The following is a 112,395-nucleotide window of genomic DNA, read 5'->3' as shown; positions in this document are numbered from 1 at the left end:
GCAGGATGCGATCCGCCGTCCCGTGCAGGATCAACGTCGGTACGTCGATCCTGGCGACGTCGGCGCGGAAGTCGGTGAGCCAGGTGGGCACGCACTCCACCGACGCGTACGCCGAGGCCCCCGCCGCCACGTTCCAGCTCCCTCGCACGGCCTCTTCGCTGATGCGGCTGCCGAGCGTCTCGTCGAGGTTGTAGAACGCCTCGTAGAAACCGGTGAAGTAGGCGTAGCGGTCTTTGGTGACCGCCTGCAGGATGCCGTCGAAGACGGACTGGTCGACGCCGGTCGGGTTGTCGTCGGTCTTGAGCAGGAAGGGTTCGAGCGAGGCCAGGAAGGCGGCCTTGGCGACGCGCTGCGATCCGTACGTGCCGAGGTAGCGGCCGACTTCTCCGGTGCCCATGGAGAACCCGACGAGTACCGCGTCGGTGAGGTCGAGCTCGGTCAGCAGCGTGTTGAGGTCGGCGGCGAAGGTGTCGTAGTCGTAGCCCGTGGTCGGCTGCGAGGACCGGCCGAAGCCGCGCCGGTCGTAGGTGATGACCCGGTGGCCGGCGTCGAGCAGGGCCGGGAGCTGCTTCTCCCAGGAGTGTCCGTCGAGCGGGTAGCTGTGGATCAGGACGACGGGCTGTCCGCTTCCGTGGTCCTCGTAGTACAGCTCGATGTCGGTGGAGTTCTCCTGCCCGACGGTGATGTAGGCCATGTCGGTTCCCTTCGGAGCTTGACGGATGAGAGGGGTGCCGGAGCGGGGTGGTTCCGTGGTGGCGGCCCGTGTTCTGACGGTGGGTCAGAGGGACTCGACGAGGCCCCCGTCGATGACGAAGTCGGCGCCGGTGATGTTCGCCGCCGCAGGACCGGCGAGATAGAGGACGAGGTCGGCCACCTCGGCCGGACGGGTGAAGCGGCCGGTCAGCGACTGGCCCGCCGCACCGCGGGCCACCTCTCGGGGATCGACGCCCCGGGACTCGGCGACCGTGGCGGCGACGCCGCCGGCGCCCTGCCACAGCGCCGTCTCCACCGGGCCGGGACCGATGGTGTTCACCCGCACGCCCTGCGGTCCGACCTCTTTGGACAGGGCCTTGCAGAAGTTGGTCAACGCTGCCTTGGCCGCGCCGTAGTCGATGACCAGCGGGTCCGGCAGCCTGGCGTTGACGGACGAGACGGTGACGATGCGTCCCGCGCCGGTGGCGAGCAGGTGGGGCAGGGCGGCCCGGGTGGTGCGGACGGCGGCCATGAGGTTGACGGTGAGCGTCCACTCCCAGTCCTCGTCCGTCACACTCAGGAAGCCGTCGACCCGTGGCCGTACCGCGCCGACGTTGTTCACGAGGACGTCCACACCGCCGTGGACCGCCACGGCTTCGGCGACCAGCGCGGCCGGACCGTCGGAGGTCGCCAGGTCGACCTCCACGACGGCGAGTTCGGCGCCCTGCTTCACCAGTGCGTCGAGGGCTTCGGTACGTTCCCTCGATCCGGCGACGACGCGGGATCCGGCCGCGAGGAAGGCCTCGACCACGGCCAGTCCGATGCCGCGCCCGGCACCGGTGACCACGACGGTCCGTCCGGCGAGACCCGCGTCGGCACCGGGGTGTGCTGTACCCCGGGAGGCCGACGTCATCGTGCCGTCTCCGGACTGTGCTGCCGCAGCCATCGCAGAACGGTGTCCGCGACCTCGCGCCAGCCGCCGTCGATCGTCAGGGAGTGCCCGCGGTCGGGGAAGTTGATGATGTCGGTGACGGCCTCGGAGTGCCGGTACTGCTTGAGGGTGGCCCGGGTGACGACCTCGGGGACCGTGTGATCCTTGCCGCCGGAGATGAGCAACAGGGGGCCGCGTCCGCTGTTGTCCGTGTCGACCTTCGCGGGCGAGTGGGGGTTGAAGTTGGCGGCGGCGGCCTCGTAGAGCGGCTTGCCGGGTGCGGGGATGGTCCAGCGCTCGTACAGGGCCGCCGATTCCTCCTCCGCGACGGCGTTGCCGAAGGCGAACCGGAACTCCTCCGGGGTCAGGGAGACCGACCGGCGCTTGTTGGCCGGGTTCTTGAAGACCGGGAGCGTCGCCTTCAGCGCGGACAGCGGCAGGGGCAGCACGCCCTTGATCTGTGCGGCGTCGATCGCGACCGCGGCGGCGGCGCGGTCCTGGCCGAGCAGCTTCTGGGCGATCATTCCGCCGAAGGAGTGACCGATCACGATGGGCCGGGCGGGCAGGGTCTCGATCAGGGCCGCGTAGTGTTCCACGACGTCGTCGATGCCGTATCCGGCGAGACTCTCGGGGTTCTGACGCGCTTCCTCGACGGTGTCGGGGTCGCCGGGCCACCCGGGTGCGGAGGGGTCGTAGCCCTCCGCTCGGAACAGATCGATCCACGGTTGCCAGGAGGTGCTGTGCAGCCAAAGGCCGTGGATGAAGACCACGGGAAGCGGGACGGTCATGGGCGGGCCCCTCTCGTGTGGGTGCGCTGACCCGGCATGCGCCCACGAAACCCGAACCCCGCCGCACTCGCACCGGGGTCACACCCCAGTGCTCAGGCGAGGCTGGACGGAGCGGTACCGCTCGCGTTCCGGCACATCACGGCGCCGCTATCATCCAATATGAGTAATTTGTGTCGAGCACCCTGAACCGGTGCAGATCCTTCGGAGCGGTCCATGTCCCGCAAGGGCCCGGCGCACGACGGCGACGAGCTGCTGGCCAGACTCAGCTCGCTGACGGCTCAGGCGCGTGAGCAGGCGGAGCTGCAGCGGTCCCAGGTCGAGCTGGCCATCGCCCTGCAGCGCGGCATGCTGCCCGCGGAGATGCCCACGGTGCCCCGCTACCACCTGGCCGTGCGCTACGTACCGGCACACCACGGCCTCAATGTGGGCGGCGACTGGTATGACGCCTTCTACCTGCCGGACGGCCGGATCGGGCTGTCCATCGGGGACGTACAGGGCCACAACATCGAGGCCGCCGCCTTCATGGGACAGGTACGCGTCTGCCTGCGCGCACTCGCCTCCGTCACGAGTCAGCCCGGCGAGCTCCTCGCACAGACCAACGATCTCCTCCTGTCCCTCGGCGCCGACCTCTTCGCCACCTGCACCTTCATGCGCCTCGACCCGTCCACCGGCGTGCTGGAGAGCGCCCGCGCCGGCCATGTCCCCAGTGTCTGGGCGACGGCAGACGGAAAGTCCGGCGTGGGCAGCGACGAGGGCGGTCCGCCGCTGGGTGTCGGGGCCGGCATGACCTACCCCGTGACCCGGTACCAGCTCACGACGGGCGGAGTGTTCGTCCTTCTCACCGACGGCGTCGTCGAGGGACCCTCGATGGAGGTCGACCAGGGCCTGGACCAGGTCGTACGCCTCGCCGGCATCGCCGCCGTGGCCGGCATGGACGCGGGCGCGCTCGCCACCGCCGTGATCCGGGGCGCCGACCAGGTGGGCCACGAGGACGACGCCGCCGTGCTGGTCGTCGGCCACGAGGGAACCGAACCTCAGCTGTAAGGCGGCATGCCGCCGCTCCCACGTAGCCGGAACGGCCATGCCAGTGTCTGATGGCTTGTGTGGTGGGTACCGAGAATCTGCGCCGGACCGGCGTCGTCGCCCTCCAGGTGCTGGCCGTCGCCGGCTGCTACTACGCCGCGGGGCGGCTCGGGCTCCTGCGCAATCTGGCCGTCGAAGGGGCGGTGTTCACCCCCATCTGGCCGCCGACCGGCATCGCGGTCGCCGCCCTGCTGATCTTCGGGCTGCGTGTCTGGCCCGGCATCACCCTCGGTTCCCTGCTCGTCATCATGCACCTCACCTCGCTGCAACCCGAGGTGCTCGGCAATCTGGTGGGCAACACGGCCGCGCCCGTCTGTGCCTGCCTCATGCTCCGTGCGGTGGGTTTCCGCACCGACCTCAGCCGGTTCCGGGACGGCCTGGCCCTGGTGTTCCTCGGGGCCCTGACCAGCATGCTGATCAGCGCCTCGGTAGGCGTCGGCATGCTCGTGATCACCGACCGGCTCCATGGCCACGGCCTCTGGGAGGTGTGGCTGGCGTGGTGGGTGGGGGACGCGATGGGGGTCCTGATCGTCACGCCACTCCTGCTGGCGCTCCATGGGGCACGCTGGCCCCCACCCCTGTCCCGCTGGCAGGAGGCCACAGGGCTCGCTCTCATCACATGCGGCTCCGTATTACTGGTCACGTTCAGCAGCCTCAGCGTGCTGTTCCTCGTCTACCCGCTGCTGATCTGGACGGCCCTGCGCTTCCAACTGGTCGGCAGCATGCTCTGCGCGCTCGTCACGTCCGTCATGGCCACCGTCGCCGCCACGGAGAGGGCCGGCCCTTTCGAGGGCCTGGACCGGATCGAAGTGATGCTCAAACTGCAGGCGTTCAACGGCACCATGGCCCTCACCGCCCTGCTGCTCTCCGCCGTGATCACCGAGCAGCACAACACCCGGCGCTCGGTGGAACGGGCCTGCCAGGAGCTGGTCGAGGTACTCGAGCATCTCACCGCGGGCAAGACGCCACCGGGCGGGCCGACACGGCCGGACGGGGAGACCCGGGACAGGGCGCGCCAGAAGGAGACGGGCCGTTGAGTCACGCCGCCCGGGCGACCTGACCATCCCGCTCATCGGAGACCACGGGCCGTCCCGCCGGGTTCTTGGGGGGCGTCAGGCGTCCGCCGTGGGTTCGGGATGGGTACGGCCGGTGAGTGCGGCCGGGGTCTGGGTGAGGTGCTGGGCCAGGAGGTCGGCCGCGGTGTCGGCGTCGCGGGCAAGCGCGGCCTCCTCGAGCCGGCGGTGCTCGTCCGTGCCCACCTGTTCGGCGATGCGGAGCGCCGCCCAGCGGCGGGCGAGCTCACTCGCGGTCCACATCCGGTCGAAGGTCTCCAGCAGCACGGAATTGCCACACCCCTCCAGCAGGGTGCGGTGGAAGACCCGATGGGCCTCGGACCATGCGCTGCTGTAGTACGCCCCCTCCTCCGGCCCGTATGCCGGGGTGCGGGCCAGACGGTGGTGCGCGGCTCGTACGCGGGCCTCCCAGTCGACGTCGCCGCGCTCGACGGACATGCGCAGCACGACCGGTTCGACGGTCCGGCGGGCTTCGGCGATCTCCTGCCAGCGGCGGTCGGAGAGGGCCGGGACGGCAAAGCCCCGGTTGGGCAGCCGGTCCGCGAGGCCCTCGCCGACCACCCGCACCAGCGCCTCGCGCACGACAGCCAGGCTCACGCCCTGTTCCTTGGCGAGATCCTGCGGCTTGAGGGCGTCACCGGGGGCGTACTCGCCGCGCATGATCGCGTCCCGCAGGTGTGCGTAGACCTGCTCGGAGAGCATCTGCTTCCCCGGCGAGGCCGAGGTGGGGGCCGTCTGAGTCATGCCGTCATCATAGACGATGGAGCGAATAATCGATTATTTATGTTATCGTCGATCCAGATGGCTGCCGGCGAAAGCCCCAGCCCCGGCACATCCGGAAAGGAACGACGCGATGAGCGCCAACGACCCCTTCGCCCGCCTCCCCGAGGCGGCCTCCTTCACCGTTTCCAGCACCACCGTCAGCGACGGCGCTCCCTGGCCGCCCGAGCAGTTCTCCGGCATCTTCGGCGTCCCCGGCGGGAAAGACCTCTCCCCGCAGCTGTCCTGGAGCGGTGCGCCGGAGGGCACCAAGAGTTACGCCGTCACCGTCTACGACCCCGATGCCCCCACCGGGTCCGGGTTCTGGCACTGGGCGGTCGCCGACATCCCCGCCACCGTCACCGAGCTGCCCGAGGGCGCCGGCGACGACACCGGCTCGGGCCTGCCCGAGGGTGCGTTCCAGCTGCCCAACGACGCCCGCGCGGCCCGCTTCATCGGCGCCGCCCCGCCGCCCGGCCACGGCCCGCACCGCTACTTCATCGTGGTGCACGCCCTCGGCGTCGCATCCATAGGCGTCCCGACCGACGCCACCCCGGCCGTCCTGGGCTTCACCATGGCCGGTCACATCCTGGGCCGCGCGGTCCTGACCGCCACCGCGGAAACCCTCGCCTGAGACACGGCATGTCCCGACTCATCGACACCACCGAGATGTATCTCCGCACCGTCCTGGAGCTCGAGGAGGAAGGCGTGGCCCCGCTGCGCGCCCGGATCGCCGAGCGACTGAACCACAGCGGCCCCACCGTCAGCCAGACCGCCGCCCGTATGGAGCGCGACGGCCTGCTGCGCGTCGCCGCCGACCGGCACCTGGAACTGACCGAGGAAGGCCGGCAGTTGGCCGTCCGCGTCATGCGCAAGCACCGGCTCGCCGAATGCCTGCTCATCGACGTGATCGGGCTGGAGTGGGAGCAGGTCCATGCCGAGGCCTGCCGCTGGGAGCACGTGATGAGCGAGGCCGTCGAACGCCGCATCCTCACGCTGCTGCGGCACCCGACACAGTCGCCGTACGGCAACCCGATCCCGGGCCTGGAGGAGCTCGGCGAGGAGCCCGCCGCGGATCCGATCCCGGACGAGAGCGTGGTCAGCCTCAACGACCTGGAGCGGGGGCCCGGCAGCGCAAGCGTGGTCGTGCGGCGCATCGGCGAGCCGCTCCAGGCCGATCCCGAGTTGATGCACACCCTGCGGCGCGCCGGAGTGCGGCCCGGCGCTGTCGTGAGCGTGACGTCGTCACCCGGCGGCGTGCTGGTCGGCAGCGGCGGCCGGACGGCCGAACTCCGCGCGCAGACCGCCGCGCACGTCCTGGTGGCCAAGCACCGAAAGGGCTGTGAGGGTCCGGGGCTTCAGCACGGCGGTTGACTGCCCCGCTGGTGAACGGGAGGGCGACAGCTCGGGCTGTCACCACCCGCCATCCTGCCTCACGCGTCGGGGAGGGTGCGGTCAGGTACCCGCACCATGGCGTGTACCAACGCCGCCAGCATCACCACAGCCCCCAGCAGGAAGGCGGCGTGCAGTGCATCGGCGTAGCCCTCCCGGAAGGGGCGGACCAGCAGGGCGTCCAGACGAACGAGGGCCGAGGAATCCTGAAGCGCGCCGTGGCCGCCCGGTCCGAGAAGCGAGGTGATCACCCGCGCGTTGCCGGGCCGCTCGGCGAGGTGGTGGAACCGGGCGTTTCTCGACGCGGCCGAGATCCGCTCGTGGATGTGGGACGCGGCGGACGAGAAGACGACGGAGAGGAAGACCGCGGTGCCCACGGTGCCGCCGCTGGTGCGGAAGAAGTGGACCGCGGCCGTCGCGGCCCCCATGTCGGGTCGCGGCGCCCCGGACTGCGCCAGCGTCGTCATCGTCTGCATCGCGGCACCCATGCCCGCGCCCAGCAGCACCATTCCCGCGGTCGCCAAGAGCATCGAACTGCCCCTGCCCAGACCGGCACAGACCAGCAGCCCGAGGGCCAGGCAGGCCACCCCGGCCACCAGGCAGGGTTTGATCCGACCGGTACGGGCAATGACGCGCCCCGCCACCAGGGTCACGACGAAGCCGGCGGCGGCGGTGGGAAGGGAGGCCAGTCCCGCCTCCACCGGGCCCATACCCTGGACGAGTTGCAGGTAGAGGGGCACGGTGACGGCCGCGCCGAACACCCCGAACCCGACCATGAAGTGCAGGGTGACGCCCAGCCGGAAGACATGGACACGGAACAGCCTGAGCGGCAGCAGAGCCGCGTCGCCGGCGCGCCGCTCCACCGCGACGAAAGCGGCCAGGCCGAACAGCCCGGCCCCGTAGAGCGACCAGGCCGCACGCGATCCCCAGCCCCAGACTCCGCCCTGTTCCGCCACCACCAGCAGCGGGGCCGCTCCGGCCACCAGAGCGACGGCGCCCAGTACATCCAGCCGGTGACGTACAGGCCGGTGCGGCACGCGCAGCAGCCGTAGAACCATCACCAGGGCCAGCGCGGCCAGCGGGAGGTTGATCAGGAAGATCCAGCGCCATCCGGCCACCCCCAGCAGTGTGTCCTGTCCGGCGAGGACGCCTCCGACGACCGGGCCGGCAAGGGCGGCGGTGCCGAACACCGCGGTGTAGAAGCCCTGATAGCGCCCGCGCTCCCGAAGGGTGGTGACATCGGCGATCACGGTCATCGCGAGGGAGGCCAGCCCCCCACCGCCCAAGCCCTGGACCGCCCGGAAGACGGCCAGTTCGGTCACGGAGTCGGCCGCCGCGCAAAGCAACGAGCCGACGGCGAACAGGGCGATCGCGGCGGCATAGGTGCGCCGGCGGCCGAAGACGTCCGCGAGTTTCCCGTACATCGGGCCGACCACCGTGCCGGTGACGAGATAGGCGGTGGTCACCCACGCCTGTCGGCTCAGCCCGTGCAGATCGTCGGTGATCGTCCGCAGGGCCACGGAGATCACCGTCTGGTCGAGGGCCGACAGGAACAGCCCCAGCATGACGCTTGTCAGAACAGCCTTCCTGCGACGGTGCGAAAGGCGCACGACCGGCTCGAAGGAGGCGTCGGCCTCCGGACTCGGCAGGTTCCTCACCCCGCGCGGCCCGTCATTCACCGGACTGTCCGACGGCGGCGAGGATTTCCTCGGCGACCTGCGCCGCTCCCTCCGTACCCATGGCCGTGGCCAGTCCCCGCCAGTCCACGTCCGCCTGCCCCGCTCGGCGGACCGCGACCACGACCCGTGCCCGTAACTCGTCCTGGAGCGGTGCCAGGAGACGGGACGCCTGGGCCATCCCGCCGTGGACGACACCGTGGGCGGCGGCTTCGCCCTGTCTGCGTGCCGCTATCACGGCCTCCTCGTCGAACACGTCGACCGGCCAGGCGAGCCTGGTGTCCGAGCCCGTCGCCTCCTGGTGGAAGCGGGCGTTGAAGATCTGGCTGACGTTCTGCGGGGGCAGGGTGACGGTCGGGACGCCGTACGTACTCGCCTCCAGCAGCGTGGTCAGGCCCGGCGAGGTGAGCAGCAGGTCGCAGCGGTCCATGGCCGCGACGAAGTCGTCGTGGACGAGGGGGCCGAACTCCACGGCGAGCCCCTCGGGTACCTGAGCGGCCAGTTCGTGGATCAGGTCGGGGGTGAGGTTGCCGGCCACCCGCACCGCGCCCGCCTCGCAGTCGGCGAGTGCCCGCAGCACAGCGGGGATCACGGCCCGCGGGTAGGTGCGCCACTCCGGCAGACCGGGGGCCTGCATCCCGCCGAGGCTCACCAGCGCCTCGCGCGGCCGACCAGGGATGCGGACCCCTTGCCGCTCCCGCGCCTCCGACGGCCCGTCAGCCGTGCGCCGCGCCGGGCCGATCGGCGGCACGACCGCGTCGACCCATCGCAGCCGCTTCGCCGACTCGACCACCACCCGGCTCTCCTCCCCCATCCGCGGGGAACGTTGAGCGCAGTAGGCGGCGGCTTCGAGGGGCAGCCAGGTCAGATCCCCCTCGGACCACAAGAAGGGCAGGCTGTCGAGGAACACGGCCGGCACGCCCGCGGCCTCCAGCGACTTGGCGGTCGGCCCGTCGAGCACACACAACCCCGCCCGTATCCCCTCCGCTCGGACGATCTCCGCGATCCGCGCGGTGTCGGTCCCCTTCACCTCGTACCAGCGGTCGATGCCGGATCCGGCCAGCAGGGGCCGGCCGAGGTCCGTGCTCAACCCGACGACGCGTGGTGGCACTCGGCACAGCCCGCGCAGAGCCCGCACGACGGAGTCGATCTTTCCCGCGCTGCCCCAGCCGAACGAGACACCGGCGACGGCCAGCACCAGCGGTCGGCTCACGGAATGGGTATTCATATCGCCCTCGATTTCGTCGAGAATCGGCAAAATACTTCGATGCACACTCCAAGCAGCAAAAGCTGGAGTAAACAAGCGACAAGCCATTGCGAGAATCTCTTCGCGTGCTTCACTGTAGAAACAGAAGCGCCCCGATGACGGGCACTTCGGCGCCTTTCTTACGTCCTTGACAATTCCTTACCCCAGCAGAAAGCGAGCTGTTTTCCGACATGAAGGAAATACCGTGGCCGTGACCAGCGTGACCGTCTTCTGCGGATCCTCACCGGGCCACCGCCCCGGCCATCTGCGCCTGGCCGGCGAGCTGGGCCGCGCGCTGGCCGAGGCGAAACTGCGCCTGGTGTACGGCGGCGCCCGCACCGGCCTCATGGGCGCGGTGGCCGACGGCGCCCTGGCCGACGGGGGATCGGTGACCGGCGTCGTACCGAGCCGCATGCTGCCGTACGAGATCGCACACACGGAACTGACGGAGCTGGAGGTGGTGGCGGACATCCACGCGCGCAAAGCGCGCATGGCCGAGCTGGGCGACGCCTTCGTGGCGCTGCCCGGCGGTCTGGGTACGGCGGAGGAACTACTGGAGGCGCTGTCCTGGGCACAATTGCACATCCACCGCAAACCCTGCCTTCTCCTCGACCCGGAGGATTTCTACGCTCACCTGCTGCGCTTTCTGAAGCACGCCGAGGACGAGGGATTTCTGCGCGCGCGGGACCTGGAGCGGATCGTGGTGTGCAGGTCGACGCAAGAGGTGATCGAACACCTTGTGGGCTCGGCGCCCGTGGCTCCGCCACCGTCGCCGCCCGTGGTGCTGCCCGCGGGCCGGACCGCCTTCCTGTTCTCCGGGGCCGGATCGCAGCAGGCCGGCATGGGCCGCGAGCTCCAGGCCGCCTTCCCCGTCTTCGCCTCCGCTCTCGACGAGGTCTGCACACTGCTCGACCCATATCTCGAACTGCCCCTGCGGGACGTGATGTTCGCCGAGGCCGGCACACGCACCTCCGCGCTGCTGGACCGGATCACGTACGGGAACCCCGCCATCTTCGCCCTCCAGGTGGCGCAGTTCCGGCTGCTGGAGAGCTGGGGCTTACGGCCGGACGCGGTGTTCGGTTACTCGGCGGGCCGCATGGCCGCCGCCCACGTCGCGGGCGTCTTCTCGCTGCCGGACGCCTGCCGGGCCGTCGGCACTCTGTCCCAGCTGATGGCCACGCTGCCGGAGACGGGCGCCATGGCAGCCCTGGAGGCCGCACCGGCAGAACTGCCCGCGATCGACGGGGTGGTGATCGCGGCGGTCAACGGGCCACGCGCCGTGGTCGTTTCCGGCGACCGGGACGCGGTGACCGCCCTGCACGACGCATGGGTGGGACGTGGACGGCGCAGCCGCTTCCTTCGGGTGAGCCTGGCGATGCACTCACCGCATCTCGACCCGCTGCTGGACGACTACGCCAAGGTCCTGCGCGCCATGAGGCTGAAGGTGCCGCACACCCCTCTGGTCTCCGACATCACGGCGCGACCCGTCCGCGCCGAGGCCACCACACCCGAGTTCTGGATCCGGGAGCTGCGCGAACCTGTCCGCTTCACCGACGCGGTCGACCGACTGCACCGGGACGGTGTGACCACCGGTCTCGAACTGGGCCCGGGCGAGGTGCTGTCCGGCATGCTCGACGACTGTCGTCCCGACGCGGGCCAAGGAATCAGGGCCTTGGCGATGTGCCGGGACTGGCCGGCCGTGCACAGAGGCGCCGAGGTTTCCGGAGCACTCGCCAACGGCACCAGGTGAAGGAAGCTCACCCGTCCGGCAGACGCCCCGGGCTACCGAGGCGACGAACCAGGCCCGGTGAACATCAGCGCCCCTCACCGGATCCACCGCGGCCGGATCACCGACCCGTTCGCCCAAGTCTTCGAACGCCTCGGCCGACGTTGCTCATGGCGCCGCCCGAGTCCTCAGGACCCGGGCGGCGTCGTTCGGTCGGTGTGGATGTCAGGGGGTCAGCTGCCAGCGGGCGATGTACCCGACGTCGATGGCTGCCCAGTCCCGCACGCGCAGGGTCCAGGTGCCGTTGATCGGTTGCGCGGAGGCGTCGACGGTGAACGTCTGATCCACGTTGTCGGCGGAGCCGCCGCTGCGATTGAGGAGGGAGTAGACGGTGCCGTTCGGGCCGACGAGGTCGACGGTGAGGTCACCGCGGTAGGTGTGGACGATGTTGACGTAGACCGAGGTGGTCGCGGAGGCGTTGCCGTCCCGGCCGGTGATGGTCAGCGGCGACTCCACGGCGGCCCCGACGTCGGGGATGTCGACGCGGGTGTTGTTGCCGTAGACGTAGCCGATCTTCCAGGTGAAGGTGTCCGTGGCGGTCGCCCCGGTGCTGTCGGTCACGGTGATCGTGACGTCACTGGTGCCGACGGTCGTCGGCGTGCCGCTGATCAGACCGGTCGGGCTGATGCTGAGGCCGGCGGGCAGTCCGGTGGCCTCGTAGGTCAGGGCGGCGCCGGTGTTGGTGGTGTAGGCGTCGAGTTGGAGGCTGACGCTCTGGTTGATGCCGCTGATCTGGTCGGCGGTCGGGGCGAGGTTGACGCCGAGGGCGATGCGGTTGCCGACGTTGATCCCGGCCCAGGCGTCGGCGACGGCGAGGTACGTCGGGCTGTAGGCGCCGAACAGGTCGCTCGCGGCCGACAGGGTGGCGGTGCGGGCGCCGGCGTAGTCGGTCGTGGAGGTCATGTACGTCGTCAGCGCGCGGTACCAGATCGCGGCGGCGTTCTGGATGCCGATGCCGGTGACCGGCCGGCCGTCCGACGTCGGGCTGTTGTAGGCCACGCCGTTGACGGTCTTGGCGCCGCTGCCCTCGGAGAGCAGGTAGAAGAAGTGGTTCGCGGGGCCCGAGGAGTAGTGGACGTCGAGGCCGCCGAGGGAGGGGCTCCAACTGTCGGCGGAGGCACCGTCCTTGGAGGGCTTGTCCATGTAACGCAGCGGTGTGCCGTCGCCGTTGATGTCGATCTTCTCGCCGACCAGGTAGTCACCGGGATCGGCGGGGAGGTTCTCGTAGAACTCGACGGCGGCGGCGAAGATGTCGGAGGTCGCCTCGTTGAGCCCGCCGGACTCCCCCGAGTAGTTCAGCCCCGCCGTGGCGGCGGTGACGCCGTGGCTCATCTCGTGGGCGGCCACGTCGAGCGCGGTCAGCGGGTGGGTGTTGCCCGAGCCGTCGCCGTAGGTCATGCAGAAGCAGGAGTCCTGCCAGAAGGCGTTGACGTAGTTGCTGCCGTAGTGGGCGCGGCTGTAGGCGGCGACACCGTCGTTGCGGATGCCGTTGCGGCCGTAGGTCTCCTTGTAGTAGTCCCAGGTGGCCGCGGCGCCGAACGCCACGTCGACACCGGCGGTCTGACGGTTGGACGGCAGGCCGTTGCCCCAGACATCGTTGTCGTCCGTGAACAGAGTGCCGGTGCCCGAGGTGCCCTGGTTGAGGTCGTACGTCCGCTGCCCGGCGCGGTCGGGGTCGACGAGCTGGTACGTCGAACCGGACAGGGTGGTGCCGACCGGGACCTCGCCGGCGTACTGGCCGGTGCCGGTGCCGGTGTGGACGTGCTCGGCGGCCAAGAGCTTCTTGCCGGTACCGGCGTCGGTGACGACCTGGAGTTCGCTGGGGGTGCCGTCCTTCTGGACGCCCTCGACGAGGGTCTCCCAGGCCAGCACGGGCTTGCCGGTTCCGGCCCAGACCACCAGGCGGGGTGCCTGCTCCGTCTCGGCGCCCTTGACCTTGCTCTTCTTCGAGATGCCGAGGGCCTTGGTGGCGGCGCCGGCGGCGGTGAGCTTCGGGCGGAGCGAGGGGACCTGGAGTCGGGCGGAGCTCGCCTTGGTGACGGTCGTACGACCGCTCTTGTCGTGGACGACCAGGTCACCGCCGAGGACGGGCAACCCGGCGTAGGTGCGCTCGTAGCGGGTGTGCGTGGTGCCGTCGGCGTCCTTGATGACGTCCTTGACGACCAGCTTCTCCTGGGCGCCGAGGCCGATCCGCTGTGCTGTGCGGGGTGCCGCGGACCGGGCGCTCTTGATCAGGGCGGCGCGGCGGGCGGGCGTCAGGGACGGCTGGGCGGCGCCGGCCCTGGGGGTGGCGGTGATCTTCGTGCGGCCGGGGTCCGCAGGGACCGCGGTGGCGAGACCGGGGGCGGCGAGGGCGAGCAGGGAGCCTATGGCCGTGAAGGCGAGGACGGCGGTGTGTCTGCGCCCGGTGAGAGCGCGGCGTCGCAGGGACAACGGGTTCTCCTTCGATACAACGGACGGCCCGTGGTGGGGGGTCGTGGAGGTGACGGAGCGGCGGTGTGTGCCGGTCCGGAGTGCTGCACGGCATGCGGGTTGAAGGAGGTGGGGGGTGGAGGGCGGAGACTTGCTCCGTGTGGGGATTCCGTCAAGGAACCGTGAACTTCCGCAGAAGAGTGGCACTGCACGCACAGTTTTGTCATGGGAATGCCAAAGCAACGGCTGGAATTGACCTTGCCGGGCGGGCATATCGGCACAGACGGCGTCGGTTTTCGGCCTCGCCTCACGGGGAGGGCTCCGTGGGGTGTCCCTCGGGCTTCCCTCCAAGCCTTCGTGGGACCGTAGTGCCTCAAGTTCCAACCAACGGGAGGCAGTTGTGACCAGAATCGTGCGGGTCTTCGCCATCGCGGCCGGGATCGTCATCGCGGTCGCGGGCGCCGGGACCGCGGTCGCCGCGGGCGACGGCGACACCGTGACGGTGGCCATTGTGGCGGGTGCCTACAAGTAGTCCACCAGCGCGGCCCGCTCTTCATGGGCGGGCCGCGGCGGAGGTGACCCGGCGCGAGGCCGCATGGTTGCCCCGGCTGCGGCGTCCACCGCCGCCGAGGCCCATGTTCCCTTCTCCGCCCGGCAGTTCGTACCCGGGTCTGCGCTAGAAGGTCAGGTTCCAGGCGTCGATCTTGCCTGTGTCGGAGGCGGCGTTGTCGTTGACGCGCAGCTTCCAGGTGCCGTTCGCGACCTCCGAGGAGGCGTCCACGGTGTAGGTCTGGGCGATGTTGTCGGCGCTGCCGCCGGCCCGGTTGTGCAGCGTGTAGACGGTGCCGTCCGGCGCCACCAGGTCGACCTTCAGGTCACCGATGTAGGTGTGCTTGATGTCCACACCCACCTTGAGGGTGGCCGGGGCGTTGCCGGTCACACCCGTTACGGCGATCGGGCTCTCCACGGTCGCGTTGTCGTTGACGGCGAAGTCCGCGAGGTTCTCGAAGTACTTGCCGGGCGGCGGGGTGGCCCCGACGGCCTTGAGGGCGTCGACCTGTCCCTCGCCGAAGAACGAGTTGTTGGCCGTCGTGCCCGTGCAGCGGCTGTCCGAGGGGCAGGCGATGTCGTTGGCCTGCTCGGCCAGCTTGGCGCGGATCTGCGCAGGCGTGATGCCCGGGTTGGCGCTGGCGATGAGTGCCGCCACGCCGACCACGTGCGGGGTGGCCATCGAGGTGCCGCTCTTGCTGCCGTAACCGCCGCCGGGGACGGTGGAGTACACGTTGCTGCCCGGCGCCGCGACGTCGATGACGCCCTGACCGTAGTTGGAGAACGAGGCCTTGGTGACACCCGTGCCGTTGGCCGCGACCGTGACCACGCCCGGCAGCTCGGTCGGGATGTCGAGGCAGGCGTTGGTGATGGTGCGGGTGACCGGCGTCGAGTCGTTCGGGCTCGCCGAGTCGGTCGTCTTGTGGGCGAGGTCGTAGTTCTCGTTGCCCGCGGCGGCGATCTGGAGGGAGCCCTTGCTCTCGGCGTACTCCTGGGCGCGCTTGACGCCCTCGATGATGGCGGCCTGGTCGATGTTGTCCGGGCAGTTGAACTGCCACGGGTCCGTGTAATAGCTGTTGTTGGTGACCTTGAAGCCGTGGTCACCGGCCCAGACGAAGCCGCAGATGGTGTTCTCGGCGAAGAAGAAGGAGTTGCCCGGCTCGGCGACCCGGACCGCGGCGATCTTCACCCCGGGTGCCACGCCGACGACACCCTTGCCGTTCTTGGCGGCGGCGATGGTGCCGGCCACGTGGGTGCCGTGCGTGTCGACGTCACGCCAGGCGCCGGTACGGGTGTCGGGCTTGCCGTAGGCGCAGGAGACCGAGTCGGCCGCGTCGAAGTTGGGCGCCAGGTCCTGGTGCTGGTCGTCCACACCGGTGTCCAGGATGCCCACTTTGACGGAGGCGGAGCCCGGGTTCACGGCCCAGGCCTGGTCGGCCTTGATCTGGCTCATGTCGGCCCGGACCGGTTCTCCGGCCGGCGTCGAGGACTGGGCCGGATTGGCCGGGAGCGCCGGGTCGTAGGCGTCGGCCGGGACGTCCGAGGTGCGCGTGGCACCGACCTGCTGCACACCGGCCACGCCGCGCATGGTGGCGGCGAAGGTGCTGGACGCCGAGTGGGCGACGATCACACCGATGGCGTCGAAGCTCGAGAAGACGGTGCCGCCGTTGGCCGCGATCGCGGAGCGGACCGCCGAAGTGTCACCGGGGGCGGTGATCACGAGGTACGCACGCGTGCCGGCCACCCAGGCCGCACTCTGCGCAGCCGTCTTGGCGGCCGAGGTGTGAGCCTTGGCGGCCGGCGCCTTGGAGGGGACGACCGGGAGCGTCCCCGCGAGGGCGCCCGGGGCGCCGAACGCGAGGGCGGCGCCGAGTGTGGCCGCGAGGACCAAGGTGCGTCTCGGTCGGCTGGATCTGTGGGGTATCAATGCGTCCTCCGAAGACGGCCCGGCCGCGCTTATGGCACCGGCCGGGCCGTACGAAACGAGTGGTGGCTGCAAGATGTCAGGTGCATGCCCCTGTACGGAAGTACCTTTCCGTACAGGGAGGTTGTATCGGAGTGGCTGAAAATCGACGCACCGTGTTCCAGCGTGGCGGCGCGGGCGCAGGGGTCGTCGCGGACGGGATGCCGGGCGGGGCCAGGGTTCGTCGACGTGCAGGATCACGCGGCGGTACGGGCTGCGGAAACGCAGACCAAAATCGTCCGGCTCAACCAGGCAGGAGTGCCGACCACAGACGACCCGAAATCGCATGCGATCTACACCCAGCCATGCTGGGATCAGTCGCCATGAGTAGTCACTTCCTTGATCAAACCGACTTGTTGGACAGGATGGAACGGAATCTGGCAGAACATGCCTGTCACCTGCACCGGAGCATGACCGGTGCGACCGTCACAGAGGTCGGTGACCTGCTGATCGCGGACAGCGGCCTGGATGACGACACGTTCAACATCGTTGCCGCGGCCCGCTTCACCGCCGCCGACGCTACGACGCGTCTCACCGAAACCACCGAGGCGCTGACCCGCACCGGCCGCCCCTTCTCCTGGTGGGTGGGGCCCGCCTCGACACCCGCGGACCTCACCACCCGCCTGACGGCCGCAGGCCTGCCGGCCTCCGAACGCGAGACGGCGATGTGGGCCGAACTGGACGCCACCCCCGTGCCCCCTCCTGCCACCCACAGCCTGGACGTCCAGAGGGTGACCACGCCCGAGCAGCTCGCCGACTACGCCGCGGTCGTGGCCGCGAACTGGAATCCGCCCGCCGTCGGCGTCCGCCGCTTCTTCGCCCAGGCCGCCCCGCAAGCACTGGCCGCGCACTGCCCGGCCCAATACCTGGTCGGCTATGTGGACAGCCGTCCGGTCTGCTCCGCCGAGGTGTTCCACCATGCAGGAGTCGCCGGCATCTACAACATCTGCACCCTGGCCACCCACCGCCGCCGAGGCTACGGCGAAGCCATGACGCTCGCGGCCCTGCGCACGGCGCGCAACCGAGACCACCGCATCGCGGTCCTGCAAGCGTCAGCCGACGGCGAGCCCGTCTACCTCCGCCTGGGGTTCCGCCCCTGCGGCCAGTTCACCGAACACGCCATCACCCCTCAACCGCCTCAAGGCCACTGACGCTCCGCCCGCCTGCCTTGTCCCGGGCTTGGCGCCCCTGATCAGCACCACCGGCGGCTTGGCCTCACCCCTACGTCGTGAGCGTCCTGCTGAAGTGGGTGACCGGGCGCTCAAGGCGTTCGCCGTCGACGGTGATGTCGACCGCCTCGTTGTAGAAAGCCAGCAGCCCTTGGACGGCGCCGACCGCCGGCAGGGGTGCCGGGTAGCTCCAGACGAGGTTCGGTGGGATGTCGGTCCCGCCCTGCCATGACCAGTACTCGGCGGTCCCCTTGTAGGGACAGCCGGTGTGGTGCTCGGTGGCGGTCAGCAGGTCGAGGCGGACGTCCTCGCGCGGGATGTAGTAGCGCGTGGGCAGACCGGTCTCGAAGAGCAGCACGGGGCGGTGGGTGTCCGCGACGACCGTGCCGTCGATCTCGACCACGACGTGGCGGCTGCTCGGGATGGCGTCCACGCGTTTGTGCGGGTCACGGGGGTGGATGAAGATCTCTTCCTCCTCCTCGTACCAGTGGTCGAGGCCCCGGCCGACGCGCCGGAACCACTCGAAGGCGATGTGGTCGGCGAGGTCGGCGGCCGGGAAGGTCCAGGCGGCGTTCTCCAGCAGGTCGCCGTCGACGTCGAGGTCGTAGAAGATCCGTGAGCCGGTGTGCGTGCCGGTCGGGGGGTTCTTCGCGGGCCGGAGCAGGTCCTCGCGGACCTCGGTACGCGGGAAGGCGTACAGCGGGACGGGGACACCCGGCTCCCAGACCAGGACGGGGTGCCGGCTGTCGACGACCGTCACCTCGCCCTTGCGGCCGCGGACCCAGCGCTCGCTGGGCTCCCACAGGAGGCCTTCCGGGGTGGTCCGCACGGCCTGTGCGGTGGGGAACGTGGTCATGAGCGGCTCTCCTCCTGCTGGCTCACGCGGTGACTTCCGCGACGTAGAGGCGGTTCTCGCGCCAGGCCGCGAGCTGCTCGGGGCGGCCGAACACGCGCAGGTACTCCTCGACGTTACCGCCGGCTCGTTCCTAAACGGAGACGGGCTCGAAGTCGAAGCCGTCCGGGTCGGCGAACTCGGGCAGGGATGCGACGGCCGTGTCCAGGCTCGGGTGGACGAAGACCGCGGAGGAGCACCGGGTCACCGAGCCACCGGCCAGCCGTCGGAACGCTGACCCTGGAGGCCCGCGTAGTCGTCCGCCTGGTGGAGCACGGTGAGCACGGCGCTGTCGGTGTGTTCCAGGAGGAGGGGCTGGCCGAGGTGGGAGTGCTCGTCCGCTGAGTGGGTTCGGGGAGTCCCGGCCCGCCGAGCGGCTCAGCCGCCGAGTTCCAGCGGTCGCGCCGGGTCCCTGGACCACTCCTCCAGTGAGCCGTCGTACAGCGATACGTCGTCACGCCCGAGCAGCGTGAGCGCGAGCGCCGCACCCGCCGCCGAGATGCCGCCACCGCAGTACAGGACGACCGGCGAGTCGGTGGCGTCCACCACGGCACCGACCCTGGCGGCGAGTTCGGCGTCCGGGAGTACGCGGCCCGCGGAGTCCAGCAGGTCACGGCCCGGGAGGCTGCGGCTGCCCGGGATGTGACCTCGGCGGCTGTAGCGGGTGGGGGCAGAGCCGTCGAAACCGCCGGCCGGCAGGGCACACACGAGGGCACCGGGCTGCTCACCACGGCTGATGGCCGCCACTTCGTCCACGCTCGTCCACATTCCGGGACGCACGACCGGGGTGATGGGAGTCCCGGCAGGCTCGGGCCCGGTCTCCGGGCCGGACACGACCGGACGCCCGGCCGCTTCCCACGCCGCCAGCCCTCCGTCCAGCACCGCCGCCGGCACGGAGATGGCCCGCAGCATCCACCACAGCCGGGCCGCCCAGATGCCGCCGCCGTTGTCGTACGCGACCACCGCGCTGCCCTCCCCCACGCCGAGCCGGGCGAGCGTGGCGGCCAGCGCCTCGGGGGTGGGGACGGCGAAGTGGTACGGCGCGTCATGGTCGGAGAAGTCGCCGGTCAGGTCGGCGTGCCGGGAGCCGGGGAGGTGCCGCTCGGCCCAGGCGTCCCGGCCGCTCGCACTCCGGAAGTCGCCGTCGTGCCGGGGTGAGGGCAGCAGGGCGGTGGCGTCGAGGACGACCACGCGGGGGTCGTCGAGACGGGCGGCGAGCCAGGTGTCGTCGACCAGGGGGCCGGGCAGCAGGGAGGTCATGGCGGCCGATCGTACGCCCGTGAGCTGGGCGTATCGCCCGTCGAGCAAGGTCGTCCCATATTCCGGACCGCGCTTGCGCGGCATCCCGGCCATGCGGCTATGGTTTCGGCCATCTACGCGGGAGCCCCTACCCGGCTGGGCTGAGAGGGCGTCTGGGATCCGTTCGTTCGAACGCGGTCCCCATGGGGACGCCGACCGCACCAACCACGCCCTCCAGGCGTCCCGCGTAGGAGTTCACGTGTACGCAGCAGTCGAGCCCGAGCGACCGGTGTCCCACACCCCGGTGCGCTGCTCCTGTTGTTGTCGCTGACGCTCCGCACACCCCTCTCACCGTTCGCCGCGCACTCTCGCGCACCCTCTTCGGAGTACCTCCATGCCGCACATCCGGGTCATGCTCGACTATTTCCACCCTTGGCCGAATTCAGCCGGTCTGTACGTCTCCCGTGCCCGTGGCTGGTTCACCGAGGCCGGGCTCGACGTCGAACTGGTCGTCCAGGATCCGGGACGTGGGGACACCCTCGAGTACCTGGCACGCGGCGAGGTGGACTTCGGGATCTTCCCGCCGAACCGGCTGCTCGCCCGCCGCGCCACCCACGGTCAGCCACTGATCGCGGTGGCGGCCGTCAACCACCGCGGCCTGGAGGCGATCCAGACCACCACCTCCACCGGCATCACCCGCCCCCGCGACCTCGCCGGCCGACGCCTCGCCCTCAACCCGACCCCACGCGGCCGCGCCATGGTCCGCCATCTGGTCGCGGCCGACGGTGGCGACCCCGACGCCGTGCTCCTCGTCGACGCCGGCACCCGCGAGCTGACCGTCGACGACATCGAGGCCGGCGAGGCCGACGCCACGTTCGGCACCTACTGGTCCTGGGACGCTCTGCGCGGCGACCTGCCCGAGGAGCGACGGCTGACCTGGCCGGTGGACGAGATCGGCGCACCCCGCTACCACAGCTATCTACTCGGCACGAGCGAGTCCCTGCTCGCCGAACGGCCCTCGCTCGTCCGGGACTTCCTCGCCGTCACGGCCCGCGGCTATGCCGCCGCCGCGCAGGAGCAGGACGACACCCTGACACTGCTGGAGGGCGTGATCCCGTACTTCCCCCGCCCGCTCATCGCTCGCTCACTCGCGCTGATCGCCCCCACCTGGACGGACCAGGACGGCCGTTGGGGCGTCATCGACGAGAGCCGGATGGGCCCCTACGCGCACTGGCTCGCGGAGAACGGCGCGATCGCGCACGACCGCGACTGGGACAAGTCCTTCACCAACGGCCTGCTGGACGTGACCGCGTGACCTTTCTGACCCGGCGGCTCGCCGTCGACTTCAAGCGGGTGGCCAGCGCGCTGTGTCGGGCCTGACCGCCTCGCACAGCCTGTCTCCCCTCCCTACGAAGGACCCGTCATGCACCGCCGTACCCTGCTGTCCGCCATAGCCGCGGCCTCCCTGCTCACCGTCACCACGGGATGCCAGGCCGATTCCTCGGCCGCCGCGAAGGACGGCACCACGACCGTCACCCTCGCCCTGGACTGGACGCCCAACACCAACCACACCGGCATCTACGTCGCCCAGGCCAAGGGCTGGTTCAAGGACGCCGGGATCGACCTCAAGATCGTGCCGTACGGCTCCACCGCGCCCGAGACACTGCTCGCCAACCACAAGGCCGACTTCGGCATCTCCTACCAGGAGGGCGTGACGACCGCACGCGCGGCCGGCGCGGACATCACCTCCGTCTACGCGGTCACGCAGAAGACGAACGTGACCATCGCCGTCCGCGCGGGCCGCACCGACATCGACTCCCCCAAGGACCTCGACGGCAAGACGTACGCCGGTTTCGGCGCCCCCTACGAGAAGCCGCTGCTGCAGAAGGTCATCCAGAACGCCGGCGGCAAGGGCGACTTCAAGCAGGTCACCCTCAACACCTCCGCGTACGCGGCCCTTTACGCCGGCAAGGCCGACTTCGCGATGCCGATGCCGACCTGGGAGGGCGTGGAGGCGGAGCTGAGCGGCAAGCCGCTGAAGAACTTCCAGCTGTCGGACTACGGCTTCCCGGCGATCTATTCGACTCTCGTCGCGTCCTCGGACCAGTTCCTGAAGAAGAACCCGGCGGTCGCCAAGAAGTTCGTGGCGGCCCTCGACAAGGGCTACCGCTACGCCGCCGACCACCCCGACAAGGCGGCCGACCTGCTGATCTCCCAGAACAAGAGCGTGCTCACCAACACCGCACTGGTGAAGAAGAGCGAGGCGCTGCTGGCCAAGGAGTACTACAAGGCGGCGAACGGCACCATCGGCACCCAGAGCGCCGAGCGCTGGCAGGCCTTCACCGACTTCGAGTACCAGGCGGGACTGCTGGTGGACGCCGACGGCAAGAAGCTGACCAAGGCCCCGGACACCTCGACGTTCTTCACCAACGACTACCTCCCGGCCGCCAAGTGACCTCCCTCCTGCGGTCGTTGTGGCCGCCGCTGCTGGTGCTGACCGTGGTGGTCGGCGGCTGGCAGCTGTATGTGAGCACCGCCGGGGTCGATCCGATGACACTGCCGTCCCCGGCGCGCGTGGTGGAACAGGGCTGGCTGAACCGTGCGGAGCTGTGGACGCAGACCCTGCCCACGCTCCAGGAGACCCTCCTCGGCTTCGCGCTGTCCTTCGCGGCGGCCTGGCTGGTCGCCGTCCTGCTGGACTTCTCCTCGGCTGCCCGCCGGGGCCTGTATCCGCTGCTGGTCGCCTCGCAGACGATCCCGATCGTCGCCGTGGCGCCCCTGCTGATCATCTGGTTCGGCTTCGGGCTGCTGCCGAAAATGCTGGTGGTGACGCTGACGACGTTCTTCCCGCTGGCCGCCAACCTGGCCGCCGGCTTCGCCGCGACCGACCGCGAGGCGATGCGGCTGCTGCGCTCCCTGGGCGCGGGCCGGTGGCGGACCTTCCGTCTGGTGCGCGTCCCGAGCGCGATGCCGTACTTCTTCGCCGGGCTGCGGGTGAGCATCACCTACGCCGTCGTCGGCGCCGTCTTCGCCGAGTACGCGGGCGCCGAGGCCGGCCTCGGGATCTATATGCAGGCACAGAAGAGCGCGTTCCGTACGGACCTGGTGTTCGCGGCGGTAGGGGTGACGGCGGCGCTGAGCATCGCGCTGTTCGGGGCCACCTATCTGCTGCAACGGCTGGTGCTGCCATGGGAGCGGAAGGTGGGCAAGTGAACAGTCTGCGCATCGAGGGCGTGGGCAAGTCCTTCGACCAGCTCGAAGTCCTGCGAAACCTCGAACTCACCGTCGAACAGGGCGAGTTCGCGGCGGTCATCGGGCCGAGCGGCTCCGGCAAGAGCACCCTGTTCAACCTGGTCTCCGGTCTCGACCACCCCACGTCGGGACAGGTACTGGTGGAGGACGAACCGGCCTCGGTGGAGTCCGGCAAGGTCGCCTACATGCCGCAGAAGGACCTCCTGTTCCCGTGGCGGACCGTCCTCGACAACACGGCACTGGCCCTTGAAGCCCAGGGGGTGCGGAAGCGGGAGGCGCGGGCGCGGGCCGACGCGCTGTTCGCCGACTTCGGGCTCGACGGCTTCCAGAAGGCGTATCCGTCCCAGCTCAGCGGCGGAATGCGGCAGCGAGCGGCGCTGCTGCGCACGGTGGTGCTGGAGCGGCCGGTCCTGCTGCTGGACGAGCCGTTCGGCGCACTGGACTCGCTCACCCGGACCGACATGCAACTGTGGCTGGCCGACATGTGGCAACGCCACCGCTGGACCGTCGTCCTGGTCACCCACGACATCCGCGAGGCAGTCCTGCTCGCGGACACCGTCCATGTGCTGTCCCCGCGCCCCGCCACCGTCGTGGAACGCATCGAGGTGCCGCTCCCCCGCCCGCGCGGCGCGGCGGACTTCACCGCACCCGAGTTCGCGGCTACCGAACGCCGGGTCCTGGAGGCCCTGCGCGGCACAACGGCGGTGAAGACGGCGTGAGTTCGCATCTGGCGCACGGCCTGGGCACCGACCCGGTCGAACCCGACTGGGCACCGCTCACGGACACCGAGGTGACCGAGGTCGTCGGTCCGGCGCGAGTGGTGTGGCGCAGCCCGCGTCCGCTGTCGGCGGCCGCGGTCGTCGAACGGGACGGGCGGCACCTGTTCGTGAAACGGCACCACATCACCGTACGAACCCTTGAAGGCCTGGCCGAGGAGCACGCGTTCCTGCGCCATCTGCGGCGCCACGGCGCCCCGGTGGTGGAGGTACTGGACGCGGCGGAGCGCGGTGAGTGGACGTACGAGGTTCACTCGGCCGGCGTCGGCATGGACCTGTACCGGGACGCGTTGTCCTGGTCGCCGTTCCGGTCCGCCGTGCACGCACGCGCGGCCGGCGAGGCACTCGCCCGGCTGCACCTGGCGGCGGAGGGATTCGACGCACCGCGCCGCCAAGTGCAGCCACTGGTCGCTTCGTTCACGGTGTTCGCGGCCGGCGAGCCCCTGCTCGCTCTGGAACACCATGTGGCCGAGCGGCCCGAACTGGCCGCAGCCCTCAAGCAGTTCCCATGGCGCGACGACACCGAACGCGTCCTGCTGCCACTGCACGAGCGGCTCACCCCGCACCTCGACGGCCTCGCCCCGCTGTGGACCCACAACGACTGGCACGCCTCCAACCTGCTGTGGGACGCCGACGGCCAGGTGGCCACGGTCCTGGACTTCGGCATGAGCGACCGCACCACCGCCGTGCACGACCTGGCCACGGCCATCGAACGCAACGCGGTCCAATGGCTCCAACCGGGATACCCGGTACGCGAGGAGGACGCCGTGGCCCTCCTGGAGGGCTACCGTTCGGTGCGGCCACTGACGGCCGAGGAATCGGCCGCGCTGCCCGCACTACTGCCGCTGGTACACGCGGAGTTCGCGCTCTCCGAGCTCGGCTACTTCCACGGCGTCACACACTCGGCGCCCAACACCCGCCTGGCCTACGAGTATTACGTCGGCCACGCGGAGTGGTTCGCCGGCACCGACGGCCAACGTCTCCTGCGGCACCTGGCGGAAGGCTGAACCGTGCTCATCGTCCTGGGCGGCCTGCCCGGCACCGGCAAGACCACCCTCGCCCGTCTCCTGGCGGCGCGGATCGGTGCGGTCCACCTGAGGGTGGACACCATCGAACAGGCCATCGTCCGCTCCGGACTGGCACAGCACCCCGTCGGCCCGGTGGGTTACGTCGTCGGCTACGCCCTGGCCGAGGAGCACCTGAGGCAGGGGCTGTCCGTGATCGCCGAGTCGGTGAACCCGCTGAGCGTGACGCGTGACGCCTGGCGGGCCACGGCCGTCACCGCGAGCGCGTCGTCGTCGACACGGCCGGGCGGGAACCGGGCGAGTCGCTGGGCTCGCGCTCGACAGGCGTTCTGACCACCGGACGTGATCAGGCGGCCTCCTCGACTGGTCCTTGCAGCACATCGATGACATCGACGCGACTCAGGAGGCGTTCGACCGGAATACGGCTTCGCCGAGCGGCAGTTCTGCCAGGCATGACTTTAGGAGTGGCACTCAACGCATCCGACGCGCCCAACCAGGTCGACGCCACCGTGGAACTGGCGCGCGAGGCCGCGGCTGCCGGCCTGCGGTCGGCCTGGTTCGGGCAGACCCTCGGCGCGGACTCACCGCAACTCGCGGCAATCGTCGGGCGGGAGGTACCCGGACTACAGGTGGGCACCTCGGCGATCCCCGTCTTCGGCCGGCACCCGCTGCTGGTCTCGAGCCAGGCCCAGACCGCCCAGGCCGCGACGCACGGCCGCTACCACCTCGGTCTGGCCCTGGGCACGAAGCTGCTGACGGAGGGCGCCTTCGGCCTGCCCTTCGAGCGTCCCATCGCCCGCCTGCGTGAATTCCTCACCGCCCTACGGCAGTTGACCGAGTCCGGCACAGCGGACTTCCATGGTGAACTGCTCACCGCCACCACGCCGCTCCCGGCCCGCGTACCGGGCGCCGAGAACGGCGTCCCCATCCTGGTCGCCGCCATGGGTCCGCAAGCACTGCGCGTCAGCGGTGAGTTGGCGGACGGGATCTTGCCCTACCTGGCGGGACCGCGCGCCCTGGCGGAGCAGATCGTTCCCGCCGTGACCGCCGCGGCCGAGGCCGCCGGTCGTCCCGCGCCCCGGATCGTGGCTCTGGTGCCCGGCGTGGTCACGGACGATGTCGACGCGGTGCGGGCGCGGGCCACGGAGAACCTGGCGTTCTACGAGCAGATCCCGTCCTACGCACGCGTCATCGAACTCTCCGGCGGTCGGCGGGCCGCCGACCTGGCCGTGATCGGCGGCGAGAAGGCGGTCGAAGCCGAGGTCCGGCGCTACCGCGACGCCGGCGCCACCGAGGTCGTGTTCTCGGGCACCGAGATGGCCGGCGAAGAGGACCGCCGACGCACCTGGGCACTCCTCGGCGAACTGGCCGATTGAGTGAACTGGTCGGGCAGCCGTGCAAGTAGCGTATGAGGATGGCGGAGTTCAAGGCTGTCCAGGTGAACCTGTGGTGCGACGACGTGGAGCGCTGCGCGGCGTTCTTCCGACGCCTCGGCCTGCCCGAGCGTTTCCGTTTTCCGCGGGAGGGTGAACCGCACCAGGTCGAGGTGGAGGCTGCCGGCGTGCGGATCGGGCTCAGCTCGGCCCGCGTCGGCGGCGAACTCTTCGGCATCGCCACGACGCCCGGCGCGAACACCGAGGTGGTGTTGTGGTGCGACGACGTGGACGGGATGCATCTCAGGGCCCTCGAAGCAGGGGGCGAGCCCTTGGTGAATCCGACCGACTCTCCGGACGGTCGGCTTCGATTTGCCTGGCTACATGATCCCGAGGGCCACCGTGTGAAGTTCGTGCAGGAACGCGGCTGAGACCTGCCCCGAGCAGGCGCCAGGCACGGGGTGGTCCCGGTTGCGGCATTGACGTACGACGAGCCCGCTCCGTACGATCACGAACGGCATTGAGTGTCAGCGACAAGCCCTGGCTGGCTGACCGGCAACCCTCCCGCGCGGTGGGGTGCTCCAGGTGAAAGCCCGGCGGGATCACCGGCGATCCCCGCAAGCGCGTGGCCCCTTGAGCGGGGCCGGAGAATGGGGAGGACCGGCATGCGTCGTCACAGTGATGACCTCAGTGCCTCCTTCGCCGTAGCCGCGGTGTTCTCCCGGCTCTCGCGCCGCCTGCACATCGATCTGAAGCGTTCGACCAGCTGCCTGTGTCGGGTCTGACGGTCTGACGGGCATTCCCCCCGTCTGGCGACGTCCGGCGCCGGTCGTCGCCGCACTGCTCTCCGTGTGATCCCGCTCTTCCGCCGGATCCCCTTTTCCAGTTGATCTCTGCCTGCGCAGCGCTCCCCCGTCATCGACACCGCGTCGGCCGGGGCCGCACTCCCATGCACAACCGTGCCCTGGACGGCACCCCCGTGCCTGGTGACACCCATGAGGAGAACCACCCCGTGACAGCACTTCCGGATTTCAGATCCCCCCGATGGGCGGCGCTGACCGCCCTTCTCACGACCAGCGTGCTGCTGACCGCCTGCGGATCCGGCTCCGACGCGGGCGGCTCCGGCAACGACAGCGGCAAGCCGAAGTCCGGCGGCACCCTGACCTTCGCGGTCGGTTCCGATGCCGGCTGCGTGGACCCGCAGCAGGTCGGCAGCAACGAGAGCATCTACTCGGTACGCCAGACCGTGGACTCCCTCACCGACCAGGACCCCGAGACCGGCAAGATCGTGCCGTGGCTGGCCAAGAGCTGGGACATCAACTCCGACGCCACGGAGTTCACGTTCCATCTGCGCTCGGGGGTCACCTTCAGCGACGGCTCCAAGCTGACCGCGCAGGTCGTCAAGGACAACTTCGACGCGGTGCCGAAGCTGGGCGCCCTCGGCGTCCTCGCCCAGGGCTATCTGAGCAGCGTCAAGAGCACCACCGCGGTCGACCCGCTCACCGTCAAGGTGACCTTCAAGGAGCCCAACGCCCAGTTCCTCCAGGCGACTTCGACCCACTCGCTGGGCATCGAGTCGTCGGCGAGCGTCAAGAAGACCCCGCAGCAGAAGTGCAGTGACGGCGTCATCGGGTCGGGCCCGTTCGTGCTGAAGCAGTACGTGCAGAACCAGTCGATCACCCTGGCCAAGCGCACCGGGTACGACTGGGGCTCCTCGCTGTGGTCCAAGAAGGGCGAGGCCTACCTGGACAAGCTGGTGTTCAAGGTGGTGCCCGAGGCGGGGGTGCGGGCCGGCAGTCTTCAGTCCGGTCAGGTGGACGCGATCAGCAGCGTCGGCAAGGCCAACGAGACGGCGCTCAAGGGCGGCCAGGTCACCCTCCTGCACCGGGCCAACCCGGGCGTGGTGTTCGGGCTGGGGATCAACAACTCGCGGCCCGTCCTGAAGGACGTGAAGGTGCGCCAGGCGATTCTGGCCGCCCTCGACCGCAAGCAGGTCGCCGACACCGTGTTCCCGACCGGCACCAAACCGGCGACCAGCATCCTGGCGCACACCACACCCGACTACACCGACCTCTCCGCGGACCTCGCCTTCGACGCGGCCAAGGCCAAGTCCCTGCTGGACGCGGCCGGTTGGAAGGAAGGCGGTGACGGCATCCGCGCCAAGGACGGCAAGAAGCTCAGCCTGGCCATCAGCTGGTTCCCCAACGCGGCCACCAACCAGCCCGCTCTGGAGCTCGTCCAGCAGCAGCTGAAGGCCGTCGGGATCGACGTGACGCTCAAGCAGGGCCAGGTCAGCCAGTTCGCCACCACCCTCCAGGGCGGCGACTTCGACCTGGTGTGGGGCAACGTGACCCGTGCCGACCCCGACATCCTGCGCAGCTCCTTCTCCAGCAAGCTGGCCAACTTCTACCGGCTGCCCGCCAGTTCGCTGGACACGGTGCTGTCCGGGCAGGCCGCGACCACGGACACCGCCAAGCGCAAGCAGCTGGTGGCCGACGCGCAGAAGCTGATCGTGCAGAACGCGTACGACGTGCCGGTGGTGGAGCTTCAGACCCAGCTGGCCGTGACGAACAAGGTGCACGACCTCGCCTTCGACTCGGGCAGCCGCGTCCAGCTGCACGACACCTGGATCGGCTAGCGCGTGCGCCGCTATGTGATCAAGCGTCTGGCGCAGGCGGTGGGGGTGCTGTGGGCGGCGTACACGGTGTCGTTCCTGGTGCTGGACTTCCTGCCCGGTGATCCGGTCACCGCGATGGCCGGTGCCGGGATGGACTCGGGGGACGTCGACCCGGCCCGGCTGGCCGCGCTGCGGCACGAGTACGGCTTCGACAAGCCGATCCTGGCGCAGTACGCCGACTATCTGGGCCGGGCGGTGCGCGGGGACTTCGGCGACGCGGTCTCCACGGGCCGCCCGGTGACCTCCACGCTGGCCGACGCGCTGCCCCAGACCCTCCAACTGACGGGTGCGGCACTGCTGTTGGCGGTGCTGCTCGGCGGAGGGCTGGCGGTGGTGGCGACGTACACCTCGCAGCGGTGGCTGCGGCAGCTCCTGTTGTCGCTGCCCCCGCTGGGGGTGTCGGTCCCGACGTTCTGGGTCGGGCTGCTGCTGGTCGAGGTGTTCTCCTTCCGGCTGCACTGGTTCCCGGCGTTCGGCAACGACGGGCTGCGGGGCCTGGTGCTGCCCGCGCTGACGCTGGCGATCCCGACCGGCGCGCTGGTCGCCCAGGTGCTGGCCAAGAGCCTGCTCACCGCGCTGGACCAGGCGTACGTGGAGACCGCCCGGGCCAAGGGAGCCGGCCGGTGGCGGGTGCATCTGCGGCATGCGCTGCGCAACGCGTCCCTGCCCGCGCTGACGGTCGTCGGCCTGTTGGTGGGGCAGCTGATCGCCGGTTCGGTGGTCGTCGAGACGGTGTTCTCCCGCGACGGCCTCGGCCGGGTGACCGCGGCGGCGGTCACGGTGCAGGACATCCCGGTGGTCCAGGGGGTGGTGGTGTTCGGGGCGCTGATCTTCGTGGCGACGAACCTGCTCGTCGACCTGGTCTATCCGCTGCTCGACCCGCGGATCGTGGTGGCCTCGGACAGAAGGGCGAGCTTCGTATGAGTCAGAGCCTTGTCGACGACGTCGACGACCCGGCCGAGGCCGCCCTCGGTCTCGCCCGGCCGGTCGAGACAGGCCCGACACCGCCCTCGGTGCCGGGCCGCCGTGCGGGCCTACGGCGGTTTCTGCTGCGCCGCCCCGGTCTGCTGCTGTCGGCGGCCGTCCTCGTCCTGGTGGTGCTGGCCTCGTTCTGGCCGGATCTGTTCACCTCGCAGGACCCGTTGAAGGGGGTGCCCTCCGAGAACTTCCGTGCCCCGAGCGGCAGTCACTGGTTCGGCACGGACGAACTGGGCCGCGACGTGTTCTCCCGGGTCGTGCATGGTGCCCAGCTCTCCCTCAAGGCGACGATCATCGCGGTCCTGGTCGCGTTCGTGGTCGGCGGACTGCTCGGCGTGGTCGCCGGGTTCGTCGGCCGCTGGGTGGACGACGTCCTGATGCGCTTCGTCGACGTCCTGCTCTCCATCCCCGCGCTGTTCCTGTCCCTCGCCCTCGTCACCGCGCTCGGCTACGGGACGGTGAAGGTGGCGGTCGCGGTCGGCATCGCCAGCGTCGCCTCGTTCGCCCGGGTGGCGCGCGCCGAGGTGCTGCGGGTGCGGCAGGCGGTGTTCGTCGAGGCGTCGCGCGCGAGTGGGGCCCGCTGGTACTCGGTCCTGGGCCGGCATGTGCTGCCCAACGCCGCCGGGCCGGTGATCGTCCTGGCCACCCTGGACTTCGGCGCCTCCATCCTGGCCGTGTCGGCCTTGAGCTTCCTCGGCTACGGCGCGCCGCCGCCCGCCCCGGAGTGGGGGACGTTGATCTCCGACGGCCGCAACTACCTCGCCAACGCCTGGTGGTTGACCGCGCTGCCCGGGCTGGCGATCGCCGCGACCGTCCTGGCCACCAACCGCATCGCCCGCGCGCTGGACGGCGAATGGTCCCGGCAGCGATGACCGACGAACGTGAGAACGGTGAGGACGTGACCACACCCCTGCTGGAGATACGCGGCCTGTCCGTGTCGTACCGCACTCGCGGCGGCACGGTCCCGGCCGTCCGCGGCGTGGACCTCGACGTCCTGCCGGGACAAGTGACCGCTGTGGTCGGCGAGTCGGGCTCCGGCAAGAGCACGACCGCGCACGCCGTCACCCGCCTGCTCGCCGCCAACGGCACCATCGACGCGGGCACGGTCCGCTTCGGCCGGCACGACCTGGCCACCCTGTCGGAGGCGGAGCTGCGCACCGTGCGCGGAGCGCGGATCGGGCTGGTCCCCCAGGACCCGACGGTCTCCCTCAACCCGGTCAAGCGGATCGGCGAACAGGTTGCCGAGGTGCTGCGCATCCACGGACTGGCGACCCGCCGCTCGGCCCCGGCCGAGGCGATCGCGGTCCTGGACCGGGCGGGGTTGCCCGACGCGGCCGTCCGGGCCCGGCAGTACCCGCACGAACTGTCCGGCGGCATGCGGCAACGCGCCCTGATCGCCATCGCCATCGCGGCGAACCCCGAGCTGATCATCGCCGACGAGCCCACCAGCGCGCTCGACGTCACCGTGCAACGGGTCATCCTCGACCATCTCCAGCACCTCACCGAGGAGTCGGGCACGGCGGTCCTGCTCGTCACCCACGACCTCGGGGTCGCCGCCGACCGGGCACAGCGCCTGGTGGTCATGGAGCAGGGCAGGGTCGTGGAGGCGGGCCCGACCCGCGACGTCCTCGCCGACCCCCAGCACGCGTACACCCGTCAACTGCTGGCCAGCGCACCGAGCTTGACCGCCGCCCGGCCCCGCACCCCGACTGCCGCGCCGAAGCCGGATGCGGTCCCCCTGGTCGAAGTACGCCATCTGGTCAAGGAGTTCCGGCTGCCGCGCACCGGCAACGGACCCCAGGTCTTGCGCGCGGTCGACGACGTCAGCTTCACGCTGCACCGCGGTCAGACGCTGGCGCTGGTCGGCGAGTCAGGATCGGGCAAGTCCACCACCGCCCGCCTGGCCCTGCGGCTCACCGACGCGAGCGCCGGACACATCCTGTTCGACGGCACCGACATCACCACCGCGCGCGGCCCCCGGGCCAGAGAGCTGCGCCGCCGCGCCCAGCTGATCTACCAGAACCCGTACGCCTCCCTCGACCCCCGCTTCTCCATCGGCGAGGTGATCACCGAGCCGCTACGCGCCTTCAAGGTCGGCGACCGCGCCTCCCGGCTCGCCCGGGCCCGCGAACTGCTGGACCGGGTGGCACTTCCCGCCACCACACTGGAGCGCCGCCCGGCGGAGTTGTCGGGCGGTCAGCGGCAGCGCGTGGCGATCGCCCGCGCCCTCGCCCTCTCCCCCGACCTGGTGGTGTGCGACGAGCCGGTCTCCGCGCTCGACGTGTCCGTGCAGGCCCAAGTCCTCGATCTGCTGGTCGAGTTGCAGGCCGACACCGGGGTCGCGTACCTCTTCATCTCCCACGACCTGGCCGTCGTACGGCAGATCGCCCACCAGGTCGCCGTCATGCGGGCCGGCCGGATCGTCGAGACGGGCCCGCCGGAGGACCTGTTCACCCACCCCCGCCACGCATACACCCGCGAGCTGCTCGCGGCGATCCCCGGCGGCCGCGTCCCCTCCCCCGCCGCCACCGTCGAATCCACCACGAGCTGAGGGCCGCATGAGCACTCCCACCATCACGTCACTGGCCTTCCTCACCCCGGGCAACTTCGCCGACGACGACCCGTACACGGGCCTGGAGGAGACGCTCCAACTCTTCGATCACGGCGAACAGTTGGGCTTCGACGGCGCCTGGATCAGGCAGCGCCACCTCGAACACGGCGTCGGATCGGCCGCCGTGTTCCTCGCCGCGGCCGGCCAGCGCACCGAGCGGATCGAACTGGGCACCGCCGTCATCCCGATCGGCTACGAGAACCCCTTCCGCCTCGCCGAGGACCTCGCGCTGGCCGACGTCCTGTCCCGGGGACGGCTCCAGGTCGGCTTCAGCACCGGGATGCCGCACGCCGACCTGCTCGGCGACCTCGTGCACGAGGGCGACTGGCGCGGCCTCGACCTGTCGTACGGCAGGATCGCCCGCGTCCTCGACAACCTGCGCGGCGACTACCTCGGCGGTCCGGACACGGTCATCCACTCGCCGGGCAACGTCCAGCGCCCGCGGCTGCAACCGCACAACCCCGCGCTGGCGCACCGCATTTGGTACGGCGGCGGCAGCCTGCGCTCGGTCCGCTGGGCAGCCGAGAGCGGGCTGAGCCTGCTGTCCGGCAACATCGTCACCGGCGAGGGCACCGACGACTTCACCACGGCCCAGCTGAACCTGCTGACCGAGTACCGTCGCACACTCTCCGCGAGCACTCCGGCCCGGGTCGCGCTCGGCCGGGTCATCGTCCCCTTCGACAGTGCCGACGCGGCCGGCCGGGCCCGCTACCGCGCCTACGCGGCCGGCCGCCACGAACGGACCCTGGCACCGCAGGGTCCCAAACGGACTCTGTTCGCCCCGGACGTGGTCGGCACCGCCGAGCAGATCCTCGAACGGCTCACCGCCGATCCGGTCCTCGCGCAGGTGTCGGAGCTGCGCCTGGAGCTGCCGTACGAGTTCCACCGCGAGGAGTACGAACAGATCCTGCACGACGTACGGCACCTGATCGCACCGGAGTTGGGCTGGCGCCCCGCCGCCGTGGCGGCACAAGAGGCAGCGGTCCGATGAGTCCCCTCCCGGAACCGTCCGTGCAACTGGAGATGCACCGCCGTGAGCCGTTCGCCGACCGGCACCGCTTCGCCGACACGGGCGCGCACGAGGTGATCACCGCCACGGCCGAGGACCTCGTGGCGCGGCGCCTGCTGCTCCAGGAGGATGTCGAGCGGACCGTGGCCGCGGCGGCGAACTGGTCCGCTCCGCGCCACCGCTTCGACCTCGACCCGACACCGTCCGCAACCGCGTAGGCCCTGCGGCTTCCGCAGACCCTGACCGACTGGTACCGCCTCACCTGCCGCCCATCGGATCGGCCCCGGACAGCGCCGGGAAGGCGGCATGGGTGAGCTCTTCGGAGACCTCCCAGACCCGCCGGGCCTCCTCCAGGCTGCGGAGCCGGGAGTAGAGGGGCTGTTCGGCGGGCGGGCCGGACAGGTGCTGGAAGCCGCTGGGCCCGTAGAACCGGCCCCCGCGTGCGTCCGGGGAGGTGGCGGCGTACAGGGCGGGCAGTGCCGCGCTTTCCACCGTGCCGAGGATGCCGCGGCGGGAGAGCATGCGGATCATGCGTACGGCTGTGGTGTCCTTTGCCCGGCCGACCTCGGGGCGGGCGGCCAGCAGGCTGGTCGGTGCGATACCGGGGTGGGAGATGTTGCTCGTGATTCCCCAGTCCTCGGTCCGGCTGCGGACGTCCAGTTCCAGCGCGAAGAGACCGAACGCGATCTTCGACTGGCTGTACGCGCGGCGGCCGCTGTAGGACCGGTCCCAGTTCAGGTCGTCCCAGTTGATGGACCCCTCGTTGGCGGCGACGCTGAGCTGGCTGGTCACCCGCGCGCGGCCTGCGCGCAGCAGCGGCAGCAGGTGGCGGACCAGGGCGAAGTGACCCAGATGATTGCTGCCAAACTGTAGTTCGAACCCGTCCGCGGTGGTCTGCCGGTCCGGTGGCGTCATCACGCCGGCGTTGTTGACCAGGATGTGGATCGGTCGGTTCTCGGCGACGAGGGCGGCGCCCAACGCGGCGACCGAGCTCAACGACGAGAGGTCGAGGTCGCGCAGCGACAGGACCGCCCGCGGGTGCTCCTGCTTGACCTTCGCGATCGCCGCCTCACCCTTGCGACGGTTGCGGACGGGCATGACGACCTCGGCACCGGCGGCGGCCAGCCGGCCGGCCAGGACCAGTCCGACGCCGTCGCTGGCACCGGTGACTACGGCCAGCTTCCCGGAAAGGTCCGGAACGGTGATGTCCGGTCGGGTACGTGCCATGTGTCTTCCTCGCTTCTCATATCGACCCCTACGGCGATGCGTTTCAAAGCTGCACCTGATCAGCGCGCGTATCCACGGCCTCTCGATCCGAGGCTCGCCTGACCGAGGAGGGCGGCCCAAGGGGGGATCGACAGGCCCAGGCTCCGGTTCGGCGCGGGTGGTAGAACGAAAGAGCGTCGGCACTCAGGGAGGAAGAAGCCGTGATCGATCGAGGCGGGCTCGCCGAATTCCTGCGTCGCCGCCGGGAGTCGCTGCAGCCCGAGGACGTCGGCCTTCCGCGTGGACAGCGGCGCAGGACGGCCGGACTGCGCCGGGAGGAGGTCGCCGCGATCTGCCACATCTCCGCCGACTACTACAGCCGGCTGGAGCGGGAGCGCGGACCGCGCCCGTCCGAGCAGATGATCGCCTCGATCGCCCAGGGTCTGCATCTGACCCTCGACGAACGCGACCACCTGTTTCGCCTCGCCGGGCACACTCCGCCCACCAGGGGCTCCGCCGGCGAACACATCGGTCCCGGCCTGCTGCGCATCTTCGACCGGCTCAGCGACACCCCCGCCGAAATCGTCACCGAACTCGGCGAGACACTCCGGCAGACCCCGCTCGCCGTCGCCCTCACCGGCGACCTCACCCGCTACACCGGCCCGGCCCGCAGCATCGGGTACCGATGGTTCACCGACCCGGCCGTCCGCGCCCTGTACCACCCCGACGACCACGCGCTGCACTCCCGCGTCTTCGCCTCCGGTCTCCGCCGGCTCGTGACCCTGCGCGGACCCGAGTCGCCGGCCGCGCACCTCCAGCAGCTGCTGATGGCCCGCAGCGAAGAATTCCGCGCCGTCTGGGACGAACACGAAGTCGGTATCCGCTACAACGACACCAAGCGGTACGTGCACCCGGACATCGGCTATCTCGAACTCTCCTGCCAGGTGCTTCTCGACCCCGATCAGTCACACATGCTTCTGGTCTACACAGCCGTCCCCGGCAGCGAAAGCCACGAGAAACTCCGGCTTCTCTCCGTCATCGGAGATCAACAGATCTTTCAGGCGTGACTCCCCGGTGAGTGACGTGCCGACATGTGCTGACTGAGAAACAGGGCGGCGCGGTCCAGTGCCTCGTCGGCTTCGTCCAGAACACCGGCGAACGCCTGGAAGACATGGGGAACGTCTGCCGTGACGTCCAGGATGACGTCGACCCCGGCTTCCCTCGCGCGCGTGGCCATGCGCGTGGAGTCGTCCAGGAGCATTTCGTTGGTGCCCGCCTGCAGAAGGATCGGGGGGAAACCGGTCAGGTCGGCGCAGACGGCGGGGCTGAGCAGGGGCTGGCACGGGTCCTGTCCCGCGAGGTACATGGCCCCGGTGTGTTCCATCCCCGCACGCGTGAAGAAGGGATCGATGCCCGCCTTGCTGTCCATGCTCTCGCCGGTCCGGGTCATGTCGAGTCCGGGCGAGAACGCCACGATCGCGGCGGGCATGGGCAGGCCCGCGCCACGAGCGGCGAGGCAGACGGCGGCAGTGAGGCCGCCACCGGCGGAGTCCCCGGCGAACGCGATCGCCGAAGGGTCTTCGCCGCTGTCGAGAAGTGCGCGGTAGGCGCTGAGCCCGTCCTCGATCGCGGCGGGGAACGGGTACTCAGGGGCAAGCCGGTAGTCCAACGAGAACGCCCGGAATCCAGTTCTGGTCACCAGGTTCCCGGTCAGTGCCATCGCCGTCTCCGGTGAGCCGACCACGTAGGAGCCGCCGTGGAAGTAGAGGATCGTCCCGGCCTTCGGAGTGCCGGCCGGTTCGACGAGCACCGCGGGGCGGTCGCCAAGCGTCGCAGTCCGGGTGCGGATCTCTGCCGGGACGATCATTTCGGCCATCATCGCCCTGAACCCGGCGCGGAGTTCCTCCACCGTCCCGGGGTCCTCCGGCCGAGGCTGCCGAACCATCGCGTCGATCGCCGCGCGCTGTTGCCTGCTCATGATCGCCTCCATCGCAAGTGGATGCCAAGGAACTATATGCCTCGGCATATAAACTAAGATATATGCCATGGCATCTAAGTCAAGCGGTGGCCGGATCGACCTCCCCGGCTTCTTCGACGACCTCGTTCGTTGTGAGACGCGCCTCTACAACGCGCTCAACGACCGTCTGCGCGAGCGGCACGGGATCGTCACCTCGCAGTTCGAGTCCCTGCGCTTCCTGCGCGACCACCCCGGGTCCCGGGTGGCGGACCTTGCCGCCGAGTTCGCCATCGGGATCGGTGCGACCAGCAAGGGCATCGACCGCCTGGAGAAGCAGGCATGGGTCGTACGGCGAACCAATCCATCGGATCGCCGCTCATCCCTGCTGGACCTGACCGATGCCGGTCTGCAACTCGTCGAGGCGGCGGAGGCGACCTTCACCGAAGCGCTGACCGAGCTGACCCACGGCACCCTCGACGGCCCCTCAGGGCCGGCCGTCGTACAGGTCCTCTCGGAGCTCCGCTCCGTGCTCGAACGCGACCAGATCGGCCTGCCCACAGGCTGACCGGCATCGACATCCGGTGCGGCGGCCCGCCGCCTCAGTCCCGCCAGCCGTAGCGCCGCTCGGGCCGCCCTGCCGCGCCGTACCGCAGGGACACGTCCGCCGTGCCGGTGGTGTGGAAGTGCTCCAGGTAACGGCGGGCGCTGACGCGGGAGATACCGGTGGCCGCCGCGCATTCGGCGGCCGACAGGGTGCCGTCCGTATCGCGGAGCGTGCGTTCGACGAGGTCGGCGGTCTCCACGCTCAGGCCCTTCGGGAGGCGGGCGACGGCCGTGGGGACGGGCCCGGCGGACAGAGCCCGGTCGATGTCGGCCTGACCGCGCACCACCGTGGTGAGAAGCCGGCCCCGGCGTGCCGCGTACCGGTCCAGGCGGGGCTTCAGGTCCTCGTAGTCGAAGGGTTTGAGCAGGTAGTCCACGACACCGTGGCGGACCGCGCCGCGCACGGTGTCGGCCTCGCGTGCGGCACTGATGACCATGATGTCGCAGTCGTGTCCCGCGGCGCGCAGTCGCGGGATGACGTCCAGGCCGAAGACATCGGGCAGATAGAGGTCGAGGAGGACCAGGTCGGGGCGCAGTTCGTCGACTGCGGTGACGGCCTGCTCACCCGTGCCCGCGGTGCCGACGACCCGGAAGGGCGGCACCCGTTCGACGAAGGTGCGGTGGACCCGGGCCACCATGAAGTCGTCGTCGACGACGAGGACGTCGATCGTGCCGGAGGGGTCCTTCATGGCGCTGCTCCTTCCTCGACCGCTGCCACGGAAGGGCTCACGGACATACGGGCCGTGAACCGGGCGCCGTCGGCGGTGTTGGCCACCCTGATCTCCCCGCCGCGTCGTTCACAGACAAGCTGGGTGAGGGCCAGGCCGATGCCCCGCTCGCCTTCCGTGGCGGCCTTGGTCGTGAAGCCGTGGTGGAAGACCTCTCGGGCGAGCTCGGGGGCCACGCCGGGGCCCGAGTCGCACACCACGATCTCCACGCTGGACGCGTCCTGCCGGAGTTCGACCTCCACCCAGGGCTCTGGATCGCCGGGGCCGCTTCCGGCGGCGGCGTCGATGGCGTTGTCGACCAGGTTGCCGACCACGGTCGCCACGTCGGCGGCGTCCTCCGCGGCAAGCCGGCCGAGGGAGGTGTCGTCCGAGATCCTCAGGGTGATCCTGCGTTCGGCCGCGAGGGAGTCCTTGGCCATGAGGAGGGAGGCGATGGCGGGGTCGTGGACGCGGCGGCCGATGGTCATGTCCAGGGACTGGCGGCGCCGGGTGAGCGCGCGGACGTAGCGTACGACCTCGTCCTGCTCGCCGATCTGGATGAGTCCGGAGATGGTGTGCAGCTGGTTGGCGAACTCGTGTGTCTGGGCCCGTAGCAGCTCGGACGTGCTGCGGAAGGAACCGATCTCGCGTTCCAGCCGGGCCAGTTCGGTGCGGTCCCGCAGCGTGGTGACCGAGCCGAGCCGGCGGTCGTTCTTCGTGACGGTCATCCGGTTCATCACCAGCACGCGACCGTGCCGTATGACCACTTCGTCGGGTCCGTGCTCCGCTTCGGGCCGGGTGCCGGTGAGGACGTCGTGCAGACGGCCGTCGATGCCGAGGTCGTCCAGCGTCCGGCCCACGCACTCCTCGGGCAGGTCGAGCAGCTGTCGGCCCACCTCGTTCACCAGGGTGAGGCGCTGCTGGGGATCCAGGGCGACCACGCCCTCGGCGATCCCGTACAGCATGGCCTCGCGGTGTTCGGCGAGGCCGGTGATCTCCCGTGGCTCCAGACCGAGCGTCTGCCGTTTGACCCGGCGGGCAAGGAGCCAGGAGCCGGCGAGGCCCAGCCCGCTGGCGATGCCGAGGTAGGCGAGGAGGTAGGAAGACGCACCGCTGAGCCGCTGCCACACCGTCGGGGACGCCTCCCCGATCATGACGGTCCCCAGGGTCCGCCCCAGGTCACCGCCCGCCGCGCCGAGCACCGGCACCTGCGCCACCAGTTCGCGGCTGCCGTCCCAGGTGAGCGAGCCGGACCAGCCGCGTCCGCGGGCCACCCCCGGTCCGAGCCGCAACCGGTCACCGAGGACCGTCGGGTTGGTCGAACTGACGATGCGACCGGAGGAGTCGGCGATCGTCACGGAGGTGACCCCGGACTGCACCAGCGTGGAGTGCGTCAGCGGGGCCAGCGTCTCCTCCGGCGCCGGACGCGGGAGTTGGCCCCGCACCAGTGGATTGGCAGCCAACTGCTCGGCCAGCGCACTCACACGGCGGCCCTCGACCCGGTTGAACGTGGCCTCCGACTGGGCGAGCGAGAGCGCCGCGACCGCCAGCAGCACGACCACGACGATGGCGAGCTGCAACGCCAGCATCTCGCCCGCGAGGGTGTGGCGTCGAAAACTGGTGACCACAACGAACTCAATCTCTACTGCTGACACAAAGTGGGCGGCTCCCACCACGGGCTGCACAATCATGACGTCCATCCCGACGGCTGCGGAAGAGAGGTGCCATGAGAGGTCGCTCGCACGCCCTTCGCGGCGCCCTCCTCGTGCTGTCAGTGCTGCTCGTCACCGGGTGCCAGATGCTGCCCGACGGGGAACCGGCCGACACCGGGCTGCGGATCATGGTTCCGAACACCCCCGGTGGCGGCTACGACACCACGGCCCGGACCGTGGCCCGCGTGCTGCAGGAGACCGGTGTGGAGTCCGGCGTGCAGGTCTTCAACCTGCCGGGCGCAGGCGGCACGGTCGGCCTGCAGCGCATCGTGAACGAGCGGGGCAACGGCAGGCTCGTCCTGCAGATGGGTCTCGGAGTGATCGGCGCGTCGCACGTGGCCCACACGAAGGCGTCCGTCATCGAGACGACTCCGCTGGCCCGGCTCGTCGAGGAGGCCGGCGCGGTGGTCGTGCGCCGTGACTCGCCCTACCGGTCGATCGACGATCTGATCGCCGCCTGGGAAACGAACCCCGCGCGCCTGAAGGTCGGGGGCGGATCCTCACTCGGCGGTCCGGACCACCTGCTGGCCATGGAGCTGGCCAAGGCCGTCGGCATCGGCCCGCACCGGGTCGGCTACGTCGCCTACGACGGCGGTGGCGGCGACCTGCTGCCCGCTCTCCTCGACGGCAAGGTCGACTTCGCCACCACCGGCTTCGGCGAGTTCCTCGACCAGATCGACGCCAGTCAGCTCAGGGTCCTCGCGGTGACCAGCCCACGACCGATCGACGCCCTGCCCGGAGTACCGACCCTCAAGGCGTCCGGCATCGACCTGGTCTTCAGCAACTGGCGGGGAGTCGTGGCGCCGCCCGGCATCCGGGGCGCCGACCGGAAGCGCTGGATCGACGCGCTGACAGCGATGCACCGGTCCCGGCAATGGAAAGCGGAACTCCGCCGCCACGGCTGGACCGACGCGTTCACCACCGGCGACGCCTTCGCCGCGTACCTGTCGCAACAGGACACCTCAGTGGCCCGTCTCGTCAGGGATCTCGGACTGGACTGACCGGGCCACCGCCCGCCCCTCCTCACACCAGCCGCACCACCACCCCTCTGCGCCGCGGCTCACTTCGCCATGCCCCTCACCTGTCCGTTCACCCGTCCGTCGAAAGCAGCAAAGAAAGTAGGGCACCCGCATGACCACGCACACCTGGTGGTTGCTGCTCATCCTCACCATCGCGATCACGGCGCTGATCTACCTCATCAACTCCCGCCTGCGCATCCATCCGTTCGTCGCGCTCATCGTCGTCGCCGTCGGCACCGGCCTCGCCGCCGGTGAGCCCGCCGCCAAACTGGTGGAGTCCCTTGAGGACGGGGCCGGCGGCACCCTCGGCGATGTGGGCATCACCCTGGCCCTGGGCGCCATGCTCGGGCGCCTGCTGTCCGACTCGGGCGCCACCGACGCCCTCGCCCACGCCCTGATCGACCGCTCCAGCACTCAAAGGCTGCCCTGGCTGGTCACGGCCGCGGCGTTCGTGATCGGCATCCCGATGTTCTTCGAGGTCGGCCTGATCGTGCTGCTGCCGCTGATCTTCAGCGTGGCGCGCCGGCTGGAGGCCCAGGGCGGCACGAAGGGCTCCCCGTACGTCCTGCTCGGTGTACCGGCCATCGCCGCGCTGTCCACCCTGCACGGCATGCTGCCGCCGCACCCCGGTCCGCTCACCGCCATGACCGGTCTCCACGCCGACCTGGGCCTCACCATGGTCGTCGGCTTCGTCTGCGCCGTCCCCACCGTGATCCTGGCCGGTCCCGTCTACGCCCGGTGGATCGCGCCGCGCCTCGCCGAGGTCCGCCCGGACGAGGCTCTGGTCGCGCAGTTCACGGGTGCGTCGCAGTCGGTCCGGGAGAAGTCGCCGGTCAGCGTGACGGCCGGCGCAGCGAACGCGTCCTCGGCGGATACGGTCGTCCCGTCCCGTTCCCGGATACCGACCGGGTTGGCCATCACCGCGGTGCTCGTCCCGGTCGGCCTCATGCTGCTGCGGACCCTCGCCGAGACCGTGCTCGACGAGACGAGCACCTTGAGTTCCGCGCTGACCTTCCTGGGCGAGCCCGTCGTGGCGATGCTCGCCGGACTGCTCTTCGCCCTCGGCGTGACCGCTCTGGGCACGCACCGCTCCGGCGAGGAGATCCGCGCCTCGCTGACGGACAGCCTGAAGTCCATCGCCGCCATCCTGCTCATCATCGGTGGCGGTGGTGCGTTCAAGCAGGTTCTCCAGGACTCCGGCATCGGCGACGCGATCGCCTCCGCCGCCAAGGGGGCGCATCTGAACGTCATCGTGCTGGGCTGGCTGATCGCGCTCCTGCTGTCGCTGACCACCGGTTCCGCCACCGTCGGCATCGTCTCCGCCACCGGCATCATCGCCCCCATGGTCAACGGCGGCGGTCTGGAGGCATCGCTGCTCGTGGTGGCCATCGGGGCAGGGTCCCTCGGGCTGAACTATGTGAACCACGCCGGTTTCTGGCTGGTCAAGGAATCCTTCGGCATGGATCTCACGCAGGCCACGAAGACACAGACCGTGGTGCAGACGCTGGTGAGCGTGCTCGGCCTCGGAATGGCGCTCCTCCTGTCCGTGTTCGCCTGACGGCCCGATGTGCGGTGTGCACCTTCAGGTGCACACCGCACTGCGAAGCAGCAGGAGGGACTCGGAGGCGTTCCGGAGCGAGAAGGCGAGTTGGCGGCCGTCCCCGACCGGGAGACGGCCCCGCCGTCCCGCGTGCGTAAAATCGCGTTCCCCTCTCGAACGCCGATCATGCTGCGCGAGAAACGAGGACGTCGAGAGCGTTAAGGCGGAGTTTCACGGGAGTCGCAAGCTAAAAACCTTCAAAAAAACCCGCAAACACGGTGTTTGCCGGAGTGTTGCGATCAGTGCCTGTTGCACTCATGTAACGCTGAACGAGGTAAGGTCGAGGGGCCCCGATGGGGTCCGACGGGGCCGCATCACGTTGAGGGGGAGTACACCATGGCAATTACCGAGCAGCAACGAAAAGAGCTCGCCGCCTTCCTTCGCAACCGACGCGAGCGGGTTGCGCCGGAAGCCGTCGGCATCAAGAACTCGTACGGACGCCGTCGTACGCCGGGGCTGCGCAGAGAGGAACTCGCACAGCTCGCCGGCGTGAGTGTGACGTGGTACACGTGGCTCGAACAGGCCCGCAGGATCAGGGTGTCGAGCCAGGTCCTGAACGGTCTCGCGCGGGCCCTGCAGCTCGATACGACGGAGACCGGACATCTGTTCCGGCTGGCCGGTGAGTTACCGCCGACGGAGCGGGTGCCGTGCTCGCGGGAGCACATTCCGGAGCAGTATCTGACCTTCCTTGAATTCCAGGATCCGCTGCCCGCCTTCATCGTGAATCATCGGTTCGATGTGCTGGCGTGGAATCAGGGATTTTGCGCGCTTTTTCCTTATTTCGAATCCCTGGAGCACTGCCGTCGCAACACTCTCGTGATGATGTTCGACGAGCGGGCCCGGGAAATGCACCCGAATTGGGAGCAGGACGCTCTCGAAGCGGCGGCCCTTTTCCGCGCACAGGCCGCCGACCAGCTCGCCCATCCCGCATACGCGAAGATGATCGAAGCCCTGAAGGCCGAGCACCCGGAATTCCAGGAACTGTGGGAGCGGCTCGACCTGGCTCCGTCCGTGCCGTCCGTCCGTTGCTTCGACCATCCGACGCTGGGGCGGATCGAACTCGGTTATGTGAAGCTGCGGCTCGCGGGCGTGGACGCCACCCTCGTCGTCTACCAGCCCGTTCTGGACAGCCGGCTGGTCGACCGCTTCCGTGATCTGGTCGAGGCGCGGATCCGGGTGCGGCTCCGCTCGTCCGGTGGCTCAGTCGGACGCCCGTACCGACAGAGCGTGCCGGAAGACATTCCGCGGATCCCAGACGGCCTTGACCCGCTGGAGTCGGGGGTAATTCCCTTTGAAGTACAGCGTGTTCCAGGGAACGCCTGAGGTGTTCCAGCGCGGATCGGCCAGATCCACGTCCGGATAGTTGATGTACGAGCCGTCGGTGCGTGCGTCGGAGACGGGTACTCCGCCTGTCTCCGCGTACAAGTCCCGGTAGAGCTCCCGGAGTCTGCGGATGTGCCGCTCGTCGTCGGCGGGATCGGTCCAATAGGTGCCCAGATAGCTCTTGAGGACCGAATCCCGCTGCGCGACCGCGGTGGCCGCGGGGTCCACGGTGTTGACCTTCCGGCCGTAGGAGAACAGCACCACCGTGGTATGACCGTCGTAGTCCGGGTCGGAGAGATACCGAAAGAGCAGCTCCGTCTCGGCGGCCGCGTACGGCCTGCGCAGATAGGCGCCCTTGCTCTTGGAGCGTGTCAGCTCTCCCCTGTTCTCCACGTCCCGCTGCGTAGCCCGCAGCCAGGGCATCTGCGTGTAGGTGATCCGGCACGGGGTCCCTACGCCGCTGCCCACGGCGGCGACGTACTCCTCCAGTCGGCCGCGGGCGCCGGGAGCCGAGGCGTCCAGCTGCGCGCTGAGGGTGATCCGGCCGACCGCATGCTGGTTGAGGTACAGCGCGCTGTACAGACTCGCGTACGTCGGGTCCGTGGCGTCCTCCGTGCTGTGCCAGTCGCCGTGGTTGCGGACGAGCGTGGCGAAGTCCCGCTCGCTCAGCGACTCCCAGGGCCACTCCGCTGAAGCGAACAGGACCGTCTTCGGAGGCCGGGGCAGCACATCCCGCGGGGCGTCCGAGTCCGCCTCCGGGGAGCGGAACCAATAGCGTGTGACCACGCCGAAGTTGCCGCCGCCGGCGCCGGTGTGCGCCCACCACAGATCGTGGTACGGGTCGGAGGGCGACCGGGAGGCGACCACCGTGCGGGCCTCCCCCGCGCTGTCGGCGACGACGACCTCCACCGCCTCCAAGTGGTCGACGATCAGCCCGTGCTGTCGGCACAGCGCGCCGAATCCTCCGCCCTCGACATAACCGCCGAGTCCGACCGAGGGGCAGGTGCCGCCCGGCAGGGCCACGCCCCAGTTCAGATACAGGGAGCGGTAGACGGAGCCGAGCAGCGCGCCCGCGCCGACACCGAAGGCCGCCCGGCCCTCGTCGTACGTGATGTCGTCGAGCTCGGACAGGTCGATGAGCGTGCGCACCGCCGGATCGTCCACCAGGCCCTCCAGACCGTGGCCGCCTCCGCGCACCGCGAGCCGCGCCCCGTCGCGGACGGCGGCGGCGACGGCCCGGCGCACCTCTTCGGCGGTACGCGGCACATGGACCCGGTCCGGCCGGCCGGTGAAGCGCGTGTTGCGTGACCGGGTGGTGAGGGAGAGGTAGCGGGGGTCGGCCGGGGTGATCGCCGAGATGCCCTGTGCCGGGATTCCGGGTACAGCCAGGACGGGATCGGATATGTCAGTCATCGATGGCCGCCATCGCCTTTCGTGAGGTCGCCGCGCGGCGCACCGCGGCGCGGCCGAGGAGCAGGAGCAGGGCGCAGGCGCCCGCGGCACTGCCGAGCAGGGCGGTGTCCCGCCAACCGCCGTGCGCCCAGAGGGGACCCGTCAGCGCGGAGCCCGCTGCCCCGCCGAGGAAGTAGCAGGTCATGTAGACGGTCGTGACGCGGCTGCGCATCTCGTCGCCGACCTGGGCGAAGACCGTTGTCTGGTTGGAGATGTGCGCGGCCTGGACCGCGAAGTCGATCAGGAGAATCGCCGTGCCGAGCATGAGCAGCGAGGACGACAGGACCGACACCACGGCGAACGACACCGTGATGAGCGCGAACGCGGCGGCACTGACGGTCCGTTGACGCCCCCGGTCAGCGAAGCGGCCCGCCAGGTTGGCGCCGAGGGCGCCCCCCGCACCGAGCAGCCCCATCGCGCCGATCGCGGCCGAGCCGTAGTGATAGGGCCCCTGGATCAGGCGGAGCGGCACGGCGGTCCACAGCACGGTGAAGGCGGCGAATCCCAGGGCGCCGTACAGGCAGCGCTCCACGATCACCGGCCGTGCCCGGAGCAGGGAGAACAGCGAGCCGATGAGCGCCGCGTACCCGCGCACGGTCAGCGGCCTCCCGGCGGGCTGCGGGGGCAGGATGCGGCGCAGCATCACGCCCACCCCGAGCATCAGGGCCGACGCCCCCCAGAACACGGCCCGCCAGTCCACGAGTTCGGCCACCACGCCGGCGAAGGTCCGGCACAGCAGCGCGCCGAGGATGACTCCGGTCATCACGGTGCCCACCACCTGCCCGCGCCGCTCCGGCGGTGCCATGCCCGCGGCCTGCGGAACGATCACCATGGCGGCGACGCTCACCAGGCCGAGCAGGAAGAACAGGCCCACGAGGAGCCCGCCGTCGGCGCAGGGAATCACCGCGAGCACCGCGGCGGCCGTGGCCACCAGAGCGGTGAGCAGCCGTCTGCGGTCGACGGCGTCTCCCAGCGGTACCAGCGCGAACAGGCCGAGGGCGTAACCGAACTGAGTGGCCGACACGGACGAGGTGAGCGAGCCGGGCGTGCGGTGCAGCGAGGCCGCGAGCTCGGGCAGGATCGGCTGGAGGTAGTAGAGGTTGGCCACGCACAGACCGCACGCGGCCGCGAGCAGCAGCACGGTGATCCGGCCGACCGGCGGCCGCGGCGGCGCGGCGGGCCCTGCCAGGCCCGTCGCGCCGCCGTGTGCCGCCTCGCTCACAGCGTGCCGCCGCCGTCGACGTGCAGCACCGCGCCGGTCACGAAGGTGTTCTCCAGCAGGTGCAGCACCGTCGCCGCGACGTCGTCGGGCTGTCCGACGCGGCCCACCGGGGTGCTCTGCGCGGTCTGCTCGAAGAGGCCCGCGCGGGCCTCCTCGGGCAGGAAGGACCACAGCGGGGTGTCGATCAGACCGCCGACGACGACATTGACGCGCACCGGGGCGAGTTCCACGGCGAGGGAGCGGCCCATGCCGCCGATGCCCGCGTTGGCGGCGGCGGTCGCGCTCATGTCGGCGTACGACTTGAAGCCGGCCGCACCGGCGATCAGCACGATCGAACCCTGGCCCGAGATCTTCTTGCCGGCGTGCCGGACGCTCAGCAGCTGGCCGACGATCTTGGTGTCGAGGGCGGCGCGCACCGCGTCGAGGGACACGTCGTACACGGAGCCGACGGCCATGTCGCCGGGGCAGACGACGAGGTGGTCGAGGGAGTCGATGCCCGCGAAGAAGGCGGCGACGCTCTCCTCGTCGGTCACGTCCACGACACCGGTGGTGATGCCGTCGATCTCCTTGGCGGTCTGCTCCAGCTTGTCCTGGGAGCGGGAGCCGACGACAACCTGCGCACCCGCGGCGGCGGCCTGCCGGGCCACCGCCTTGCCGATGCCGGACGAGCCGCCGATCACCACTACACGGGCGCCGGAAAGGGAAGAGGGGGAAGTGGACAAGGCTGTCTCCTGGTGACGAGCGAACGGGTTGCGTAGCGGCCGGCCGGAGATGACCGCCCGGCCTGAAACGAGGCTGTCAGCCGACGCCAGAGGCAGGGAGACGAAGTTTCATGCTAGTTGGAACACCACCTGGTTAGGCCTTCGCGAGCGGGCCACCATGGGTTGTTGTCGGGTGCATCGACCTGCCCGGCGCCCTTCCGGTTGTTCCGATATTCCGAGGCGGTTGTCTGTGCGTACGGAAAGTCCCCTCCCGCACGACCCGGTGCCGACGGTGCGCGGGCCGGTCGCCGCGGCGGACCTGGGTGTCACGCTCGCGCACGAGCATCTGTTCGTGCTGAGTTCCGAATTCCAGTCGAATTTCCCCCACTTGTGGGACCGTGAGGCCGGAGTGCGCGAGGCCGTGCGCCAATTGGAGGAGGCCTACGCGGCCGGGGTGCGGACCCTGGTGGACATGACGGTGCTCGGACAGGGCCGCGACATCGACCTGGTGCGTGCCGTCGCCGAGCGCACGGCGGTGAACATCGTGCTCGCCACCGGTGTCTACAGCGTCGACGGCATACCGCTCTTCGCCCGCTTCCGGGGCCCCGGCGCCGCCATCGAGGCGGAGGACCCGCTGATCGAGCTGCTGCTGCGGGACGTCACCACGGGCATCGCGGACAGCGGAGTCCGGGCGGGCCTGGTGAAGTTCGCCTGCGAACGCACCCCGCCGGACGCGTCGGCGCACCGGATGGCCGCCGTCGTCGCCGAGGTGCACCGGCACACCGGCGTACCGGTGGTGGTGCACTGCGACCCGTTCGAGGGCAACGGCGTCCACCTGGTGCGGCTCCTGGAGAAGGAGGGAGTGGCGGCGGGCTCCGTGGTCGTCGCGCACGCCGGGGACTCGGCCGACCTCAACGGCCTGCGCGCCCTCGCGGACACCGGCTGCGTCCTGGGCTACGACCGCTACGGCATGACCCCGTTCGCCCCCGACGAGCAGCGCAACGCCACCCTGGCCGCGCTCGTCCGGGCGGGCCACACGGCCCAGTTGCTCGTCTCGCAGGACCACCCCGTGCACATCGACTACCTGACGGTCGAGCAGCGGGAACGCACCTACCCGGGCTGGAGCTACGTGCATCTCTTCGAGCGCGTCCTGCCCCTCCTCCTCAAAGAGCCGGGCATCGACGAGGAGACCGTGCGCACCCTGCTGGTCGACAACCCCCGGCGGCTGCTCTCGCGGATCGCCGCGCCCCGCCCCGCCGGCGAGCGTACGGAGGCGCGGGATGCCGCTTGAACCCTGGGAGGAGCTGGGGGCCGAGCTGCTCGTCGACGACGAGCACGTCAAGTGCTGGGTGGAGACCGTGCCCCCCGGCGAGCAGCGGCCCGCCCACACCCACCGCCACCCCTGGGTGACCGTCGTGCTCTCCGGGGCGCACGGTGAATCCCTGGACGAGAACGGCGAGTTGATCAAAGCGGTGGCGCTGGAGACGGGACAGGTCGTGCACAACCGCGGCGAACACCTGCCCATGCGGCACTACGTCCACAACCTTTCCGACCGGACTCTCGTCATGGTCGCCATCGAACTCCGCACGCCCAGCGCGCCGGAGGAAGGACCGAACTCATGAGCCGACAACTGCCGCCGAGCGCCCCCGCCCTGGTCACCGGGGCCACCTCGGGTCTCGGCCGGAGCCTCGCCCGGGCCCTCGCCGACCGGGGCTGGACCGTTCTGGTGCACGGCAGGGACGAGAAGAAGTGCGCCGCTGTCGTCGACGAGCTGCGCGCGGCGGGCGGCACGGCCCAGCCGTACGTCGCGGACCTCGCCTCGCTGGCGGAGGCCGCCGAACTGGGCCGGCGGGTGGCCGCCGACCACCCTTCGCTGGGACTGCTCGTCAACAACGCGGGCGTGGGCGCGGGGCGTGACGCACGCCGCCGTGAACTGAGCCGGGACGGCTACGAACTGAGGTTGGCCGTCAACTACCTGGCGCCGGTGGTCCTCACCCGCGCGCTGCGCTCACCCCTGCGGGCGGCGGGTACGGCACAGGTGCTCAACATCGGTTCGATCGGACAGAGCCCCGTCGACCCGGACGACGTCCAGTTCACCCGGCGCTACGACGGCATGGAGGCGTACACCCGCAGCAAGTTCGCACTGGCCGCCTTCACGTTCACCATCGCGGAGGAGTACGCCCGCGACGGCATCGGGGTCAACTGCGTGCACCCCGCGAACTACATGGACACCACGATGGTCGTCGAGGCCGGGGTGCGCCCCTGGTCCTCGGTGGCCGAGGGAACAGCCGCCGTACTGCACGCCCTCGACGAGGGCGCAGGGGGCGCGAGCGGCCAGTACTACAACGAGAGCCGGCGGGCCAAGGCGCACCGTCTCGCCTACAGCGCCGACACCCAGCAGCGGCTCACCTCCCTCACCGACCAGCTCATCGCGCCCGCGGAACGGGCGGGCGGCACGTCCTGGTGACGTACGACGGACACGAGGAAGGGGCCCGGTGCGCCGACCGCACCGGGCCCCTTCCTCGTGTTCTCAGTCCTCCTGGACCATGGCGAGCAGGTGCTCGGGGAACCGCTCGCCGGCGAAGGCACCGGGCGGCGCGATCTCGTCGACCTCCCGCAGCACTTCGGGAGTCGGGGTGACGGCTCCGGCGGAGGCGTTCTCGTTCATGTGCGTGCGCTTCTGAGCCCCCGGGATCGGTACGACCCCCTGCGCGACCAGCCACGCGAGCGCGAACTGCGCCGGTGAGCAGCCCAGTCGGGACGCCAGCTCGCCGATCCTGGCGACCAGCCGCTGGTTGACGTCGAGGTTGTCCTCGGAGAACCGGGGCAGACCGCGCCGCATGTCGTCCGGGGCCAGCTCGGCCCCGGAGAGCTCGCCGGACAGCAGCCCGCGGCTGAAGGGGCTGTAGGCGACGAAGCCGATGCCGAGTTCCCTGACCGTGGGCAGCACCGAGCGCTCGGGGTTGCGGCTGGCCAGGGAGTACTCGGTCTGCACCGCCGTGATGGGGTGTACGGCGTGGGCGGTGCGAATCGTCTGGGAACCGGCCTCGGAGAGCCCCAGGTGCCGGACCTTCCCGGCGGCGACGAGCTGCGCCATGGCGCCGACCGACTCCTCGACGGGCACCTGGGGGTCGACCCGGTGCAGGTAGTACAGGTCGATGTGGTCGGTGCCCAGGCGCTTGAGGCTGGCGTCGACGGCCTGGGCGATGTGCCGAGGGCTGCCGTCGACTCGTACCCCGTCGGGGGTCCTGATCAGCCCGCACTTGGTGGCGAGCGTGACCCGGTCGCGCCGGCCGCCGGCCAGCGCGCGGCCGACGATCTCCTCGCTCAGGCCGGCGCCGTACATGTCCGCCGTGTCGAGGAAGTCCATGCCCCGGTCCAGGGCTGCGTGGATGGTGCGGATCGACTCGGCTTCGTCGCGGTCGCCGTAGAACTCGGCCATGCCCATGCAGCCGAGGCCGATCGCGGACACCTCCAGCCGGCCGCCGAGCAGGACGCGGTCCAGGATGTGCGGTGTGGTGGTGGTCATGCCTTCTCCTCGTGGGCTACGGGTGGTGGGTCGTGGTGGTCCCGGGGCCGCCCTGGCGGGCGGGCAGGAGCTGTTCGAGGCGGCGCAGGGCGGTGGGGTCGGCGAGGGCGGCGGCCGCGGCGACGACGCCGTCGGGACGTACGAGCACGGCTCCCGGGCGTCGTACGCCCAGGGCGCGCGCGGTCCGCGCGTCCAGATGCGCGCAGACGGGTACGTCCCGCTCGGCGAAGGGGGTGGTACGCCCCGCGAGGACGAGCAGCGCGTGCCGCCCCTCGCGCAGCAGGTCGTGGGTGCGGCCGCCGGACGGAAGGGGGATGTCCGGCAGCCGCGTTCCGGGGCCGAGGGGCCCGAGTGCGGGGCCCTCGGCGGGATAGCGCAGGTCCATCTGAGCGAAGCGGGACGGCAGGACGCGGTCCAGGACACCGCTGCGCTCGGCGGCCGACGCCGCGAGGTCGCGGGCCCGCTCGCGCCAGCCGCCCCAGGTCCACAGCCGGGTCTGCCGGTCGGTGTCGGTGACCACGGCTCGCGCGACATGCATGCGCTCGCGCTCCCACGCCCCGAGCGCGGCCTCCGGCAGCCGGCCGCGGATCACGTCGGCGAGGCGCCAGGCCGCTTCGTGCGCGTCCTGGATGCTGGTGTTCAGGCCCTGCCCGCCGGCCGGGCTGTGCACATGCGCGGCGTCGCCCGCCAGCAGCACCCGCCCCTCACGGAACCGGTCGGCCATCTTGCGGTGCACCCGGAAGTGGCCTGCGCCGGCGGCGGAGGCCAGCCGCAGCGGGACCGGGCTGCGCTCGGCGGCGATCGCCCGCACGGTCTCCTCGACGTTCTCCTCGGTGGCGCCCTCGGGGGCGCTGCCGAAGACACGTATGAGACCACCGGGGAGACCGACGACGACCAGCACACCCGCGGGACCCATGAAGTAGTGCGCCTCGGCAGGGGCGAGCGGGGTGTCCCACTCCCCGTCGACGAGGACGAACGACTGGGGGTAGGTCGGCCCCGTGAAAGCGACATCGAGTTGCTCGCGGACCGCGCTGTACGCACCGTCGCAGCCGAGCAGCCGGCCCGTGCGGTGGACGGTCCCCGACAGGTCGGCCGCCACGCTGTCGGCGTCCTGCGCCAGGCCTGTCAGCCGGTGTCCGTACTCGACCCGGCCGCCCGCTTCGTGCAGCGCTTCGAGCAGGAGTCCCTCGGTCTCGTTCTGCGGGAGGGAGAGGGGGGTGCCGAAGCGACTGCCCTTCAGACCGCGGAAGTTGATACGGGCGACGCGGCGGCCGCGGGTGTAGTAGTTGGCGGCGACGAGCGGCAGGGCCGCGTCGCGGATGCGTTCTTCCAGGCCGAGGCGGGCCATCACCTCCAGTGCGCGCGGCTGGAGGACAATCGCCTTTGCATGGGGGTTCCTTCGGGCCGCGCGATCGACGATTCTGGTGTCGATCCCGCGGCGGAGCAGCTCGGTGGCCATCATCAGGCCGGTCGGCCCTGCGCCGACGACCAGTGCTTCGCTGTCCACGGTGAGCGTCACACCTCCTGCGTTCGGGGGAACGGGCGTGCGGGGGTAGGGGTGTACGGGTGGGGGGTGAGGGAGAAGACGGCGCCCCGTCGGCTCATGGGGCCGGTGCACGCCGGATGACCATCGTGCACGAAATCAAAGGGTGGGTCGTGGTGGGTGTGATACCCCTGAGCCCGGCACCACCCTGACGTGACTTCCGGTGGCGGCTCCGGTCGCCGGCAGGCGTAGGCCCCGCCGCCGAGGTGTCGTCGACAGGACGCTGGGAACTGTCAACGGGCGCAAAGCAGGGCGGAACGGGCGTTTCACCCCCGGGTAACTGGTACCGATTTCAAGGGTATGAGCCGCACAGGTGGCAGAACGCTCTGGCTGACGGCTGTCCGACGTTCGAAGAATGTGAGCCACGAGCCCGGCCACTGCCCAAGGAGCAGCACACGATGCCCCTCCCCCAGAGCGCCCTCGCCCCGGACGCGGCCACCACCGCTCCGACCCTCTCCTACCGACGCACGGTCGACCGCGCGGACGTCCACCGCTGGGCGGTCAGCGAGGTCTTCCTCACCGACTACGCCGACCTGTCCTCGGACACCTATCTGGCGGCGGCCCAACTGCCGCCCGCACACTACTACTTCGGCGACCACACAGGCCCGGCCGCCGACCGTCCCGACAGCATGCTCCTGCTGGAGTGCTGCCGGCAGTTCGCCACCTGCATCGCCCACCGCGGCCTCGACGTCGCCAGGGACAGCGCCTTCCACGTCACCGAATGGACGCTCGCCCTCACCGGCGACGCAACGCTCCCGCCCCATGACCGGCCCCGCGAGCTGGACATCAAGGCCGCGGTCACCCGCAGCCAGGTCCGCTCCGGGACGGTACGGGCCGCACGGTACGTCATGGAGCTCTCCCTCGGTGACACGTTCCTAGGCCGCTGCGACATCTCCGCCCGCTACTCGCCCGCGGAGGAGGCGGAGCTCGTCCGCCGCTACCACCGCAGGTCGGCGCCCCCGCTGTCCGATGCGCTGCCCGCCGTACCGCCCGGCACACCCGTGCCGCCCGCCGACGTGGCCCGCCGCGACCCCGCCAACGTGGCACTCGCCGACGCCCGCCACGTGGCCGGCGGGGTGTCGGCCGTGGTGGCGGTGCCGTCCGGGCACCGTACGCACTTCGATCACCCGCAGGACCACTACACGGCGATGATCCTCATGGAGGCCGCCCGGCAGGCCGCGCTCCTCGCGGCGGGCACCGGCGTGCGGATCACCGGCTACCGGTCGAGGTTCGCCCGGTTCGCCGAACTCGACGCCCCGGTCCGGGTCGCCGCCGTGCGCCACAGCTGCGACGAGGTCGCCGTGCGCTTCCGGCAGGACGGCATCGTCGTCAGCGAGATCGCCGTGGGCATCGCGGAGGAGCACTGATGGCGCCCGCGACCGGGCCGGTGCGCGCGGTCTGGACCGACTACGGCGGCGTGCTGACCCCGCCGGTGGCCGAGACGCTGGAGCCCTTCTGCGCCCGGCTCAAAGTGCCCTCGGCCACGCTCCTCGCCGCGATGCGGCAAGTGGCCCGCGACTGCGGGGCCGGTGACGACGCCATGGCACCCCTCGACACCCCGCTGCTCACCCAGGAGACCTGGGAACGCCGGATGGAAGAGGTGCTCGCGACGCACAGCGGCATCCACGTCGACCTCAGCGACTACCCCGCCCGCTGGTTCGCCGACCGCGCGGTCAACCAGCCCTGGCTGGACACCCTGCACCGGCTGCGCCGACAGGGAGTGTTCGTCGGGCTGCTGTCCAACATGCCGCCCGCCTGGGACCGGCATTGGCGGCTGGCCGTGCCGCCCGAGGGACTCTTCGACGCGGTGGTGCTGTCGTACGAGTCCGGCTGCCGCAAGCCCGAGCAGGAGATCTTCCGCAGAGCCGCCGAGCGGGCCGGGGTGCCCGGCGAGCAGTGTGTGCTCGTCGACGATCTCGCGGTCAACTGCGCGGGCGCCGCACAGGCCGGCTGGCACGCCGTGCTCTTCACCGACGCCGCGGACGTCACGGCAAGGGTCGAGGCGCTGGTCACCGCGGGCGCGGCAAGCGCCGGCCCGGCCGTCGTCGCCCCGGGAGGCCGCCCGTGACAGCGGCCGTCATCAGCGGCATCGGCGCCTGGCTGCCGCCCGACGTGGTCGGCAACGACGACCTCGCCGCCCGTATGGACACCTCCGACGAATGGATCCGCACCCGCACCGGCATCCGTACCCGGCACTTCGTCTCCGCCGGCATGCCCACCTCCCTCCTCGCCGCCGAGGCCGGGGCACGGGCCCTGCGGTCGGCGGGTACCGCGGACGTCGACGCGGTGGTGCTCGCCACCACCACACCCGACCGCCCCTGTCCGGCCACCGCCCCCGAGGTGGCCCGCCGCCTCGGCCTCACCGGACGCCCGGCCTTCGACGTCTCCGCCGTCTGCACGGGCTTCCTCTACGCACTCACCACCGCCGCCGGAATGATCGCGTCCGGGGCCGCCGAACAGGTCCTCGTCATCGGCGCCGAGGCCTTCAGCACCCTCATCGACCCGCAGGACCGCTCCAGCGCCGTCGTGTTCGGCGACGGTGCGGGCGCCGTGGTGCTGCGCGCCGGTGAGCCCGGTGAGCCCGGCGCCCTCGGCCGGATCGTGCTCGGCAGCGACGGTTCGCTCGCCGACCTGATCACGGTGCGGGCCGGCGGCTCCGAGCAGCCTCGCCCGCACCCAGACGCCGATCCGGCCGACCGCTACTTCTCCATGCGCGGCCGGGAGGTGTTCGGGCATGCGGTGACCCGGATGACCGAATCGGCACGCGCCGCCCTCGCCCACACCGGATGGCAGCCGGACGACGTCGACCGGCTGGTCGGCCACCAGGCCAACCTGCGCATCCTGCACGCCGTCGCGGAGCAGCTGGACATCCCCGTGGAGCGGCTGGTGATCCATCTGGACCGGGTCGGCAACACGGCGGCGGCCTCCATCCCGCTCGCCCTGGCCCACGCACACGAGACCGGAGAGCTCGCCCCCGGCGCCCGAGTCGTCCTGGCCGCCTTCGGAGGCGGCGCCACCTGGGGAGCCACGGCACTGACCTGGCCCGCGCTGAAGTCCGCGTAGCCGACGGCACGTCGACACCGGGCGCGGTCAACGCCCGGGTCACACCAGCACGTTCACACCCTCACCCCGGCCCGCCCGAGCCGGGTGCCCCCACCCGAAAGGCACCTTCACCATGAGCACCTTCGTGCCCCCCACCTTCGAGATCCTCTCCCAGGTCCTGGAAGAGAAGTTCGGCGTCCTGCGCGAGGACATCAAGCCCGACACCGTTCTCGAGGACATCGAACTGGACTCGCTCGCGCTCATCGAGGTCGCGCTGACCCTGCAGAAGCAGCTCGGTGTGGTGATACCCACCGAGGACCTCAACAGCAGCGGCACCGTCTCGGACCTCTTCGAGCTGGTGAACACGGCGGCGGGGAGCGCCTGATGACCGAGCTCGCCGGACGGGACACACCCGTCGCGATCACGGGCATCGGACTCGTCACCCCGGCCGGCATCGGAGTGGCGGCGAACTGGGAGCGGCTGCTGTCGGGCCGCCCCACCGCGCAGCGGGACCCGGCACTCGCCGGACTCCCGGTGGACATCTCCTGCCGGGTCCCCGGCTTCGACGCCAACGCCCTGCTCGGCCGCTCCACCGCCTGGCGCCTGGACCGGGTCAGCCAACTCGCCCTGGTGGCCGCCCAGGAAGCCCTGTCCGACGCCGGCCTCGACCCGGACCGGTGGGACGGCGCCCGGGTCGGCGTGGTCATGGGCAACGCGCTGGGCGGCACCGCCTCCTACGAGGACGCCCACACCGCGTACCACCAGGAAGGCCCCGACCAGGTCTCACCGCTGGTGATGGTGAACTGGCCGGTCAACATGATCTCCGGATACCTCGCCATGCACTGCCGGGCGCTCGGCCCGAACCTCGTCGTGGCCACGGCCTGCGCCTCCGGCGTCACGGCGATCGGCACCGCACGGCAGATGCTGCAGTCCGGCATGTGCGACATCGTGCTCGCCGGTGCCTCCGAGGCACCGCTCAGCCCCACCCCGATGGCCGCCTACCACCGCATGGGCGCACTGTCCCGGCGCACCGAGGACCCGGCGGGAGCGTCGCGCCCCTTCGACGCGGACCGCGGCGGCTTCGTGGCCGCGGAGGCGGCGGCCGTGCTGGTCCTGGAGCGCGAGCGGGACACGAAGGCGCGAGGCGGCACGGTCCGTGCACAGGTCGCGGGCTTCGGGGCCAGCGCCGACGGGCACCATGCCTCCGCGCCGGACCCGGCGGGCGCGGGCGTGGAACGCGCCCTGCGCTCGGCGCTCGCCGACGCGGACGTCGCCCCCGAGGCCGTCGACCACGTCAACGCCCATGGCACCTCGACCAAGTTGAACGACCTGATGGAGTCCCAGCTGATCAACCGGGTCCTGGTCGGCCGGCCGTCGGTGACCTCCACCAAGGGTGTCACGGGGCACGCGCTCGGTGCCGCGGGCGCCATCGAGGTGGCGTACACGGCCCTGACCGTCGAGCACGGTCTGGTGCCGCCCACCGCCAACCTCGACAAGCTCGACCCCCAGATCGACATCGACGTCGTCAGCGGCACACCGCGCGAGCAGCGCGTCGAGACCGCGACGAGCCATTCCTTCGGGTTCGGCGGGCAGAACGCCGTCCTCGTCCTCCAGAAAGCAGGCACACGATGACCGAAGGCCGGTCCGTCTTCGTCACCGGGGCCAACCGCGGCATCGGTCTCGCCATCGCCCGCGCCTTCGCCGCGCAGGGCGACCGGGTCGCCGTCGGGCACCGGTCGGGCGAGCCTCCCGAGGGCTTCTTCGGCGTGCGCTGCGACGTCACCGATGCCGGGTCGCTGGACACCGCGTACGAGAAGATCGAGGCCGAGCACGGTCCCGTGCAGGTCCTGGTGGCGAACGCCGGGATCATGCGGGACAAGCTCGCACTGCAGACCAGCGACGAGGACTTCCTGGAACTCCTCGACACCAATCTGGTGGGCGCCTTCCGGTCGGCGCGGCGCGCCGTCCCCGGGATGCTGGAAGGCCGATGGGGCCGGCTCGTGTTCATCTCGTCCTTCTCCGGAATGCTGGGCTCCCCGGGGCAGGCCAACTACGCGGCCTCCAAGACGGGCCTCACCGGCCTGGCCCGCTCGCTCGCCCGGGAACTGGGGCGGCGCGGCATCACGGCCAACGTGGTGGCCCCCGGGTTCATCGACACCGACATGGTGGCGGCCGTCAGCCCGAAGCGGCGTGCCGAGTACCTCTCCATGACGGCGCTCGGCCGCCCCGGCACTCCCGAGGAGGTGGCGAACGTGGTGCGCTTCCTCGCCGGTGCGGACGCGTCGTACATCACCGGCGCGTTCATCCCCGTCAGCGGCGGTCTCGGGATGGGCGTATGAGCACGGCGGCGCAGGACACCAGGGCCGAGGACAGCGCCGACCCGTCGGCCGGGGCCGCCCGGCCCGCGGGCGGGCTGCTCGCCGGGAAGCGGCTGCTGATCACCGGGGTGCTCTCCGACACCTCGATCGCCTTCCACGTGGCGCGGATCGCCCAGCAGCAGGGGGCCAGAGTGATCCTGACCTCCTTCGGACGGGCCCTGCCCATCACCGAGGCGATGGCGGAGCGACTGCCGATGCCCGCGCCCGTGCTCCGCCTCGACGTCACCGAGCGCGAAGATCTCGACGCGCTGCAGGACGCGGTCGCCGGTCACCTGGGCGGTCTCGACGGCGTCGTGCACTCGATCGCGTTCGCTCCCCCGTCCGCGCTCGGCGGCGCCTTCCTCGACACCTCGTGGCCGGACGCGGCGACGGCGCTGGAAGTGTCGGCGTACTCCCTCAAGGCCCTGGTCACGGCGTGCCTTCCGCTGATGGAGGAAGGCTCGTCCGTGGTGGGCCTCGACTTCGACGCGGCGCTGGCCTGGCCCGGCTACGACTGGATGGGCGTCTCCAAGGCCGCGCTCGAGTCCGTCACCCGCTACCTGGCCCTGTACCTCGGCGAACGCCGCATCCGCGTCAACCTGGTCGCCGCGGGCATGGTCCGCACCCTGGCCGCGCGTTCGATCCCCGGCGTGGATCGCATGGAGCAGATCTGGCGAACCCGCCCGCCGCTCGCCTGGGACGTCCACGACCCGGAGCCGACGGCGAAGGCCTGCGCGGTGCTCCTGTCGGACTGGCTGCCGGCCACCACCGGCGAGATCCTGCATGTCGACGGAGGGCTGCACGCGGTCATGACATGAGGCACCGGCCCCACGGCGGAGGCGGTACGACACACCTGTGTCGTACCGCCTCTGTCTGCATGCCCACCGGGGTGACAACGGATTTCGCTACAAGTTCCGAAATTATCGAGGCCGGTTCCGGCCACGCGGCCGAAACACCCCCTTCCTACCGTCGCTGTCAGCCGCACCGACCGCCGCCAGGTCGGGCGAGCCCCTCAGCACCTTCGTGAGGCAGGAGCCCAGCGTGTCCCACATGTCCAGACGCAGCGCCCTACAGCTGACCAGCGGCATGGCCGTCCTCGGTACCCTCGCCCTGGCCGGCTGCGGACGCGGCGACGACACCGCTGCGACCGCCTCCGCCAAGCCCGTCGACAGCTCCCCGGCCACGGGCACCGTCAAGGTCTGGGCCCCCCAGGGCGACGCCGACGTGCTCGAGAAGGTCATCAAGCCGTTCAAGGCCGCGAACCCCGGCCTCGACGTGAAGATCACGCTGATCCCGAACGCCGAGTACTACACCAAGCTCCAGTCGGCGATCGCCGCGGGCAAGGGACCCGACCTGGCCCAGTTCTTCCCCGAGGCGCAGGCGCAGTTCCTCGATCCGTCGATCCTCCGGCCCGTTCCGGACGGCCTCGTCGACCCGAACGGCTTCTTCAAGAGCCTCTGGGACGCCGGCGTCGTCAAGGACGTCGCCTACACCGTGCCCTGGTACGCGTACACCTACGCGCTCGTCTACCGCTCCGACCTCGCCGAGAAGGCGGGCGTGAAGGCGCCGGCCACCTGGGCCGCGACGGTGCCGTTCCTGAAGGCGCTCCAGGACGCGGGCGCCGCGCGCGGCCTCGGGGCCGACATCGGCTGGGACATCTTCAACGGCCAGGACGTCGCGATGTACGCCTGGCAGGCCGGCGGCTCGCTCCGTTCCGCGGGCGGCAAGTGGACCCTCGACTCTCCGGCGACGGTCGACGCCCTCAAGTTCAACGCGTCGTTCTTCACCTCCGGCACCGCCGACCCGAGCGGGCCCACGTTCCTCGACGCCCAGCCGTACTTCGTCTCCGGCAAGACCGCCTGCATGATCACGGGTCCCTGGGTCGTCGGCCAGCTCGACACCGCCGCGAAGAAGCCCGGCTGGACGGCGTCCCACGTCGCCACCGCACCACTGCCGGCCGGGTCGTCGGGCAGCACGTCCTTCGCCGGCGGGGGCACCTGGGGTGTCCTCGCGAGCAGCGGCAACGCGGACGCCTCGTGGAAGCTCGTCCGGTACCTCGCGAAGCCGAGCACCCAGGTCGCGCAGTACAAGGCGTACAGCTCGCTTCCGGCCGTCGTGTCCTCCTGGGACGACCCGGCCATCGCCGATCAGCCACTGCTGGACGCCTTTCTCACCCAGATGAAGAACACCCGGGCCTTCCCTCAGGTGAGCACCTGGCAGCAGGTCGCGACCCGGCTGGGCAAGGAGATGGAGGGCGTGGCCAAGGGCACCCAGAGCGCCGAGAAGGCGGCCGCGAAGGTTCAGGCGTACGCCGAGAGCCTCGGCTCGGGTGCGGAGTGACCCCCGGATGACCACCGTGACCGCGGCGTCGCCGCGCAAGGACCGGCGCTCCCGGGGTGTCCGTCGTACGGCTGTGGCGTGGCTGTTCCTCGCCCCGTTCACCCTCGTCTTCCTGCTGTACACGGCGGTTCCCACCGTCGCCGCGCTCGGGTTCAGCCTGACCGACCTGCGGGGCATGGATCTGCGTCATCCGTTCGCCGTCGACCTCGTCGGGTTCGACAACTACCTCCGTCTGTTCCGGGACGACAGCTTCCTGCGGGACCTCCTCAACACGGGCCTGTTCGTGGCCGTCGGAGTGCCGCTCACCATGGGGATCGGGCTGGCGCTGGCGCTCGCGGTGAACTCCGGCATCCGGCGGCTGCGCGGCGTGTTCCGTACGGTCTTCTTCGCACCGGTCGTCACGAACATCGTGGCGGTCGCGTTGATCTGGCAGTACGCCTTCAACGCGAACGGCACCGTCAACGAGGTGTTCGGCGCCGCCGGCTTCGCCGGGCCCAACTGGCTGGACGACCCCGACCTGGCCATGCCCGTGGTCATCCTGCTCGGGATCTGGCGCAACTTCGGCTACGCGATGGTGTTGTTCCTCGCCGGACTGCAGGCGGTACCACGGGAGGTGTACGAGGCTGCCGCCATCGACGGGGCCGGCCGGTGGCGGCAGTTGCGGCACATCACCCTGCCCCTGCTGCTGCCCACCACCCTGGTGGTGACGGTGCTGCTGACCGTCTTCTACCTCCAGGTCTTCGACGAGCCGTACCTGCTCACCAACGGCGGCCCGCTGGGCTCCACCGAATCGGTGGCGCTGTACACCTACCGCCAGTTCGGGGCCGGTGAGTTCGGGGTGTCCTCGGCCGCTTCCTTCGTGACGCTCCTGCTCATCGGCCTGGTGAGCGTCGTCCAGTTCCGACTGCTGAGGCCGCGCACATGACCGACGTAGCGACGTTGAAGAAGCACGAGTCGAAGAGCGCAGGCACGGCCACCATCACCAACCGGATCGCCGTGCGCCCCCGGTCCGTCGCCCGGCCTTTGCTGTACGGCGCCCTGGTGCTGTGTGCCCTGCTCACCCTGCTGCCGTTCCTCTGGGTGCTCAGCGGATCGCTGCGCAGCCTCGACGAGATCCGCTCCGATCCCGGTGCCTGGCTTCCGCACGACGTCACCCTCGACAACTTCACCCGGCTGTTCGCCACCGAGGGCTTCGGCCGGTTCCTGGTCAACAGCATCGTGGTCGCCGCGATCGTGGTGATCGGCAACATCGTGGCGGCCTCGGCCGCCGGTTACGCGCTCGCGAAACTCGACTTCGCGGGCAGGCGGATCGCGTTCGGCGCGGTCATGGCCGCGCTGATGGTGCCGTTCACCGCGGTGTTCGTCCCCCAGTTCGTGATCACCGTGGACCTGGGGCTGGCGGACACCCTCACCGGTATCGCCCTGCCCGCCATGGCGTTGCCCCTGTCGGTCTTCATCATGCGGCAGTACGCGCTGTCGATCCCCGACGAACTGCTGGAGGCGGCCCGGATCGACGGCGCGGGCGAGTTCCGGATCTTCTTCCGGATCTTCCTGCCGCTGGCCGGTCCCGCGGTCGCGACGGTCACGATCATGTCGTTCCTGTTCTCGTGGAACAACTTCATCTGGCCGCTCATCGTCGCCCAGAGCACGTCCAGTTACACGCTGCCGGTGGGCCTCGCCGCCACCAGCCAGGCCGCGGCGCACGTCACCGACTACGGGCTGATGCTCGCCGGTGCGATCGTGGTGATGCTGCCCGTGCTGGTGCTCTTCCTCTTCCTGCAACGTCACTTCGTGCGGGGCATCGCCGGAACGGGCATGCGGTGACCGCGTCGGACGTCCGGATGGCCTCTCTCGACGCGCCCGGCGAGCCGGTCACCGTGCATGCTCCCGCCGGAACCGTCGTCGCCCGTGGCACCGGACAGCTACGGCGTTTCCTCGGCATCCCCCACGCCGAACCACCCACCGGGGCACGCCGGTTCACGGAGCCGTACGACGCGTCCCGGCACGGCCCCACCGCGCAGCAGGTGCCGCTGTTCATGACGACCACCGTGCCAGAGCCGTCGGTTCCCGGCGAGGACGTGCTGAACCTGTCCGTCGTCGCGCCGGCCGCCCCCGACGGTGTCGCGGAAGCCCTGGGGCCCGAACCGTCCGGACAGTTGGTCACACTCATGCACTCCGACCTGGTCGGTTTCGTCGAGGGCCGAGAGCCGGCGTGGGCCATGCGGGCGGAGGTGCGCTGATGCCCCGAACAAACCTCGCCTCCCGCATGAACGGGATGAACCAGAGCGCCGTCCGACGCGTCAACACCTCGGTCATCCTGCGCGCACTGGCCGTGTCGGCCGGGCCCACGACCCTGACGGCGCTCGCCGAGCACGTCGGCCTCTCCCGTCGCACCATCGAACTCGTCCTGGACTCGCTCGTAGCGGCTGGCTGGGTGACCGAGCTGGAGCGCGTGCCGACCAGCGGCTGCGCCGGGCGCCCCGCTCGCCGCTACGAACTACGGGCCGAGAACGCGCTGTTGGCCGCCGTGTGCATCACCACCTCGGACGTCTCCGCGGTCGTCGCCGATGTCCGCGGCCGCATCCTCGGCCGGGCGCACCGGCGGCTGCGCGCCTACCAGGATCCACACGCCACCCTCGACGACGCCGCGGCACTGGTCCTCGAAGCGCTCGACAACGCGGGCGGGTCGACGGACCGGCTGCGCGCCGGGGCGGTCGCGAACGGCGGCGCGATCGACGACGACGGAGTCGTACGTCGTCTGGTCCACACGACGCGCTGGGAGGGTGTGCACCTGCCCGAACAGCTCGCGCGGCGGATCCGAATGCCCTGGTTCGCGGACAACGACGCCAACCTCGGCGCGCTCGCGGAGCATTGGCGGGGCGTCGGCGGTGATCACGACAACCTCGTATGGGCGGTGCTCGGGAACCGGACGGGCCTCGGCATCCTCATCCGCGGAACCGTGCACCGCGGACTGGACGGCGCCGCGGGTGAGATCGTCGAGGCCCGGTCGATGGCGACCAGCCCGATCGAGGATCGCCCCGTGGCATGGCTGACGTCCCCGGAACCGGACCGGAAGCGCGTCGCGCTCGACCGCTTCGACGCGGCCCGGGCCGGCGACCCGGTCGCGCTCGCGGAGGTCGACGAGTTCGTCGAGAACATCGCGTCGATCCTCACCACGCTGTCGTGGACCGTCGCCCCCTCGCTCATCGTCCTCGGCGGCGGCCTGGAGGACGCGGCCGACGTGCTGCTGCCCCGGGTACGCGAGGCGCTGCGCGACGCCCGTACGCCCGCGGTCGAGGTACGCGCCACCGGTCTGGGACACGACGCCGCGCTCGTCGGCGCCGTGAAGCTGGCCCTCGACCGCATGGACACCGAACTGTTCGGCCCGCTGGTCCCCCGCGCGTGACCCCCGCACACATCCGCCCCAGTGGCGTCCCCCATGGAGTTTCCTCGTGACCGACACCCCCCGCACCGACGTTCTCATCGTGGGCAGCGGCATCATGGGATCCGTCGTGGCCCGGCTGCTGCGCGAGGCCGATCCCACGCTCGGCCTCACGATGGTCGACGCCGGATCGCCGATCGGCGAGACGCCCGGCCTGCACCTGCACGACCTCGACGACCCGGTCCTCTGGTCCCGCTACAACGAACAGGTCGCCACCGGCATCCAAGGCATGTACACGGGCGCCGAGGTGGTCCGTGACCTCCCGGAAAGCCTGGCCGGTCTGACGCCCGGCATGTTCCACGCCCTGGCCTTCGGCCACGGCGCCGAGGCGATGCCCGCGACGGCGCTCGCGTGGAACGCGGGCGGGATGGGCGTGCACTGGACCGCCGCGACACCGTGGCCCGCCGGCGACGAGGTCTTCGACTTCGGCGCCCCGGACCGCTGGGCGGCAGATCTGGACACCGCCCGCCGACTGCTCGCGGTCACCCCCTGCGCGATCGGCCCCACCGACGTCGGCCGGACGGTCCTCGACGTCCTGCGCCGCCGCTACGCCGCTGTCGGACCGGAGGACCGGCGCCCGCAGCCGATGCCCATGGCGGTCTCCACGACGGCATCGGGCCCGATGCCGCGCACGGCCCCAGGGACGATCTTCACCGCCATCGCGACCGGTGGGGACCCGGCGTTCACCCTCGTGACCGGAACCCTCGTGACGTCGCTCATCGTGCGCGACGACGACCGGGTCGCCGGTGTCCGGCTGCGCCGCACAGCCGACGGTGCCGAGTCGGAACTCCTCGCGGACACCGTGGTGGTGTGCGCCGACGCGCTGCGCACCCCCCAGCTGCTGTTCGCCTCCGGGATCCGGCCCGAAGCGCTGGGCCGGTACCTCAACGAGCATGCCTTCGTCACCGCCCGCGTCCTGCTCGACCTCGACCGGTTCGGCCTCGACCGCACCACCCTGCCCCTGCCGCGCCCCGGCGAGTTCAGCACGGACTCGCTGTGGCTGCCCCGCAACGGAGGGGCCCAGCCGTTCCACGGCCAGATCATGAACCGCACCTACGTCGACGAGGACGGCCACCCCCTCGCGCACTCGGTGGGCCTGTCGCTGTACGTCCCCGTCGAGTCGCGCCCGGAGAACCGGCTCGTGTTCTCGCCGACGGAAACGGACCTCGCCGGGATGCCGCGCATGAGCATCGAGTTCGACTACTCGGCCACCGACCGGGCACTCATCCGGCGGGCACTCGACGAAGTCACCTCACTCGCCGAGGCGTTCGGCACCTTCGATCCCGCCACCGAACGAGCCGTGCTGCCACCCGGCTCGTCCCTGCACCAGACGGGCACCGTCCGGTCGGGCACCACCGACGACGGCACCAGCGTGTGCGGCCCGGACGGCCGGGTGTGGGGGTACGACAACCTGTACCTCGCCGGCAACGGCGTCATCCCCACCGCGATGGCGGCCAACGTCACCCTGACCGGTGCGGTGACGGCCGTACGCGCCGCCCGCGCCGTCGTCGAACGGTCCCGCGCGCGAGCCGCTCATGGACTCCCGGCGCATGGACTCACCGCTCACTGAGAGGAACCCCCATCCCATGCTGGACATCCCCAAGGAATACCGCGTGGCGCTGCCCGCGTGGATCGACGACGAACTCGCCGACGTGCCCGCCGTCCTACCCGGCCGCGACGACCGGATGCGCCTCGTCCACCGACTCGCCGACCGCAACTGGCGTGAGGGCAACGGCGGCCCGTTCGCGGCGCTCGTCGCCGAGCGGGACACCGGCCGGATCGTCTCGGCGGGAGTGAACGTCGTCCTCGCCTCCGGCGTCTCCAGCGCGCACGCCGAGGTCGTCGCGCTCTCACTGGCCCAGACGGCTGTCGGCGGCTGGGACCTCGGCGGCGACGGAATGCCGGCCCACGAACTCGTCGTGAACTGGCGTCCGTGCGTCCAGTGTTACGGCGCGACGATGTGGTCCGGGGTGCGCGGCCTGGTGGTCGCCGGCGAGGGCCCGGAACTCGAGGAGATCACCACGTTCGACGAGGGCCCGCTCGGCGCGGACTGGGCCGAGCAGTTCCAGGCACGCGGCATCGAGGTCACCGGGGACGTGCTCCGCGACGAGGCGCTCGCCGTGTTCCGCGCCTACCGCAAAGCCGTCGACGCCGACGGCACGGTCGTCTACAACGCCCGCGCAGGTGCCGCATGACACGACCGACCCCGGAGACTCACGCCGCGCAGCCCCGCTTCGCAACCGACCTCGTCACCTTCTACCACCCGGAGTTCTGGGGACTGGACTCCGCCGACGCCTTCCGTGAATGGGCCGCCAAGAACCCGGAGCGCTTCTGGGAACGGGTGCTGGACGCACTGACCGAGGCAGGCGTCACCGGCATCGAACTGACCTTCGCGCCCGGCGATATCGACTCGCTCCTTCGGACCTTCGGTGACGCCCCGTCGTTCCGGCGCGAGCTCGCGGCCCGCGGTCTGTCCGTCGTGAGCGCCTTCATCGCGGCGAGCGAAGGCCTCGACTGGCGGCAGGGCTCGCATCTGCCCGCGATCGTCGCCGACGCCGAGCGACGCGCGGCCTTCCTCACCGAAGTCGGGGCGGACATTCTCGTCGCCGGACTGCCCATGCGGGCCACGTTCGGCACGCGTCCCCCGTTCTTCGTCGACGCCGCCTACATGACCCGCATGGCCGACATCGCACACGTGGTGGGCGAGGCCGTCGCCCACCACGGAGTGCGCCTGGCCTTCCACACCGAGTCCAACAGCACGCTCTGGTACGAGCGGGACATCGACCTGTTCATGGCCCTGACCGATCCGCGCTACGTCTGGCTCTGCCCCGACTCCTGCCACATCGCGCTCGGCGGAGGCGACCCCGTCGCGGTCGCGCGCCGTCATTCCCAGCGCATCGCACTGGCGCACTGGAAGGACGCGGTCAAGCCGATCGACGTCCAACTGACCATCGACGAAACGGTCTTCGCGCGGCAACAGCCCTACATGACGGAACTGGGCACGGGCATGGTGGACTTCACCGAATGGGCCGCCGAGATGTCACGAACTCCCGGCGCCGACACCGTACTCATCGAACTCGATGAGGCATCCGATCCGGTCGCCGCGCTCCGGGCGGGGATGGCCGTGGCGCGGAACGCGCGAATCTGACGCGGCAAAGCCGCCCGCCGGTTTCCCCCGTGGCGGGCGGCTTGCGCCGTAGTGTTCAGAGATCAAGATCGGCGGCGGCGACGTAGCGTCCTGGGCCGCTGGACGACACCGGCCGTAAGCCGGCGACGGGATTCGAACCCGCGTTGCTCTCTTTGCAGGAGAAGTAGCCGCAACCTGCGCACCTGAACGAGGTTCACCGTAGTACGGCAGTCCTCGATGAGCACCTGAATTACGCGTTACGTCAGTGGCATGGCGCTGAAACAGCCCTGACGGAGGCTCATGGGGACGCACCTCCGGTCCCCTCGGCAACTCCCCCCACGGAGGAATTGATGGCTGCAGAGCAATCCCCCTCGTCCCGCCGTGACTTCCTGAGATCCGTCGGCGCCGCGGGTGGCGCCGGAGTCCTGTATTCGGCGATGGGCGCACTCGGGCTCGCCCCGGTGCCCGACGTACGGGCGGACGAGTACCGGGCGCCCCAGCCAAGCGACTTCGCGCTCACCGGGCGCGGCGGCAAGAAGGTGCTCGTGCTCGGCGGCGGCATAGCCGGCCTGGCGACGGCGTACGAGCTGGGCAAGGCCGGTTACGACTGCCGGATCCTGGAGGCGAACGACCGCCCCGGGGGCCGCAACTGGACGGTCCGCGGCGGCACCAAGCTGACCGACCTCGACGGGCGCACGCAGACGGCGTCGTTCACCAAGGGCCAGTACATGAACGCGGGCCCGGCCCGGCTGCCGCAGTCCCACGTCACCCTCGAGTACTGCCGCGAACTCGGCGTCGAACTCCAGGTGTTCACCAACCAGAACGCCAACGCGTACATCTACCACGAGAACAGTGCCGCACTCGCGGGCAAGCCCATGCGCTGGCGCACGGCGAAGGCCGACGTCTACGGCTACGTCTCCGAACTGCTCGCCAAGGCCACCGACCAGGGCGCCCTTGACGCACGGCTGACCGCGCAGGACAAGGAGCAACTGATCGCGTTCCTGCAGAGCTTCGGCGCCATCAAGGGCAAGGCCGACGGCTACGCCTACACCGGCACCGACCGGCGGGGCTACGCCGTCGAACCGGGCGCGGCCTTCGAGGACGGCACGGTCCTCGGCCCGGTGCCAACGTTGTCGGACGTCGTCGCCAGCGGCGTGGGGCAGCGCTTCGCCTTCGAATTCGGCTACGACCAGGCCATGTTGATGTTCCAGCCGGTGGGCGGCATGGACGCCATCCCGTACGCCCTGGCCAAGGCCATCGGCCCACACCGCATCACCTATGGCGCCACAGTGCAGGAGGTCAAGGACCTGCAGGACGGTGCCGAGGTCACGTACCAGGACACCGGCGGCCGGATCCGCACCCAGCGCGCCGACTTCGTCGTCGCGGCCATGCCGCCGATGGTCATGGCCCGCCTCAAGCACAACCTCGGCACGAACGTCACCGCCGCGCTGAAGTACGCCACCCCGACCCCCGTCGGCAAGGTCGGGCTTGAGTACCGCAGCCGCTGGTGGGAGACAGACGAGCACATCTACGGCGGCATCACGCCGACCGACACCGACCTGGCCACGATCTGGTACCCCTCGTACGGCTACCAGGGCCGCCGCGGCACACTCATCGGCTACTACAACTTCGGTGCCAACGCCGTCGCGTACAGCGATCTGCCGCACGCCGAGCGCGTCGCGCGGGCGGTGAGCCGGGGCGTGAAGATCCACGGTGCCAAGTACCGCACCGAACTCGATCACTCCTTCAGCGTGGCCTGGCATCGCACGCCCCACATCGAGGCGGGATGGGTGGGCTGGCCCTCGCAGACCGGTCCCGAGTACAAGCTGCTCAACCAGCCGGCCGGGCACGTCTACTTCGCCGGCGACTGGCTCAGCCATGTCATCGCCTGGCAGCACGGCGCGTTCAGCTCGGCCCGCAAGGTCGTGACCGACATCCACGAAAGGGTCATGGCCGTGTGAAGCGGTGCACGGAGGTCGTGATCGGTACGACCCTGACCTACGGGTTCGGTGTGCGGATGCCGTCGATGATGCGGGTCCAATTGTCGCCGCCGTGTCCGTCGTCGATCGCGCGAGCGTAGTGGCGCTGAACCGCGCGAGGCAGGGCGAGATCGATGCCGGCCCGCTCACTCGCCGCGACGATGTGGTCGGCGGTGGCCCCCATCATCGTCGCGGTGCTCAGGTTGCCCGGGTGTTCGCCTGCGTCGATCTGGGCGGCGGGGCTCCCGCCCGCCTCCAGCACGGCCGGGATGCCGACCAGGGTCGGCATCAGCTCAGGGAAGACGTCGCTCGCCTTGAGGCCCTCCGACTGCAGCAGTGCGATGGCGTGCGTGAGTGACGACAGCGTGGTGAGGAACACGTCGAGATGCGCCAGGTACATCAGCTGGGCCAGGCCGGGGTCCTCGCCGAGATAGCGCGGCGTCCCGATCCGGGTCAGTGTTTCCCGATGCCGTTCCATCGCCTCACGTGGTCCGCTGTAGTACGCGTACGCCGCCTCGGTGCCGATCATCGGGGCCGGCACCATCACACCGCCGGTCAGGAACGTCGCTCCGTGGTCGGCCGCCCATGCCGCGGCCTCACGGGTGCGGTCCGGGGTGTCGGAGCTGAGATTGGCCAGGGTCCGCCCCCGTAGAGACGCCGTCGCGTCGCCCAGGACGTCCCACATCGCCTGGTAGTCGGTCAGGCTGAGGATGCTGAGCTCGCCGGCCTCGATGGCCTGCGCGGGTGTGTCGGCGAGTTGTGCCCCTGCCGCGACCACGTCCTCGGCACGACGTGGCGTGCGGTTCCACACCGTGACCGGGTGTCCGGCGCGCATGAGGGATCGGGCCATGGCCTGGCCCATCGGCCCGAGACCGAGCACGGTGACAGGTGAGCGAGTGGGCATGCGTGAAACTCCTTGAAGACGCTGGGATTTGATAGCCGGATCGCTTGATCGCTGCTGCTCTTGATCACTTGCCGACCAGCTTCGCCTTCGCCATCGTCCTTCGGAAGTACCGACTGAATAGTGGGGTACACACCAGTTGGTAAGTACCCCCACCCACCCGAACCCAGCGAGGTGCCCATGCCTGCCCGTCGAGGTCCCTACATCTGCGGAATCGATGCCGCGCTGGATGTCGTGAGCGGAAAGTGGAAGGGCCTCGTCCTGTGGGAGTTGCATGCCCACGGCACCCGCCGCTTCGCGGAGTTGCGTCGAGCGCTCCCCGGAGTGAGCGAGAAGATGCTCACCCAGCACCTCCGCCAGATGGAGGAGGACGGGCTCATCCACCGCAAGGTCTATGCAGAGGTGCCGCCGAAGGTCGAGTACTCACTCACGGAGGCAGGCACGGCGCTCAACGAGGCATTGCGCCCGCTCGGTGCTTGGGGAAGCGAGCGACTTCGCCAGAACGGGCTCGCCGTCGTAGGTCCCCCACCGTCGACGGACCCGGCAGCGGGCTGACCACCGCCCTGATCCTGCCGCGCCCCCCGCCATGAGGTGCGGGGCCGCCCGCCCGATGCTGCAATGGGCTGACAGGAGTCACCCTTGCGGTCGCCGACGTGCCCGCCCAGGTGCACTTGCTCCGGACGCCACGATGGACCGAATCCGCCTTTGGGGAGTGGTCGTGAACACAGAGCTGGAAGACATGGGACCTGTCGACTACCTGGTCCTCGAATTCCCCGGCAACCGCATGACGGGAGAGGGATTTCCCCTGCTCCTCGACCTCGTCGACCGCGGCATCATCCGCATCCTCGACCTGGTGTTCGTCCGCAAGGAGGCGGACGGCTCGGTGGCCGGGCTGGAACTTCAGGACATCGGCGAGGGCGCCGACCTGACCGTGTTCGAAGGAGCCTCCTCAGGCCTGCTCGACCACAGCGACCTGCAGGACGCGGCCTCGGCACTGGAGACGGACACCTCAGCCGCGATTCTCGTGTACGAGAACACCTGGGCCGCGCCGCTGGCCCGCGAGCTGCGACGCGGCGGCGCCCAGATGGTGGCCGGCGGCAGAATCCCGGTGCAGGCCCTGCTCGCGTCGCTGGACGCTCTCGAGCAGGCCACCCCGCCGAGCGGACCGGTGAACGCCTGACGCGGCCCCGGGCCTCTCCCGGCTCCCCTGGGAGCCCGGAACCTCAGTTCCTGACCGCGTACAACACTAAGGACACACCATGCCGGGACTTCTCCGAGGCGTCGCACGGACCGCCGTGATCTCAGGCACCGCCACAGCGGTGTCCAACCGTGTCTCCAGGCGTCAGGCAGGCCGCTGGGCACAGCAAGAGCAGCGGCAGCCCGCCTCCGAACAGCCGGCCGCCGCCCCACCTCCCGCCCCGCCCCAGACAGCGGCGCCGTCCACCACGAGCGACGACATGACCAGCAAGATCGACCAGCTCAAGCAGCTCGCCGACCTCAAGGCCCAGGGAATCCTGACCGACGAGGAGATGCAGGCCCAGAAGCGCCAGATCCTCGGCTGACGTCGGGCACCGACCGGCGCGTCAGTCCTCGTCCGCCGCGCGGGACGCCTGCGGCGTCCGCCAGGACATCTCGATCTCCAGGTCGATCTCGCCGTCCTCCAGCTCGACCTCCAGCTCGGTGTCCAGCTCGTCCGGGATCCGCACCGTCAGCCGGCCCGGGCCGATGTCCAGCTCCGCCTGCCCACCGCGTCTGAGCGCGGCCGCCACGGCCTCGAGCTGGTCGGCCGCCTCGACACGCGACAGCGTCCGCTTCTGTTCGAACTCGAGATCACTCACGGTGCCTCCCAGATCCTGAACAGCCGACGTCTCTCATTGTCGCGCCGCCACGCCGCATCGGCCCGACGAGGCGGGCGCCGGCGGCGTGGGACGCGGGACGGAGACTCGTGAACAGGCGCAGGCACATGGCCGACGACCGGCCGCTCCCCTGCAGCGTCATGGGCTTTTCTCGTTCCTCCACGGCACGGCCGATGAGTTCGTGGCTTCCGTCCGGTCCAAGCTCGTGACACCTCAGGAAAGGACATCGTCATGTCGGAGCTTCTCGTCGACTTCATCACCTCCCTCGACGGCTACGCCTCGGGAGAGGGGTGGCCCGGGTTCTGGGGCCTGGAGGGCCCGGAGTACCTCGCATGGCTCGGTGAGCAGCCCGAGGTCACCTACCTGATGGGAGCGAAAACCTACCGCCTGATGTCGGGGTTCGCCGCAGGCGAGATCCCCGCCGGCCAAGACGAGTTCCGTCCCGAAGAAGAAGCATCCGTCGACCAGCTCACTCAAGCGTCCAAGGTGGTGTTCTCCTCCACCCTCGAAGCGCCCCTGACATGGGCCAACTCCACGCTCGTCCGCGACGACGCCGTAGAGGCGGTCCGCGCCATGAAATCGGCCGGCTCGGGTCTCCTCAGCACGATCGGCAGCCTCAGCCTGTCCCGCTCCCTGCTCCGGGCCGGACTCGTCGACCGCTTCCGCGTCGTGATGTTCCCGGTGATCACCGGGGCCACGGGCGACGAACGTATCTACGACGGCTATCCGGACGTGGCCCTCGAGATGACCGACCACCGCACCTTCGACGGCCGCACCCAACTGGTCGAGTACAAACCCCGCGTACTCGACCACCCTCCACTCGGCACCTCGGCATGACGCCAGACTGACCAGCAGGAGGAAGTTGTGTCACTGCCCCGGCACACGTATCAGGTCCTGCCCCCCAGACGGATGCAGGGGACCGGTGTGCCCTGGCCGCACGATGTACACATCGCGCTCCCTCCGTCGTACGAGCACGATGACCGCGGCTACCCCGTCCTGTGGGTGACAGACGCCTCCCTCAGCTTCCCGCTGACCGTCGGCCTGATGAACTGGCTCCACACCGTGCAGGAGATCGCCGAGCTCATCGTGATCGGCGTCGGCGCTCCGGACGAGAGCGATCCCGCCGAGTTCGGCGCGCGGCGCACACACGACTTCTATCCGAGGCCGAGATGGGTCAACGCAGGGCCCGGCGGCGCGCACATGGAAGCGCAGTCCGGCGACATGCCGACGGGCGGCGGGGCCGAGGTGTTTCTGTCGTTCCTGGTGGACGAGTTGCGCCCGCGGTTGGCGCGCGAGTTCCGGTTCGACGACCACCACGGCCTCGTGGGATTCTCCGGCGGCGGACACTTCGTCGGCTTCGCCCTGCTGTCCCGCCCGGCGGCCTTCGGCCGCTATCTGGCCGCCAGCCCTGCCCTCAGCGGATGTGAGGATCTGCTGTTCACGCTGGAAGCCGAGTACGCCACGACCCACGACGACCTGGCGGCGAAGGTGTTCCTCGGCGCGGGCGAGGCGGAGCTGACCGATCCTTATCTGGCCGCCGCCGACATCGTCGGGTCGATGACCCGCATGGCGCAGTTGCTGCGACTGCGCGACTACCCGTCCCTGGAGCTCACCTCCCGCCTGTACCCCAGACAGACCCACGGGTCGGCGTTGCCGTACGCGTTGAACGAGGGCCTGCGCACGCTGTACCCCCGCACCGCCCCCGGCATCGGATGACGCCGCTCCACAACTGGAGGAGGTGAGAAGTCAGGGCGCCGGGCTGAGCGGGGCGTCGGCAGTGGCGATGAGGCGCTCCGCTTCGGGGAGGAAGGCCTTGAGGTCGGCCCGGTCCCACCCTTCGATCCCGACGGCGAGCAGATGATTCTTGCCTCCGTACGCGACGTCGGACAGATAGAGCCGCAGTACCGCGGGCTCCGCGATGCCATAGACATGGTCGCCCGCATTCGGCCAGGTCAAGAAGTCCGCGCAGGCTCGAACCGGGCAGTCGGCGGCCTCGTTGACCGCCGTGCTGGAGATCGCGATGTCGACGACCTTCGCCGGCAGAGCGGCCTTGCCGATCGTGCCGCTCCGGGGTGTGGAGAGCTGAAGGTTCGGCCGGGTTCCCAGCCAGGCCACGAGCCCCGATGCGGTACCGGCCACGCCTGCGGCACGTTTGCGATCCTTGCCCACCGGGATCAGGTCGGACCAGAACAGGACCCGGTGCAGATCCCAACTGCCCTCCGGCGCCACGGAGAACTCGACGGGCTGGTCCTCATGGCTCTCCCACCGGCCTGTGAAAGCCACCGTCAGCTGCGCATTGAGGAAGTGGGACGTCCGGTGCGAACCCGCAGGCAGGGTGCCGGGATCCGAACCGCCGGAGAGGCACACCGGCACGCAGCCCGGGATCCCCGCCGATACGGTGCTCGTCGGAGTCCTGGATGAGCCACCGCCGTCACCCGAGCCGCTGGAGCTGCCGCAGCCGCGGGTGCAGGCGGCGCACCGACGCAAGGAGAAGGACGCCTCGTGATCACCAGGGAACGACGCCGTCGTCCTCGAAGAACGAACCGGTCGGGCCGCCGTCGGGCAGTGTGGCGAGGCGGATCGCGGTGGCGGCGCCCTGTTCGGGGGTGCGGGGTCCGTGGAAGCCCGTGAAGTCGGTGGCGACCAGGCCCGGGCAGGCGGCGTTGATGAGAATGTTCGTCCCGGTGAACTGCCGGGCGTACTGGATGGTGAGGGCATTGAGGAACGACTTCGACGGCGCGTAGGCCGCCATGACCGGGCCTATTTCGGTGTCGGGGTCCGCCTGCCGGGTCAGGGAGCCGACGCTGCTGGAGACGTTGACGATGCGTGGCGAGGCCGAGCGCCGCAGCAGCGGCAGCATCGCGTTGGTCACCCGGACGACACCCATGACGTTGGTGTCCACGACCGTGCGGAGCACTTCCAGATCGAGCACGGTCGGGTCCTGCTCCCACCCCGGACCCATCTCGCCCGAGATACCGGCATTGTTGACCAGGGCGTCCAAGCGCCCGGCCAGCCGTTCGACCAGCTCCGCGGCATCGGTCACGCTCCGGTCGTCGGTCACGTCCAGCGGCACCCCGAACGCGTCCACGCCGAGGGCGCGCAGCTTCCCCACAGCGGTTTCGCGTCGGGTCTCGTCACGGGCTCCCACGCCCACGCGGTACCCGAGGCTGCCCAGCCCGGCCGCGATCTCGTACCCGATGCCCTTGTTCGCGCCGGTCACCAGCGCGGTCATTGTTTCGCTCATGCTGATCATGGTGGCCCTCGGACGAACAGCGCGGCCAACACCGATACGGTGCCCTGTCATACCCACCAGGTATCACCGCGTATGCTGCGGCCGTGGACACCCTGGAAACCCGCGAGTTGAGGTACTTCGTGGCCGTCGCCGAGGAACTGCACTTCGGGCGCGCCGCCGAACGCCTCGGCATGGCCCAGCCGCCACTGTCGCGGGCGATCCAGCAACTCGAACGGCGCCTCGGGGTCTGCCTGCTGGAGCGCAACCGTCGCGGTGTCCGCCTGACCGATGCCGGAGAGGTGCTCCTGCAGGAGGGCCGGGCGGCCCTCGACGCGACCGCCGCCGCCGCTCGCCGCACCCGGCGCGCCGGCGGGGCCGACAGCCCCGGCGGCCCGCGCAACCGGCTGGTCCTCGTGGTGAAGGCCGCCGCGTCCCACGAACTCCTGCAGAAACTTCTCGACGCCTACGCGGCGGAACCCGACAGCGCCGAGATCGAAGTGCTGCCGTGCAGCATCAACGAGCAGGAAGAACTGCTGCGCGACGGACGCGCCGACGTCGCGCTCATGCACACGCCGTGGAACTCCCTCGCCGGGTTCGACAGCGAGCCCCTGACGACCGAGGGACAAGTCGCCGTCCTGCCTGCCGGGCACCCCCTCGCCGCCCACGAGACCTTGTCCCTCGCCGATGTCAGCGACATCCCCGGTCTGCCGCTCGCCCGCTGGCCCACCCGCGGCGCCTACGCACCCGGCCCCGGCCCCGAGATCCACAACCAGACCCAACTGGCCCAGCTCATCGCCCTCGGACGCACCGTGGCGATCGTCCCCGACTCCGCGCGCTCTTGGCTGTGGGCCGAGCACAAGGCCGTCCCCCTGGCCGACGCACCGCCCATCGTGACCCACATCGTCTGGCCCGCCCACAGCCGCTCCCTCACCCTGGCCGGCCTGGTCCGTACGGCCGTACGACTGTGACCAGGTCCTGCATGTGAGACAGGGACCGGCTCGCCTGGCACGGCACGCGACGGCGATGCCGCCGACAGCCTGAACCACGCCGTCACGCGGTCAGGTCCAGCCCGGCCGCCGGGCCGGTTCAGGCGACGGCGGGGCTGCGGCGCTCGACGAGGACGACATCGCGCCAGCGACCGTGGTGTCGGCCGAGGCGTTCGCGGGTGCCGACGACGCGGAAGCCGGCCTTCTTGTGCAGGGCCAGGCTGGCGGTGTTCTCCGGGAAGATGCCGGACTGGACGGTCCAGATCCCGGCCGCGTCCGTGGCGGCCAGCAGTGCCTGGAGCAGGGCGAGGCCGACGCCGCGCCCTCGGGCGCCGGGATCGACGTAGACGGAGTGCTCGACCACCCCGGCGTACGCGCACCGGTCGGAGACCGGGACCACGGCGGCCCAGCCGAGCACCCGGCCGTCGCCGTCGAGGGCGGCGAGGCGGTGCTCGGCGAGCCGGGTGGCGTCGAAGACGTCCCAGGTGGGGGCGGTCTCCTCGAAGGTGGCGTCGCCGCCGTCGATCCCGGCCTGGTAGATCGCCAGGACCTGGTCGGCGTGCTCGGGGAGCATCGCGGTGACGGTCACCGCGGCGGCGGTCACGGTGTGGCCTCGATGTCGAGCTCGGCGAGCAGACCGCGGACGCGCTGCTCGATCTGGTCGCGGATGGGGCGGACGGCGCCCGTGCCCTGGCCTGCCGGGTCGTCCAACTGCCAGTCCAGGTACCGCTTGCCGGGGAAGTAGGGGCAGGCGTCGCCGCAGCCCATGGTGATGACGACGTCGGAGGAGCGGACCGCCTCGGTGGTGAGGACCTTGGGGATCTCGGCGGAGATGTCGATGCCGACCTCGGACATGGCCTCGACGACGGCCGGGTTCACGGTGTCGGCCGGGGCGGAGCCCGCGGAGCGCACCTGCACGCGGTCGCCGGCGAGGTGGGTGAGGAAGGCGGCGGCCATCTGGGAGCGGCCGGCGTTGTGCACACAGACGAACAGCACGGAGGGGTTCGCGGAAGCGGTCACGGGAGGGTGTCCTTCGGGGGCAGGTGGGGGTGATGCGGCAGGGTCAGTGGCCGATTGCGGCGGGGTGGTGTTCGCCGCGATCCCGACGAAAGTGTCAGCGATCCGGTGAACACCGCGGTCTCGGTCATCCCGCCGCTTCAGCACTCGCGCCGGCCGGTGTCTCCAGCAGGGAGGAGAGCCTGGCCAGGGCGGCGGGCAGGACCCAGTAGTAGACCCAGGTGCCGCGCCGCTCGCAGCCGACCAGTCCGGCCTGGCGCAGCACCTTGAGGTGGTGGGAGATGGTCGGCTGGGAGACATCGAACGGGCCGGTCAGGTCGCAGACGCACGCCTCGCCGCCCTCATGGGAGGCGATCAGCGACAGCAGCCGCAGCCGCACCGGGTCGGCCAGCGCCTTGAACATCTTCGCCAGTTCGACCGCGGCTTCCTCGTCCAGCGACTCGCGGACCATCGGCGAACAGCACGCGGCCGCCTCCGGGTCCTGGCCGAGGACCTTCAGCTCCAGTTTCGACATACGTCTATGTTGACAGCTGTCTAATCAGGGAGCAAGCTCACTGCATCGATAGCAGTCGATACAAGACATCGACTCAAGGAGACCGTCATGTCCCGTGTTCAGCTCGCCCTGCGCGTCGCCGACCTCGAAGCCTCGATCGCCTTCTACACCAAGCTGTTCGGCGCCGAGCCGGCGAAGCTCCGTCCCGGCTACGCGAACTTCGCCATCACCGAGCCCCCGCTCAAGCTCGTCCTGATCGAGGGCGGGGCCGGCGAGGACACCCGCCTGGACCACCTCGGCGTCGAGGTCGACAGCACCGACCAGGTCACCGCCGCCACCGCCCGGCTCAAGCAGGCGGGCCTGGCCACCTTCGAGGAGAACGACACCTCCTGCTGCTACGCCGTCCAGGACAAGACCTGGGTGACCGGCCCGGGCCGGGAGCCCTGGGAGGTCTACGTCGTCAAGGCCGACGCCGACGCACTCGGCAAGAGCACGGCAGGCGCACCGGACGCCTGCTGCGGCACCCGATGAGGCGTCACACGGCGTGACCGTGTGCGGGGCCCGCGGACGGGGGCTTCCGCTGGAGACGGGGTGGCTTGCCCGCTGTTCCCGCGACGAGTTTCTGCAGCAGGCTGTACGAGAGGATCGGCAGCAGCACCTCGGGGCGGTGGGAGAACCAGCCGGCGGCCAGCACGGCCGCGGCGCTGCTGTTGTTCATGCCGGTGGCGAAGGTGAGAGACAGCCGGTCCGGCTGGTGGTCGCCCGTCCAGCGGGACATCCATCGGCCGCAGGCGAAGGCCAGACAGCACACCGCACCGGACAGGCCGAGCGCAAGCACCAGCAGGTCCGGGTCCGGGTGGGCGAGGGCCTGACCGAGGGCGCCCGCGGCGTTCAGGTAACAGAGCAGCAGCACGTTCAGCACATTGACCGCTTTGACCGTGGGCAGGAGCCGGCGCGTGCGGGTCTCGCCGAGCGCCGCCCGCACGGCGATTCCGGCGAGGCACGGCACCACCACCGACACCAGCGCGAACACGCCGGCCCCCGTGCGGGCGATGAGGTCGACGGTGCTCGTGTCGTCCAGGGCACCCGCGCCGTCGGGGCCGACCAGGGCACCGGTCAGCTGGATCCCCAGCGGGACGGTGAGCGGGCTGAGCAGCGTGGAGCCCATCACCATGGCCACCACCAAGGGGACGTTGGCGCCCGCGTTCTGCCCCCAGGAGGCGGCACCGCCGGCGATCGGCATCGCCAACACCAGCATCAGCCCGACCACCAGCCCCTCCGCCTCGGCCGTATCGGGCCACGCACGCAGGCCAAGAGCGACGACGGGCAGCACGAACAGCGGAAGCACGGCGTTGGCGGCGACGCCGAGCACCAGCCGCACCGGCCGCGAGACCACACCGCGCAGGTCCGCGACCCGCACCCCCAGACCGGCACTGAACAGCATCACCGCCAACAGCACCATCGACACCGTCACTGCCCTGCCACCCGCGGAGATCGGCAGCGTCAGCCCCCGCAGCTTCTCGCCGGGAGCCGGGAACAGGCCGGCCAACACGTAGCAGGCCACCATCAGCCACAGCAGCCTCCGCTGCACGATCTTCACGCAGTGGAGTCTATTGGTCACACACTGCTACGGCCTGCCCGGGGCGTTCCACTCTGGTTATGGCCGAATTTCGTCACCAGTGGGTCACAGGCCGGAGTGCGGCAGAACTGACCGGCTTCACGGTTCTGTCTGGTTCGACGGGGCGGCGAAGAGCCACGCTCCGGACAACTGGGATACGGGGGACAGCATGCGGTACATGAACGCAGTGCGCGGTTCGGCGATGGCGGTCATCGTGACTTCGGCGGCGCTGGCAATGTCGGGATGTCAGCCCGACGGGGGCGGCACGGACAACGGAAACAGCGGCGTCACCCCGTCCGCGACCGTCAGCTCGGCACCCCCCTCCGACACCCCGGAACCCACCGGCTCAGCTTCCGTTTCCCCCGCGTCTTCCGCCTCCGCCTCCACATCCGCTCCGGGCGGTTCGGCGGCGACCTGTTCCGCCGACAGCCTCAAGGCGACCGCACGTCAGGCCGCCGTGCGGCCGGCCGGTACCGGGACCGGGGCAGCCGTCGTCGAGTTCACCAACGTGTCCGGACAGACGTGCGCGCTCAACGGGCACCCCACGGTGGCCGGCGCCGGAAACGGCTCTCCCGAGATGAACGTGCCCCTCACCGTCAAGCCGACCGGAGCCACGGCGTCAGTGCAGGTGGCCCCCGGCGGCAAGGCGTGGGTGAAGCTGACGTTCGTACAGGTGCAGGGAGAGGGCGACGGATACTGCGTGTCCGGTTCAGCGCCCGTGCTGTATCCCACGATGGTCGTCGGACTGCCGGGATCGGGCGCACACCAAGTGGCCCTGGACGACGGTCAGTTCGCCGAGTGCGACGACACGGTGACCGTCACCGCCGTATCGGCGGCCGAGCCCTCCTGACCGGCGCACGGCGGCAGCGGGATGCCTGACGGGCCGCTGCCGCCCCCTCCGGAAGCGACTTCCGCGGTTGCATCTCCGTGTGATGTGATCTTCGCCTGGGGGGAGATGATGCCGATGCCCGACGTACGTGAACCCGTGCTGCCCGCACCACTGCGAGCCGTCCAGATCCTGCTGCTGACGCTCGCCCTGGCCGGCATCGTCTCGATGCTCGCGCTCTCCGACGGCCTCACCGCCTACGGACAGGGCGAGTTGATGGCGCCCTGGCTGCTGGTGTGGGTCAACGCGGCGCTGTGCCTCACCTACGACGGCAGCGCACGCGGTGGGGTACGGACGACGACCCTCGTGCTGATGACGCTCGTAGTGCTGCCGACCGTCACACGCCTCGGCGAGGCAGCGTCGCCCGGGCCGTTCCTCGACGCGGCGCTGCGGCTCCTGCTCGGGGTGCCGGTGATCGTGCTGTTGTTCCTGCCCGAGTCGACGGCCTGGTTCGACCGCGAGCGGTGACCCACCAGGCGCCACCGCCGGCGGCCGAACGCCTGCCTCGGCCCGCACCGGATCCCGCCATGGCACCGAAGTCCTCGATTCGCTGAACGCGCGGGCCGCCTGGGTTAGCCTCCTCTTCCACCACATACGAACTGGCGTACGCCGAAAGCAACTTCGGGGGACTTCTTGTCCGAACAGCGGCCGGAGCCTACCGACGACGCGGGTGCCGCGCTGCGGCGGACCGGTGCCTCGCCCCTGCGGCCCGGCGACCCGCGGCGGGTCGGCCCCTGGGTGCCCGTCGCGCTGCTCGGCAGCGGCGGAATGGGACGGGTCTATCTGGCGCGCCCCGCGCACGAGGGTCCTGGGCTGGTCGCGGTCAAGGTGATCAGGCCGGAATACGCGGAGGACCCCAGATTCCGGCGCCGCTTCGAACGGGAAGCGGCGGTTCACGCCCGGTTGCGCATGCCCTACGCGCCCCGGTTGTGCGGCACGGGCTTCGACGACGACCTGCTGTGGATGGCGACCGACTACATCCCCGGCTTCGACCTGGCCGAGACCGTACGCGAGGACGCGCCCCTGACGACGGACTCCGTCTGGCGCCTGGTGGCCGACCTCGGGCAGGCCCTGGCAGGGCTCGGCGCCGAGGACATCGTGCACCGGGACCTCAAGCCGTCCAACGTGCTGCTGTCCGTCCACGGCGCCCATGTGATCGACTTCGGGGTCTCCAAGGCCGCCGACGCCAGCGCCATCACCGGTACGGGCAACCGCGTCGGGACTCCCGCGTACATGTCGCCCGAGCACCTCAAGGAGGGCCGCTCCGACCTCCGGTCCGATGTGTTCTCGCTGGCCGGGACCCTGGTCTACGCGGCCACCGGACGCGCGCCGTTCGGCGACGGCACCGGCGTCGACGTCATGCACCGGGTGGCGTACGAGAACGCCAATCCCGAAGTGCTCGGCGAGATCGCGGCGACGGACCCGGACCTCGGCCGCCTGCTGACCGCCTGTCTGGCCAAGGAGCCCGCAGACCGGCCCACCCCGCAGGAACTGATCGACGCCGCCGCGGCCCGTACCGTGCCGGCCGCCTGGCCCGAGCCGCTGGGCGCCAACCTGCTTGCCCGGCAACAGGCTTACGAGAAACTGCGCCACCTGCCCGTGGCGGCCCTGACCCGGCCGTCCTCGCCGGCCGCCCCCGCCGTGCTCCTCTCCGCGCGCGTCCCCAGCCCCGTTCCGTCCCCCGTGGCGCGACCGGTACCGGTCGAAGCCGGCTCGCGGACAGCACCAACGGGGCCGCCGGACCGGGACGGGACGTCGTCCCCGCGCGGCAGAAGGGCGTTATGGATCGCCGCCGCCTCCCTCTCGGCCTGCGTCCTGGCGGCGGCGACCTACTGGAGCCTCCCCGGGGAGCGGCCCGCGACCGCCGACGCCCCGGAAACCGGCACCCGCTCCGGCAGCACCATCTCCACCCTGCCCGGGGGCCGTACGCCCGTCCCCGCGCCCTCGGGCACCACCGGCCTGACCCGCCCAGACGTCGACGGCGCCGCGGACAAGGGCGTCAACAGCGGTGGGGAGGCGGCCACTTCGCCGACCGAGGCGCAGCCCTCCGCCGGCGCCGATGCCACTGCCGACGCCGACCCGAGCGACGGCGCTCCCGCTCCCACGGCCTCGCCCACCCCCACCGCGCCCACCGGCACCGCCCCATGGCTCTCCGACTGCACCTACTACGGAGGCAACGGACGCACCCGCCTCGGTGACAGCGGCAAACGCGTACAACAGGTGCAGTGCATGCTGACCAAGCGCGGGTACGGCGTCGGGAGCACGGGCGTCGACGGGGAGTTCGGGACCGGCACCCAGGCCGCCGTGGAGGCGTTCCAGAGCGACCGGGGCCTGGACGCCGACGGAGTGGTGGCACACGACACCTGGGTCGCCCTGCGCGACACCGACTGACACCCTGCGCAGGACCACCGCCGTGATGGTCTGTCCCGGCTCGTCGGCCCGCACGGGCGCTAGGCTTCGCCCGCAGGACATGACGGGGGGCTGAGTGCATGAAGTCCGAAGGGGTGCCGCGGTGGGCGTCGGCTCTGGACGCGGTGGTGGTCTACGCGCAGGGCGCGCTGTGCAGCCGACTGGCGCGGGGAACGGTGCCGCCCGACGGCCGCGTCCTGGTGACGGGGCTGCCCCGCACGGTGGACCCGGGTTCCGTGCGGGCCCGGGTCACGGGTGACTCAGGTGCACGGGTCACCTCGGTCCGCGTCGAGGTGGAGGCCGAGCCCGCCGACGGCGACTTGGCCGACGGGCTGCGGCAGGAGAGGGAACGGCTGGAGGACGCGTGCGATGCGGCCCGGGAGCGGCACGAGCGGCTCCTGGTGCGGATCAAGGAGATCACCGAAGTCCGTCCGGTTCCGCCGCCGCGCAAGCGCGATGATCCCGATCACCACCGCCGTACCCCTGCCGAGGCGTGGTTGACGCTCGCGGACTTCGTCGACCAGCGGCTCACCCGCCTGCACGAGCGCCTCGCCGAGTCCGAGGAGGAGCTGCGCCGACTGAAGCACGACCTCGCCATCGCCGTGGACCGCTGCGAACGCGCCTCCACCGCGGCACCGTCCGGGCAGGTTCTCACCACGGTCTGCGCGGCCGTGACCCTCGACGGCGGAACCGGTGAGGTGGACCTGGAGATCGAGTACGGCGTCCCGGGCGCCGTATGGGTGCCGGCCTACCGCCTGACCTGCCGTCAGGGCGACGACAGCGGCACCCTCGTGCTGCGGGCCGGCGTGGCCCAGCGCACCGGTGAGGACTGGACCGGCGTACGGATCGCACTGGCCACCGCCGACCTGGGGCGCGGTACGGAGCTGCCGCGACTGCGCTCGCTGCGGATCGGCCGCCGCCAGCCCGCCCCCGAGCCGTCCGGCTGGCGTGAGCCGCCCGCCGGGCTCGCCGACCTCTTCACCGCGTACGACGCCGCGGGGCCGCGCCCGGCGGCGCTCTCCGCCCCGGTCCACGTCGGCGCCACTTCCCGGTCACCCGACGTGTACGGCGCCGCCCTCCCGCCCGTACCCCCGTCCGTGAGCACGGCCGGTGCTCCCGTCCCGCCCGCTCCTCCGGCGTACGGCGGCCGGCCCCCGGCACCCGCAGCGCCGGGCGGCGTCCCGGCACCGGTCGCGTCCGCGCGTGCGGCGCAGCCTCGGACGGCGACCCTCCACGGCGCGCCCCAGGCGGCCCCCGCAGCCGCGCCGGCGGCGCCCTCGGGGGTGATGGCCCCGCCGCCGGCACCACCCGCCCCGCCCGTCGGCCCGCCGCAGCCCAGCAGTACCGAACTCGACTACGCCGCGCTCGTCCTCAACGGCCCCGAGGAGTCGCCGGCACGCAGGGGAAGGCTGTTTCCCGCCCCGTCCTTCGACGCGGTGGCCGTGGAGCACCGCCGGCGGGCCGAGGCGGTGGCCGCGCTGCCGCTGCCCGCACACGCCGTACGGCCCCGTGCGTCGGCGGGCTCCTTCGACCACCGCTACGACGCCGTCGCCCGCGTCGACGTTCCCTCGGACGGCACCTGGCACACCGTCACCGTCGGCCGGATCCCGGTCGGTCTGCGGACCGAGTACGTCTGTGCACCGGCGGTGGAGCAGCGGGTGTACGCGGCTCTGGTGCTGTCGAACGCCACCGATCAGGCGCTCCTGGCCGGTCCCGTCGAGGTCCGGGTGGACGACGACTTCGTGGTGAGTGCCGCGCTGCCCACCCTCGCCCCGGGCGGAGCCCGGCGGATGGGCCTCGGCCCGGCCGAGAGCATCCGCGTCACCCGCCGCACGAGCCTCAAGGAGTCGACGGCCGGGCTGCGCAACAACGTCACCGTGCTGGCCCACGGCGTCCATGTGGAACTGGCCAACACGCTCGGCGAGCCCGTCACCGTCGAAGTCCGCGAACAAGTCCCGACCACGGCCGAGGCGGACATCCGCATCGAGGAACAGGCCGACTGGACCGTCCCCGACGACACCGCTTCCGCCGACCACCCCGACCCCGGCACGCGCGTGTGGCGCGTGGACCTGCCCGCCGGAGGCACCGCCACCCGGAGCGGCGGCTACGAGATCCGCATCCCGGCCGCGAAGGCCCTGGTCGGCGGCAACCGCAGGAGCTGACACCCCATGTCCACCGACCTCGACCCGATCCCGCTGCCCGTCACCGCCGTCACCTGCCTGGAGGACCGGGCCCAGATCGAACGGTCCGTCACCCTCGACCTCCAAGCCGGCGTGCAGCGGCTGCGCCTCGGACCGATCAGCGCGCTGGCGGTCGACCCGACCCTCCACGCCGAAGTGACCCCCGCCGCAGCCGAGGCGACCGTCCTCGACGCCAGGATCGTCCGCGCCTGGACACCGCGCGGGCCGCTGCCCGGCGCCGACGACTCCGCTCTGCGGTTGCGCGTCCACGCCGTCAAGGAGGAACGCTCGGCGCTCGAACGGCAGCGCGACCGGCTGCGTGCCCGCCTCGACCTGCTCTCCCGTCTCGCCGCCGACCTGCTGCGGGAGATCGGCGAAGGCGCCGGTCACGGCGAGACCGACACCGCGCGGTGGACGGCTGAACTGGACCGGGTGGACGACGAACGTGACGCGCACGGTGAGCACGTGCGTACCGTCGAGGCCCGGCTGAAGGCCCTCACCACCGAGCTCCGTCAGGCGGAGCACGCCCTCGAGCTGTCGGAACAGCGCCAGGCCGAACTGGTCGGCCACGTCGAGCTGACCGTGGAGGCCGGCGCCGCGGGCCCCGCGCGGCTGCGGCTGAGTCACCTCACCGCGTGCGCCCTGTGGCGCCCCGCCTATCGGGCCGTGCTCGACGGCGGGCGACTCACCCTGGAGACCGACGCCGTGGTCTGGCAGTGCACCGGCGAGGACTGGACCGACGTACGCCTGACGTTGTCCACGGCGCGCTCGGCGCAGGCCACCGAACCGCCGCACCTGACGCCGGACCGGCTGACGCTCACCGACCGCTCCCCGGCGGAGCGCCGCACGGTCGCCGTCGAACTGCGCGAGGAGGAGATCGCCGAGCTGGGCCCGGCCCCGGTGCTCGGCCTGCCGGGGGTGGACGACGGCGGCCGCACCCAGGTCCTGCGCTCCCCCGCCCCCGTCTCCGTCCCCGCCGACGGCCGCGCCCACCGCATCCCGCTGTCCGCGGCCGACGCGGTCGCACGCAGCGAGTACGCCTGCTCCCCCGAACTGTCCCCCCTCGTCACACACGTCGTGCGCTGCGACAACCCGACAGGGCACGCGCTGTTGGCAGGCCCGGTGGACCTGGTCGGGGCGGGCGGTTTCGGCGGCCGCGGGGCGCTGGGCTTCACCGCTCCCGGCGCGCCCCTGGAGCTGGCCTTCGGCAGCCACGACGACTACCGGGTGCTGCGTGAGGTGGAGGAGTCCCGTGACTCCTCCGCGCTCTCCCAGCGCACCACCGTCACCCGCACGGTTCGTGTGCACCTCTCCCGCTTCTCCGCCCCGGGTGAAACAGGCGAGCAGTTGGTGACCGTACGGGAGCGCATCCCGGTCTCCGAGGTGTCGGCGGTGGAGGTACGGATCCACAAGGACGCCAGCTCCCCGGCTCCGGACACGATCGACACCGAGGGCATCGCCCGCTGGGACATCCCCCTCCCCCCGAACGCCCGCCGCACGCTCACCCTCGTCTACGACATCTCGGCGAGCGCCAAGGTGACCGGCCTCTGAGCCCGGCGCGCCGCGCGCGTCGGCCGCGGAAGGTCACCTGTCGGCAGCGGAGGGGTGGACATGCTCCGCGGACTTGGTTCCGTGCGCCCGGCTCCTGCCTCAGGGTCCCGCACACGTCGACGCGGCGCCCTCGTGCCCGTACCAGACGGTGTCGATCTCGCGGCCGTCGGCCAGGGTGTGGCGGGCCGGGCCGGGGGTCGGGACGAAGCCGGCGCGTTCCAGGGCGCGGCGGCAGGCGAGGTTCTCCGTCGCTGTTCCCGCCCGTACCGTCGGCAGACGGGCGTGGCTGTGGGCGAACTCCGCACCCGCCAGGAACAGTTCGGAGCCGAGGCCCCGGCCTCGATGGTCGGGGGCGAGATTGCCGCCGATCTCAGCGCTGTCGTGGTGGAGTTCGAGGTACCCGGCGTAGCGCCCGCTGTCGCGGTGTACGCAGACCATGAACTCGGGCAATTCCGGGCTGGGTTCGAAGGGCTCGGCCAGCTCGGGGTTGGACCGGACGAACCAACGGGGGGTTGCGCCGCCGGGGCCCATGCCCAGCAGGGTCCGTCTGGTGTCGGCGTCCGGTACGACCTGGTCCATCTGGTTCCCCTGCCAGTGCTGGGCCTCGGGGTCCGCGCCCGCGGCGATGGCCGCCAACGCGTCGAGCTTGGTCACCGGGGTGTAGAACAGCAGGTGCCGGGTGGCCAGGGCGTGCCGACCGGGCGTGCACGCGACCGGGATCGCAGGGCCCGAGCCCGCCCGGCGACGTCGCAGGAGCGACCGGATCATGAAGTTCCCCGTTGTATTCGTGCTGGCGTGTCCGCCTGGACGTGCCGGGCGTCGCGGCCCAACGTACCGGTAAGAAGAAGCGCAGCTCGCCGGTGTTCCGCGTCTCCAGCAGACAGGCCCGCACCTCGGCGGTGGCGGCGTCCGCCGTCATGACCACGACGTTCACAAGGCCACCGTCAGGACGATCTTGCCTTGGATGTGGCCCTGCGCGGCTCGCCTGTGGGCGCTGACCGCTTCGGACAGGGGGTAGGTGCTGTCCACCCCGACCTTGAGGTGGCCCTCGTCGAACAGGCGCCCGATCTCGGCGAGCTGGGGGCCGTTGGAACGTACCTGGATGTTCGACACGGTGATGCCCAGACGTGCCGTCACCTCCCGGTCGTACTCGGCGAAGAACACCGGAAGCATCGTGCCGCCGCGCTTGAGCACGGTCAGGAAGCGTGAGCTGTCCGGGCCGCCGACGGAGTCGATCACCACGTCGACGCCGCTGACCACGTCCGCGGCGCGTGTCGTGGTGTAGTCGATGAACTCGTCGGCGCCGAGCTTGCGCAGGAACTGCTCATGCCGACCGGAGGCCACCGCGATGACGTGCGCCCCCTTCCATTTCGCCAGCTGCACCGCGAAGTGCCCCACGCCGCCCGCGGCACCGTTGACCAGCACGGTCATCCCTGGCGTGATCGGCACCGGCTGGTGCACCTGGCCGGTGAAGGGTGAGGGCACGTCATGGCCGAGATCCACCAGGTACTGCCAGGCCGTCAGCAAGGCCATCGGCGCACCGGCCGCCTCGACGTGGTCGACACCGGCCGGCTTGTGCGCGAGGTCAGCGGCCGGCGCGGCCACGTACTCGGCATACGTCCGGCCGTCGAATCCGGGGAACCGCAGCATGCCGAAGACCTCGTCACCGACGGCGAACCCCCGCACGTCCGGAGCGACCGCCTCGACGACGCCCGACATGTCCGTTCCAGGGATCAGGGGGAACTCCAGCACCGGCCTCATCTCGGCCGGCATGACCTTCATCCCCTCACGCAGGTACCAGTCGGGCGGATTGATGCCCACCGCGTGCACCCGGACGAGCACCTCGCCCGCGCCGATCTCGGGAACCGGCACCTCTTCGTACCGCAGAACTTCCGGCCCGCCCGCCTCGTGGAACTGGATCGCCTTCATCGCGCCTGTCTCTTTCTCAGGGAAACGTTGCTCCTCCAGTCAAGGCGGTGGACGGTCCGGCCGTCCAAGACCGCTTCGGCAACCGGTCATTCCGAAACGGCATGGCACGTACCCTGCAAGGGTGAACGATCTCGGACAGGACCTGGAACTGCGACTGGTGCGCTACTTCACCGTGGTGGCGGCGCACCAGCACTTCGGCCGGGCCGCCGCCGACCTGCACGTGGCCCAGCCGGCGCTGAGCCGCCAGATCCAACGGCTCGAGAAGTACCTCGGCACACGACTGCTGGACCGCACCCCCCAAGGCACCCGGCTCACCCCGGCCGGCCAGACATTCCTCCCCCGGGCCCAAGCCCTGCTGCAAACCGCCCGCCAGGCCGAACTGGCCGTACGTGAACAGGCCCAGACCGAACGCATCACCATCGGTTACGTCGAAGACCTGCTGATCACCGCCGCCGTACGGGAACTGCGCCACCGCCACCCGGACGCCGAGATCGCCACCCGGCATCTGAGCTGCAGCGACGTCGGCGCACTGTCCGACCAGCGCGTCGACGCCCTGATCGCACGGACCCCGCTGCCGCTCGCCGCCGACGGCGTGGTCACCACCCCGCTGTACGAGGAGCCCCGGATGCTCGTGGTCCCCCGCGACCATCCCCTGGCCGACCGCGCGTCGGTGACCGCGGACGAACTGGCCGACGAAGAGGCGGCGCCCTGCCCGTTCGAGACCGCGGACTGGCCTTCCTACCGGATCCTCGGGGCCGGCGTGCCGCCGATCGAGCGCTACGAGGACAAGCTCGAACTCGTCGCGAGCGGCGCGGCGATCGCGGTCCTGCCGGTCGGCGACCAGCGCAGCTCACTGCGTCCCGACCTCGTCACCGTCCCGATCGAGGGTGCCCCGCCCAGCCAGGTCGTCCTGGTCAGCCGCAAGGGCGACCCGAATCCAATGATCAGGAACCTCCGGCAGGCCGCCAAGGCGGTCCTGACCGCCCCGCCGTCCTGACCGGAAACGAGACCCTCCAAAAGGGGCACGTACTACGCCTTCCGGGCCAGCCCCGCGGCAATGAGATGTTCCCAGACCGTGAGTTCTCGCTTCTGCCCGATGTCCAGGTCGTCGGTCTCGTCGGGACGCCACAGAGACGCGGGAACGATCCCCGGGTCGAGGATCTCCAGACCGTCCAGCAGGGAGGCGATCTCCTCGTCGGTCCGCCACCGGCCACGGCCGAACGTCTGCTGCAGCACCGCCTCGGCCTCCGCGGTCTCCGGGTTGTTGCCGGAGCGGAAGTGACTCATGAAGAAGTAGCTCCCCGAGGCGACCTGGTCGCGCCAGTAGCGGACGATGCCGGCCGGGTCCTCGTCGTCGTTGACGTGATGGAGGATGGCACTGAAGATCACAGCGACCGGACGATCGAAGTCGATCATCTCTACGGTGTCGGGGTGCGTGCGGATGCCCTCGGGATTGCGCACATCGACCGCGACGACACGGGTCCGGTCGTTGTCCTCCAGCAGCGCGCGCCCATGAACGAGGACCTGGGGATCGATGTCGACGTAGACCACCCGGGACTCGGGAGCATGCCGTTGCGCGACCTGATGGACGTTGTCCGCGGTCGGCAGGCCGCTCCCCAGGTCCACGAACTGCCGAATGCCGGTGGTCGTCGCGATCTCCCTGACCGCCCGGGTCAGAGCCGCGCGGTTGGCAAAGGCGATCGCCACCGATCCGGGCAGGTCACGCTTGAACACGTCCCCGATCTCCCGGTCCACGGCGTAGTTGTCCTTGCCGCCGAGCAGATAGTCGTAGACACGGGCGATGCTGGGCTTGGACGGGTCGATGGAGGAGCCGCTGTACGTCATGGCGGTCATTCTGCCCAACAACATCGCCAGTGTGCCCCCGAGTTGAGCCCTCTCGGCCTCGGTGAACCCCGCTAATCCGAGAGCGCCGGGGGGACGCGAGCCGCTACATGGGCGGTGAGCCAGGTGAGCAGTGGCCTGAGTTCCTCGTACGTGGCCAGCACGCGGTCGACAACCTCCGGCGTCCGCAGCCGTTCGTCACTGCCGAGGTGTCGCACGGCGAGCAGCGACCGGTGGCGCAGCAACGCCGCCCGAGGATGGTCGGCGGGGTATGCGCGGGGCACACGCTTCAGAAGGTCACCGGTGATCTCGAACCCTCTCCCACGCAATTCCTCCACGACATCGCCCAGTTCGGAACCGCTCGCCTCAGCGGCGACCGCCGCCCGGAACCTGCTGATCTGATCGGAGTCGGCGTACCACCACGCCCCCTGCACACGCAGGCCGTCCAGATTGAAGCGCAGCCCGATCTCGATGTTCCGGGCGATGCGTGCCACGGCGGACTGGTTCTGCCACCACCAGGGGGTCTTTCCGTAACGCCACACCGAGTGGTCCTCGAACGCCGGGTCTTCCCAGGCCAGGTCATGCAGGAGGGCGACCATCGGCTGCCGCACGAGACGTTCGCGATCCTTACGGGTCTCGCGCATCACCTCTTGTGACGGCTCGCCGTCGAGACGCAGCAGCACGTCGAACGCCGACTCGTCCCAACCGGCGAACTGCCTGGGCATGTCCCTCAACTCCAGTCCTCTCCTCCGTCACCTGGCCGACGGCTCGTCCTGCGACGCGGGTGGTCGCAGGGCGCCGGCGATGACGGTGGTCACCATCTTGCGGACGGCGGCCGGCTGCGGCGGTGCGCCGGCCCGGTCGGCGAACAGCAGGTGCCCGGCTCCGACCAGGGTGGGGGCGAGTGTGTCGATGTCGGCATCGGGGGCCAGGCGCCCCGACTCCCGCTCGGCCGTGAGATAGGCGGCGATCATGGCGGCGCCCTGCACCACCAGCGGAAGACCGGTCAGCCCCGCCTCGCGCAGCCGGGCGCGCAGGCCGTCGCGGAAGGTGATGAGCGCGACGATGGCCACCGTGACCGGCCCGAACAGGTCCTGCAGCGCGTCGGCTACGTTGTCCACCACGCTCCCGGTCCCGGCGGCCGCGCACAGCGTCGTGGTCCGCTCCTCGATGCCGCGGATGCGGTCGAGGACCAGTTCCGCCAGGAAGGCGTCGAAGTCGGTGAAGTGCCGGTGCAGTACACCCTTGGCGCAGTTCGCCTCCACTGTGACCGCCCGGCTGGTCAGCGCGTCGGGTCCGTCCCGGAGCAGGACGCGCTCGGCGGCTTCGAACAACTGGCCGCGCACGTTGTGGATGTGCACCCCTGACGGCATTGTCTCCCTTTCCGGGCCGCCCCGCCTTAACAAGTGGGCAACCGCCCACTAGGGTGGGCGCATGCCCACTTTAGCGCAGGGACAGCCCGACAACTCCGGACCCGAGCCCCACCGTCACCGGCAGACAGCCGAGTCGTTCGGCGTGGACCCCGAACGCTACGACCGCGCCCGACCGCCCTATCCCCAGGCCTTGGTGGACAGGATCATCGCGGCAAGCCCCGGCCGGCACGTCCTGGACGTCGGCGCCGGGACCGGCATCGAGGCCCGCCAGTTCCGGGCGGCCGGCTGCACGGTGCTCGGTGTCGAGCCCGACGCACGGATGGCCGCCTTCGCGCGACGCAGCGGCATCGAGGTCGAGGTCTCCAGGTTCGAGGACTGGCGGCCGGCCGGGCGGCAGTTCGACGCGGTCATCGCCGGCACCGCCTGGCACTGGGTGGAGCCCGTCGCCGGCGCGGCCAAGGCGGCGCAGGCGCTGCGGCCCGGGGGCCGCCTCGCCCCCTTCCACCATGTCCCCCAACTCCCGGCCGAGTTGATAGCCGCCCTCGCCGAAGCCCTCCAACGCGTCGCCCCCGACTCCCCGTTCAACGCCGGCCTGCTGCAAGGCTCGGCCCTGGACGCCTACCAGCCGCTGTTCGCGAAAATCACCGACGGCATCCGTCGGACCGGCCGGTTCAGCGAGCCGGAACAGTGGCACTACACCTGGGAGCGCACGTACACCCGAGAGGAGTGGCTCGACCAACTCCCCACCTTCGGCGGCCTCACCCAACTCCCCGCAGACAAAATGGCGGACGTCCTGGACAGCGCCGCAACCGCGATCGACAAGCTCGGCGGCCACGCCACCATGCCGTACACGTCCGTCGTGATCACTTCGACCCGCTCCCGCACTACCTGAAGCACAGGGAACGCCGAGGAAGCGCCTGCCGACGGAACGTCGTCACCGCAGTCCGCTCGTCAGTGCGCCCACACATCCGGCCCTGCGTCCCGCCACTCGATCAGCGACGACTGGACCACGTCCATCTCATCCCACTCCTGGAGGCCGGCCTCCTGCACGAAGGCCACGACGTCGAGCAGGCCGTAGGCGATCCCGACGAAATGCCCGCTGATGCGAACGCGGCGCCCGCCGTCTTCCGCAGGCGGGTAGATGACGACGGGCTGATCGGTAGCCATGATCTCAGCGTGGGGCCACGGCCCGTCGCGCGCATCCGGGCCGCCTCTGCGGCTCGTAACGAAACCTGGTGGGGCCAAAGCGGCCCCCTCTCCATACGCAACCGATTGGTTGCGCGTTCTCTTCTGGATGTGCAACCTTTGGGTAGCGCATCCGGATGAGATGAGGTTGCAGTGATCCCCGACACGATCGAACGCGCCATCCTGATCAATGCCACCAGGGAACGGGTCTGGTCCGTGCTGAGCGAGCCCGCTTTCCTCGGGCGCTGGTTCGGCAATGGAGAGGCGGTCAAGATCGACCTGCGTCCCGGCGGCCTCCTGGTCTTCGACCACGGCGTCCACGGCGTCATTCCCGCGCGAATCGAGACGGTGGAGCCGCCACGTGTCCTGTCCTGGCGGTGGTCTCAAGGCGCCGCAGGCGAGGAACCGGACGACTCGAACGCCACTCTGGTCGAGTTCACCCTCGCCGAAGACGACTCCACGGGAGGCACCCTGCTCACCATGGTCGAAAGCGGCTTCGCACATCTCGGGCTGCCCACCGACGAGGCCACCGACCGCCACCGCGCCAACAGCCAGAACTGGCCCGGCAAGCTCGACCAACTGCGCACGGACTGCGAGCAGACCACGCCATGACCCGCACCGCCGAGGGCGAACAGGCCCCCGATGACGTCCTGGTGGCCCTCGCCGACCCGATCCGCCGAGAGGTCCTGACCGTCCTTGCCCGCGAAGGCGGGGCGACCTCGACATCCCTGGCGGCAAGCCTCCCCATCACCCGCCAGGCGGTGGCCAAACACCTGGCCGTCCTCGACCGCGCCGGACTGGTACGCGCCCGGCGGGCCGGACGGGAGGTCCGCTACGAAGCCGACCTGCACCCACTGAGGCGGACAACGCGGTGGATGGACACCCTCATCGACCAGTGGGAACACCGCCTCAACGCGATCAAGGACCTGGCGGAGGGGACCACTGAGCTCTGACCGTCGGCGACCTGGGCGCCAAGACCGCCCAGTACGAGAGGGCCACGCCATCCTGAAGCCGGTCACCGGAGAGGAAGCGAAGGCGCTGGTCGCCTGCTAAGGCCCGGACGAGTGCCGTGAACGGACTCATCCCCTGAACTCGACGGCAAAGCAGCGCGTCCGGAGCCGGGACAGTTGCTCCGGGCCGAGCACCTACTCACATGCTGGGCACACACGTCGACCCATGCGCCTGATCGTGCAAGATCGATGCGAGCCCCTCGACCGCCTGCCGCGCGGCGGGGAGGCGACACGCTGATCAGGTAAGGAGATGGCCATGTCCATCTGGGAAGCGCTGGCCGTCCTCGCGGCCGGCACGGGAGCCGGCACGATCAACACCATCGTCGGCTCCGGCACCCTGATCACCTTCCCGGTCCTGCTCGCCACCGGGCTGCCACCGATCACCGCCAACGTCTCCAACGCCCTGGGCCTCGTACCCGGCTCCATCAGCGGCGCCATCGGCTACCGCGCCGAACTGCGCGGACAGCGCCGCCGCACACTCGTCCTCGGCCTCACCGCCGCCGTCGGCGGGCTCGCTGGTGCCGTCCTGCTGCTCGCCCTGCCCTCCGAGTCCTTCGACACGATCGTCCCCGTGCTGATCGCCGCCGCGCTGGTCCTCGTACTCCTCCAGCCGCGCCTCGCCAAAGCCGTACAGCGCCGTCGGGAGAACAACGGCACCACCGGTCATGCGCACGGCGGCCCCGTCCTCCTGGTCGGTCTGCTCCTCGCCAGCGCGTACGGCGGCTACTTCGGCGCCGCTCAAGGTGTCCTGTACCTCTCCCTGATGGGCCTGCTCCTCGACGAGGACCTGCAACGCGTCAACGCCGTCAAGAACGTCCTCGGAGCCATCGTCAACGGCATCGCCGCCTGCTTCTTCCTCTTCGTCGCGGAGTTCGACTGGTCGGCAGTTCTGCTGATCGCCGTAGGCTCCGCCCTCGGTGGACAGATCGGCGCCAAGGTCGGCCGGCGCCTCCCGCCCGCCGCCCTGCGTGGTGTGATCGTCGTCGTCGGCGTCATCGCGGTCGTGCAGCTCGTGGTGCGCTGAGGGGGTGGGGACGCCGGATCAGGTGGTGATTCCGTGGCGGTTCCGGTGGGTAGCCGGCGGAAGCGGTCGCGGAAGTCTGCGGGCGCGCGGGCGAGTTCGTGCTCGATGGCGTCGCGGCCCTCGTGGAAGTGGTGCCGGCCCTCGTAGTGGACGGGGATGGCGGTGCGGGGTCGCAGCAGGCGGCACAGGTGGACGGCCTGGGCGGCGGTCATGGTGTAACGGACCGGTCCGGTGATCGGGAAGCGCACACCGCCGTACAGGACGGTGTCCCCGGAGATCCACAGGGCGCCGTGCCGCCGGCCTTCCCAGGTGAGGGCGAAGCCGGTGACCTGTCCGGTGAGCGGTCGGGACAGGGGCGGGCCGAGGCGGCGGGCGCCGGCCGGAGTGGCCAGGACGGTCCGGGCGGCGCGCAGGACGTCGTGTCCGGCCCGGTCGAGGTTGTCGCCGAGCTATGTCTGTGCTCGTTCGCGGGCCGTCCGCTCCTCGGCCCGCAGCCGGGCACCCGCCCGGTCGCGACCGCCCACCGCGACTGGCACACCAGCCAGGTCTTCCACGGCACGCCCCGCCCAGCGAAGAACGACCCTCACGTCTCCGTGGGCTGCTGATCGCCGCGTTCTTGCTCCTTCGCCCAGACACTCGCCCATGCGTCGAGCGGACGGAGGGCGTCACGGAGTGCCGTCCCCAGCGGGGTCAGCTCGTAGCCGTCGGCCGAGGGCGCGATGATGCCGCTCGATACGAGTTCGCGGAGCCGCTGGTAGAGGACGCTGGATGACAGCCCTTCGCACCGCGCCAGCAGCGCGCGGGCGCCGAGCGGCCCCGCACGCAGTTCCCAGAGGATGCGCAGCGCCCACCGACGGCCGAACAGGTCCAGCGCGGCCATGAGGGGATGGCCGGTCGTCGATCCACGAACCGGTGTCCCTGGGCGCGGTGTCGACATGGCCCTCCTTGCGTTTCGTTATTCGAAACACTAGCATCCATCCCGGCGTTTCTGATTTCGAAACGGACTCGGCGGGAGAGCCGATGTCCACGTCACTTGACGGAGGTCGTCATGCACAAGCTGGTGGTCCTGTATCCCGAACCCGACGACCCTGAGCACTTCCGCGACTACTACGTGACCAAGCACCTGGCGCTGATCAAGAATTGGCCCGGCCCGCTTGCCTGGCGCTACAGCTTCGACGTGACGACCGTCTCCCCGGGGTCGGCCACCAAGGGCGACACGACCTACTTCGCGGTCTTCGAAGCCGACTTCGCCGACGCCGCCGCCATGGCCGCCGCGCGGGCGTCGGAGTACGGCCAGCGCGTGGCCGCCGATGTCGCCAACTACGCCACCGGCGGCGCGGTCGTCCTCCACTACCCGGCGCAGGGCGGCACCGCTTGAGACAGTCCGGCAACGGCGGGCCGATGTCCTGGCCGGATGTGACGGTGGTCGATGCGTGCGTACGGCGTGACGGCCGGGGCGGCAGCCCCACGTCCGTCACCGACGACGACCCGGCGGCGACGGACGCGGACCGGCGTACGGTCGCCGCTGCGGCCGGCACCTCGCACGCGGCGTTCCTCGGCCCGCGGCGAGCGCCGGACGGCGGCTGGCCGGTCCGGTTCTTCACCGCCACCGCCGAACTGTCCGGCTGCGGCCACGGCACCGTCGCCGCGCAGGCCGTCCGGCTGGCCCGCACCTCGCTGGACGAGCTGAACGACCGCCAACTCACCGGCGGGCGCACGTTCGACACCACCGCGATCCGCCGACCCGCCGGCATCGAGGTCTGGTTCGACCAAGGCCTCGTCGCGCTGCGTCACCCAGAACCGGACGAGCGCGACGCGATCGTCGCCGCGCTCGGACTCACCGCGGACGATCCGCATCCGACCGACACGCCACGGATCGCCGCGCCCGGCGCCCCCCGCATGCTGGTGCCGGTCCACGACCGGTCGGCGCTGCTCCGGATCCGCCCCCGCCTCGACAGGCTGGCGGCGGCGTGCCGGCGGTACGGGCTCCTCGGCTGTTTCGTGTACGTACCGCCGGTGGACGGCCGCCCGGGTGCGGCGCGGATGTTCGCGCCGGCGATCGGTGTCGACGAGGACGTCGCCAACGCCAACAGCACCGGCTGTCTGGCCGCCCACCTGCTCGACACGACAGGGGCGCGGACGGTCGAGATCGAGGTCGAGCAGGGTGACGCCCTCGGCCGACCGGCCAGTGTGCTCGCCTCGGCCCGGCGCGGACCGGCGGGCATCACCACCCGGGTCGGCGGGTTGGCGGTGATCCGCGACGGACACTGAGGCGACGACCAGACCATCCTCTTCAGCGGAGCGCGCGCTCCAGCCGTTTTCAGCGGAGCGTGCGCTCCAACCGTTCCGACACCAGCTTGACGAACCGGGCAGGCTCCTTGGGCTGTCCGCCCTCCGCGAGGACGGCCAGTCCGTGCAGCAGTTGGGCGGTCTCGGCGAGCTCCGCCCGGTCCTCCCCCTGCTCCGCGTAGGCCTGCCGCAGGCCACGGACGAGCGCGTGATCAGGGTTGAGTTCCAGAATCCGCTTGGTGACCGGCACCTCCTGGCCCATCGCCCGGTACATGTTCTCCAGCGCCGGTGTGAGGTCATGGGCATCGGAGACGACACACGCCGGTGAGACGGTCAGCCGGGTCGACAGCCGCACGTCCTTGACCTCCTCCCCCAGCTGCTCCTTCATCCACTCCAGCAGGCCGGCATAGCTCGCGTCCTGCTCCTCACGTGCGCCGTCCTGCTGTTCGTCGCCCTGGACGTCGAGCTCGATCTCGCCCTTCGCGACGGACCGCAGCTGCTTGCCCTCGAACTCGCCCACGGCATCGACCCACACCTCGTCGACGGGGTCGGTCAGCAGCAGCACCTCCACGCCCCGGGCCTTGAACACCTCCATGTGCGGGGAGTTCTCGATGCTCTGCCGGGACTCGCCGGTCAGGTAGTAGATGTGCTCCTGACCCTCCTTCATCCGCTCCACGTACTGCTGAAGCGTCGTCGGCTCGTCCCCCTCATGGGTGCTGGCGAAGGACGCGACCGCGAGAAGGGCGTCGCGGTTGTCCGGGTCGCCGAGCAGCCCCTCCTTGAGCACGGCACCGAACTCACGCCAGAACGTGGCGTACTTGTCGGGGTCGTTGGCCTTCATCTCCTTGACCGACGACAGGACCTTCTTGGTCAGCCGCCGCTGGATCATCCTGATGTGGCGGTCCTGCTGGAGGATCTCCCGGGAGACGTTGAGCGACAGGTCCTGCGCGTCGACGACACCCTTGACGAAGCGGAGGTACGGCGGCAGCAGCGCCTCGCAGTCGTCCATGATCAGCACGCGCCGGACGTAGAGCTGCAGACCGCGCCGGAAGTCCCGGGTGAACAGGTCGTGCGGGGCGTGAGCCGGCAGGAACAACAGCGCCTGGTACTCGAAGGTGCCCTCGGCCTGGAGCCGGATCGTCTCCAGAGGGTCGCGCCAGTCGTGGCTGACGTGCTTGTACAGCTCGTGGTACTCGTCCGCCGAGACCTCTTCGCGCGAGCGCGCCCACAGGGCCTTGCGCGAGTTCAGCGTCTCCGGCTCGGCCGTCTCCTCGCCGGCGCCGGCCTGCGGGACGAGACGGATCGGCCAGGTGATGAAGTCCGAGTACCGCTTGACGATCTCCCTGATCTTCCAGGTCGAGGTGTAGTCGTGCAGCTGGTTCTCGGGGTCGGCGGGCTTGAGATGCAGCGTCACGGACGTGCCCTGCGGCGCCTCCTCGACCTTCTCCAGCGAGTACGTGCCCTCGCCACGCGACGACCAGCGCGTGCCGCCGCTCTCGCCGAGGCGCCGGGTCACCAGGGTCATCTCGTCGGCCACCATGAATCCGGCGTAGAACCCGATGCCGAACCGGCCGATCAGCCCCTCCGCGCCGGCCTCGTCCTGGGCCTCCTCCAGTTCCTTGAGGAGGGCGGCCGTGCCGGAGTTGGCGATGGTGCCGATCAACGTGCCGACCTCGTCGTACGACATCCCGATACCGTTGTCCCGCACGGTGAGCGTACGGGCCTCCGGGTCCACGTCGATCTCGATGTGCAGGTCGGAGAGGTCCGCCCCGAGGCTGTCGTCGCGCAGGGCGGCAAGGCGCAGCTTGTCGAGCGCGTCCGAGGCGTTGGAGACGAGCTCCCGCAAGAAGACGTCCTTGTTCGAGTAGACCGAATGGATCATCAGCTGGAGCAGCTGACGGGCCTCTACCTGAAACTCAAACGTTTCGGTGGACATGATCGCGTGTCCCTCACAGGTCCCTGAGTCGCGGAAAACTAGCGACAGTCACTTTAAAACACCACGTCAGGGTGTTTCACGTGAAACTGACGCTTAGTCACGCCTCAGTCCTGGCGAGCCGTGACATCACCGTTGGTCGTAGTCAACGTCATCAGGCGGTTTCGGTCAGCGTCCGGGGCATGGACATCGGTCGCGGTACGCCCGTTGTCGGTGCTCATCGCGACACGGTAGGCCGGGGCATCGCGGGGAACGGTGACATCGACCGAGCCGTTGACGGTCCTCGCGGTCACGCCAGAGGGCGCGGCAGCGCACTGCAACACCACATCGCCGTTGACGGTGCTCGCGTGCAGTCGGCCGGCCTCGAGGGACGTCGCGCGCACCGATCCGTTGCGGGTGGACAGCCGCAGCGGGGCGTGCTCCTGACCGGAGTGGGTCACCGTCACGTCGCCGTTGACGGTCGTGACGTCCAGCGCGGCGGCGACGTCCACCACGTCGACGCCGGCGTTGCGAGCGGTGACGGTGACCTTCGCACCGTCGGGGATCTTGACGTACGGCATGCGTGGACAGCCGTGGCCGTCATGGTCGGCGCAGTCCAGATCCAGAGTCCAGCGGTCCCCGTGGTGGGACCAGTGCCCGTCGATCCGGTCGTCCACGGTGATCCGGTCGCCGTCGGCCGGGCGCAGCCGCAGTCCGTTGTCGGTGCTGATCAGCACTTCGTCCCCGGACGCGGCCGCACGCAGTGCGTTGTCGGCTCGGGAGGTGCCGGTGTCGCCGTTGTCGCAGGAGCCCGCGAACGGTAACGCCAGCAGCAGCAACGTCGCAGGCATGAGGTGCCGTTGGGACATCAGCTTCATGCACAACGGTTGCCCCGCATCGACGCGGCCATGGCGGCGTCTGTCAGGACCGGTCAGGATCGGAGAAGCCTCGGGCCCCATGCCGGTTCTAGCGTGATGGTCATGGCAACCAAGACTTCCACCGCAGCCGGCATCTCTCTCACGTCCGTCACCCTGGAGGTGAACGACCTGGCCGCCGCCCGCGCCTTCTACCACGCGTTCGGCGTGGACGAATACGTACGCCTCCAGGCGTCCCAGGCCCCGTCCACCGGGTTCCGCGGCTTCACGGTCGCGCTCACCGTCTCCCAGCCGTCCACCGTCGACGGTTTCGTCGGTGCCGCCGTGGAGGCGGGCGCCCTCGTGCTGAAGCCCGCCTCGAAGTCGTTCTGGGGCTATGGCGGTGTCGTCCAGGCGCCGGACGGCACGATCTGGAAGATCGCGACCTCGGCGAAGAAGAACACCGGCCCCGACACCCGCACGGTCGACGAGGTGGTCCTCCTCCTCGGCGTCGAGGACGTGAAGGCCACCAAGCAGTGCTACGTCGGTCAGGGCCTGAGCGTGGCCAAGAGCTTCGGCGGCAAGTACGTCGAGTTCGCCCCCGCCGCGAACAGCCCCGTGAAGCTGGCGCTGTACAAGCGCGCGGCCCTGGCCAAGGACCTCGGTGTCCCGGCCGACGGCACCGGCGCCCATCGCATCGTCCTCGGCGGCGCCACAGACGGCTTCACCGACCTGGACGGCTTCGTGTGGGAGGCCGCACCGCCGGCTGGGGAAACGCGGTGACAGCGAGCACGCCGAGCTGCTCATGCGAGCGGCCGCCGTCCCCAGGCCTGGCTCGGCGCTTCGATGCAGCGGTGGGTCAGAGCGCACAGCGGCAGTAGTACGAGGAAGAACGCCGCCAACAGTGCCGGCCTGTCCCGGTGCTGGCGGCCGAGGGTGTGGTCGATCACTGCCAGCAGCACCGGATGCACCAGATAGACGGAGTAGCTGATGGTTCCCAGCGCGGTGAGCGGGCGGGGGATGCGCCGGTGGCGCAGTGCCAGTGCGGCGCCGAAGGTGAGGACGGCGAGTACGAAGGCCGCGATCCAGCCGCGTCGGGTGAAGTGGTCACCGTCGCCGAACCGGTACGCGCAGCCCACGGCACAGGCGATGACGACGACCGCGGAGCCGACCGCGAGCCGTTGGCTGATCTGCCGCTTCTCGGCTCGGTAGACCGCCGTACCGAGGAACATCACGGCGAGGATCACCAGGCCTTCCCAGGTCGGGACCGTGCCGTTGAGCACGACCAGGACGAGCGCCAGCACGCCGCCCAGCACTCCCCCGAACCTTCGCAGCACGGGTGAGCCGGCGCTTGCGCAGCAGACGGCGACCGCCATGGCGATCGCGGCGACGGCGGCCGACGGGCCGCTGCCGAAGGTGCCGGACAGCGCGGAGGGCCGCAGCACCGTCTGCGTCGCCACGCTCAGGGCGGCGAGCACGGCCAACGTGACGGCGAGGGCGGCGGATTGCCGGTGCCGGCGGATCGTGAAGAGCGCTACGACCAGGAGATAGAACGCCATCTCGTACGAGAGGGTCCACAGGGTGAGCAGGAGGCTCGGTGTGCCCAGCAGCTCCTGGAGCATGGTGACGTGGGCGACGGCCACCGTGGCGGCGCTGTGCCCGCCGAGGTCAGGCAGCCGGGCCAGTCCCAGGAGGTTCATGGCGAGGAACGCCGTGACGGCTGCCGCCCACATCGGGTACATGCGGAAGAACCGTCCGGTCCAGAACGTGCGGACGCAGCCCCGGCGTTCCAGCGACGCGGGGATGATGTAGCCGCTGACCAGGAAGAACACCATGATGCCGTAGCGGCTGGTGTTGAACTGCGGCATCAGCTCCCGCCGGAAGTCCGCCATGAACGTGTACGACGCGTGGTCGAGGACCACGACGAGTGCGGCGAGGCCGCGCAACGCGTCCAGCCAGCCCAGTCTCGACGGCCCCGCGGTCGCGACGGCGGGTCTCGGCGATGTTTCCGGGGCGGACGGTGGGGGTGCTGGTGAAGCGGGGGCGGGGGGCGGTGATTCCATGCCGGGGCAGCGTCCTCTTCGGTGACGTGTGGGTCGGAGTGCGGATGAGGTGCGGACGAGTGCCGTCCGTTCCGGGCGCGGGGCGCCACGCACGTCAACGAGTCCAGTCGCCGGGGCGTTGTTCGGCATCACCGTTTTGGCGATCGAACAATGACGGGCCGTATATGTCCTCGTAGAGAGTGCCGTGCGAGGGGGTGGACGGGGTGGCGGGGCGTCGTGAGGTACCGGTGGACCCGGCGGCGGGTCCGGTGCAGCGGTTCGCGTTCGAGTTACGTCGGCTGCGGGCGGAGGCGGGCGGGATCACATACCGGGCGCTGGCCTCGCGCGCGGGCTATTCCATGACGACGCTGTCGCAGGCGGCGGCGGGCGAGCAGTTGCCGACGCTGCCGGTGGTGCTGGCCTATGTGCGGGCCTGTGCCGGTGATGCCGCCCGATGGGAAGCCCGGTGGCAGCAGGCCATGCGGGAGTGCGTCGACGGCGCCCCTGAGGAGGACGGGGCCGTTGCGCCGTACCGCGGCCTGACCCGGTTCGAGCCCGGTGACAGCCATCTGTTCTTCGGCCGGGACCAGCTCACGGCCGACCTGGTCGACCTGATGCGCCGACGCCGTGTCGCCGCGCTGTTCGGCCCGTCCGGCAGCGGCAAGTCCTCCCTGCTGCGGGCCGGCCTGATACCCGCCCTGCGACACCCCGCCCTGCCGGACCCGCCTCCCGCCGCGATCCGGATCCTGACGCCGGGCGAACGCCCCGCCCGCACCCACGCACCCCTGCTCACCCCGGCCGACAGCCCGGAAGCAGACACGTTCGTCATCGTCGACCAGTTCGAGGAGGTCTTCACCCTCTGCCACGATCCGGCGGAGCGCGCCCGCTTCATCGACCTGCTGCTCAGCGCCCGCCGTCCCGAGCGCCGCATGCGGGTGCTGCTGGCGGTCCGGGGCGACTTCTACGGCCGCTGCGCCGAGCACCGCGGCCTGGCCGACGCACTGCGCGACGCCAACCTGCTGGTCGGCGCGATGACCCCCGCCGAACTGCGGCACGCCGTCGTCAAGCCGGCCACGCACGCCGGGCTGAAGGTGGAACGCGCCCTGACCGCCCGGCTGGTCAAGGACGTCGCCGACGCGCCGGGCGGGCTGCCGCTGCTGTCCCACGCTCTGCTGGAGACCTGGCGCCGACGGCGTGGCAAGACCCTCACGCTGGCGGGCTACGAGGCGGCCGGATGCCTGGACGGCGCGATCGCTCAGAGCGCCGAGCAGTTGTACGACGGTTTCACCGCCGACCAGGCGGCGGCCTGCCGCCGGATCCTGCTGCGTCTGATCGCCCCGGGCGACGGCACGCCCGACACCCGCCGTCCGGTTGACCGCGGCGAACTGCGCGGCACCGAAGCGGGCGACAGCACCGAGGTGCTGGAGGCGCTGGCCGCGGCCCGGCTGCTCACGCTGGACGGCGAGAGGGTCGAGCTGGCCCACGAGGCCCTGATCACGGCCTGGCCCCGGTTGCGCGGCTGGATCGAGGAGGCCCGCGAACGGTTGCGCGTGCACCGGAGCCTCACCGAGGCGGCCCACGCCTGGCTGGAACTGGACCGCGACCCGGGCGCCTTGTACCGAGGCAGTCGGCTCGCCCTCGCCCGGGAGGCCCTCGGCGCCGCGCCGCACGGGGAGTTGACCGACTTGGAGCGTGCCTTCCTCGACGCCAGCCGCGCCCATGCACGCAAGGGTCGTCGCCGCCATCGGCTGGTGCTCGGCGCCGTCACCACCGCCCTGTGCCTCGCCCTCCTCGCCGCCGGCCTCGCGGTCAGACAGTGGCACAACGCCGTCAACGCCCAACAGCTGGCCCAGTCGCGGCAGTTGGCCGCCCAGTCCCGCGCCCTGCTGGACACCGAACCCGACCTCGCCGCACTGCTCGCCGTCCACGCCTACCGCACCAGCCCGAGCCGCGAAGCCACCGCCGCCCTGTACGCCGCCGCCGCGCTACCGCTGCCCCAGCGGCTGACCGCCGGCACGGCACCCGTGCAGTCCCTCGCCCTCAGCCCGGACGGACGCACCCTCGCCACGCAGAGCACGGACGGCACCGTACGGATATGGAAGCTGCCCGAGGGCAGGCTCCTGCGTACGCTCACCGGCCATCGCATCACGTCCGTCGCGGCGTTCAGCCCCGATGGACACACCCTCGCCACGACAGCGGAGGGCACGACAGGTCAACTCGTGCTGTGGGATGCGGAAACGGGCCGGAAGGTCGCCGCCTTCGCCGTACCCGACAGTCCGGTGCGCGCGGTCGACTTCAGTGCCGACGGCCGCAGCCTGGCAGCCGCCTCTCGTACGGGCGTACGGATCTGGGACGTCGCCACCGGCCGTACCCGCCATCACTTCACCGGCCTGCCCGACCTGGAGACGGCCGCCTTCGGCCCAGGCGGACGCACCCTCGTGGCGGTCACCGTCGACGGACGCACGCGGGTGTGGGACCCGACCACCGGCCGGACCCGCACCACCGGCGATCACCACGTGAACCCCTACGCGTACACGGCGGTCTTCAGTCCTGACGGCCGGACCTACGCGCATGTCGGCGCCGACGGGACCCTACAGCTACGGGACGTGGCCTCCGACAAGGTCCGGCACACGCTCGACGTCCGCCCCGCCACGTCGAGCCGCGTGGCCTTCTCCCCCGACGGCCGCACCCTCGCCGTCCCGGGCATCGGCGACACCGTGAGCCTGTGGGACACCGTCACCGGCACCCTGCGATCCACCGTCACCGCGGGCCGTCATGGCCGCGGGGTCATGACGGTGGCCCTCGGCACGGACGGCCGGACCCTGATCACCAGCAGCAACCTCGACCCCACCGTCCGAGTCCACCGTCTGCCCGCCGACCGTCCGCGGACCATCCTCACCGGCACTTCTCTCAGCGACCTGGCCTTCAGCCGGGACGGGCGCACGCTGGCCACCGTGCGCCCGGGTCCGCCGGGCCGCGGGGTCGTCCAGCTCTGGAACGCCCGTACCGGCCACCCCCGATCCGCCCTGAAGCTCGACACCGACCCGGCACCGCACGGGTCGGGCCCGCCGCACGTGATGCCCCGCCCCGCCGCTGTGACGCTCGGCCCGACCGGCCAGGGCCTGGCCGCCCGGACGCTTCGCGCCTCCCTCCGCGACCAACGGATCGAAGTCAGGGACGTCGCAACCGGCCGCCTGCGCCACAGCCGGGTCCAAGGCGCCCTCGACAGAGCCGTCTTCAGTCCCGACGGCACACGTCTCGCGCTCGTCGGCCAGGACGGATCGGTGCGGATCTGGCACCTTGCGACCGGGGCCCTCCGCATCGCCCGCACCGACCACGACGAGCCCGTCCGAGCGGTCGCCTTCGCCCCCGACAGCCGCACCCTCGCCGTCGTACGCATCACACCGACCGGCGAACAGATCACCCTGCACGACGCCGTGACCGGGCGCCCCCGGCGCACCATCGACCCGGGCACCACAGCTCCACTGACCCTCACGTTCGGCCCCGACGGACACACCCTGGCCACGGCGAGCACCGGCAACGGAACCGTCAGGACCTGGGACACCCGCACCGGACGACTCCAGGGCACCTTCCGTGTCAGTGCCGAGGTGTCTTCACTCGCCTTCAGCCCGGACGGACGCACCCTGGCCACCGGCAGCGCCCGCGGAGTCCAGTTGTGGGACCTCGCCACCCTCCAACCCCGCGCCACACTGCCCGCCCGCACGCCGACAGCCCTGGAATTCAGCCCCGACGGACGTACGCTCGCCGTCGCCGACGGCAGCACCGCCGAGCTGTGGAGCATCGACCTACCCGACCCGGACGAAGCGATCCGCACCATCTGCCAGGCCGAGACCGGCTGCCCCCGCAAGGCTGAGTAACTGGACGGCATCGCCGAGTGTCTGACACTTCGTCGTTTCCATCCTCATCGAATTCATTGCCGGTCGCCGCCCTGTCACGCGAGTATCTGCTGGCGCTACCAGAGCGATATTTTCCTGCCGGAACGGGCGACCTACCGGTATGCGATGAAAGGGGGCAAGAGTGGCGGCATTTCGGCGAACTCCCGGCGCAAATCGGCCTTTCGCCATGGCCGGTGTCGTGTCCGTGGCCTTGGCCGCCGTGGCAGGCGGCATTCACACATTCACCGATTCCTCGCCGTCCTCCTCGACTGCCGTGGCTGGAAAAGAACCGCGTGAGCCCTCGCGGCAGGAGTTGAGCCTTCTCCATGACGCCGGTGAGATCTTGCTGCGTGACTGCATGGAGCGGAAGGGCTTCGCATACCAGCCGGTCAAGGAGAACCCGGTTCCGGACGCTCGGGAGTTTCCCTACGTACTCAACGACGTGGCGTGGGCCCGGAAACACGGCTACGGCACGGACATACAGCACGAACTGTCCGAGATGAAGAGAACAGACGCCAACCAGCTTTATTTCCGCGGTCTTCCGTCCAAACAGCGGGTGGCTGCTCTGACGGCGGCCAACGGTTCCCGCCCCCTGACGGTGACGGCCAAGACCCCCGACGGCATGGTGTACCAACGCAGTCCCGAGGGCTGCCAGTCGGAGGCCGACGCGACGCTCTACGGCAATCTGCACGACTGGTTCCAGGCGAAAGTCACCGTCGACGCACTCACGGCGATCCGCCAGGGAAAGGTCATCGCGGATCGGCGGTTCGCCGAGGCGGTGAAGCCCTGGGCCGTGTGTATGCGGGCAGCCGGCCACCCCTACACGAGCCCTGTTGACCTGCGAACGGAGACCGGTTCGCGCAGGCCTCCGCTTTCCCGGAGCGAGGAGATCTCACTCGCCGTCACCGAGGCACAGTGCGCCCACACCTCGGGCTTGGCCAAGACCGCACGGGACTTGGACCTGCGGTACGCCCAACGCCTTGAGCGGCAATACCAGTCGGCCGTGCGCACCTACCGGGAACTGCAACTGAACGCACTCGCGCGTGCCCGCGAACTCACCCGGAAGGCCGGCACATCCTCATGAACCCGAAGAAATCCGCAACGAGAGGAAAGAACATGAGAACAGTACGCAACACTCTGATCGGCGCAGCTCTCGCCGCCGTGACGGTGACAGGCACACCGCTCACCGCACAGGCATCCGAACCCGCTCCCGTGCCCTCAGCGCGCCCGGCCGCCGACGGCCTTCTTCACGTCTACTACAACAGGGGCTACTCGGGTTGGTGCGACGACTGGTCGGGGGAGGCCCCGGACTGGGGCAGCTGCCGCAACCAGGTGAGTTCGCTCTGGAACAACGGCTATCCGGGCAACCTGGACGACGTCTGGGTGTACTGGGGCCTGAATTACACCGGTGCACGTCGGGGCGTCTACAACGGCGTAGGACTCAGCGACCTTCGCGAGTGGACCTTCGACGCGAACACCGGCCCCGGGTCAGGGGAATGGCTCAACGACAACATCTCCTCGCATCGGTGGACGAACCTGCCCTGAGGGGAAACCCGCCATTCTCCAACCGGTATCGGCCACTCCCACAACCCTCGTCCCAGCATGAGGCTCCTAGTACTGCGGAACCAATTCCAGGCCCCTGACCAAGGCCTGCCTCGCAATTCGGGGGATGACATGCTGACGTTCCATTTCACGAGCGCGGACATCGCACGCGTACGGGTGGCGAGCCGACCGGATCCGATGTGGGAGCTGCTGCTCAGCCTGCATCTGGTCAGGGGCGACGACGGGGCGGTCGTCTTCGGCCCGTGGAAGAGACAGGTGCGGTCGCGGCTCCCCGCCGCCGTCCCCATGCTCTTCGACCTCGCCCCGCCCCGGGGCTACTCGGCCGATTTCCTCACCCCGGCCCCCGGCGGGGACGGGGTGGAGTCGGGACTCGACGCCGTTCTGTCCACCCCGAGGCGGGTGCTGCGCCGGGACGTCGGAGGGCTGGTCGCCGCCCAGCGTCCCGGCACCTGGCTCCGTTCCCTGGCCGAGGGGGACCTGGGCACCCTGCGCCGCCTCGACCGGACCCTGCGCGACTACTTCGCCGTCGCCCTGCGGCCGCACTGGACCCGGGTGCGCACGGCCTTCGACCGGGACCGTGCGCTGCGGATGCGGGCCGTGACGGACGGGGGCGTCGAGGGCATGCTGGCCACCCTGCACCCGGACCTGCGCTGGCGGTCCGGCCGGCTCACCATGACCAGCGCCTGCGACCGCGACATCCACCTCGACGGGCGGGGTCTGCTCCTGCTGCCGTCGTTCTTCTGCTGGCGCGCTCCGATCACCCTGCGCGACCCCGGTCTGCCTCCGGTGATCGTCCACCCGATCGCCCATGACCTGGGCTGGGCGCAGCCGGGCGCCGAGCCGCCCGGCGACCCGCGGGAGGCCCTGCGCACCCTCCTGGGCCGGACCCGCGCCGATCTGCTCGCCGCGCTCATCGCGGGCGGCGGGTCGACCGGGGAGCTCGCCCAGCGGCTCGTCGTCTCCCCCGCCTCGGTGTCCCAGCACACCGCCGCGCTGCGTGACTCCGGACTGATCGTCACCCGGCGCCGCGGACCGGCCGTCCACCACAGCGCGACCCCGCTGGGGGAGGCGCTGGTGGACGGCCGCCGCGGCATTCCACCGGTCCCGTCCGGATGAAGGCTGCCCTGGTCAGGCGCCCAGGGTGAGCACCCCCGCGCCCTGCCCCGGAGCCTGGGTCCAGCCCTGGATCCGCTGGGCGAGGCCGCGGAGGCGGGGATCACCGGGGCGTACGGCGATCTGGAAGTGTGCCGCGTGCGGTCGGCGCAGGTGGCCGCCCCAGGCCACCACTCCCCCGCACTCCTTGAGGATGTCGCGCACCACGGCCAGCTGGTGGGCGAACAGCACGCCGGTCGCGGCCGGCGGGTAGGCGGCCGGGCGTATCTCGACGGCCGTGCCGGAGGCGTAGTTGGTGGTGTGTCCCGTCAGCCCCGCCGCGGGGCGGTGCCCGGCGAGTTCGTGCCGGGTCACCTCCTCGACCTCGTAGTGGAAGCGGCGGATGACGTGCAGGAGCACCGTGGAAGCGTCGCCCTCCAGCAGGGCGACGGAGGCCGGGGTGCCCGGGACCGGCAGGGTGCTGATGCCGGTGGTGGTGAGCGGCCATCCGTTGGTGCTGGTGGTTCGGGCCGCGGCCGAAGCGGGAGCGGCCGTCGGCAGGGAGATGCCGGCCGCCACCGCCCCCGCGAGTCCGGTGAGCAGCAGGGTCCGCCGGGGCAGGCCTCTGCCGCCCGGTGTGTCCGTGTCTCTCGTCTGCATGTGGGTTCCCCCCTTCAGCGGCGCAGGGCCGCGTTGTAGGTCTCGAAGATGCTGTAGAGGTCGCGGGCTCGACGACCGTATTCGTCAGCGCCGTTGTACTGGGCGAGCACCGTGACGATCTCGGCGTCGGAGTAGCTCAGCCGGTCGGTGGTGATGCCGTTGATGGCGGCGGACCAGATGTGGATCAGCGGGACGGTGCTCACGTTGTAGTCGTCGTCGTTGCGCAGCTGGTCCCAGACCGCCCGGCGCGCCCGCCAGTCCTCCGTGTCCTGGATCGGGCCCGAGATCACGTCCGCGCGGATGCAGTGGTTACGGGCCTTGATCCCGGTCCTGCCGAAGATCTGGGCGACGCCCGTGCTGGAGTCGTCCTTGATCACGGTCGGCGGGGAGGGCGGTGACCCGACAGGGTCCTGCTCCCAGGCGGCCTGCGCCTCCTTCCAGTTGAAGTAGGAGTCGACCAGCACATCCACGGCCTCGTCGGTGAAGTCGGCCTGGTACTCCCAGAAGACCACGGCCTGGATCAGCGACTTGCGCATCCGGAAGGACCGGGCCAGGCCCGTGATCAGCGCGTCCATGTCGAGGACCTTGCCGATGCACTCCGCGGGGGTGCGGTCCCGGTACCAGTCGTCGTGGCCGTTGGCCACGATGTAGGTGCCGAGATCCGTGGTCAGGGCACCCCGGCGGCTCAGGTCGAAGGGCACGTCCAGCGCGGTGTCCGGTCCCCGGGGCGTGAACTGGGTCTGCCCGGTGTCGCGTCCGGACGCGACATCCTTGTCGATCTCGATGAAACCGGTGCCCGAACCCACGGTGATCGTCGCGATCTGGTCGAAGGCCCAGTCCTTCGGCAGCGGGAAGCCCAGGTTGCCGCTGTAGCCGGTCGACATGTCCGACACGAAACTGGACACCGTCAGACCGGCCTTGGCGAGCCGGCTGCAGATGTTGCGGGGCGCGTAGACGCCGACGCGGTACTCGCTGCCGTAGGCGGCCATACGGCCCGTCAGCCCGCGGAAGTGCGGGATGACCCGGCTGGTGATCTCCTCGTCGACGGCGTCGTAGTCGACGGAGAAGTAGATGGTGGTCCCGGCACGGAAGCCGTGTCCGCGGGCCGCCTCCAGGGCCGCCAGGGCGTCCGTGGCACCCTGGTGCGCGTTGAAGTACTCCGGGTCGCCGCCGTTGGTCTGGTAGATCGGGAAGACCGACAGGCCGCCCGCGACGATGTTGGCGAGTTCGCCGGGCTGGATCTTCTTGTTCTTCGGGTTCGTGACGTTCGCGTTGGTCAAGTACCGCCCCACCGTGGTGTATCCGGCGGCGCGCAGCGACTGGGCGCGGGCCGGGGTGATCTCGGTGATGCAGTCGGCGGCGGTGCCGGGCCGGCTCGGGTCGCCGGTGCTGACCAGCAGTGAGGCCCAGGTGCGGAAGTCCGCGGTGCCGGTGGTGGGCAGCAGTTGGGCGAAGTGCTGGAAGTCCACGACGGTACTGAGCAGCGACCCCGAGTAGAAGCCGTCGAACGCGACGTCCCAGCCGTTGAACCGCATGGCCGCCTGGAACAGGTGCACGAACTGCTTGGCGCCGTCGGCCGAACCGAGGCCGAGCATCGCCTGCGCCCTGATGCCGTCCTGAGTGCCGGGGCCGAAACGCCCGTTGGCGACGTCGTCGCTCATGCCGATCTCGTACTGGAGGGCGAAGACCAGCGCCTTCTGCACGTCCCGGGAGAAGTTCCCGTCGGCCGGGCAGATGAAGAACTCCCGCCGCTGGACGTACCGCCCGTTGAGCCATTGCTGGATCTGGCGCACCTGATCGGTGCCGTTGCCGACCCGCACGTACGGGTCCATCGTGAGGAGCGCCTTGAACACCTTCGGCTGAAGGCCGTTGCCCGGATACGTCCCGCCCACGCCCATGTCGGCCTTGAGCCGGGCGACCGAGTCCGCGGTCCTGCCGTTGTAGGTGCCGTCGATGCCGCCGCCGTCGTAGCCCTTGCAGTACAGGCCCGACTGGATGACGCGGTAGATGTTCTCGTGCCGGGTCCGGTCGTCGATCTGCGCCCCGTACCGGGACTGGAGCTGGCTCAGCGTCGTCGGACCGAAGGAGTCCGACAGCGTGGTGATGCCCAGCTCGTACTGGAGCGCCCGGGTCAGGCCGTACATCACCGTCCAGCTGGTGCGTCCGTTCACCTCCACCTTGGGGATGCCGGGCACGTTGTAGGAGTTGATGAACTGCTGCGCGCGTTCCACCATCTCGTCGGCCATGTGCGCCTCTTCTCCGTGTGGTGGGGCGTCAGACCCAGTCCTGGTAGATGCCGCCGTTGCAGCGGGTGGTGCGGAAGCCGCTGTCGTCGCTGTCGTCGATGCAGCGGTCGGTGTACTGGTTGCGGAAGGTGAGGCGCACCGAGTGGTGGCGTGAGACGAACCAACTCACGTACTCCGAGCTGTCGCAGTACTGGGCGCTGAACCCGGCCGGGCCGTCGTAGACACAGCGTCCCGTGACCTTGTTCTGGAAGCGGCGCGTGCCGTCGTTGAAGACATGGACGTCCCACTGCTGGTACTGGCCGCTGTTGCAGGGAAACGTACGGAACCCGTACTCGTAGCTGTCGTCCATGCAACGCTGCGTGCCGAGGCTCTGGAAGGTGTTCACGACGAGGACGGCGGTGCCGCCGTCCCGGGACTCCTGTACGGCCTCGGCGCTGCCGGTCGTGGTGACCAGCGCGCCCGCGCAGAGCAGGGCCGCCGCCGCGGTTTTGAGTGACTTCATGTCATCCCCCGGATGCTGAGTGGTCGGACTCGCACGCCCAGACTGGAACCGGGGCCTCATGGTCACCAGACGTTTCAGCTATATCCGAAAGGAGGTTCGCGACGGTGTCGGGGGTCAGGAGGTAGGGCTGACCCGTTCAAGTGTTTGACGTGCCCATGTGGCAGGATCCGCTGGCATGTCGTCCTTTCGTCCACGCGCGTGGTCAACAGCCCTCCGGCGTCTGCTCGTTGTCCCCGTCACCCTGCTGGTGGCTGCCGGCGCCACCGGTGCCGCACCGGCTCCCGAAGCCGGCGCCGCGACGCCCGACCGGCTGCGCTACGACGTGTCCCTGCGCAGCGACGCCGACGGCTCCCACTGGACCGGGCACCAGCGGGTGTCGTTCAGGAATGCCTCCGACCGGCCCCTGCGTGAGGTGTACGTACGTCTGTGGGGCAACGGCGACGACAAGTGCGGCACGCCGGGTAAGCCGAGTCCGGTCAAGCTGTCCCACCTGCATGGCGGCACCGCGGGCTCCCTGAGCGTGAACTGCACGGCGCTGCGCATCACCCTGCCCAGGCCCCTCGCGCACGGCGAGCGGACGGCGCTCTCCTTCGACGTGTCCATCGCCGTGCCCCAGCGCAACGCCCGCTTCGGCCGCGAGGGCGCGTTCCGCTTCCTGGGCAACGCGCTGCCGGTGCTCGCCGTGCACGACGCGAAGGGATGGCACCTCGATCCCTACGTGTCGACCGGCGAGAGCTTCTACGCCCTGGCGAGCGACTTCCGGGTGCGGATCGACCACCCGTCAGCCCTCAAGATCCCTGCCACGGGCCGTACTTGGACCACCGGTGGCGAGCCCGGACGCACGGTCACGCACAGCGTCGCGCACCAGGTGCGGGACTTCGCCTGGGCAGCGGGCCCGTTCCGTACGGCGACGGACACCTCGCCCGGTGGCGTCCGCGTGAAGTCGTACTGGACGCCGAACACACCCGCGGCGGGTGTGCGCCTCAATCGCAAGGACGGCGTCGCCGCCGTCGACCGGTTCGGCAGGGAGTTCGGTCAGTATCCCTACGGCGAGATCGACTTCGTGATGGCCAAGGACTTCGGCGGCGGCATGGAGTACCCCGGCCTGGTCATCCTCGGCACCACCGAGGAAGGCAGCGCCGTCGTCCACGAGGTGGCCCACCAGTGGTGGTACGGCATCGTCGGCGACGACGAGTACGGCGCGCCCTGGCTGGACGAGAGCTTCGCCCAGTACGCCAACTACCGCTTCCTCGGCGTGGACACCCGCGACTGCTGGTCGGACATCGGCTGGCCCAACCAGTCCAGCGCGCTCACCAACTCGATGGCGTACTGGAGCACGCATCCAAACGAATACCACCTCATCTACGTGGCCGGCCCCTGCGCCCTGGCCGACCTGGAGCGCACCGTCGGAGCCGACAAGATGGCACGCCTCCTCAAGCGGTACGCCCACGACCACTGGTACGGCGTCTCCACCACCGCCGACTTCAAGAAGGCGGCCCAGTCCGTGACGGACAAGGACCTGACGGCCTTCTGGCGGAAGCACCGCATCCGGTGAATCAGCAGGGCTCAGTGCAGGCCGAGGAGGGCCTCGGCGGAGAACGGGCGTAGTTCGTCCTCGCGGCCGTCACGGATCT

General features: G+C 70.6%; 110 protein-coding genes, 2 pseudogenes and 1 riboswitch (2 of these 113 running past the window's edge). Of the genes and pseudogenes, 71 read left to right on the top strand and 41 right to left on the bottom strand.

The genetic code is table 11. The features are described from left to right. From CRP56_RS39975 to CRP56_RS39965, 3 genes are all read right to left on the bottom strand, one after another. Positions 1-694: the 5' portion of an alpha/beta fold hydrolase gene (locus CRP56_RS39975; RefSeq protein ID WP_097272579.1), read on the bottom strand. Its footprint begins 140 nt before the window's first position; the window shows 694 of its 834 coding nt (coding positions 1-694); it begins with the start codon at positions 692-694; its stop codon lies beyond the left edge, outside the window. An 84-nt stretch (positions 695-778) separates the two neighbouring features. After that, complete coding sequence (locus CRP56_RS39970; protein ID WP_097272577.1) at positions 779-1,606, bottom strand: SDR family NAD(P)-dependent oxidoreductase; 828 nt, start codon at positions 1,604-1,606, stop codon at positions 779-781. Beyond that, positions 1,603-2,412: an alpha/beta hydrolase gene (locus CRP56_RS39965; protein WP_097272575.1), complete on the bottom strand. Its 810-nt coding sequence runs from the start codon at positions 2,410-2,412 to the stop codon at positions 1,603-1,605. The genes CRP56_RS39970 and CRP56_RS39965 overlap by 4 nt, the downstream gene beginning before the upstream one ends. Positions 2,413-2,625: 213 nt before the next feature. On the opposite strand from CRP56_RS39965, the gene CRP56_RS39960 reads away from it, so the two are divergent. Then, positions 2,626-3,456 (top strand): PP2C family protein-serine/threonine phosphatase, encoded by an 831-nt coding sequence (locus CRP56_RS39960; RefSeq protein ID WP_097272573.1) that lies wholly within the window; start codon positions 2,626-2,628, stop codon positions 3,454-3,456. Between the two features lie 59 nt (positions 3,457-3,515). Then, positions 3,516-4,532: an MASE1 domain-containing protein gene (locus tag CRP56_RS39955; protein WP_097272571.1), complete on the top strand. Its 1,017-nt coding sequence runs from the start codon at positions 3,516-3,518 to the stop codon at positions 4,530-4,532. Between the two features lie 75 nt (positions 4,533-4,607). On the opposite strand, the gene CRP56_RS39950 is transcribed toward CRP56_RS39955, so the two are convergent. Next, complete coding sequence (locus tag CRP56_RS39950) at positions 4,608-5,312, bottom strand: GntR family transcriptional regulator (protein ID WP_097272569.1); 705 nt, start codon at positions 5,310-5,312, stop codon at positions 4,608-4,610. Positions 5,313-5,421: 109 nt separating this feature from the next. Between CRP56_RS39950 and CRP56_RS39945 the strand changes: the two genes are divergently transcribed. Beyond that, positions 5,422-5,961 (top strand): YbhB/YbcL family Raf kinase inhibitor-like protein, encoded by a 540-nt coding sequence (locus CRP56_RS39945; protein ID WP_097272567.1) that lies wholly within the window; start codon positions 5,422-5,424, stop codon positions 5,959-5,961. 8 nt (positions 5,962-5,969) lie between these two features. Further along, entirely contained in the window at positions 5,970-6,701 is a 732-nt protein-coding gene (locus tag CRP56_RS39940) for a metal-dependent transcriptional regulator (protein ID WP_097272565.1), read from the top strand. Between the two features lie 59 nt (positions 6,702-6,760). Here the strand turns inward: CRP56_RS39940 and CRP56_RS39935 are convergent, their stop codons facing one another. Further along, positions 6,761-8,284, bottom strand: a complete 1,524-nt coding sequence (locus CRP56_RS39935; protein ID WP_097272563.1) for an MDR family MFS transporter — start codon at positions 8,282-8,284, stop codon at positions 6,761-6,763. Between the two features lie 106 nt (positions 8,285-8,390). Further along, on the bottom strand, positions 8,391-9,608 hold the full coding sequence (locus CRP56_RS39930) for a hydroxymethylcytosylglucuronate/cytosylglucuronate synthase (protein ID WP_179851237.1): 1,218 nt from the start codon (positions 9,606-9,608) through the stop codon (positions 8,391-8,393). Positions 9,609-9,846: 238 nt separating this feature from the next. Here CRP56_RS39930 and CRP56_RS39925 point away from each other — a divergent pair, with 238 nt between their 5' ends. Continuing rightward, the gene (locus tag CRP56_RS39925; protein ID WP_097272559.1) at positions 9,847-11,391 is read left to right on the top strand and encodes a TIGR00730 family Rossman fold protein; all 1,545 of its coding nucleotides are present in this window, start codon (positions 9,847-9,849) and stop codon (positions 11,389-11,391) included. A gap of 201 nt (positions 11,392-11,592) precedes the next feature. Here the strand turns inward: CRP56_RS39925 and CRP56_RS39920 are convergent, their stop codons facing one another. Then, on the bottom strand, positions 11,593-13,860 hold the full coding sequence (locus CRP56_RS39920) for a M4 family metallopeptidase (protein ID WP_097272557.1): 2,268 nt from the start codon (positions 13,858-13,860) through the stop codon (positions 11,593-11,595). Positions 13,861-14,239: 379 nt separating this feature from the next. Between CRP56_RS39920 and CRP56_RS48675 the strand changes: the two genes are divergently transcribed. Beyond that, positions 14,240-14,371: a hypothetical protein gene (locus tag CRP56_RS48675; RefSeq protein WP_257041592.1), complete on the top strand. Its 132-nt coding sequence runs from the start codon at positions 14,240-14,242 to the stop codon at positions 14,369-14,371. A 144-nt stretch (positions 14,372-14,515) separates the two neighbouring features. Here CRP56_RS48675 and CRP56_RS39915 read toward each other — a convergent pair whose 3' ends face one another. Further along, positions 14,516-16,279, bottom strand: coding sequence for a S8 family peptidase (locus CRP56_RS39915; protein ID WP_097272555.1), 1,764 nt, complete (start codon positions 16,277-16,279; stop codon positions 14,516-14,518). 437 nt (positions 16,280-16,716) lie between these two features. Here CRP56_RS39915 and CRP56_RS39910 point away from each other — a divergent pair, with 437 nt between their 5' ends. Further along, a complete protein-coding gene (locus tag CRP56_RS39910) occupies positions 16,717-17,502 on the top strand; it encodes a GNAT family N-acetyltransferase (RefSeq protein WP_097272553.1) in 786 nt (261 codons plus the stop codon). A 70-nt stretch (positions 17,503-17,572) separates the two neighbouring features. Here CRP56_RS39910 and CRP56_RS39905 read toward each other — a convergent pair whose 3' ends face one another. After that, positions 17,573-18,376, bottom strand: a complete 804-nt coding sequence (locus CRP56_RS39905; RefSeq protein WP_097272550.1) for a DUF427 domain-containing protein — start codon at positions 18,374-18,376, stop codon at positions 17,573-17,575. Between the two features lie 414 nt (positions 18,377-18,790). Next, positions 18,791-19,672: a sulfurtransferase gene (locus CRP56_RS39900; protein WP_097272549.1), complete on the bottom strand. Its 882-nt coding sequence runs from the start codon at positions 19,670-19,672 to the stop codon at positions 18,791-18,793. 373 nt (positions 19,673-20,045) lie between these two features. Between CRP56_RS39900 and CRP56_RS39895 the strand changes: the two genes are divergently transcribed. The 14 genes and pseudogenes from CRP56_RS39895 to CRP56_RS39830 all read left to right on the top strand — a co-directional run bounded on the left by CRP56_RS39895 (position 20,046) and on the right by CRP56_RS39830 (position 33,570). Then, positions 20,046-20,966, top strand: a complete 921-nt coding sequence (locus CRP56_RS39895; RefSeq protein ID WP_097272546.1) for an ABC transporter substrate-binding protein — start codon at positions 20,046-20,048, stop codon at positions 20,964-20,966. 108 nt (positions 20,967-21,074) lie between these two features. Then, positions 21,075-22,106 (top strand): ABC transporter substrate-binding protein, encoded by a 1,032-nt coding sequence (locus CRP56_RS39890; protein ID WP_097272544.1) that lies wholly within the window; start codon positions 21,075-21,077, stop codon positions 22,104-22,106. Further along, positions 22,103-22,864: an ABC transporter permease gene (locus CRP56_RS39885; RefSeq protein WP_097272542.1), complete on the top strand. Its 762-nt coding sequence runs from the start codon at positions 22,103-22,105 to the stop codon at positions 22,862-22,864. Before CRP56_RS39890 ends, CRP56_RS39885 begins: the two co-directional genes overlap by 4 nt. Then, positions 22,861-23,622 (top strand): ABC transporter ATP-binding protein, encoded by a 762-nt coding sequence (locus CRP56_RS39880; protein WP_097272540.1) that lies wholly within the window; start codon positions 22,861-22,863, stop codon positions 23,620-23,622. Before CRP56_RS39885 ends, CRP56_RS39880 begins: the two co-directional genes overlap by 4 nt. Then, complete coding sequence (locus CRP56_RS39875) at positions 23,619-24,686, top strand: phosphotransferase enzyme family protein (RefSeq protein WP_097272538.1); 1,068 nt, start codon at positions 23,619-23,621, stop codon at positions 24,684-24,686. Before CRP56_RS39880 ends, CRP56_RS39875 begins: the two co-directional genes overlap by 4 nt. 3 nt (positions 24,687-24,689) lie before the next feature. Beyond that, a pseudogene (locus CRP56_RS39870) lies at positions 24,690-24,965 on the top strand (AAA family ATPase); the annotation flags it as partial. Between the two features lie 191 nt (positions 24,966-25,156). Further along, a complete protein-coding gene (locus CRP56_RS39865; RefSeq protein WP_097274964.1) occupies positions 25,157-26,080 on the top strand; it encodes an LLM class F420-dependent oxidoreductase in 924 nt (307 codons plus the stop codon). 38 nt (positions 26,081-26,118) lie between these two features. Further along, positions 26,119-26,508, top strand: coding sequence for a VOC family protein (locus CRP56_RS39860; protein WP_143664978.1), 390 nt, complete (start codon positions 26,119-26,121; stop codon positions 26,506-26,508). A gap of 85 nt (positions 26,509-26,593) precedes the next feature. Further along, positions 26,594-26,707: riboswitch (SAM riboswitch) on the top strand. A gap of 382 nt (positions 26,708-27,089) precedes the next feature. After that, entirely contained in the window at positions 27,090-28,715 is a 1,626-nt protein-coding gene (locus tag CRP56_RS39855; RefSeq protein WP_097274962.1) for an ABC transporter substrate-binding protein, read from the top strand. A 3-nt stretch (positions 28,716-28,718) separates the two neighbouring features. Beyond that, a complete protein-coding gene (locus tag CRP56_RS39850; protein ID WP_059190824.1) occupies positions 28,719-29,678 on the top strand; it encodes an ABC transporter permease in 960 nt (319 codons plus the stop codon). Beyond that, on the top strand, positions 29,675-30,604 hold the full coding sequence (locus CRP56_RS39845; RefSeq protein WP_097272533.1) for an ABC transporter permease: 930 nt from the start codon (positions 29,675-29,677) through the stop codon (positions 30,602-30,604). Before CRP56_RS39850 ends, CRP56_RS39845 begins: the two co-directional genes overlap by 4 nt. Next, positions 30,601-32,283, top strand: a complete 1,683-nt coding sequence (locus CRP56_RS39840; protein ID WP_097274960.1) for a dipeptide ABC transporter ATP-binding protein — start codon at positions 30,601-30,603, stop codon at positions 32,281-32,283. The genes CRP56_RS39845 and CRP56_RS39840 overlap by 4 nt, the downstream gene beginning before the upstream one ends. 7 nt (positions 32,284-32,290) lie before the next feature. Next, positions 32,291-33,334: an LLM class flavin-dependent oxidoreductase gene (locus tag CRP56_RS39835; protein WP_097272531.1), complete on the top strand. Its 1,044-nt coding sequence runs from the start codon at positions 32,291-32,293 to the stop codon at positions 33,332-33,334. After that, the gene (locus CRP56_RS39830; RefSeq protein WP_143664977.1) at positions 33,331-33,570 is read left to right on the top strand and encodes a hypothetical protein; all 240 of its coding nucleotides are present in this window, start codon (positions 33,331-33,333) and stop codon (positions 33,568-33,570) included. The genes CRP56_RS39835 and CRP56_RS39830 overlap by 4 nt, the downstream gene beginning before the upstream one ends. A 40-nt stretch (positions 33,571-33,610) precedes the next feature. On the opposite strand, the gene CRP56_RS39825 is transcribed toward CRP56_RS39830, so the two are convergent. After that, complete coding sequence (locus tag CRP56_RS39825; protein WP_097272527.1) at positions 33,611-34,579, bottom strand: SDR family oxidoreductase; 969 nt, start codon at positions 34,577-34,579, stop codon at positions 33,611-33,613. A gap of 200 nt (positions 34,580-34,779) precedes the next feature. Here CRP56_RS39825 and CRP56_RS39820 point away from each other — a divergent pair, with 200 nt between their 5' ends. Continuing rightward, the gene (locus CRP56_RS39820) at positions 34,780-35,625 is read left to right on the top strand and encodes a helix-turn-helix transcriptional regulator (RefSeq protein WP_097272525.1); all 846 of its coding nucleotides are present in this window, start codon (positions 34,780-34,782) and stop codon (positions 35,623-35,625) included. On the opposite strand, the gene CRP56_RS39815 is transcribed toward CRP56_RS39820, so the two are convergent. Beyond that, the gene (locus CRP56_RS39815; RefSeq protein ID WP_097274957.1) at positions 35,616-36,536 is read right to left on the bottom strand and encodes an alpha/beta hydrolase; all 921 of its coding nucleotides are present in this window, start codon (positions 36,534-36,536) and stop codon (positions 35,616-35,618) included. The genes CRP56_RS39820 and CRP56_RS39815 overlap by 10 nt on opposite strands. Before the next feature lie 67 nt (positions 36,537-36,603). Here CRP56_RS39815 and CRP56_RS39810 point away from each other — a divergent pair, with 67 nt between their 5' ends. Continuing rightward, positions 36,604-37,080, top strand: a complete 477-nt coding sequence (locus CRP56_RS39810; protein WP_097272522.1) for a MarR family winged helix-turn-helix transcriptional regulator — start codon at positions 36,604-36,606, stop codon at positions 37,078-37,080. 34 nt (positions 37,081-37,114) lie between these two features. Here the strand turns inward: CRP56_RS39810 and CRP56_RS39805 are convergent, their stop codons facing one another. Both CRP56_RS39805 and CRP56_RS39800 read right to left on the bottom strand, forming a co-directional pair. After that, positions 37,115-37,807, bottom strand: coding sequence for a response regulator (locus CRP56_RS39805; RefSeq protein ID WP_097272521.1), 693 nt, complete (start codon positions 37,805-37,807; stop codon positions 37,115-37,117). Next, positions 37,804-39,453 carry a sensor histidine kinase gene (locus CRP56_RS39800; RefSeq protein ID WP_097272520.1) on the bottom strand — a complete coding sequence of 550 codons (1,650 nt, stop codon included), beginning with the start codon at positions 39,451-39,453 and terminating at the stop codon, positions 37,804-37,806. The genes CRP56_RS39805 and CRP56_RS39800 overlap by 4 nt, the downstream gene beginning before the upstream one ends. A gap of 98 nt (positions 39,454-39,551) precedes the next feature. Between CRP56_RS39800 and CRP56_RS39795 the strand changes: the two genes are divergently transcribed. The 3 genes and pseudogenes from CRP56_RS39795 to CRP56_RS48065 form a co-directional block, all read left to right on the top strand. After that, positions 39,552-40,538, top strand: coding sequence for a tripartite tricarboxylate transporter substrate binding protein (locus CRP56_RS39795; protein ID WP_097272518.1), 987 nt, complete (start codon positions 39,552-39,554; stop codon positions 40,536-40,538). A gap of 130 nt (positions 40,539-40,668) precedes the next feature. Next, the gene (locus CRP56_RS39790) at positions 40,669-42,114 is read left to right on the top strand and encodes a GntP family permease (protein WP_097272517.1); all 1,446 of its coding nucleotides are present in this window, start codon (positions 40,669-40,671) and stop codon (positions 42,112-42,114) included. Between the two features lie 378 nt (positions 42,115-42,492). Further along, positions 42,493-43,266 (top strand): annotated as a pseudogene (locus CRP56_RS48065) (helix-turn-helix transcriptional regulator); the annotation flags it as partial. A 90-nt stretch (positions 43,267-43,356) separates the two neighbouring features. Here CRP56_RS48065 and CRP56_RS48670 read toward each other — a convergent pair. The 3 genes from CRP56_RS48670 to CRP56_RS39770 are packed head-to-tail and all read right to left on the bottom strand — an operon-like array spanning position 43,357 to position 46,875. Continuing rightward, on the bottom strand, positions 43,357-44,892 hold the full coding sequence (locus CRP56_RS48670; RefSeq protein ID WP_257041586.1) for an FAD-dependent oxidoreductase: 1,536 nt from the start codon (positions 44,890-44,892) through the stop codon (positions 43,357-43,359). Next, positions 44,885-46,153: an MFS transporter gene (locus CRP56_RS39775; RefSeq protein WP_097272514.1), complete on the bottom strand. Its 1,269-nt coding sequence runs from the start codon at positions 46,151-46,153 to the stop codon at positions 44,885-44,887. Before CRP56_RS39775 ends, CRP56_RS48670 begins: the two co-directional genes overlap by 8 nt. After that, on the bottom strand, positions 46,150-46,875 hold the full coding sequence (locus CRP56_RS39770; RefSeq protein WP_179851236.1) for an SDR family oxidoreductase: 726 nt from the start codon (positions 46,873-46,875) through the stop codon (positions 46,150-46,152). Before CRP56_RS39770 ends, CRP56_RS39775 begins: the two co-directional genes overlap by 4 nt. A gap of 229 nt (positions 46,876-47,104) precedes the next feature. Between CRP56_RS39770 and CRP56_RS39765 the strand changes: the two genes are divergently transcribed. From CRP56_RS39765 to CRP56_RS39755, 3 genes are read left to right on the top strand one after another with little or no spacing between them, the layout of a single operon-like run. Next, positions 47,105-48,145, top strand: coding sequence for a phosphotriesterase family protein (locus tag CRP56_RS39765; RefSeq protein ID WP_179851235.1), 1,041 nt, complete (start codon positions 47,105-47,107; stop codon positions 48,143-48,145). Beyond that, a complete protein-coding gene (locus CRP56_RS39760) occupies positions 48,135-48,476 on the top strand; it encodes a cupin domain-containing protein (protein ID WP_097272508.1) in 342 nt (113 codons plus the stop codon). Before CRP56_RS39765 ends, CRP56_RS39760 begins: the two co-directional genes overlap by 11 nt. Further along, positions 48,473-49,321, top strand: coding sequence for an SDR family NAD(P)-dependent oxidoreductase (locus CRP56_RS39755; RefSeq protein WP_097272506.1), 849 nt, complete (start codon positions 48,473-48,475; stop codon positions 49,319-49,321). Before CRP56_RS39760 ends, CRP56_RS39755 begins: the two co-directional genes overlap by 4 nt. Positions 49,322-49,384: 63 nt before the next feature. Here the strand turns inward: CRP56_RS39755 and CRP56_RS39750 are convergent, their stop codons facing one another. Both CRP56_RS39750 and CRP56_RS39745 read right to left on the bottom strand, forming a co-directional pair. Beyond that, the gene (locus CRP56_RS39750) at positions 49,385-50,383 is read right to left on the bottom strand and encodes an aldo/keto reductase (protein ID WP_179851234.1); all 999 of its coding nucleotides are present in this window, start codon (positions 50,381-50,383) and stop codon (positions 49,385-49,387) included. Positions 50,384-50,399: 16 nt separating this feature from the next. Next, the gene (locus tag CRP56_RS39745) at positions 50,400-51,890 is read right to left on the bottom strand and encodes an FAD-dependent monooxygenase (protein ID WP_218878013.1); all 1,491 of its coding nucleotides are present in this window, start codon (positions 51,888-51,890) and stop codon (positions 50,400-50,402) included. Positions 51,891-52,324: 434 nt separating this feature from the next. On the opposite strand from CRP56_RS39745, the gene CRP56_RS39740 reads away from it, so the two are divergent. The 16 genes from CRP56_RS39740 (at position 52,325) to CRP56_RS39665 (ending at position 68,195) form a co-directional block, all read left to right on the top strand. Further along, positions 52,325-53,293, top strand: coding sequence for an AfsA-related hotdog domain-containing protein (locus tag CRP56_RS39740; RefSeq protein WP_097272502.1), 969 nt, complete (start codon positions 52,325-52,327; stop codon positions 53,291-53,293). Beyond that, positions 53,293-53,994: an HAD family hydrolase gene (locus CRP56_RS39735; RefSeq protein WP_179851233.1), complete on the top strand. Its 702-nt coding sequence runs from the start codon at positions 53,293-53,295 to the stop codon at positions 53,992-53,994. Before CRP56_RS39740 ends, CRP56_RS39735 begins: the two co-directional genes overlap by 1 nt. After that, positions 53,991-54,989 carry a beta-ketoacyl-ACP synthase III gene (locus tag CRP56_RS39730; protein WP_097272500.1) on the top strand — a complete coding sequence of 333 codons (999 nt, stop codon included), beginning with the start codon at positions 53,991-53,993 and terminating at the stop codon, positions 54,987-54,989. Before CRP56_RS39735 ends, CRP56_RS39730 begins: the two co-directional genes overlap by 4 nt. Before the next feature lie 112 nt (positions 54,990-55,101). Next, positions 55,102-55,353, top strand: a complete 252-nt coding sequence (locus CRP56_RS39725; RefSeq protein WP_097272498.1) for an acyl carrier protein — start codon at positions 55,102-55,104, stop codon at positions 55,351-55,353. After that, entirely contained in the window at positions 55,353-56,600 is a 1,248-nt protein-coding gene (locus tag CRP56_RS39720) for a beta-ketoacyl-[acyl-carrier-protein] synthase family protein (RefSeq protein WP_179851232.1), read from the top strand. Before CRP56_RS39725 ends, CRP56_RS39720 begins: the two co-directional genes overlap by 1 nt. Continuing rightward, on the top strand, positions 56,597-57,307 hold the full coding sequence (locus tag CRP56_RS39715; protein WP_097272496.1) for an SDR family oxidoreductase: 711 nt from the start codon (positions 56,597-56,599) through the stop codon (positions 57,305-57,307). The genes CRP56_RS39720 and CRP56_RS39715 overlap by 4 nt, the downstream gene beginning before the upstream one ends. Continuing rightward, positions 57,304-58,143, top strand: a complete 840-nt coding sequence (gene fabI, locus CRP56_RS39710) for an enoyl-ACP reductase FabI (protein WP_097272494.1) — start codon at positions 57,304-57,306, stop codon at positions 58,141-58,143. The genes CRP56_RS39715 and fabI overlap by 4 nt, the downstream gene beginning before the upstream one ends. A 223-nt stretch (positions 58,144-58,366) precedes the next feature. Continuing rightward, positions 58,367-59,665, top strand: a complete 1,299-nt coding sequence (locus tag CRP56_RS39705; RefSeq protein ID WP_097272492.1) for an extracellular solute-binding protein — start codon at positions 58,367-58,369, stop codon at positions 59,663-59,665. Between the two features lie 7 nt (positions 59,666-59,672). Beyond that, on the top strand, positions 59,673-60,590 hold the full coding sequence (locus CRP56_RS39700; protein ID WP_097272490.1) for a carbohydrate ABC transporter permease: 918 nt from the start codon (positions 59,673-59,675) through the stop codon (positions 60,588-60,590). Next, a complete protein-coding gene (locus CRP56_RS39695) occupies positions 60,587-61,489 on the top strand; it encodes a carbohydrate ABC transporter permease (protein ID WP_257041582.1) in 903 nt (300 codons plus the stop codon). The genes CRP56_RS39700 and CRP56_RS39695 overlap by 4 nt, the downstream gene beginning before the upstream one ends. Next, positions 61,486-61,905 carry a carboxylesterase family protein gene (locus CRP56_RS39690; RefSeq protein ID WP_257041581.1) on the top strand — a complete coding sequence of 140 codons (420 nt, stop codon included), beginning with the start codon at positions 61,486-61,488 and terminating at the stop codon, positions 61,903-61,905. Before CRP56_RS39695 ends, CRP56_RS39690 begins: the two co-directional genes overlap by 4 nt. Beyond that, the gene (locus CRP56_RS39685) at positions 61,905-63,071 is read left to right on the top strand and encodes an ROK family transcriptional regulator (protein WP_257041580.1); all 1,167 of its coding nucleotides are present in this window, start codon (positions 61,905-61,907) and stop codon (positions 63,069-63,071) included. The genes CRP56_RS39690 and CRP56_RS39685 overlap by 1 nt, the downstream gene beginning before the upstream one ends. Before the next feature lie 46 nt (positions 63,072-63,117). Then, on the top strand, positions 63,118-64,677 hold the full coding sequence (locus tag CRP56_RS39680) for a GMC oxidoreductase (RefSeq protein WP_097272486.1): 1,560 nt from the start codon (positions 63,118-63,120) through the stop codon (positions 64,675-64,677). Between the two features lie 16 nt (positions 64,678-64,693). Continuing rightward, entirely contained in the window at positions 64,694-65,302 is a 609-nt protein-coding gene (locus CRP56_RS39675; RefSeq protein WP_097272483.1) for a nucleoside deaminase, read from the top strand. After that, the gene (locus CRP56_RS39670) at positions 65,299-66,255 is read left to right on the top strand and encodes a sugar phosphate isomerase/epimerase family protein (protein ID WP_097272481.1); all 957 of its coding nucleotides are present in this window, start codon (positions 65,299-65,301) and stop codon (positions 66,253-66,255) included. Before CRP56_RS39675 ends, CRP56_RS39670 begins: the two co-directional genes overlap by 4 nt. Before the next feature lie 329 nt (positions 66,256-66,584). Then, positions 66,585-68,195 (top strand): flavin monoamine oxidase family protein, encoded by a 1,611-nt coding sequence (locus CRP56_RS39665; protein WP_097272480.1) that lies wholly within the window; start codon positions 66,585-66,587, stop codon positions 68,193-68,195. Between the two features lie 37 nt (positions 68,196-68,232). Here CRP56_RS39665 and CRP56_RS39660 read toward each other — a convergent pair whose 3' ends face one another. After that, positions 68,233-69,117 (bottom strand): NAD(P)-dependent oxidoreductase, encoded by an 885-nt coding sequence (locus CRP56_RS39660; protein WP_097272478.1) that lies wholly within the window; start codon positions 69,115-69,117, stop codon positions 68,233-68,235. 177 nt (positions 69,118-69,294) lie between these two features. Here CRP56_RS39660 and CRP56_RS39655 point away from each other — a divergent pair, with 177 nt between their 5' ends. The 3 genes from CRP56_RS39655 to CRP56_RS39645 all read left to right on the top strand — a co-directional run bounded on the left by CRP56_RS39655 (position 69,295) and on the right by CRP56_RS39645 (position 70,676). After that, on the top strand, positions 69,295-69,669 hold the full coding sequence (locus CRP56_RS39655) for a winged helix-turn-helix transcriptional regulator (protein WP_097272476.1): 375 nt from the start codon (positions 69,295-69,297) through the stop codon (positions 69,667-69,669). Between the two features lie 184 nt (positions 69,670-69,853). After that, positions 69,854-70,294, top strand: coding sequence for a DUF6325 family protein (locus tag CRP56_RS39650; protein ID WP_097274945.1), 441 nt, complete (start codon positions 69,854-69,856; stop codon positions 70,292-70,294). A gap of 79 nt (positions 70,295-70,373) precedes the next feature. Further along, positions 70,374-70,676 (top strand): SHOCT domain-containing protein, encoded by a 303-nt coding sequence (locus tag CRP56_RS39645; RefSeq protein WP_097272474.1) that lies wholly within the window; start codon positions 70,374-70,376, stop codon positions 70,674-70,676. A gap of 21 nt (positions 70,677-70,697) precedes the next feature. Here the strand turns inward: CRP56_RS39645 and CRP56_RS39640 are convergent, their stop codons facing one another. Further along, on the bottom strand, positions 70,698-70,952 hold the full coding sequence (locus CRP56_RS39640; RefSeq protein WP_097272472.1) for an amphi-Trp domain-containing protein: 255 nt from the start codon (positions 70,950-70,952) through the stop codon (positions 70,698-70,700). A 249-nt stretch (positions 70,953-71,201) separates the two neighbouring features. Here CRP56_RS39640 and CRP56_RS39635 point away from each other — a divergent pair, with 249 nt between their 5' ends. Together CRP56_RS39635 and CRP56_RS39630 are read left to right on the top strand one after the other, a co-directional pair. Next, positions 71,202-71,807, top strand: a complete 606-nt coding sequence (locus CRP56_RS39635; RefSeq protein WP_097272470.1) for a dihydrofolate reductase family protein — start codon at positions 71,202-71,204, stop codon at positions 71,805-71,807. A gap of 72 nt (positions 71,808-71,879) precedes the next feature. Next, complete coding sequence (locus CRP56_RS39630) at positions 71,880-72,686, top strand: alpha/beta hydrolase (RefSeq protein ID WP_097274943.1); 807 nt, start codon at positions 71,880-71,882, stop codon at positions 72,684-72,686. A 30-nt stretch (positions 72,687-72,716) separates the two neighbouring features. Here the strand turns inward: CRP56_RS39630 and CRP56_RS39625 are convergent, their stop codons facing one another. Together CRP56_RS39625 and CRP56_RS39620 are read right to left on the bottom strand one after the other, a co-directional pair. After that, positions 72,717-73,253 (bottom strand): hypothetical protein, encoded by a 537-nt coding sequence (locus tag CRP56_RS39625; protein ID WP_143664976.1) that lies wholly within the window; start codon positions 73,251-73,253, stop codon positions 72,717-72,719. A gap of 223 nt (positions 73,254-73,476) precedes the next feature. Beyond that, the gene (locus tag CRP56_RS39620; RefSeq protein ID WP_097274941.1) at positions 73,477-74,214 is read right to left on the bottom strand and encodes an SDR family oxidoreductase; all 738 of its coding nucleotides are present in this window, start codon (positions 74,212-74,214) and stop codon (positions 73,477-73,479) included. A 92-nt stretch (positions 74,215-74,306) separates the two neighbouring features. On the opposite strand from CRP56_RS39620, the gene CRP56_RS39615 reads away from it, so the two are divergent. Then, the gene (locus CRP56_RS39615; RefSeq protein WP_097272466.1) at positions 74,307-75,170 is read left to right on the top strand and encodes a LysR family transcriptional regulator; all 864 of its coding nucleotides are present in this window, start codon (positions 74,307-74,309) and stop codon (positions 75,168-75,170) included. Between the two features lie 118 nt (positions 75,171-75,288). Here the strand turns inward: CRP56_RS39615 and CRP56_RS39610 are convergent, their stop codons facing one another. The 3 genes from CRP56_RS39610 to CRP56_RS39600 form a co-directional block, all read right to left on the bottom strand. Beyond that, a complete protein-coding gene (locus CRP56_RS39610; protein WP_097274939.1) occupies positions 75,289-75,762 on the bottom strand; it encodes a GNAT family N-acetyltransferase in 474 nt (157 codons plus the stop codon). 26 nt (positions 75,763-75,788) lie between these two features. Beyond that, positions 75,789-76,208, bottom strand: a complete 420-nt coding sequence (locus tag CRP56_RS39605) for an arsenate reductase ArsC (RefSeq protein WP_097272464.1) — start codon at positions 76,206-76,208, stop codon at positions 75,789-75,791. Between the two features lie 124 nt (positions 76,209-76,332). Beyond that, entirely contained in the window at positions 76,333-76,719 is a 387-nt protein-coding gene (locus CRP56_RS39600) for an ArsR/SmtB family transcription factor (RefSeq protein ID WP_097272462.1), read from the bottom strand. Between the two features lie 87 nt (positions 76,720-76,806). Here CRP56_RS39600 and CRP56_RS39595 point away from each other — a divergent pair, with 87 nt between their 5' ends. Then, positions 76,807-77,229, top strand: a complete 423-nt coding sequence (locus tag CRP56_RS39595) for an ArsI/CadI family heavy metal resistance metalloenzyme (protein WP_097272460.1) — start codon at positions 76,807-76,809, stop codon at positions 77,227-77,229. Between the two features lie 4 nt (positions 77,230-77,233). Here the strand turns inward: CRP56_RS39595 and CRP56_RS39590 are convergent, their stop codons facing one another. Further along, positions 77,234-78,298, bottom strand: coding sequence for a bile acid:sodium symporter family protein (locus CRP56_RS39590; RefSeq protein WP_097272458.1), 1,065 nt, complete (start codon positions 78,296-78,298; stop codon positions 77,234-77,236). A gap of 187 nt (positions 78,299-78,485) precedes the next feature. Here CRP56_RS39590 and CRP56_RS39585 point away from each other — a divergent pair, with 187 nt between their 5' ends. The 5 genes from CRP56_RS39585 (at position 78,486) to CRP56_RS39565 (ending at position 85,342) form a co-directional block, all read left to right on the top strand. Then, on the top strand, positions 78,486-79,166 hold the full coding sequence (locus CRP56_RS39585; RefSeq protein WP_097272456.1) for a DUF4232 domain-containing protein: 681 nt from the start codon (positions 78,486-78,488) through the stop codon (positions 79,164-79,166). A 114-nt stretch (positions 79,167-79,280) separates the two neighbouring features. Next, positions 79,281-79,670, top strand: a complete 390-nt coding sequence (locus tag CRP56_RS39580; protein WP_143664975.1) for a hypothetical protein — start codon at positions 79,281-79,283, stop codon at positions 79,668-79,670. A 165-nt stretch (positions 79,671-79,835) separates the two neighbouring features. Then, on the top strand, positions 79,836-81,593 hold the full coding sequence (locus CRP56_RS39575; RefSeq protein ID WP_257041575.1) for a serine/threonine-protein kinase: 1,758 nt from the start codon (positions 79,836-79,838) through the stop codon (positions 81,591-81,593). 98 nt (positions 81,594-81,691) lie between these two features. After that, complete coding sequence (locus CRP56_RS39570; protein ID WP_097272452.1) at positions 81,692-83,773, top strand: DUF4139 domain-containing protein; 2,082 nt, start codon at positions 81,692-81,694, stop codon at positions 83,771-83,773. Positions 83,774-83,779: 6 nt separating this feature from the next. Continuing rightward, a complete protein-coding gene (locus CRP56_RS39565) occupies positions 83,780-85,342 on the top strand; it encodes a mucoidy inhibitor MuiA family protein (RefSeq protein WP_097272450.1) in 1,563 nt (520 codons plus the stop codon). Between the two features lie 99 nt (positions 85,343-85,441). On the opposite strand, the gene CRP56_RS39560 is transcribed toward CRP56_RS39565, so the two are convergent. Further along, positions 85,442-86,110: a GNAT family N-acetyltransferase gene (locus CRP56_RS39560; RefSeq protein ID WP_097272448.1), complete on the bottom strand. Its 669-nt coding sequence runs from the start codon at positions 86,108-86,110 to the stop codon at positions 85,442-85,444. Positions 86,111-86,272: 162 nt separating this feature from the next. Then, entirely contained in the window at positions 86,273-87,271 is a 999-nt protein-coding gene (locus tag CRP56_RS39555) for an NADP-dependent oxidoreductase (protein ID WP_097272446.1), read from the bottom strand. Between the two features lie 121 nt (positions 87,272-87,392). Between CRP56_RS39555 and CRP56_RS39550 the strand changes: the two genes are divergently transcribed. Continuing rightward, positions 87,393-88,268 (top strand): LysR family transcriptional regulator, encoded by an 876-nt coding sequence (locus CRP56_RS39550; protein ID WP_097272444.1) that lies wholly within the window; start codon positions 87,393-87,395, stop codon positions 88,266-88,268. Positions 88,269-88,300: 32 nt separating this feature from the next. On the opposite strand, the gene CRP56_RS39545 is transcribed toward CRP56_RS39550, so the two are convergent. The 3 genes from CRP56_RS39545 to CRP56_RS39535 form a co-directional block, all read right to left on the bottom strand. Next, on the bottom strand, positions 88,301-89,116 hold the full coding sequence (locus CRP56_RS39545; protein WP_097272442.1) for an SAM-dependent methyltransferase: 816 nt from the start codon (positions 89,114-89,116) through the stop codon (positions 88,301-88,303). Between the two features lie 71 nt (positions 89,117-89,187). After that, the gene (locus CRP56_RS39540) at positions 89,188-89,838 is read right to left on the bottom strand and encodes a DUF2461 family protein (protein WP_097272440.1); all 651 of its coding nucleotides are present in this window, start codon (positions 89,836-89,838) and stop codon (positions 89,188-89,190) included. A 27-nt stretch (positions 89,839-89,865) separates the two neighbouring features. Next, a complete protein-coding gene (locus CRP56_RS39535) occupies positions 89,866-90,474 on the bottom strand; it encodes a TetR/AcrR family transcriptional regulator (protein WP_097272438.1) in 609 nt (202 codons plus the stop codon). Between the two features lie 73 nt (positions 90,475-90,547). On the opposite strand from CRP56_RS39535, the gene CRP56_RS39530 reads away from it, so the two are divergent. Further along, a complete protein-coding gene (locus CRP56_RS39530) occupies positions 90,548-91,378 on the top strand; it encodes a class I SAM-dependent methyltransferase (RefSeq protein WP_179851231.1) in 831 nt (276 codons plus the stop codon). Positions 91,379-91,437: 59 nt separating this feature from the next. Here the strand turns inward: CRP56_RS39530 and CRP56_RS39525 are convergent, their stop codons facing one another. Then, a complete protein-coding gene (locus CRP56_RS39525; protein WP_097272434.1) occupies positions 91,438-91,653 on the bottom strand; it encodes a hypothetical protein in 216 nt (71 codons plus the stop codon). Between the two features lie 171 nt (positions 91,654-91,824). On the opposite strand from CRP56_RS39525, the gene CRP56_RS39520 reads away from it, so the two are divergent. The 4 genes from CRP56_RS39520 to CRP56_RS47805 all read left to right on the top strand — a co-directional run bounded on the left by CRP56_RS39520 (position 91,825) and on the right by CRP56_RS47805 (position 94,310). Next, positions 91,825-92,283 (top strand): SRPBCC domain-containing protein, encoded by a 459-nt coding sequence (locus CRP56_RS39520; RefSeq protein ID WP_097272432.1) that lies wholly within the window; start codon positions 91,825-91,827, stop codon positions 92,281-92,283. Further along, on the top strand, positions 92,280-92,624 hold the full coding sequence (locus CRP56_RS39515) for an ArsR/SmtB family transcription factor (RefSeq protein ID WP_097272430.1): 345 nt from the start codon (positions 92,280-92,282) through the stop codon (positions 92,622-92,624). Before CRP56_RS39520 ends, CRP56_RS39515 begins: the two co-directional genes overlap by 4 nt. Positions 92,625-92,931: 307 nt before the next feature. Further along, entirely contained in the window at positions 92,932-93,705 is a 774-nt protein-coding gene (locus CRP56_RS39510) for a sulfite exporter TauE/SafE family protein (RefSeq protein ID WP_179851230.1), read from the top strand. A gap of 98 nt (positions 93,706-93,803) precedes the next feature. After that, positions 93,804-94,310 (top strand): hypothetical protein, encoded by a 507-nt coding sequence (locus CRP56_RS47805; RefSeq protein ID WP_179850904.1) that lies wholly within the window; start codon positions 93,804-93,806, stop codon positions 94,308-94,310. On the opposite strand, the gene CRP56_RS39500 is transcribed toward CRP56_RS47805, so the two are convergent. Continuing rightward, positions 94,289-94,585, bottom strand: a complete 297-nt coding sequence (locus CRP56_RS39500) for a winged helix-turn-helix transcriptional regulator (RefSeq protein ID WP_097272425.1) — start codon at positions 94,583-94,585, stop codon at positions 94,289-94,291. The genes CRP56_RS47805 and CRP56_RS39500 overlap by 22 nt on opposite strands. Before the next feature lie 168 nt (positions 94,586-94,753). Between CRP56_RS39500 and CRP56_RS39495 the strand changes: the two genes are divergently transcribed. Together CRP56_RS39495 and CRP56_RS39490 are read left to right on the top strand one after the other, a co-directional pair. After that, positions 94,754-95,083 carry an EthD family reductase gene (locus tag CRP56_RS39495; RefSeq protein ID WP_097272423.1) on the top strand — a complete coding sequence of 110 codons (330 nt, stop codon included), beginning with the start codon at positions 94,754-94,756 and terminating at the stop codon, positions 95,081-95,083. After that, a complete protein-coding gene (locus tag CRP56_RS39490) occupies positions 95,080-95,976 on the top strand; it encodes a PhzF family phenazine biosynthesis protein (protein WP_257041570.1) in 897 nt (298 codons plus the stop codon). The genes CRP56_RS39495 and CRP56_RS39490 overlap by 4 nt, the downstream gene beginning before the upstream one ends. A gap of 49 nt (positions 95,977-96,025) precedes the next feature. Here the strand turns inward: CRP56_RS39490 and htpG are convergent, their stop codons facing one another. Together htpG and CRP56_RS39480 are read right to left on the bottom strand one after the other, a co-directional pair. Continuing rightward, positions 96,026-97,930 (bottom strand): molecular chaperone HtpG, encoded by a 1,905-nt coding sequence (gene htpG / locus CRP56_RS39485; RefSeq protein WP_097272419.1) that lies wholly within the window; start codon positions 97,928-97,930, stop codon positions 96,026-96,028. Between the two features lie 104 nt (positions 97,931-98,034). Further along, complete coding sequence (locus CRP56_RS39480; protein WP_257041569.1) at positions 98,035-98,757, bottom strand: DUF4097 family beta strand repeat-containing protein; 723 nt, start codon at positions 98,755-98,757, stop codon at positions 98,035-98,037. A gap of 123 nt (positions 98,758-98,880) precedes the next feature. On the opposite strand from CRP56_RS39480, the gene CRP56_RS39475 reads away from it, so the two are divergent. Continuing rightward, on the top strand, positions 98,881-99,543 hold the full coding sequence (locus CRP56_RS39475; protein ID WP_097274935.1) for a glyoxalase: 663 nt from the start codon (positions 98,881-98,883) through the stop codon (positions 99,541-99,543). 20 nt (positions 99,544-99,563) lie between these two features. On the opposite strand, the gene CRP56_RS39470 is transcribed toward CRP56_RS39475, so the two are convergent. Beyond that, entirely contained in the window at positions 99,564-100,823 is a 1,260-nt protein-coding gene (locus tag CRP56_RS39470) for an acyltransferase family protein (protein ID WP_097272415.1), read from the bottom strand. 203 nt (positions 100,824-101,026) lie between these two features. Here CRP56_RS39470 and CRP56_RS39465 point away from each other — a divergent pair, with 203 nt between their 5' ends. The 4 genes from CRP56_RS39465 to CRP56_RS39450 all read left to right on the top strand — a co-directional run bounded on the left by CRP56_RS39465 (position 101,027) and on the right by CRP56_RS39450 (position 107,377). After that, positions 101,027-104,680: an nSTAND1 domain-containing NTPase gene (locus CRP56_RS39465; RefSeq protein ID WP_097274933.1), complete on the top strand. Its 3,654-nt coding sequence runs from the start codon at positions 101,027-101,029 to the stop codon at positions 104,678-104,680. A 205-nt stretch (positions 104,681-104,885) separates the two neighbouring features. Then, positions 104,886-105,782 carry a hypothetical protein gene (locus tag CRP56_RS39460; RefSeq protein ID WP_143664974.1) on the top strand — a complete coding sequence of 299 codons (897 nt, stop codon included), beginning with the start codon at positions 104,886-104,888 and terminating at the stop codon, positions 105,780-105,782. A gap of 32 nt (positions 105,783-105,814) precedes the next feature. After that, on the top strand, positions 105,815-106,243 hold the full coding sequence (locus tag CRP56_RS39455; protein ID WP_097272411.1) for a hypothetical protein: 429 nt from the start codon (positions 105,815-105,817) through the stop codon (positions 106,241-106,243). Between the two features lie 129 nt (positions 106,244-106,372). Next, entirely contained in the window at positions 106,373-107,377 is a 1,005-nt protein-coding gene (locus CRP56_RS39450) for an ArsR/SmtB family transcription factor (protein WP_097272409.1), read from the top strand. Positions 107,378-107,389: 12 nt separating this feature from the next. Here the strand turns inward: CRP56_RS39450 and CRP56_RS39445 are convergent, their stop codons facing one another. From CRP56_RS39445 to CRP56_RS39435, 3 genes are read right to left on the bottom strand one after another with little or no spacing between them, the layout of a single operon-like run. Continuing rightward, positions 107,390-108,013 carry a hypothetical protein gene (locus CRP56_RS39445; protein WP_097272407.1) on the bottom strand — a complete coding sequence of 208 codons (624 nt, stop codon included), beginning with the start codon at positions 108,011-108,013 and terminating at the stop codon, positions 107,390-107,392. A gap of 14 nt (positions 108,014-108,027) precedes the next feature. Continuing rightward, the gene (locus tag CRP56_RS39440) at positions 108,028-110,259 is read right to left on the bottom strand and encodes a glycoside hydrolase domain-containing protein (RefSeq protein WP_097272405.1); all 2,232 of its coding nucleotides are present in this window, start codon (positions 110,257-110,259) and stop codon (positions 108,028-108,030) included. Positions 110,260-110,287: 28 nt separating this feature from the next. Then, on the bottom strand, positions 110,288-110,761 hold the full coding sequence (locus tag CRP56_RS39435; protein WP_097272403.1) for an RICIN domain-containing protein: 474 nt from the start codon (positions 110,759-110,761) through the stop codon (positions 110,288-110,290). Between the two features lie 175 nt (positions 110,762-110,936). Here CRP56_RS39435 and CRP56_RS39430 point away from each other — a divergent pair, with 175 nt between their 5' ends. Continuing rightward, the gene (locus tag CRP56_RS39430) at positions 110,937-112,316 is read left to right on the top strand and encodes a M1 family metallopeptidase (protein WP_097272401.1); all 1,380 of its coding nucleotides are present in this window, start codon (positions 110,937-110,939) and stop codon (positions 112,314-112,316) included. A gap of 11 nt (positions 112,317-112,327) precedes the next feature. Here the strand turns inward: CRP56_RS39430 and CRP56_RS39425 are convergent, their stop codons facing one another. Beyond that, positions 112,328-112,395, bottom strand: partial view of an NADH:flavin oxidoreductase gene (locus CRP56_RS39425; RefSeq protein ID WP_097272399.1) — the end only. Its footprint extends 1,060 nt past the window's final position; the window shows 68 of its 1,128 coding nt (coding positions 1,061-1,128); its start codon lies off the right edge, out of view — the gene reads right to left on this strand; it ends in the stop codon at positions 112,328-112,330.

Source organism: Streptomyces sp. TLI_55 (assembly GCF_900206255.1).
In the GTDB taxonomy this organism is placed as follows: Bacteria; Actinomycetota; Actinomycetes; order Streptomycetales; family Streptomycetaceae; genus Streptomyces; species Streptomyces aquilus.
This window is presented reverse-complemented; position numbering and strand designations above follow the sequence as displayed.

Excerpts from the sequence above, each read along its gene's own strand:
- CRP56_RS39895 (WP_097272546.1), top strand. The coding sequence starts at position 20,046 with ATGCCGCACATCCGGGTCATGCTCGACTATTTCCACCCTTGGCCGAAT.
- CRP56_RS39660 (WP_097272478.1), bottom strand. The coding sequence starts at position 69,117 with ATGCCCACTCGCTCACCTGTCACCGTGCTCGGTCTCGGGCCGATGGGC.
- CRP56_RS39455 (WP_097272411.1), top strand. The coding sequence starts at position 105,815 with ATGAGAACAGTACGCAACACTCTGATCGGCGCAGCTCTCGCCGCCGTG.
- CRP56_RS39460 (WP_143664974.1), top strand. The coding sequence starts at position 104,886 with ATGGCCGGTGTCGTGTCCGTGGCCTTGGCCGCCGTGGCAGGCGGCATT.
- CRP56_RS39900 (WP_097272549.1), bottom strand. The coding sequence starts at position 19,672 with ATGACCTCCCTGCTGCCCGGCCCCCTGGTCGACGACACCTGGCTCGCC.
- CRP56_RS39470 (WP_097272415.1), bottom strand. The coding sequence starts at position 100,823 with ATGGAATCACCGCCCCCCGCCCCCGCTTCACCAGCACCCCCACCGTCC.
- CRP56_RS39630 (WP_097274943.1), top strand. The coding sequence starts at position 71,880 with ATGCAGGGGACCGGTGTGCCCTGGCCGCACGATGTACACATCGCGCTC.
- CRP56_RS39760 (WP_097272508.1), top strand. The coding sequence starts at position 48,135 with ATGCCGCTTGAACCCTGGGAGGAGCTGGGGGCCGAGCTGCTCGTCGAC.
- CRP56_RS39600 (WP_097272462.1), bottom strand. The coding sequence starts at position 76,719 with ATGTCGAAACTGGAGCTGAAGGTCCTCGGCCAGGACCCGGAGGCGGCC.
- CRP56_RS39450 (WP_097272409.1), top strand. The coding sequence starts at position 106,373 with ATGCTGACGTTCCATTTCACGAGCGCGGACATCGCACGCGTACGGGTG.
- CRP56_RS39830 (WP_143664977.1), top strand. The coding sequence starts at position 33,331 with ATGAGTCCCCTCCCGGAACCGTCCGTGCAACTGGAGATGCACCGCCGT.
- CRP56_RS39540 (WP_097272440.1), bottom strand. The coding sequence starts at position 89,838 with ATGCCCAGGCAGTTCGCCGGTTGGGACGAGTCGGCGTTCGACGTGCTG.
- CRP56_RS39720 (WP_179851232.1), top strand. The coding sequence starts at position 55,353 with ATGACCGAGCTCGCCGGACGGGACACACCCGTCGCGATCACGGGCATC.
- CRP56_RS39440 (WP_097272405.1), bottom strand. The coding sequence starts at position 110,259 with ATGGCCGACGAGATGGTGGAACGCGCGCAGCAGTTCATCAACTCCTAC.
- CRP56_RS39620 (WP_097274941.1), bottom strand. The coding sequence starts at position 74,214 with ATGAGCGAAACAATGACCGCGCTGGTGACCGGCGCGAACAAGGGCATC.
- CRP56_RS39475 (WP_097274935.1), top strand. The coding sequence starts at position 98,881 with ATGGTCATGGCAACCAAGACTTCCACCGCAGCCGGCATCTCTCTCACG.
- CRP56_RS39565 (WP_097272450.1), top strand. The coding sequence starts at position 83,780 with ATGTCCACCGACCTCGACCCGATCCCGCTGCCCGTCACCGCCGTCACC.
- CRP56_RS39825 (WP_097272527.1), bottom strand. The coding sequence starts at position 34,579 with ATGGCACGTACCCGACCGGACATCACCGTTCCGGACCTTTCCGGGAAG.
- CRP56_RS39695 (WP_257041582.1), top strand. The coding sequence starts at position 60,587 with ATGACCGACGTAGCGACGTTGAAGAAGCACGAGTCGAAGAGCGCAGGC.
- htpG (WP_097272419.1), bottom strand. The coding sequence starts at position 97,930 with ATGTCCACCGAAACGTTTGAGTTTCAGGTAGAGGCCCGTCAGCTGCTC.
- CRP56_RS39890 (WP_097272544.1), top strand. The coding sequence starts at position 21,075 with ATGCACCGCCGTACCCTGCTGTCCGCCATAGCCGCGGCCTCCCTGCTC.
- CRP56_RS39610 (WP_097274939.1), bottom strand. The coding sequence starts at position 75,762 with ATGCTCCCCGAGCACGCCGACCAGGTCCTGGCGATCTACCAGGCCGGG.
- CRP56_RS39510 (WP_179851230.1), top strand. The coding sequence starts at position 92,932 with ATGGCCATGTCCATCTGGGAAGCGCTGGCCGTCCTCGCGGCCGGCACG.
- CRP56_RS39675 (WP_097272483.1), top strand. The coding sequence starts at position 64,694 with ATGCTGGACATCCCCAAGGAATACCGCGTGGCGCTGCCCGCGTGGATC.
- CRP56_RS39525 (WP_097272434.1), bottom strand. The coding sequence starts at position 91,653 with ATGGCTACCGATCAGCCCGTCGTCATCTACCCGCCTGCGGAAGACGGC.
- CRP56_RS39495 (WP_097272423.1), top strand. The coding sequence starts at position 94,754 with ATGCACAAGCTGGTGGTCCTGTATCCCGAACCCGACGACCCTGAGCAC.
- fabI (WP_097272494.1), top strand. The coding sequence starts at position 57,304 with ATGAGCACGGCGGCGCAGGACACCAGGGCCGAGGACAGCGCCGACCCG.
- CRP56_RS39670 (WP_097272481.1), top strand. The coding sequence starts at position 65,299 with ATGACACGACCGACCCCGGAGACTCACGCCGCGCAGCCCCGCTTCGCA.
- CRP56_RS39725 (WP_097272498.1), top strand. The coding sequence starts at position 55,102 with ATGAGCACCTTCGTGCCCCCCACCTTCGAGATCCTCTCCCAGGTCCTG.
- CRP56_RS39970 (WP_097272577.1), bottom strand. The coding sequence starts at position 1,606 with ATGACGTCGGCCTCCCGGGGTACAGCACACCCCGGTGCCGACGCGGGT.
- CRP56_RS39795 (WP_097272518.1), top strand. The coding sequence starts at position 39,552 with ATGAGAGGTCGCTCGCACGCCCTTCGCGGCGCCCTCCTCGTGCTGTCA.
- CRP56_RS39965 (WP_097272575.1), bottom strand. The coding sequence starts at position 2,412 with ATGACCGTCCCGCTTCCCGTGGTCTTCATCCACGGCCTTTGGCTGCAC.
- CRP56_RS39655 (WP_097272476.1), top strand. The coding sequence starts at position 69,295 with ATGCCTGCCCGTCGAGGTCCCTACATCTGCGGAATCGATGCCGCGCTG.
- CRP56_RS39935 (WP_097272563.1), bottom strand. The coding sequence starts at position 8,284 with ATGCTGGGGCTGTTCCTGTCGGCCCTCGACCAGACGGTGATCTCCGTG.
- CRP56_RS39500 (WP_097272425.1), bottom strand. The coding sequence starts at position 94,585 with ATGGCCGCGCTGGACCTGTTCGGCCGTCGGTGGGCGCTGCGCATCCTC.
- CRP56_RS39430 (WP_097272401.1), top strand. The coding sequence starts at position 110,937 with ATGTCGTCCTTTCGTCCACGCGCGTGGTCAACAGCCCTCCGGCGTCTG.
- CRP56_RS39700 (WP_097272490.1), top strand. The coding sequence starts at position 59,673 with ATGACCACCGTGACCGCGGCGTCGCCGCGCAAGGACCGGCGCTCCCGG.
- CRP56_RS39570 (WP_097272452.1), top strand. The coding sequence starts at position 81,692 with ATGAAGTCCGAAGGGGTGCCGCGGTGGGCGTCGGCTCTGGACGCGGTG.
- CRP56_RS39905 (WP_097272550.1), bottom strand. The coding sequence starts at position 18,376 with ATGACCACGTTCCCCACCGCACAGGCCGTGCGGACCACCCCGGAAGGC.
- CRP56_RS39910 (WP_097272553.1), top strand. The coding sequence starts at position 16,717 with ATGGAACGGAATCTGGCAGAACATGCCTGTCACCTGCACCGGAGCATG.
- CRP56_RS39545 (WP_097272442.1), bottom strand. The coding sequence starts at position 89,116 with ATGACGTACAGCGGCTCCTCCATCGACCCGTCCAAGCCCAGCATCGCC.
- CRP56_RS39740 (WP_097272502.1), top strand. The coding sequence starts at position 52,325 with ATGCCCCTCCCCCAGAGCGCCCTCGCCCCGGACGCGGCCACCACCGCT.
- CRP56_RS39445 (WP_097272407.1), bottom strand. The coding sequence starts at position 108,013 with ATGCAGACGAGAGACACGGACACACCGGGCGGCAGAGGCCTGCCCCGG.
- CRP56_RS39435 (WP_097272403.1), bottom strand. The coding sequence starts at position 110,761 with ATGAAGTCACTCAAAACCGCGGCGGCGGCCCTGCTCTGCGCGGGCGCG.
- CRP56_RS39845 (WP_097272533.1), top strand. The coding sequence starts at position 29,675 with ATGAGTCAGAGCCTTGTCGACGACGTCGACGACCCGGCCGAGGCCGCC.
- CRP56_RS39945 (WP_097272567.1), top strand. The coding sequence starts at position 5,422 with ATGAGCGCCAACGACCCCTTCGCCCGCCTCCCCGAGGCGGCCTCCTTC.
- CRP56_RS39665 (WP_097272480.1), top strand. The coding sequence starts at position 66,585 with ATGGCTGCAGAGCAATCCCCCTCGTCCCGCCGTGACTTCCTGAGATCC.
- CRP56_RS39715 (WP_097272496.1), top strand. The coding sequence starts at position 56,597 with ATGACCGAAGGCCGGTCCGTCTTCGTCACCGGGGCCAACCGCGGCATC.
- CRP56_RS39865 (WP_097274964.1), top strand. The coding sequence starts at position 25,157 with ATGACTTTAGGAGTGGCACTCAACGCATCCGACGCGCCCAACCAGGTC.
- CRP56_RS39805 (WP_097272521.1), bottom strand. The coding sequence starts at position 37,807 with ATGAAGGACCCCTCCGGCACGATCGACGTCCTCGTCGTCGACGACGAC.
- CRP56_RS39735 (WP_179851233.1), top strand. The coding sequence starts at position 53,293 with ATGGCGCCCGCGACCGGGCCGGTGCGCGCGGTCTGGACCGACTACGGC.
- CRP56_RS39580 (WP_143664975.1), top strand. The coding sequence starts at position 79,281 with ATGCCCGACGTACGTGAACCCGTGCTGCCCGCACCACTGCGAGCCGTC.
- CRP56_RS39810 (WP_097272522.1), top strand. The coding sequence starts at position 36,604 with ATGGCATCTAAGTCAAGCGGTGGCCGGATCGACCTCCCCGGCTTCTTC.
- CRP56_RS39645 (WP_097272474.1), top strand. The coding sequence starts at position 70,374 with ATGCCGGGACTTCTCCGAGGCGTCGCACGGACCGCCGTGATCTCAGGC.
- CRP56_RS39750 (WP_179851234.1), bottom strand. The coding sequence starts at position 50,383 with ATGACCACCACCACACCGCACATCCTGGACCGCGTCCTGCTCGGCGGC.
- CRP56_RS39595 (WP_097272460.1), top strand. The coding sequence starts at position 76,807 with ATGTCCCGTGTTCAGCTCGCCCTGCGCGTCGCCGACCTCGAAGCCTCG.
- CRP56_RS39560 (WP_097272448.1), bottom strand. The coding sequence starts at position 86,110 with ATGATCCGGTCGCTCCTGCGACGTCGCCGGGCGGGCTCGGGCCCTGCG.
- CRP56_RS39515 (WP_097272430.1), top strand. The coding sequence starts at position 92,280 with ATGACCCGCACCGCCGAGGGCGAACAGGCCCCCGATGACGTCCTGGTG.
- CRP56_RS39835 (WP_097272531.1), top strand. The coding sequence starts at position 32,291 with ATGAGCACTCCCACCATCACGTCACTGGCCTTCCTCACCCCGGGCAAC.
- CRP56_RS39950 (WP_097272569.1), bottom strand. The coding sequence starts at position 5,312 with ATGACTCAGACGGCCCCCACCTCGGCCTCGCCGGGGAAGCAGATGCTC.
- CRP56_RS39755 (WP_097272506.1), top strand. The coding sequence starts at position 48,473 with ATGAGCCGACAACTGCCGCCGAGCGCCCCCGCCCTGGTCACCGGGGCC.
- CRP56_RS39960 (WP_097272573.1), top strand. The coding sequence starts at position 2,626 with ATGTCCCGCAAGGGCCCGGCGCACGACGGCGACGAGCTGCTGGCCAGA.
- CRP56_RS39685 (WP_257041580.1), top strand. The coding sequence starts at position 61,905 with ATGCCCCGAACAAACCTCGCCTCCCGCATGAACGGGATGAACCAGAGC.
- CRP56_RS48670 (WP_257041586.1), bottom strand. The coding sequence starts at position 44,892 with ATGACTGACATATCCGATCCCGTCCTGGCTGTACCCGGAATCCCGGCA.
- CRP56_RS39940 (WP_097272565.1), top strand. The coding sequence starts at position 5,970 with ATGTCCCGACTCATCGACACCACCGAGATGTATCTCCGCACCGTCCTG.
- CRP56_RS39530 (WP_179851231.1), top strand. The coding sequence starts at position 90,548 with ATGCCCACTTTAGCGCAGGGACAGCCCGACAACTCCGGACCCGAGCCC.
- CRP56_RS39635 (WP_097272470.1), top strand. The coding sequence starts at position 71,202 with ATGTCGGAGCTTCTCGTCGACTTCATCACCTCCCTCGACGGCTACGCC.
- CRP56_RS39790 (WP_097272517.1), top strand. The coding sequence starts at position 40,669 with ATGACCACGCACACCTGGTGGTTGCTGCTCATCCTCACCATCGCGATC.
- CRP56_RS39860 (WP_143664978.1), top strand. The coding sequence starts at position 26,119 with ATGGCGGAGTTCAAGGCTGTCCAGGTGAACCTGTGGTGCGACGACGTG.
- CRP56_RS39650 (WP_097274945.1), top strand. The coding sequence starts at position 69,854 with ATGGGACCTGTCGACTACCTGGTCCTCGAATTCCCCGGCAACCGCATG.
- CRP56_RS39815 (WP_097274957.1), bottom strand. The coding sequence starts at position 36,536 with ATGAGCAGGCAACAGCGCGCGGCGATCGACGCGATGGTTCGGCAGCCT.
- CRP56_RS39840 (WP_097274960.1), top strand. The coding sequence starts at position 30,601 with ATGACCGACGAACGTGAGAACGGTGAGGACGTGACCACACCCCTGCTG.
- CRP56_RS39555 (WP_097272446.1), bottom strand. The coding sequence starts at position 87,271 with ATGAAGGCGATCCAGTTCCACGAGGCGGGCGGGCCGGAAGTTCTGCGG.
- CRP56_RS39480 (WP_257041569.1), bottom strand. The coding sequence starts at position 98,757 with ATGCCTGCGACGTTGCTGCTGCTGGCGTTACCGTTCGCGGGCTCCTGC.
- CRP56_RS39585 (WP_097272456.1), top strand. The coding sequence starts at position 78,486 with ATGCGGTACATGAACGCAGTGCGCGGTTCGGCGATGGCGGTCATCGTG.